Here is a 115343-nt window from a genome sequence, read left to right on the forward strand (position 1 = left end):
ATGAAGAATTTGCTCCAGCAGTTCACTCACTCCTGGCAAGAGGATACGAACAAAAAGAATGAGCAAACAAAGAGGTAATATAACAAGAGAAAACAGCGGTACAAAAACCATATTTAATGGCAAACTGAGGAGAGATACTCCATAAAAATAGTACAACAATAAAGGAAGTGAACTGATTTGTGCAATCGCTGAAACAACCATGAACTGGCTGAAAGAAGAATGAAAACGAGGTAAAATCGTCTGACTCGATAAAATCAATGCAAAACTAACGGCAAAAGAAAGCTGAAATCCTACGTCAAATAAATAGTACGGCTTAAAAAGCAGCATGGCCATAAAAGCAAGGCTGATGCTATCAACCAAAAGAATTTTTCTTTGTATTTTTATCGATATAAGCATCAGCATACTCATAAAAACAGCTCGGACAACTGAAGCGCTGCCACCGGCCAAAACCATGTATACAGGAAGAAGCAAAAGTAAAAGCGTAATGGCTCGCTCGCGCGTTATTCCAATCCGAATGAGCAAATAAAAACACATCGCTGTCAGCAGTCCAACATGAAGACCTGATATGGCAAGCAAGTGGATTAAACCAAATTGCTGATAGCGCTTGATACTCTCTTCTTCGATGCCAGTGCGCTCGCCATAAATTAGTGCCTGCATAAACCCAGCGCCTGGATCCGACATATTTTGTTGAATATAATTAATTCCTTTTTGACGAATAAAGGTAAGGTACGTAAGTGGAGTTAAAGTGGGGAGCTGACATTTTACCAAATCAAGTCCCTTGACGTTAAGCTGCCAATGAATAGACTGATGGTACAAATATTGCTGATAATCAAATGCATGAAGGTTGCGAGCAGGTGAAGGAGAAGTTAATTGCCCCCCTAGTTGACAAACTTGATGAATCGTTAGCTTTTCGAGCTGCTGTTTCTCTTCCAACGTTTTTAGTTTATAAAAAGCCATGACCTCTTCATTTTGAACCGTAAACTTAAAAGTAAGCTTGTCGCCGTTACTATGCGGAACAGAGGAAATTTCGCCTGTAAAAGAAGAAGATTCAGCTAAAAGAACCGTTTTGTTATGCTTATTTGTCTCAGCTAATAGGTAGACGCACAAAACACTCAACAGTGCAGAAGCAATAACCACTTTCCTCGGACATTGTAGCCATTGAAAAATGAAAAGCACGATTAGCAAAAACAGGCTTACAGCGGAATGATTATCATATACATATAAAGCTATCATCATGCTAAAAGCACAGTAAATATAATATCCTTTCACCTTTAGCTCCTTTCTTCTTAAAAGAAAGAGGCTCCTTACTGTTACCAAGTAAAAAACCTCTTTTACCTTTAATTTGCCGTAAACAAAGCGAGAGCTTCACGCTGTAAATTCATCACTTCTGCTTCGTCCGCTCCGCTTTTTTCTAAACGAGCGAGAACATCCGTCACAAATTGAAGCTTCTCTTTACTTTTTAAGTCAATGATTGCTTCATCAAGTTCAACTTTTGCTGTTTTCACTCCCGCCTGTTGAAATAACTCAACAGCATACGGATGATTTTTGTAATCATTAGCGTAATATACTGTTTTAATTCCCGCTTGAATAAGGGCTTTACAGCAGTTTAAACAAGGAAAATGCGTGACGTATACTTCCGCATCTTCTGTTTTTACACCAAACTTAGCACACTGCAAGAGTGCATTCACTTCTGCATGGACAGTTCTTACACAGTGTCCATCAATCACATAACAGCCTTCGTCAGCACAATGCACACCTCCGCTGATCGAGCCGTTGTATCCTCCAGCTATAATACGTTTATCACGCACCACTGTAGCCCCAACAGCCAGACGTTCACAAGTGCTTCTTAAAGCTAGCAAATGGCTTTGTGCCATAAAATATTGATCCCATGAAATCCGGTTCATCTCATTCCCTACCTTTTTATTTAAAACTGAATAATTATAATTATACTTGTCTCTTTCATAGTGTAGCGTTTCTTTTCCTTTTTCGTCAATAAGTCTCTACTGTACCGTAATTTGAGCTTTGATTTTTTCTAGCGACTTCTCGCCAATACCTGATACTTGCCCCAAATCCTCTACTGTTTGAAACAAGCCATTTTCCTCTCGATATGAAACGATGGCACTCGCTTTTGAAGGTCCAATACCATTTAGCGTTTGTAGTTCATCAGTGTTCGCTGTATTGATATTAACAAGGGGCTGATCATTTGAAGTTCCTGAGGAAGAGATTGAAGAAACTGGAGATGAAGGCGGGATTTCTTCTCCAGCAGCTGGGATGTAAACAGCCATTTCATCTTGTAGCTTGCTAGCTAAATTGAGCTGTCTTAAGTCCGCTTCTTTCGTAGCGCCTCCGGCTTGTGCTAGAGCATCTTTTACCCTTGCATCTTTCGGAAGCTGGTATACACCAGGCTTCTGAACAGCTCCTTTAATATCCACCATAACAAACGGGGAATCTTGGCTCGAAATTACTTGATCAGACGACTCTCCTTCTTTTTTTGCAGCAGAAGATTCTGCCTTTATCATATCTGAGGTTTGAAGAGAACTTTCCGGTTTCTCTCCGCCTGTGCGATAGATATAAAAAGCCAAGCTAACTGCTAAGCAAATACACCCAATTAGCCATTGTTTTTTTGAAAAAGTCAAATTGTACACTCCTTTGAATTTTGAAGTAACGTCATAAATTCCATTACGTCTTCATAGTGTTTAGAAGAAAAGGCTTTTGAAGGAGGGAATGAATCAGTGAACATAGGGTTTATCGGAACAGGAAACATGGGGAAAATATTAATTGATGCGTTTATTGAATCAAAAGCCGTACGTCCTTCTAAAATTACTATTATGAATCGCACAAAAAAAAGAGCCAAAGAGATTCAACAGCAGCATAAAAAAATTCATGTTGCTGATACAGCTGAAGAAGTTGTTCACGCATCCAAAGTCATTTTTATTTGTGTTAAGCCATTGGATATTCACCCCCTTTTAATAAAATTAGAACCACTGCTGACGAAAGATCACTGCATTGTATCCATTACCAGTCCAATTAGCGTAGAACAAATCGAACGCCTCGTTCCGAGTCAAGCAGCTAGAATTATCCCTAGCATTACGAATCGGGCATTAGCAGGTGTTTCTCTTTTCACGTTTGGAGAAAGATGTACGCCTTTTTACCAAAATTATTTACATGAATTATTTTCATCTATGTCAAAGCCTATGGCTATTGATCAAACGATTACGCGCGTATCATCCGATATCGTAAGCTGCGGTCCTGCATTCTTCAGCTTTTTGCTTCAGCGCTTTATTGATGCAGCAGTTCAAGAAACAAATATTTCTGAAGAAGAAGCTACCGTCATGGCCAGTGATATGATTATTGGAATGGGAAAACTGTTGGAAAAAGAAATATTTACGCTTCCTACCTTGCAGGATAAAGTATGCGTAAAAGGCGGTGTAACCGGAGAAGGTATTAAAGTTTTAGAAGCTGAACTCGGAGAGATGTTTGTGCACGTATTTCAAAAAACACATGAAAAATTTGACGAAGACATTGAGCTTGTTCACAATCAGTTTGATAGTCTTATTCCATAATTTCTGTAGAAATCCTGCTTTGAAACAAAAAAAGAAGCCTCTACTCGGCTTCTTTTTTTTGCGCAGAGAAAAAGATGCGCTCACTGTTTGAAGTAGGCTCACTCATTTTGAAATCTGCACTTACTTCTATATTTATAAAACCAGCTTCGCTCAGCCATGATTGATAATGGTCAATCGACCAAGTGCGCTGAGCATGCACCTCATCAAAGCGATGATATGCATCCATTTCTTCATCATAAGCAAAAAACGTAATATCATGCTCTACGCGCATGTCTGTATCGTCATAGGTGCAGTTCCAAATATATGACACGTCTTCATCTACGTAAGAAAAAGATTGATTTCCAAATACGTCCTTCATCTTGTGCACTGAATGAACATCAAATATAAAGAGCCCACCTGGTTTTAAGTGCTTATATACACGTTGAATGGTTTCTTGAACTTCTTTATCACTTTGCAAATAGTTCAAAGAATCACAAAAGATTACTACACAATCGAACTCTTTCAATAACTCAAGTTCCGCCATGTTTTGCTGAAAAAGAGATAGCGTTACCCCTGCTTCTGTCGCCTTTTCCTGGGCTACCATAAGCATATCATCAGACAAATCAACGCCTACTACGGAGAAACCTTCTTGTGCAAATCGAACGGAGAGTTCTCCCGTGCCGCAGGCAAGGTCTAATATACTGTCAGGCTTTGTTTTCGCTTTTGCCACCTGCTGATTAAAAAATTCAGCCCAATCGTCATACGGAACGTCTGCCATTAGCTGATCATATACGTAGGCAAATTCTCCGTACCTGCTCATAACTGTAGCTCTTCTGAACTTACAAATGGTGCATCTCCCCATAAGCGTTCTAAGTTATAATATCCGCGCTCATCTTTATGGAAAATGTGAACCACAACATCTCCAAGATCAACAAGAACCCACTTAGCCTGCTCAAATCCTTCTAAACGCTTCACAGAAATGCCTTGTTCGTGTGCTTTTTCTTTAATTTCACGAGCAATTGCCTGCACTTGTTTATCTGAGTTACCGTGACAAATAACAAAATAATCTGCCACAAGTGAGATTCCTTCCATATTTAACGCTACGATATCGATTGCTTTTTTATCGTCTGCTGCTTCTACAACAAGAGATAGCAATTCACGTTCAGTCATGTGTTTGACCTCCTAAGATTAAATCATTATATGTCATCATCGTATCGGGATAAACGGCCTGATGTTTAGTCATTAAAAAAGAAATGGTGTTTTTCAGTGATTGAATAAGTGCTGCATTTAAGTCGATTTTAGCTAACTCCCGCACTTCATCAACACCTGGAAATCTCCTTCCGGGTTCAATGTAATCAGCAACGTACACAATTTTTTCAAGTAACGTCATGCCAGGTCTTCCGGATGTATGGTAAGCAATCGCATCCAATACTTCCTTATCCGTAATCCCTACTTCATTTCTCACTAAAAACGCGCCTACTGGAGCATGCCATAATTCGGTATTGTATTCCAATAAAGAAGGGTTCATGTTTTGATCAATAATAATTTGCTTCATCTCTTCCTTTGGACGAAACTTGGCATAGTCATGAAAAATAGCAGCCAGTTCTGCTTTTTTTTCGTCTGCTTCAAAACGCTTAGCTAATTCAATTGCTGTTTCCATTACCCCCACAGTATGAATATAACGACGTTCTGTTAACTGTTTCTTTACGATTTCTAATGCCTCAGTTCGATTCATATAATTGATTCTCCTCGATATATTGTTTAACACCAGCAGGTATAAAATAACGAATGGTTTCTTTCTTTACTACTCGTTCGCGAATAAAGGAAGAGGAGACATCAAACTGCGGAACTTCTACTTCTTTTATCGGGTAAGGGGACGTAATGGTATACCCCGGGCGTTTTACACCTACAAATGTAACCAAATTGACTAATTCATCAATTTCATACCACTTCGGCAAATATTCTACCATATCAGCACCAACGATGAAATGAAACTGATACGTTGGATACTTCTCCGTTAGTATTCTCATCGTATCATATGTATATGAAGGCTCTTTGCGCTCAAATTCAATCGGCTGCAGGGTAAATTGATCATGTTCTTCAATAGCTAGCTTTAGCATTTGTAAACGATGATATGGCTCAATAGGCTCTTTGATTGTTTTATGAGGTGGAATATACGACGGCATGAACCATATCTCATCTAATTTCAAGGCATGCAAAACCTCATTTGCCATCATTAAATGCCCCAAATGAGGCGGATTGAATGTTCCACCTAAAATTCCAATACTCTTCAACAATCCCCGACTCCTTTAATTTACTTCATTTTTAAATAGAGCGGGTTTCCCCGCTCTATTTCATTTCACTTTTGGAAGCATTAACTGCTTATTTTCGCGTGATTCTTTATATAATACAATTGTATTTCCAATCACTTGTACAAGCTCTGCTTTTGTTCCTTTTGTTAATCGAGCAGCAACCGTGTCACGATCTTCGTCACAGTTTTGCAGAATGCTTACTTTTAATAATTCTCTTGCTTCTAATGCATCAGCAATTTGACCAATCATATTTTCGTTGACTCCACCTTTTCCTACTTGGAAAATTGGATTTAAATGATGTGCTTTTGAACGTAAAAAACGTTTTTGTTTACCTGTTAACATAAAAACCTCCGTTGTATCTTATCTCTTAGTTAGTGTTGAAAGAACAATATGTTCCATTGCCTCTTCGTCAGGACGGACGTTCGTCCACTTTTCAAATGCAAGTGCACCTTGCAGTACAAACATACCGACACCGTTATGAGTGCCTGCCCCTTTTGCTTCAGCCTCTTTTAAAAGCTTTGTTTTTAAAGGGTTGTAAATAATATCGCTGACTACGGCTTCTTTTTGCAATAAAGTAAGTGCTAATGGCAGCTCATCAACGTTAGGATACATTCCCACTGAAGTGGTATTAATAATAATATCGAATGTATCTAATTGTTTTTCCGCATCAGAAATAGACATCGCCGCCGTTTTCGTCGAAAAAGGCAGCTCGTTAGCTAATACAGCTGCTTTTTCGACGGTACGATTGCATATCGCAATTACCTCGGGAGCATGCTGAGCGGCAATTGTATAAAAAATAGCTTTTGCAGCTCCTCCAGCTCCAATAATTAAAATTCTTTTTTGGGATAAGCTGCCTTCTACTGCTTTGAGTAAAGACGTCACATACCCCTCTCCGTCGGTATTGTATCCAATATAACGGCCATCTTGATTAACAACTGTATTTACAGCGCCAATTGCCTTTGCTAATGGATCGACTTCATCCAAATGCTTCATAATATCAACTTTATAAGGAATCGTGACATTAAATCCTTGAATGTTTTTATCTTTTAGCTCTCCAATGGCTGACTCAAAATGAACAGGTTCAATTGGAAAAGCTTCATAATGAGCATCCATATTCAGACGTTTAAAGGCGTCATTTTGCATCAATGGCGATAGTGAATGCCCAAGCGGATAACCAACTAGCCCATATAATGTACTCAAGATTTTTTCCCCTTTTTGTTTAAATTAAAGAATCGCGCACAAATACGCCGACTCCTTTTGGTGCATGCGCCACAACTTTTGAACCTGACTCATTAACCGTCACCCAGCCAAGCCCTGAAAAAACAATATCCGTTTTTTCATTTTTTATTGTAAATTCATGTGCAACCAGTTCAGGAAACTCATCCATTTGCTCTGGGCGCGGCGGCTGAAGCAGTTCACCTGCTTGCTTTTCATACAGCTCATCTGCTTTTTCAAGCTTCGTACGATGGATATGCAAATCGTTCGATACATAACATGTTAATGACTTGCGGCCTCCCTGTACATAATCTAAGCGCGCCAGTCCTCCAAAGTATAACGTTTGCCCTTCATTTAGCTGATAAACCTTCGGCTTTATTTCTTTTTTAGGAGAAATTAGCTTTAAGTCTCGTTTATCTACATAGTGAGCCATTTGATGGTGATTAATAATACCAGGCGTATCATATAAAGACGCGCCGTTATCAAGCGGGATATCAATCATATCCAGCGTTGTGCCCGGATATTGAGATGTGGTAATAATATCTTTTTCTCCCGTTACTTCTTTAATAATGGCATTAATAAATGTTGATTTACCAACGTTTGTACATCCCACAACATATACATCTTTACCTTCGCGATAATGTTCAATGGCTTCGGCAATTTCTCGAATTCCTTGTCCTTTTTGCGCGCTCATGAGAAACACATCCACTGATTTTAGCCCAAGCTCTTTCGCTTCTCGCTTCATCCAATGAATTAGTTTATTTTTCTTTATAGACTTTGGCAGTAAATCTGCTTTATTTCCCACTAAAAGAACCTTGTTATTTCCAACAAATCGATGCAAACCAGGTAACCAGCTGCCGTTAAAGTCAAAGATATCTACAACTTTTACAACTAAACCGTCCGTTTGACCAATTCCATTTAAGATTTTTAAAAAATCATCGTCTGTTAAGGAAACATCTTGTACTTCATTATAATGCTTCAAGCGAAAGCATCGCTGGCAAATAATAGCTTCTTTTTCTAGTGCTGATTTTGGAGCATAGCCAAGTTCATCCGGTCGTTCTGTTTGAATCTCCACTCCGCATCCTACGCACTGTAATTTTTCTTCACTCACGTTTTAATCCTCCCAGTTAATCATACCTTTTCGTTTCATCCAACCTAGAATTCTTCGTTCCATTTTACGGTTAAATTTCGTTACAAATCCATCTGTTTGCGCAACTGGTACAACCAAAACCGTATATACGCCGAGACGATTTCCTCCTAATACATCCGTTAAAAGCTGGTCACCAATAACTACAACCTCATCTTTTTGCAGCTCCATATCACGAAGAGCTCTTCTAAATGCTTTACGCATCGGTTTGCGTGCTTTATATACAAATGGAAGTCCAACTGGATCTGAAAACAGCTTGACTCGTTTCTCCACATTATTCGATACAATCGTAATTTTAATTCCACTATCTTTCATTAACTGAAACCACTCAATTAATTCCGGAGTGGCATCAGGGCGATCCCATTCCACCAACGTGTTATCTAAGTCGGTAATAATTCCTTTTATTCCGCGCTCTTTCAAATCGTCTGGCTTAATTTGAAACACGTTTTTCACATGTTCATTTGGTAAAAAAAGTTTCAACACGTATCATGCACCTCGAATATATAGTTACATACTAAAATTAACGCCGTCTATCATTATAACGACTTCTTGTTATTTTCCAACCTAAAATTTTATTCTCTTCAAAAACAGGTCTTTTCTTAGTATAAAGGATATGCCTTGTGAATGCTTTAACTTTATACAGAAAGTTATTGACAAAAGGTAGTAAAACTCCATTTGTTCGTGAGCTTACGATATATTCACCCACTGCAAACTTAAAATAAAAAATAGTGCAGAAAACGTTTATTACTTATCAAATAGGGTAAGTGGTAAACAAATTCCGTTAAAAGTTTTCGACAAAAATTGATAAGCCCAATTATGTGGATAAGGTTATACACATTATCCTCTGTTATAGTTCAGCAATTAATGGTAATTATAAACAACATACCCACATTTTATCCACCGAAAGCTGTGGATAACAGAACGATTGTTCCTTTATTTGATTCATGTTAGATTATAAATAAGGAATTTATTAGCATTTAAATATAACTTTTTAGGATATTTATTTTAGTAGGAGGTGGCGGCAATCTTATGAGAAAATTATCAGATGAGCTGCTTATTGAATCATACAGCAAAGCAACTGAACTGCAATTAAGCCCTGATTTTATAAAATTAATTGAAGAGGAAATTGAAAGAAGATCATTAAAGATTAGCATACAAATTCCTTCTTAACGAATAAAAGAGCCTTCTTAATAAAAGAAAGCTGCATCTTCATTTATCTATCTACTCTTTTATTATATAGGCTCTATTTTTTCAAATGAGCAATTGGTTCTCCACATTTTACGTAAGAACCTGAGTAAACATTAGAAGCAAAAGTGATTGAGTTCTTCTCAAATAATAAAATGACAGTCGAGCCAAACGTGAAGTAAGCCATTTCTTCCCCTTTTTCGACTACTTCTTTTTTAGAAACCGCTTCAATACTGTTGATAAACATGGCTCCTACTTTTACCATCAGCATGTGACCATTTTCAAATGTTAACTCCGTAAGCTTCCGGAAATTTTTCACAAGCGGTTCTTTCCCGTATTTGATTCCTAATGAATTTACTGGATAAGACTTTTGTCCAACGGTCCACGTATCCCCCACATGGGCTTTAAGAGGGCTGTGAATGCGATGATAGTCTTTCGGACTAAGGTAGAGGATAATAAACTGTCCCTCTATATATTTTTCAAGAACAAGATCATTTGAAACCATTTCCTGTATAGAATAAGGTTTGTTTTTTACAATCATTTCTTTTTGAGGCGTAATGACTCCATATGCTTCTATCTTTGCATCTACAGGACTGACAACGCTGTCTTTCTGCTGATCGACCGGACGGGCAGAAGGTTTCAAACGGCGAATAAATAGCTCATGTAAGTTTGGATAGTGATGCAGAGGCTTGTCCATTTCTTCTTTATTTACTTTAAAAACTTTTGTATAGGAGGGTATAACAAACCGACTCCATTTAGAGAAAGTGAATTTTCGAATGAGCTTCGATGATCCTTGGTGATTCGTAAGCTCAATAAACGTTCGATACAGGTGCTGCAACAATAATTTTACCTCCACATACTGAATAGTTCTTTACTAGAATAAGGTTTGCGTCTACAATGAAATTACCATTATTTTTACCTTTAGTTCATTCCATCCTTTAAAGGAGTGAGGAAATTGTTTTTATTAGACTATCTAGATCATACAATTAAAAAGCTGAGATCCCAAGCGGCAAACTCCTTAACGATTGTTAATTTAAGTTTAGGAAGCTTTGCTATTTTATTTGTCATGAAAAATGAATTGAACTTAAGTTTATTACTAATTTTTTTAGCAGCGTTAGCAGACCGATTCGACGGCATGGTAGCCAGAAAGCTGCAAATTGAATCTGAACTTGGAAAACAACTGGACTCCATGTGCGATATTATATCATTTGGCATCGCTCCAGCTCTACTACTTTATCAAAGTATTTTATCTCACTTTGGTGCTGCAGGTTCAATTGTTACCATCTGTTACATTGCTTGCGGAGCACTTCGTCTTGCCCGCTTTAACATCACAGAAAATACTGGGTATTTTACAGGGCTCCCTATTACCGCAGCAGGTTGTTTATTAACTCTTAGCTACTTAGGCGTCCCTTATTTGCCTTCACACTTTTATATGTTTTTAATTATCGTACTCGCTTGCTTGATGATTAGTACTTTCAAGCTAAAAAAAGTATAGAGCTCTATTTACTTTTATAGAGGAATATTATCGTCTTGCTTCTTTTCTTAATTATAGAATAAATCATCTTCTTTAAGAAACAAAGCGAAAATTCCTTAAGAATTCTTAAAAATGAATGGTTCTATTCGGTAGGATATGTCATCTAAAAAAACTCATGCGCATGCATGAGTTTTTTTTAATACCAGCAGCTAAACCAATAGAAGCTTCCGAAAATTAATAACAGGACAAACAGAACAATCAACAATCCAAGTCCCCAGCCGAAGCCTCCTCCACATGGGTAAGCTGGATAATTAGGATAACAGCAGCCTCCGTAACCGTACATACTCTCCCTCCTTACACTATGAACTACTACTAGCGTATGTACATACTTTCCCCCTGTATAGGCTGGTAACTATCTCTAAAGAAAAATCTGTGGACTTTTTCAAACTCTCTTGTCCCCGGGGGAATTTTAAACGTACAGGCAAAGACATCCTTCTTTTTACATATAGTGTAATGTTAGTCTCTCACAGGTTGATATCCCCTTATGGAGGTGAAGAGATGTCTGCATTATTTACCGCACTAGGCTATTTCTTTAAAGAATTGGTTTTCCTTGTTTCCTACGTAAAAAACAATGCGTTTCCTCAACCCTTATCTGCTGCTGAAGAAAAGAGATATTTATCTTTAATGGAACAAGGAGATCAAGAAGCGCGAAACCTTCTTATTGAACACAATCTCCGGCTCGTTGCGCATATTGTTAAAAAGTTTGAAAACACGGGAGAGGATGCGGAAGATTTAATTTCAATTGGGACAATCGGTTTAATTAAAGCAATCGAAAGTTATTCGCAAGGAAAAGGAACAAAATTAGCTACTTATGCCGCACGATGTATTGAAAATGAAATATTGATGCACTTGCGAGCGCTCAAAAAAACAAAAAAAGATGTGTCGCTCCATGATCCAATTGGCCAGGATAAAGAAGGAAATGAAATCAGTTTGATTGATGTATTAAAATCAGAATCAGACGATGTAATTGATATGATTCAACTAAATATGGAATTAGAAAAAATAAAAGAATACATCGATATTCTCGATGATCGAGAAAAGGAAGTAATTGTTGGCCGCTTCGGTTTGGATCTGCAGGATGAAAAAACCCAGCGAGAAATTGCAAAAGAATTAAATATTTCAAGAAGTTATGTTTCGCGAATTGAAAAGCGAGCGCTGATGAAAATGTTTCACGAATTTTACAGAGCCGAAAAAGAGAAAAAAAAGAGCGGAAAGAAGGAGAATTAATCCTTCTTTCCGCTCTTTTTTTAAAATAATTTCCAAATAATAATCCGTAGCAAACACATCATTACTCCCCCTACTAATCATTTAGGTGGAATCTTTCTCCACAAGCAGCCATACAACGATATATCCTTTTTGATTAATCATCATTCATCCACTCCTTTCCACTGTTCAAATTAGAAATGACGATAAAACTCATACTTGCGGTCTTTTATTTCTTCTTCTAATTGTCTTACATACTGTTCATGCTTAATTTCTGCCTCTGAGTATTGACGGGACTTTATGGTAATAGTTAAAAAGAAAATGTTCAGTGTCATTACAATCACCTCCTTATACACAAAAAAGCCACAGTAATGCATAAGCATCCTGTGGCTGAAAAATAATAAAAACCACAGGGCTACTATTCGCACCTGTGGTGAATTAACGTGTTTTAATGATCAAAGTAAGAAAGTTACTTGATACAGGAACACGGCCGAATAGTATACGTATATAGACGATTTTTGAACATAGTTGAAACTGGATGACCCATAACTGATAAACGTCTTAACATATGACTCGACCTCCTTTTAATAAAGTATTTTCCTTACAATGGTAATTATATCCACGGACTCATAAAAAGTAAACTGTTTTTTTGAAAAATAGGGAATTTTTTTATTTTTTCAACCCTCATAAAAAAAAGACGATGTATAATCGCCTTTTTACATCTATTATTCTTTTTCTTTCATTAGTTCTTTTTTCAGTTTTTTAGTTTGATAACTAAAATAAAAGGCAAGGGCGGCAAAAAGAATAACGATCGCTTCCATTATTCCAAGCTGCATATCACTTTTTTCACCTTGGCCAATCATAACACCAATGTACAAGAATGTACTTACGGCTAGAAGGACGTAAATAAAGCGGCTGTAATCTTCAATTTTTGCTTTGATGTGTTGAGCTTTCATACAATCACCTTCTCAGTAGAATGTTATAACTCTACTCTATCATAGATCTATAGGTCTATGAAAATCCTATTTTTACCACAATCATTTCAATGCCTCTTCTAAGTCTTCAATTAAATCTTCTACATCTTCAAGGCCTACAGAAATACGAATTAATCCATCTGTAATTCCTAGCTCTTTACGTCGGTCGCTCGGTATAGAAGCATGAGTCATTTTAGAAGGAATGGAAATAAGGCTTTCAATGGCTCCTAAACTTTCTGCTAATGTAAAATATTTCACTTTGCTCAGTACTTGTTCCGCTTTCTCTTCGCTTCCCACATCAAAAGAAACCATTCCCCCAAAACCTCTTGCTTGCTTTTTAGCAATAAGGTGGTTTGGGTGGGTTTTTAATCCTGGATAATATACTTTTGTAACAGCAGGATGAGCAAGTAAAAATTCTACTATTTTCCCAGTGTTGAATTCATGTTCTTCCATTCGTATTCCTAATGTTTTAATCCCCCTCATCAAAAGCCAAGAATCTTGGGGTCCTAAAATGCCTCCAGTCGCATTTTGAATAAAATGAAGGTCTTCTGCCAATTTAGGCGAATTCACAACAGCTAGCCCTGCTACAACGTCACTGTGGCCGCCTAGATACTTAGTTGCACTGTGCAGAACGATATCCGCACCTTTTTCGATAGGGTTTTGCCAATACGGGGTACTGAATGTGTTATCAACGATGGTAAGTAAATGATGCTGTTTAGCTACTGAAGAAGCCTGCTGCAAGTCAGTAATTTTTAGGAGAGGATTCGTGGGAGTCTCGATATAAATAGCTTTTGTGTTGGGGCGAATTTCTTTCTTAATATTTTCGATGTCGCTTGTATCAATAAAAGTAGCTTCAATGCCAATACGGCTCAGCACTTTTGTAATCACTCGGTACGTTCCTCCGTATACGTCATCTGTAATTAGCACATGATCTCCGCTGTTAAACAGCATGAATACAGCAGTAGTAGCTGCCATACCAGATCCAAACGCAAACCCCGCATATCCTCCTTCAATTTCTTTGATAAGTTCTTCTAAGGCGTGTCGTGTAGGGTTACCGGTTCTCGAATATTCGTATCCCGTATGTTTTCCAGCTCCCTCTTGTTTATAAGTGCTCACTTGATAAATAGGAACAGAGACAGCACCCGTCTGTTCATCGCCAACAATTCCACCATGAATTAATTGTGTTTTACGTTTCATCTTATCTTCCTCCACTGTAAATATTTTTACTTAAGTACCGTTCGCTGCTATCGGGAAAAATGGTGACGATATGAGCGCCTTTTTCTGCATTTTTTGCTTCGAGCAGGGCTGCTTCGAAGGCTGCTCCTGAAGAGCTCCCTACTAGTAACCCTTCTTTTAAAGCCAGCTCTTTCACTCTTTGAAAAGCATAAACATCTTCAACAGTATGAATAGCATTAAAATAAGACCGCTCCATATAATCAGGGATGAACTCCATTCCAATTCCTTCAGTTAAGTGAGGGCCGGATTTCCCTCCGTTTAAAATCGAACCTTCTGGCTCCACAATGACTGTTTTTAGAGAAGGATTTTTTTCTTTCAAAAATTTTGCTGTACCCATAAATGTTCCACCTGTACCTGCTCCAGCTACAAACACGTCGATTTTTCCATCAAGCTGTTCATATATTTCTGGCCCTAAGGTTTTGTAATAAGTCATAGGATTGGCCGGATTAGCAAACTGCTGAGGACAATAAGAACCAGGTATTTCACGCAGCAGCTCTTGAGCCTTGTTTATAGCACCTTTCATACCAGCTTCAGTAGGTGTTTGAACCACAGTTGCCCCCAAAGCCTTCATAAGCTGCTGTTTTTCAATACTGAATTTTTCTGGAACACATAGTATGACGTTTATTTCGTGCTGAAGAGCAGCTAAAGCCAGCCCAATCCCCGTATTTCCAGCAGTAGGCTCAACCACCGTTCCGCCTCGCTTCAGTCTTCCAGAGCTAAGAGCTTCTTGCATCAGTTCTTTTCCTAAACGATCTTTTACACTTCCTCCTGGATTAACATATTCCAGTTTAGCAAATATCCTGATTTCTCTAGGTAAATCAAATTGTGTAATCTCAATCATAGGTGTGTTTCCAATCAATTCATGAATGTTTTTGGCTACCTTCATAATCTTGAACACCTCGCTATCAAATAATATAACTTAACCTATAAATAAAGTCGGAATTAAGGTAAAAATATAGTCTACACCCCATGTTATGATAAACGATGCAGAGTGTAGACGAAAACAAACTCTATATTTTACGAACAGCTTATTTTAATTTTGTAATAAAATTCAATACTAATTTCGTTGAATTAACAGCTGCTTTTTCTAAAAATTGCTCAAAAGAAACATTTGATTCTTTGCCGGCGATGTCAGAAAGAGCACGAAGAATAACAAACGGTACGCCAAATTGATAGCATACTTGAGCAACAGCCGCCGCTTCCATTTCAGCTGCATACAGGTCTGGAAACTTAGAGCGAACAAACTCTACGCGCACAGGATCGTTCATGAACGAATCTCCTGTAGCAATTAGTCCTTTTACAATTTTCATATCCGTTACTTCAAGAGCACTTTCTTCAGCAAGACGAACTAGTTTGTCATCTGCTTTAAAAGCTGCAGGCAAGTTTGGCACTTGACCGTATTCATAGTTGAATACCGTTACATCTACATCATGATGACGAACTTCTGTTGAAATAACCGCATCCCCTACGTTTAACTCTGGATGGAAGCCGCCTGCTGATCCTGTGTTAATAACGTAATCAGGTTTGAACTTCTCTAGTAAGATGGCTGTAGATAACGCAGCATTTACTTTTCCAATACCTGATTTTAATAATACAACCTCCACACCGCTAATTGTTCCTGTTGAGTATTCACATCCTGCGATTACTGTTTCTTGACGATTTTCAATTTTATCGCGTAAAATCGTCACTTCTTCTTCCATTGCTCCAATGATTGCTACTTTCATTTTAAAACCTCTTTCTACTATTGTTTCGTTGCCTCCAATACCCACACAAAGTGATTAAATTGTGTAAAGGTTATGTGAAAACCATTGCTTTCAAAGATTTGCTTTAAGACGGGAATCGTTGTATAGTATTCCCTCTCTAGATCTTCTGCTAGTTGCGTATATCCTTTTTGTTTTGCCTGAACAATGGTATCAGCAAATGAATCCGCTGTTTCAAACATTGTATCAGCAAACACTATTTTACCACCGGTTTGAAGTAACTTTCCATAGTTTATCACAGCTTCTTCTTTTTCTTTATCTGTTAAATGATGAAAAGCATACGTACTAACTAAGCTCTCTGCTGGAAACAATGATGTATCAAATTGTAAAAAGTCTCCTGGTGTGACTAAAACATCTGCCCCTAATTTCTGGTGTGCCAATTGTCTCATTGGTACTGAAGGTTCAATTCCTACTACAGTCAGTTCTTTTTCTAACAGTTTTTTTGTTAAGTTTCCAGTCCCTGTTCCAAATTCTATCACATGCCCTATTGAACGGTCTGCTACATATTCTAAGATTTCATTATAATTGCGAAACACTTCTCTATACTGTTCATCTTTCCCGCTTACCGATGCATCATACTCATTCGCCCACTTTTCAAAGATATCTAAAAACTCTAGACCCATAAAAAACGCCTCCTCATAACTAATAATTCTTATGGATATAGTATGTTTTTAGCTATCGTTTGTTCTTCATTTACAAATTATTTTAAGCTTTTAACTTTCTATTTGCTATACTATAGTAATGAAGTAAGGAGGTCGTAAGATGAACTTTGAATTTGAAATGATTGAAGATAAAATAGAATTTTTTGAAGCGCCTGATGTTAAAATACTTGAGAAACAAATTGCTGAAAAAATTGATCAAAATAAAGCGATTTTGCTTGAGGTGCACAGCGTATCTCATCAAATGTCTGTGGACTATGAACAAGGTAAAAAACTGTACTCTGCAGTTGTTCATTTCAAATTAAAAAAGCAGCGCTAGCGCGCTGCTTTTCTTATTGAAGCTTGTCTACCACTGCGGGCTTCCAGCCTTCTCCATCTACCCATTCAATTTGAACGCGGTATTTTGTTGAGGAGTTGCCTTTAGGACTAACCGTAGCTACCGCTTTACCTACGCCACCGTTATTCCCTAAACGCCATACGGTCATGTTGCTTGGGCTAATGCCTGACCCTTCGCCTACAGCTTTTAGCATTTCGTTCCAATCCGTTGATCCTTTTTTATATGTTGCTGCAGGTGCATCTTGTGACGTACCTACTGAATCCCATGAAGGATCTACCTTGCGTTCTGCCACGCCAGGCTCTGGATTTTTCTCTACTTCAGCCTGTGAATCTGAGTCGTTTGATTCTTCATCTGTTGCTTGATCATCTTCAGAGCTTTGGTCATCTTCAGAACTTTGATCGTCCGTTGCTTGATCATCTGTTGCTTGATCATCTTTCGAAGAATCATCGTCTTTTTTAGCCGTCTTGTCCGTTTTTTGGTCATTTGTTTGCGGATTGTTTTGAGTTGTTTCCGCTTGGTTATCCGATTTATCCTTGTTTCCAAGAATCATCGTACCACCGACAAATACAATTAAAACTGCTACGACAGCAATTAACAGATTATATAATCGGTTTACTTTTTTTTCTTTGTTTTCGTGTCTTGAAGAACGATTGTTATTCATTGCTACAATTTCCTCCAACTTTTATAATGCTTTATTCTAACATGTGTTTTCTTATACATGAAGCATCAAAATTTATTTGAAGTATATTTGTAATATTTTTTACAAATTCTTCTTGTTTTAACGTGTATTTAAGTCATACATCCCTTTAACAATATCATAAAATACGCTGTTTGTGGGAGATATCGCACTTTTTGTATTTAAATCCACTACTACCATTGCATATTTTGGATCATCTGCAGGAAAGTAACCGGCAAACCATTTATTGACGATATCGTCTTTCACACTGATTTCAGCAGTTCCTGACTTTCCTGCCACTTCATAAGGAAGCGTTTGAAATCTTCTTCCTGTTCCTTTTTCGCTCTGTACGACACCTTTTAAAAGCTGCTGCATAGAAGCAGCTGTGGCTTTATTAATGGTATCTCCTTTTAGCTCATGCTCTTTAAACGTATACAATGACGTGTTGTTTTTATACTCTAGCGCATCTACAGCTTTTACCTGTTTCTTTTCTCCTCCACGTGCAATTGTCGCCATCATATTTGCTACTGCAAGCGGAGTCACTTTTACATCAAGCTGTCCAATTGCCGTTTGCGCTACAGCATTTGGTACTTTTTTTTCTCTTGTATTTGTCCAAACTCTTCCCGATTTTTCTCCTAAAAACTGCTTAAAATGTTCAAAGTGGAACACATCACCTGTCCATCCTACAGGCTGAATAAGCCCTAACTTATCAGCATATTGTTCAAGGATATTCGGATTAGATATTATCATTTCTTTTGCTAGCTGGGCAAACGTTGCATTACAACTTTGCGCGAAGCTTTCTTCAAACGTCAGCTGCCCTTTTTGATGATCTTCTTCTACATTATTGCCATAAATACTTTTATCGCAGTTATAGGTCAAAGAAGGCTGAATTTTATTTTGTTCAAGCGCTGCAGCAGCTGTTACGGTTTTAAATATAGATCCAGGAGTTTGTGGCGTCAGCAAACGATTTTCTACGCTGTCTGAACCATTTTGCTTTTTAAATGGATCTTTCTTATTAATCGAAGGCCTGCTGGCCATCGCAATTACTTTATTATTTTTTATATCAATTAAGACAGCTCCTCCGTCTTTTAACTTATAATGATTTAATGTATTCTCCACCAGCTCCTGAGCAGACAAATCAAGCGTCGTACGCACACTGACTGGATAATAAGGGTTAGCTGTACCCGTGTATTTTACATCGATGCCAAACATAGGCCCACCTAGGCGATCAACATGATAAAGGAGCTTAGACTCCTGTTCAGGCAGCAAAAACTCGTCAAAAGCCCTCTGCATCCCTGAGATACCTACAGGCGTAGTTGATTTAATTGCTCCATTTTTCAATTTGTCACTATACTTCTCTTCAATTATTTGTTTGCTTTGTGCCTCTAGTCCGATTAAATGTTCAGCAAGAGGAACTGGACGCTCATCTTTTAGAGGAATTCCAAATACGCCAGGTACCTTTAATGCATTTATTTTTTCGACTTGTGCATGGGATAATTCTTTTGTAATAACAACCGGTGTTTTAGCATTCGCTAGTCTGTTCGTTAGTTCCTTTGGTTGCATTCCCACGATTTCACTTACTTGCTGAACAGGCCACTTCATTTTTTCTAAAAATGGAAACAGGACTAAGCGATTATGCGTGATAGATGTTAAAGACTGTCCATTTTTATCTTCAAATTTCCCTCGCCCGTCATCTACCACCATTTCCTGCGTACGCTGTTTTACGCTTCCTTCAATTAAGTTAATCTTTTTGTCAGTAAAAGATTCTGTGCTGACAAGCTGGAGTTGAACAAGCCGTGCTCCCAGTCCACTAATTAATAATAAAATAAAAATAAGAGTAATATAAATTCGCTTGTGAATTATTTTCATGACTACACCTCACTCTTTACAAGTGTCGACGTTGCCATTACTTTTAAAACCATTATCTTAAGAAATATTCATTCTTTTTTTCATTTCACAAAAAAACTTGCTGATTCAGCAAGTTTTTATTATTAATTTTCTGTTAAAAATTGTTGAGTTGTTCTTAGCTTTCCTATTTTCGGAAAGATGTAAGAAAGAGTTGCTTCATGCTCTTCTTTTGTAAATGTCGCCATGGCATCCGTGATAAAAATTTGGTTATACCCATACTGAAATGCTTCACGAGCTGTGCTTTCCACACCAATATTTGTTGCAATTCCGCAAAGGACAATTGTATCAATTCCTCTTCGGCGAAGCTGAAGGTCTAAATCTGTCCCAAAAAAGGCTCCCCACTGACGTTTTGTCACAATGTAATCATTCTCTTGAACATTAAGTCTTGGATCGAATTCCGCCCAGTCTGCAGGTCTTTCTTGAGGAGCAGATGGCTTTTGATCCGTTTCTGGCGTCAACGCATCTTTTCCATCTTGAAAATCTACTCGTACAAAGCTAATAAATCCATTTTGTTCGCGGAAACGATTCACAAGCTGAACAGATTTCTCCACAATTTCGTCTCCTCCAATTGGAACAATCCCTTTTTGTAAATCAATTAAAACAAGCGCTGTTTTAGTAAAATCGATATCTTTCATTTTCATCTTTCCTTTCTTACATATCTTTTCTATTCTCTCCGCTTTTTAAAATCATATAAAAAAAGCTGACGCGTGTCAGCTTTTTTAATTACGAGCATTCAGTAGAACGCTTCCAACCATATGTTTTACTTAACAGATACAATTTTCACTGACATATCTCCACCAGGAGTTTGAACAGTTACTTGATCTCCAATTTGTTTGCCCATTAGACTTTTAGCAATTGGCGAATCATTTGAAATTTTCCCTTCAAACGGATCTGCTTCTGCACTACCTACAATTGTATACGTTTCTTCGTCACCATCTGGCAACTCTACAAATGTTACAGATTTACCTAATGATACAATAGAAGAGTTTTCTACATCTTCTTCAATAATTTTCGCATTGCGAATCATATTTTCAAGCGTTGTAATACGGCCTTCTACGAAAGCCTGCTCGTCTTTTGCAGAATCGTACTCAGAGTTCTCCGATAAATCTCCAAAACTGCGGGCGATTTTGATACGCTCTACAACTTCTTTACGTTTTACTGTTTTTAAATATTCTAGCTCTTGCTCTAGCTTTAGCTTTCCTTCTTCTGTCATTGGAAATACTTTTTCTTGTGCCATAATCCCTTCACTCCTTCTTGAACTCAAAATCTCTAGTGTATACAGTCCATTTCTGTATGTACAAAAAATTTTCCACTCTGTGGAAAAATCAGTTAATAGAGAAATGACAGCTTCAAAATAGAAGCTGCTCGTTTCTCTATTCTTTATAATGTTTGTGTTTAGTTAGCAGAATATGTCTGCATTGTCTTCAAAAAAATTCCTGCATCTATGCTATGTTATTATAAAATGGCATTTTGTTCAAGAATTGTTTGAATTTTAGTGACCATCAAGTCAATCGCTACGTGGTTTTGACCGCCTTCAGGAATGATAATATCTGCATAACGTTTTGTTGGTTCAACAAACTGATTATGCATCGGGCGAACGACAGATACGTATTGATCAACAACTGACTCAAGCGTACGCTCTCGTTCTTTAATATCACGAAGCATACGACGAATGATACGAAGATCCGCATCTGTATCTACGTATAGCTTGATATCCATTAAATTACGCAAGCGCTGATCTTCTAGTACAAGAATACCTTCTAAAATAATAACATCTTTTGGTTCTTCTCTAATTACCTTTTCAGAGCGCGTATGAATTGCGTAATCATATACCGGTTTGTCAATGCTCTCATAATTTAATAAGTTTTGCAAGTGTTCAATCAGCAAATCATTATCAAATGCTAAAGGATGATCGTAGTTTGTTTGCAAACGCTGTTCAAACGGTACATCGCTTTGATCTTTATAATAATAGTCTTGCTCAAGAAGCATAATAGAATGCCCTTTAAAATACTCATAAATAGCTTTGGTTACAGTTGTTTTACCAGAACCGGATCCACCAGCGATACCGATTACAACGGGCTTTTTCCCCATTTTATATTTAAATCCCCTTTCGCATCATGTTATATGAAAATAGAGGTTGGTCCACTTTAAATTTCACAATTTGCAGCGGATGACGCGCAGCATCTAGTTCATTGCCATCTTCGTCCCAAATTTTATCTATTTTTTGCGTAAAGTTTTTAATTTCCGGACCGAAAAATTCCACTTCTTCTCCCGGTTTAAAATAGTTACGCTGTTGCAATGTCACGATGCTTGTTTCTTCATCATAATTCAATACTAAACCAGCAAAATCAAATTTTGTTTTCTTGCCGTGTACGCCAAACATTTGCTCATCTACTCCAGGAACCCCTTCAAAAAAGGCAGGAGCCGTATCGCGGTTTGCACATTTGTCTAGCTCATCAAGCCATTCTTTTTGAATCACAAAATTCTCAGGATCTGCACAGTATGCGTCAATCACCTTGCGATACACGCTCACCACTGTTGCGATATAGTGAATCGACTTCATACGTCCTTCAATTTTTAAGCTATCAATACCCAGCTCAATCATTTGAGGGATAGATTGAATTAAATTTAAGTCTTTTGGACTCATTGCAAACGGATCGTCTTGCTCATCAAATAAAGCTGTTTCCGTTTTACCGTCTTCTACTTTAAATAAATCATAGTCCCAACGGCATGATTGACAGCAGCCTCCGCGGTTTGAATCACGCGCTGTCATATGGTTACTTAGCACGCAGCGGCCTGAATAAGCAATACACATCGCTCCGTGAATAAAAGCTTCAATTTCAATATCCACTTTTTCTTTCATTTCGCGCATTTCTTCAGCACCCGTTTCACGAGCAAGTACAACACGTTCTAATCCTTCTTCTTTCCAGAACTGAACGGCTTTCCAGTTTGAAAGTGATTGCTGCGTACTTAAATGTACTTCAAGCTTAGGTGCAACGCGTCGACAGGTTTCGATAATTAACGGATCAGCTACGATGATTCCAGAAACACCAGCGCGCTCTAATCCCATTAAATAATCTTCAAGTCCGTCCATATTTTCATTGTGAGCAAAAATGTTTGTTGTAACATAAATACGTGCGCCGTATTTGTTTGCAAACTGAACACCTTCTGCCATTTCTTCAAATGTAAAGTTATCTGCATTTGAACGAAGGCCAAACTCTTTTCCTCCGATAAATACAGCATCTGCTCCATAGTGTACGGCAACTTTTAATTTTTCAAGGTTACCGGCTGGAGCTAACAACTCAGGCTTCTTAGTAATAACTCGTTTACCTTCTACTACAGTATCGATTTGAACAGCCATCGTTTGTACCTCCTTTGTTTATCTTTCTTTGCATGCTTTTTAATATACCGTTTCTTTAAAGAAAAACCCTGTGTCTAACGGGCGGTTAATTGGCTGCAAGCTTTCAATTTCTTCTAACAAATCGTCTTTAACGTTTTCGTACTCTTCACGGTCATCTACACATAAATCAATCGCTTGACGATATTTTTTTGTTACTTCTAAAATATATTGCGGTGACTTTAATACGCCGTCAATTTTGAATACATCTACTTCAGCATCAATCATTTCGGAAAGCTCATCGATAATGCACATATCATTTGGACTCATAATGTGCGTTCCATTTTCATCTTCGAAAATTGGATACTTATTGTTTCGCTCATTATCAAGTAAAAACATATCTTTTTCTACTTTACGATTTTCAATTTCCATGACTTTTCCTTGATACTCAAAGTAGTTGCCAAGAAGTGAACGTTTTGATTGGAACATACACGTCATGCCATGCACCTGAACTTCAATTTCTACTTCGGCTTTTTCTTTGATATCAATGATGCTATCCATGCTTAGCTCACGAGCAAGAACTGCGCGCTTAGCTCCTTTACGCCCCCAGTAGTTACATGAATACCAGTTTGTGCCCGTTGTTTCAGTACTCCAGTGCATCTTCATTTCTGGAGCTGTTTCACGCACTGCCATCAATACAGCAGGATCTCCAAATACAATCGCATCCACGCTTGCTTCTTTTAAGAATAAAATATATTCATTTAGTTCGGCGATTTTATCATTGTGAAATAATCCGTTCATCGCTACGTAGACTTTTGCATTATGCTGATGAGCAATATTTACAGCTTCTACGATATCTTCACGTTTGAATTCACCTGCTAAACGCAAACCGTAGCGCTGTTCACCAACCATAACAGCTGTTGCTCCAGCTTGTAGTAATGATTCGATTTCCGAAACTGCAGTTGGTGTCACTAATAGTTCTGGTTTTTTCATTCTTGGTCACCTCTTTTAATACTAATCGCGATTCCGTCTCCAATAGGGAGAATAGTTGTATAATAATTGGGATGATTCATCAGCCACGTATTGTATGCCTGAATTTTTTTAATTAAGCTACGGCGTCGACGTGTTTCTACTTCGGCCAAATCAGTCGCTACGTGACCTTTAAATAGTACGTTATCCGAAATAATCATTCCTTTAGAAGATAGCATCGGCTCATAATGTTCAAAAAAACGCTGATACTGACCTTTAGCTGCATCAATAAAAACTGCATCATAGGGACCATGACGTTCAATTTCATCTCTAAGCTCTAGTGCATCCCCAAACAACGACACAATTTTATCTTGTTTTCCCGCCCGTTCAATAAATTCTTGCGCTTTTTGGTAACGCTCTTCATTTCGTTCTACCGTAACCACTCGTGCCTCTGGAAGCGCATGGGTCATTCGAATAGACGAATATGCAATCGCTGTTCCAATTTCTAATATATGTTTTGGCTGATGAAGACGAAGAATTTGCAATAGCGTTTCAACACCAATCAATTCCATAATCGGAACGTGATGTTCTTTTGCATAAGCTTCCATTTCTTCAATAAGCTCCTGGCGCTTAGGAATAAGCTTTTCCACATACTGCTCTACGTTTTGTAAAAGCAAAACACTTCCTCCGTTCTCAGAAGTACATTTTACATTATGTTTTCATAACGTTTCATTACTGCAAAATAGTAAGACAACTAGTCTATTATAAGTTTTTTTCGTTTTTACGTAAACCCGATATATTTTAACATAAAAGATGGGGAATGCGAAGTATCGCGATTCCCCAATTTTAAATTTCCACTTATTTTTCGGTATTTTGCTTTTCTTTACCTGTAATATGCTTGGCTTTTTCTTTGTTATGTTCTTCTAACGTTTTGGTAAAAATAACTTTTCCTTCAGGTGTGGCCAAGAAGTATAAATAATCTGTATTGGCTGGATGTAACGCAGCTTTGATTGACATTAAACCAGAGCTGGCAATTGGTCCTGGAGGCAACCCTTTTACTTTATACGTATTGTAAGGAGAGTCCACTTCTAAATGCTTATAGAACACGCGGTCTTTATGCTCTCCTAAGGCATATAAGACGGTTGGATCCGTTTGAAGAGGCATGTTTTTTTCAAGGCGATTATAAAAGACGCTGGCAATTTTTTCTCGGTCGACTTTCGCAGTCGCTTCCTCTTCAATGAGAGAAGACATGGTTAACAATTTATGTGCACTGAATTTTTTCTTCTTCATTTGCCCACTGTACTGACCTAATACATTATTTGTTTTCCCTACCATTTTATCCAATATTTCATCTAACGACACATTTTTATCATAAAAATCATACGTAACGGGATATAAATAACCTTCTAGCGGATGTTTAATATCTTTTTGCATCACTTCATCCGTTACTACATCTGGATATTTTTCTTTCATTTTATTGACGAATGCCTTATCGTCTAGCTTTTTCATGACTTCGTCTTTTGTAAACTTTGTATTTTTAGCAATGATATCAGCAATTTCGACAAGCTGGCGTCCTTCTGGAATGGTGACACGAATATCAGGTTGTTTTGAAACCTCGCCTTTTTCCATTTTTTCAACCATTTCCCCTAGACTCATGGAAGGAGAAAATAAATACGTTCCAGCTTGAAATCCAGACACATGGGTTAATTTTACGTAATAGCGAAATGCACTTTTACTTTTAATTAAATCTTCTTTTTTCAATACCGTACCAATCGATTGGACGGAAGAACCTTGTGGAATGGTCACATTTACTTTTTTATTGCTGTTTCGATCCACGGGCGTTAAGCGGGATTGAGCATAGAAAAATGCACCGCCAACTAGTAAAAGAAGTACGATAATTGTAATAAAAATAACTCGTTTTTTTCTTGAACGATTAGGTGGTAAAAATGTTTGTTGCGACAAGCAGCTTCCTGGTTAAATCTACTTCTGTAAAAGAAGATACAACCAGTTTCACCTCTTTTCTTCTTGATTTTTTATAAGTATGAACAGAGAGGAGACATGAGATTGCGATTCATTCGTATCGCCTATAGGTGTGAGATGGTATCGCTTCCTTAAACTCTCGCCTCTTCTAAAATTTTTCCATGATTTATGTTATTGTCTGCCCAAAGTCTAGTTTCATCCGTTCAAACAATGAATTCTTTTATTAAAATGCACTCTCACACGCAGGAATTATTATACTACAATTTATCTTATTTTTCGTCATTATCATACAATCTGCCCTAAGAATGCAAGGAAAAACCTTTTTATATCTAAAAAGAACAGCCGCTATGTAAAAAAAAGCTGATAACGATTGTCATCAGCTTTTTCACTATAATTATTCGCCTTCTTCGTCAAGGAATGTATTAACCATTTCCTCAACCATGTCCCACTCTTCTTCTGTTTCAATCGGTTGAAGCTCACCGTCTTGACCATCTTCACTTGGTGTGAAAGCAGATGCATGAATTTCAATTTCCTCTTCATCATCTTGGTCTGCTCCGATTGGATAGTAAATTACATATGATTTGTTATATTGATCAGAATCAAATGTGAATAAAATTTCGCATAGCTGCTCATTTCCATTCTCATCGACGATTGTAATTTTATTTTCTTCTACGCTCATGTTTGCACCTCATTTTATATTGTAAGCTCTTAGCTTAACTTTTTCTTCAGCGAAAAGCAAGCCGTTCAGTTATTTCACTTCCCTTTTACGTACAAAAGAATATGCAAAAGGGAAATTCATAACTTTTCAGCTGAGGCAAAGCCTGCTGCTTTTCTTACTGCTTGCTGTTTAAGTATCCTTGAAGAATCATAACAGCTGCCATTTTATCGATTACTTTTTTGCGTTTCTTGCGGCTTACATCGGCAGACAGCAGTACTCGCTCTGCTGCCATCGTCGACAAGCGCTCGTCCCACATCATCGTTTCAATGTTAAGTTTTTCTTTGACGTTGTCAGCAAACTCAATGCACGCTTCGCCTCGAGGGCCAATCGTACCATTCATATTTTTAGGAAGACCCACTACGATTTTCTCTACGGAATATTCGTCAATTAGCTGCTGTAAACGAGGATATGATTGCTCCATCTGCTCATCTGCAATTTTAATTGTTTCAATTCCTTGCGCTGTCCATCCCATTTCATCACTAACTGCCACACCAATTGTTTTGGTTCCTACATCTAATCCTAATACGCGCATTTATGAATCCTTTCGATGCTGTTGTAAATAAGATTTAACAAGTTCTTCAATGAGCTCGTCTCGCTCTAACTGGCGAATTGTGTTTCTCGCATCGTTATGACGAGGAATGTAAGCAGGGTCTCCTGATAACAAATACCCAACGATTTGGTTGATCGGGTTGTAGCCTTTTTCTTGCAGTGCGTCATAAACCGTAAACAATACTTCATGTACGTTTGTTTCAGCTGGCTCATCTTGAAAATTAAATTGCATGGTTTTATCAAATGAACTCACGGTCCCACCTCACTCTCTTAATTTGTGAACACATTGTGCACTATGCTAAGTCTTATTTATATTGTACACCAAGAAAGAGGAGAATTAAACGGATTTAACCCATTCTTCTACAGTGCCAAGTGCTTTTTCAATTTGGCTAGCGTCTTTTCCTCCAGCTTGCGCCATGTCAGGGCGTCCGCCTCCGCCTCCGCCGCAAATCGTCGCTACTTCTTTAACAAGTTTGCCAGCATGATGGCCTTTAGCAATTAAATCTTTTGTTACACCTGCAATAATATTTACCTTTTCACCTTGTGGAGAAGCTAATACGATCACAGCGGATTCTAATTTTTGTTTTAAATCGTCAACCATTGCGCGAAGGTTATTCATATCCGTTGCATTCACTTTCGCTGCTAGTACATTCACACCATTAATGTTTTGCACTCGGTCAACGAGATTGCCAGCCTCAATATTGCCAAGCTTTGTAGATAGTGAATCATTTTCACGCTGAAGATTACGAATTTCTTCTAGTAATCCTTCAACGCGCCCTACTAAATCACGCGGGTTGGATTTTACTTTTGCCGCAGCTTCTTTTAGTAAGCCTACTTGATCGTTCATTAACTGATAGGCAGCTTTTCCAGTTACAGCTTCAATGCGTCGAGTACCTGCACCGATTCCCGATTCTGATACAATTTTAAATAAACCAATAACAGACGTATTTGGCACGTGACATCCACCACATAATTCTAAGCTGTAGTCGCCTACTTGTACTACGCGCACGATATCTCCGTATTTCTCACCAAATAGCGCCATTGCACCCATCGCTTTTGCTTCGTCAATTGCTTTGTTTTCAATTTGTACAGAGATGCTGTCCCAAATCTTTTCATTAACGATTTGTTCAATTTTCTCAAGCTCTTCTTGTGTCACTTGACCAAAGTGAGAGAAGTCAAAGCGCAAGCGATCCGCTGTTACTAAAGAACCCGCTTGATTAACATGCGTTCCTAACGTATCTTTTAATGCTTGATGCAATAAATGCGTTGCCGTATGATTTTTCACAATCGCACTGCGGTTTTCTTCATCAAGCGTCGCCGTGTATATTTCACCTTTTACAAGCTCACCGTTTGTTACAGCTACCGTTTGGACATTTTGGCCGTTTGGCGCTTTTTGAACGTCTTTTACTTCCGCTGTTCCTGCAGCACTTTGAATCGTACCTTGGTCCGCAATTTGACCGCCGCTTTCTGCATAGAATGGCGTGTGGCTTAAGATGACTTGCGCTTCTGTTCCAGCTTCAGCGCGGTCAACAAGCTCACCGTCTACAATAATTGCTTCAACAACTGTTTCTACTTCATTTTTATCATAGCCAACAAACTCACTTGCAACCGTTACTTCACCAAGTACGCCGCCTTGAACTTGCATAGAACTAGAATCTTGACGAGCAGCACGCGCACGCTCACGCTGTGCTTCCATTTCACGTTCAAAACCTGCATGATCAATTTTCATGTTCTCATCTTCTGCATATTCTTCCGTTAATTCAACAGGGAATCCATACGTGTCATATAAACGGAAAACATCTTCGCCTTGTACCGTATCACTGTTTTGCGCTTTTTCTTTTTTAATAACGGTTGCCAAAATAGCTAGTCCGTCATTTAACGTTTCGTGAAAACGCTCTTCTTCATTTTTTACTACGCGCTGGATAAAATCCGTTTTTTCCTTTACTTCCGGATAGAAATCAACCATGATTTCCCCTACTACCGGCACTAGCTCGTACATGAACGGACGATTAATGTTTAACTTTTTAGCATAGCGAACTGCTCGGCGTAACAAACGGCGCAGCACATACCCACGGCCTTCATTTGAAGGAAGCGCACCATCACCTACAGCAAATGTTACCGTACGAATATGGTCAGCAATGACTTTAAATGCCGTATCTTGCTCATCATTTGTACGATATTTAGCGCCTGAAATGTTTTCTGTTGCTTCAATAATTGGCATAAACAAATCTGTATCAAAGTTTGTTTGCACGTCTTGAATAACAGAAACCATACGCTCTAAGCCCATTCCCGTATCGATGTTTTTCTTTGGAAGCGGCGTGTACGTGCCATCAGGATTGTGATTAAATTGAGAAAATACAAGGTTCCAAATTTCTAAATAACGCTCATTTTCCCCACCTGGATATAATTCCGGATCATTTAGGTCATTTCCATATGCTTCTCCGCGATCATAAAAGATCTCTGTATTTGGACCACTCGGACCTTCTCCTATATCCCAGAAATTACCTTCTAAACGAATGATGCGCTCTTTAGGCACGCCCATTTTTTCATTCCAAATCTTAAATGCTTCTTCATCTTCAGGGTGAACTGTTACAGATAGCTTATCTGCGTCGAATCCAATCCATTTATCGCTCGTTAAGAATTCCCATGCCCATTGGATGGCTTCTTCTTTGAAATAATCACCGATAGAGAAATTACCAAGCATTTCAAAAAACGTATGATGGCGAGCCGTTTTACCTACGTTCTCGATATCGTTTGTACGAATGGATTTTTGTGCGTTACAAATACGCGGATTTTGAGGAATAACACGACCATCAAAATATTTTTTTAATGTAGCTACTCCACTGTTAATCCATAATAAAGATGGATCTTCATGCGGAACTAAAGATGCGCTTGGTTCTACATCATGGCCTTTTTCTTTAAAGAAATCTAAATACATTTGACGAACTTGTGCTGACGTCAGTTTTTTCATGATTGGTCCTCCTTTAATACTCTTCTTATTTATAGACAAAAAAATGATGACATAAAAGCATCTATTTTCTCTGTGTACAAAAGCAATTGCTAGTTATTTGCACACAAAAAAACTCTCATCCCTGTAGCAGGGACGAGAGTTGAACTCGCGGTACCACCCTGATTATAAATGCCAAAAGCATTTATCACCTTCATAGCGTTAACGTTGCTGACACGGCAGGTTTTAGCCTGCACTCTGGACTAGCGTTCAGCTGCTCTTTGTTTAGCGCTTCTTTCAGCCAAGGAAGCCCTTCTCTAAAAACCAGTGTGCAACGTACTCGATCCATCATTGTGTTTAAAATATGTAGCGTTTTCTTATGGCGATATTATGACAAATTAACCGCTCTTTGTCAATGTTTGAGCGTATAAGAGCGGATATGCAAAATAGATATTTTAATGACTGCTAAAATTGGCACAGCCAAAATGAGACCCAATACTCCTCCAAATTCTCCTCCTAAAAGGAGCGCAAGCATGATAAACAAAGGATGAATATGAAGACTCTTTCCTACGATAAGCGGAGACAGCACATTTCCCTCTAGAAACTGCAGCACAAAGATTATAATGACAATGGTAATAACCAACTTTATCGAGATTGTGGCTGCAATAATAGCCGCTGGAACCGCACCAATAATCGGGCCAAAATAAGGAATGATATTCGTTACGCCAATAATGAAGCCTAAAAGAAGTGCATAAGGTACATGAAAGAACCACAGTGCTGCTGTGGCAATCACACCAATAATGAGACAAACAAAAAATTGCCCTCTAATGTAATTGCCGAGCGATTCATTCACATCCGATAAAAAACGTTCGCCTGGTTTGTGCCACTTTTTAGGTGTGACATAAGCTGTTGCTTTCTTAATAGAGGAAAAATCCTTCAGCATATAAAAAACAATAAATGGAATAATGATTAAAATCAAAAAAGAGGTAATCAATGACTTTAATCCTTCCGCCACTTTTGTAAGCCACACGTTGAGCGTAGCCTCTACATCATCAATGCTGCCTTCAATTTTCTCATGTACACCGTTTGGAAGTGAAGTTGTACGATCATGAATCGATTCTACCCAATGTCTATATGTATTCGTAAAATGCGGCAGCTGTTCGTTTAAATCTTTTACTTGTTCCACAAAAATAGGGTACGACTTATAGGCTCCAAACCCAATTCCTCCAAAAAAGATGATGTAGATCAGTAAAATAGCTAGAGGACGAGGCACGCCTTTATCATGCGTTTTTTCAATAAGCGGATGAAGTAAATATGTAATGAATGCTGCAATAAAAAAAGGCAGCAGTGCTTTTAAAAACATGTAAATAACAGGAAGCCATAAAAACTGGACTTTAAAAAAGACTAATATGCACAGCAGCGCTAATAACAGCAGTCCGAATCTATAGAACCATTTGAATGAACTATCTTTCAACGTAAACTCCTCCTCTCTTCTATTTTTTGATAAAGAAAGGAGTTTATACATGCAGTTGTCTCTTCTGCCTGCAAAAAAGCACTATTGCAGCTAAGTGCAATAGTGCTTTTTTTATTAGTGAATAGCTTTCATCATACGTTTACGCATTTTTTTCATATTTCTTTTTGTAAACATCTCTCGATCATCTGCCATTTTAAATGCATAAGCTCCAAGACCGAAAGCGACTACTGACGGAATGATTCTGCCCATTGCTCTTCCTCCCGGTAAAAAAGAATTAGAAATTGATTGTGCGCTCGTCGTCTGAGAACAAATCATCAAGCGAGCTCAATGTTCCATCTTCTTCTACTTGGTGAGTATTAATTTGTCCTTTTGAAATAGTCATTTCAATAAAACAATTCCAGCAGTAATACTGATTTACACCAATTTTGCCAACGTCAATACTTTTACAGTTTGGACATTTAAACAAAGTCGACACCTCTTTATACGTTCTACTTATATAAACGCATTATGTCCACTTCTTTCCATGTCCATACTTTATTTTCTGACAATTAGCAAAGAAGGATGGCAACAAAGGAGTTTATTTAACTCTTTGTTAGCATGCGAAAGGTTACATGAAATCATACGGCGTAACGTTTTCCATCCCAATATTTGCATCTTTCATAAATGGAATTTCGGGATCTTCTATGTCGTTATCCAAGCTTTCTCGAAGCAAGGGCTGTAAATTCGTTTGTCGGACGCTGTCTTCATTTCGGCTGACTCCAAGCTGAAACGCTTCGTCTTCGCCGCATAAAATTAAAAACTGTTTGCTTCGCGTAACGGCGGTATAAAGTAAATTGCGTCGCAGCATCCGGTAATAGCTTTTAACAATTGGAAGCACAACAATGGGAAATTCACTTCCCTGTGATTTATGAATGGAACAGCAGTATGCATGAGTTATTTGATTAAAGTCTTGCTTTGTGTAAGTTACTTCATTTCCTTCATATGAAATAACCAGCATATCCTGTTTTTCCGTATTTTCTTTGGCAAAAAAAACCGAGACGATTTCTCCCATATCTCCGTTAAATACGTTGCTATCCGGCTGATTTACAAGCTGCAGCACTTTATCTCCGACTCGGTACGTAATATCTCCGTGCTTAAGCTCTCTTCTTTGCTCAGAAGCCGGGTTGAATAATTCCTGAAGAACTTCATTCAGCTTATCAATACCTGCAGGACCTTTATACATAGGAGCTAGAACTTGAATATCTTTAGCCGTATAGCCTTTTTTTAACGCATTCCCGCAAACTTGTTGCACGACGTTCGTGATGTGCTGTCCTTGACAACGAATAAAGGAACGATCTCCTTGCTGCCTGGATAAGTCTTCCGGAAGCTTTCCTTTTTTTATTTCATGAGCCAAATCAATAATTGAAGATCCTTCCGCTTGCCGGTATACATCTGTCAGACGGACGGTAGGAACTACTTCTGAACTCAGTAAATCTTTTAACACCTGTCCCGGACCTACTGAAGGAAGCTGGTCTTCGTCTCCAACTAAAATAACCTGTAAATTAGCAGGAAGAGATTTAAACAGCTGATGAGCAAGCCACAAATCTACCATTGATACTTCATCCACAATCAGTAATTTTCCGTCAATTGGATTCTCCTCATTATGATCAAATCCTTCTTGTCCGTTCCATTTTAATAATCTGTGAATTGTAACTGCCGGAAGTCCCGTCGCTTCGCTCATTCGTTTAGCAGCGCGTCCAGTAGGTGCCACAAGTAAAACAGGAAAAGCTTCATCTTTTTTATAATCCCCTGGATTTAACGAACATCCGTGAAGTTCTGCATAGAGTTCGACTATTCCTTTAATAACCGTTGTTTTCCCTGTACCTGGTCCACCTGTTAAGAGAAGCATCGGAGACATTAAAGCGGTTTGTATGCCCTTGCGCTGAGAAGGTGCATATTGCACGTCTAATCGCTCTTCTAGTTCACCCAGTGCCAATAAGAATTCTGATTCTGGAAACTGCTCTTCGTACTGCGTTTGAGCCATAATTTTTTGAATAGCTTTAACCAGCCCTTTTTCAGCATAGAAAAGGGGAGGAAAATAAATTTTTTCGTCTTGAATGATAAGCTTTTTGTCTGCTTTTAATGCGTCCACTTCTCTTGTAAGATCCATTTCAGACAGATTCTCATGCCTGCTTTTTCGAAGAAGCTCTGCTGTTTTTCCATACAGCTGATCTGCCGTGACGTATACATGTCCCATTTGATTGCATTCTTGCTCAATGACATATAAAATACCTGCACGCAAACGATCAGGATGATTGGTTGCCATACCAAGCCTCTTTCCAAGTTCATCGGCTCTGCTAAAGCCAATACCTTGAATATCTTCTACGAGCTGATAAGGATTATTTTGAACAATTTCAAGCGCTTCTTGTTTGTACGCTTGGAAAATCTTCATCGAAAGCTGCGGTCCAAACCCGAGGTCTGTCAGCTTTACCATTACTTCTTCTAACCCTTGATGTTCACGAAGCTGCGTGACTAAAGCTTCTGCCTTGTCGGCTGAAAGCCTCGGAACCTCTTTTAGCACAGACTCATTTTGCAAAATACGAAAAATAGCGCGTTCTCCTAGGGCGTCCACAATGTTTTCAGCGGTTTTTTTACCGATTCCGTGAAATAAATCGCTAGACAGGTACTGAACAACCCCTTGCCTTGATTGCGGAAGTTCTTTTTTAAACTGTTCAACATGAAACTGCAGACCAAACTTTGGATGCTCTTTGAAGTCTCCGTAAAACGTGTATACTTCATCTTCATTCAGCTTAGGAAAATAGCCTGTAACGACCGTTTCTTTATCTTCAATCTCTAAATTTGTTTTTTTGATCCGTATCCGCGTAACGTTATATAAGTTTTCTTCGTTATGAAAGACCGTTACAATCGACGTGCCGCTTATATAACGACGTTCTGGCTGTGAAGGGTTCACTTGTTCTTCGTTCATGTTATCCTTCCTTTACCCGCTTTCTTAATGTTCTAATGTAGACAGAACTTGTTTGGCATTTACTGCCATTACGTGATCTGGCTGCACGTTTAAAGCTTCATCTAACATCTCAATCGCCTTATCTTTGTCATCTTTCATGGCATACGCTACGCCTAAATTATAAAAAGCATCGGCGTGTTCTGGCTCTTGATTGACTACCTTAAGAAATTCAGCAATCGCTTCATCTACCATTTCGAGCTGTGCTAAACAAAGACCGTACTGAAATTTTGCTTCTACATCATGTTCGTTTAGTTCTACCGCTCGCTGAAGATAAGGCATCGCAAAACGAATTTCTTCCATATGAAACAGCGTTAAACCAAGCATAAAGTACGCATCGGATGAATCTAAGCCTTTTTTGATTGCTAAATCAAAGTAGTGCTTTGCCTGCTCAAGCTGCTCTGCATTAAAATAAATATTTCCTGCTCCGTAATACGCTGTTGCCGTTTCTTCATCTAATTCAATCGCACGTTCATAAAATTTCAAAGCACGATCCATCTCACTAACAGCCGCTAACAAATTGCCAAAATTCACATACACAATTGGATCTTTTGGATTATCTTCAATTGCTTCTGAAAATGTTTTAGCAGCCTCTTCAAATTTCCCTTCCTGCATATACTGAATTCCTAGCTGGTTTTTATCTGTCATTTTTTCGTTCACTCCACTGTTTTAGTTATGATTTAAGAGATTTTCACATCATGAAAATCTAGAATATGTAAGTTATTAGTTTACCCAATAAGTAAAGTATATCATAGAAAAACCTCAGCTATATACGGCCGAGGTTTTTCGTTCTTGCTTATATGAATTATACGTACCAGATTTGCTCTTCTTCTTGAAATACTTTGTCAATTGTTGCTCCGCCAAGACATTCATCATCTTTGTAAAACACAACTGCTTGACCTGGCGTAATTGCGCGAACAGGTTCAGCAAAAATAACCTTAATTGTATCATCATCGACTTTTTCAACGGTTACTGCTGAATCAGTTTGACGATAGCGGAATTTTGCTGTGCACGTCATTGGTGACGACCAGTCACGTTCGCTTACCCAGCTGACATTGGTTGCTGTAAGAGATGTAGAATAGAGCAACTCATTGTGAAAGCCTTGATCGACGTACAAAACATTTTTTTCTAAATCTTTTCCGACTACAAACCAAGGTTCACCGCTGCCTCCAATACCTAAACCATGGCGTTGGCCAATTGTATAGTACATGAGACCGTCATGCTTGCCTTTCACTTCGCCGTCAAGCGTTTGCATTACACCTGGCTGAGCAGGAAGATACTGACTTAAAAATTCTTTGAAGTTGCGTTCACCAATAAAGCAAATACCTGTGCTGTCTTTTTTCGTTGCTGTAGCAAGGCCTGCTTCTTTCGCAATTTCACGCACTTTTGATTTCTCAATTTCACCAATTGGGAACATTACTTTGGAAAGCTGATCTTGTCCTAATTGATTTAAGAAATACGTTTGATCTTTATTTCCATCTACGCCTCGAAGCATTTTATACTCCCCGTCACGGTACGCAACGCGTGCATAATGTCCTGTCGCTAGATAATCTGCTCCTAGCGTCATTGCATGCTCTAAAAAGGCTTTGAATTTAATTTCCTTATTACACATTACATCAGGATTCGGTGTACGACCTGCTTTATATTCATCTAAAAAGTAGGTAAATACTTTATCCCAATATTGTTTTTCAAAGTTGACTGCATAGTAGGGAATACCAATTTGATTACATACGCGAATAACATCGTTATAATCTTCAGTCGCAGTACAAACGCCGTTTTCATCCGTATCGTCCCAGTTTTTCATAAAGATTCCGATCACATCGTATCCTTGTTGTTTTAATAAAAGAGCTGCTACAGATGAATCAACGCCTCCGCTCATTCCGACTACTACACGTGTATCTTTAGGTGATTTTGTCAACTTCGCCACCTCCGTTTTCTTCATTTTAATTAAATTGTTCGCTAAAAAGCGAAAGAAACGACACAAACCATCAGTGAGGGATGAAGACCCTACTGATGGCTGCTATTTACATCGTTAGTCGCTTAACGATGTTTGCTGTTTGACGTGCGGTTTTTTCAATTTGCTCAGCTGAGTTTCCTAAGCCAAAGCTAAATCGAATAGAAGTTGTTAAACGTTCAGACCCTTTTCCAAACATAGCTACAAGCACATGAGAAGGATCGATTGCTCCCGCTGTGCAAGCTGAACCGCTCGATGCCGCAATTCCTGCTAAGTCTAAATTTACGAGCATCGATTCAACATTTGTTTTTGGAAATGATAAATTTAACACATGTGGCAGAGAATTTTCAAGATGTCCGTTAATTTCAAATGAAATACCTTCTTCTTTCAACACAGCTACCATTATTTCTTTGTATCTTCTATATTCATCTGCACGTGTTTGCAGCGTTTGTTGCGAAATTTTCACAGCTTCTTCAAACCCGACAATACTTGTCATGTTCTCAGTTCCAGCTCGTCGTTTGCGCTCTTGTTCTCCTCCAAATAGCAAAGGAGACAGTGAAACGTGAGCAGCTGCATATAAAAAGCCCATCCCTTTTGGTCCGTTAATTTTATGAGCAGAAACGGATAAAAGATCGACACCTAATTGTTGCACATTTAACGGAATTAATCCATAAGCTTGCACTGCATCCGTGTGGAAATATGCTCCATGCTCTTTTAATAGAACTCCAATTTCTCCAATTGGCTGAATAGCACCTACTTCATTATTTCCAAACATCACCGACACAAGAATTGTTTCATCAGTTAGGGCTGATTTTATTTCATCCACAGATACTTGTCCGTACTCGTTAACTGGTAAGTAAGTCACTTCAAAGCCCTGTGTTTCTAAATATTCACACGTATGAAGCACAGCGTGGTGTTCAATTTGCGTGGTAATAATATGATTTCCTTTATGGCGGTTTGCAAGAGCTACTCCGATCAGTGCCATATTATCTGCTTCTGTCCCACCACTTGTAAAAATCAGTTCATTTTCGTGTGCTCCAATACTTGCTGCAATCGTTTGGCGAGCTTCGTCTAAATAGCGTCGACTTTCCCGCCCGTAGTGATGAATACTAGATGGATTTCCAAAGTACTCATGCATAAAAGTCGTCATTTTCTCAACGACTGCCGGATGTATTGGAGACGTTGCTGCATGATCAACATAAATACGTTCCAAAATAAGCGCCTCCTAGCTCATTATTAAATATAAAACATATAAGACGCTTGATCATCATCAGAATGATTTGCTAAATCTTCAAGCGTTGTACTATCTAGCACTTCTTTAACTGCATCTCGAATACGAATCCACAGCTCGCGTTTTGCAGGCTCTTCATCTTCAATTCCTTCTACAGGACTAATAGGACCTTCTAAAACAGAAATAATATCGCCAGAAGTAATGTTAGCAGGTTCATGTGCTAAGATGTAACCTCCATAAGCTCCGCGCACGCTTTTTACAAGCCCAGCGTTACGCAGCGGTGAAATAAGCTGCTCTAAATAATGTTCAGATAAGTCATGCGTTTGAGCAATAGTTTTAAGCGAGATAGGACCTTCGCCAAAGCGCTTCGCAAGCTCAATCATAATCGTTAAACCGTAGCGTCCTTTTGTTGAAATTTTCATACGATACACTCCTTCAATACACTTTTTTTATTTATGAAAAAAATAAGACCCTCACGTTGTCACTGAATGCTGTGATGAGTCGTTTTTTACTAAGCTATATGAACTTCTCTATATGCATTTCTTGCAAATGTAACTGTTGATATTATAACATACTATGCCTATAAGATAAATTTCCACCACCTATTCACCTCTTGTGATACAGTGAAAGAAAAGAAAGGAGAAAAACATGGCTACAAAACCTCTCGCATTTCGAATGCGTCCGACTCATTTAGATGACGTTATCGGACAGCAGCATTTAGTTGGCAAAGATAAAATGATTTATCGAATGGTAAAAGCAAATCACTTAAGCTCGATGATTTTATATGGACCTCCAGGCGTTGGAAAAACAACAATTGCCACAGCTATTGCAAAAACAACCAACACGGCGTTTCGTCAGTTGAATGCCGTTGTAAACAATAAAAAAGATATGGAAATTGTCGCCGAAGAAGCCAAAATGTCAGGCAAAGTAATTCTGCTGTTAGATGAAGTTCATCGCCTTGACAAAGCCAAGCAAGACTTTTTGCTTCCTTATTTAGAAAATGGCATGATCATTCTAATCGGAGCGACAACAAGCAATCCTTATCACGCGATTAATCCTGCTATTCGAAGCAGATGTCAAATCTTCGAATTAAAATCTCTTACGCCAGATGATATCAAAATGGCGCTAACAAGAGCACTCAACGACTCATCCAACGGATTTGGGGATAGAAAAATTATCGTAGAAGATGACGCCATGAACCACTTTGCCAACAGCTGTAACGGCGACGTGCGCTCGGCTTTGAATGCTCTGGAACTGGCTGTTTTATCAACAGGTGAAAGCGATGGTAAAATCGTTATTACCTTACAAACGGCAGAAGAATGTCTGCAGCAAAAATATTTTTCACATGATAAAAATGGTGACGCTCACTATGATGTATTATCGGCTTTTCAAAAATCGATTCGCGGCAGCGACGTAAATGCCGCTCTTCATTATTTGGGACGGCTAATTGAAGCAGGAGACTTGATCAGCATCAATCGTCGCCTTTTAGTCATTGCCTATGAAGACATTGGACTAGCTGATCCGGATGCCGGCATGAGAACTCTCGCAGCTATTCAAGCAACTGAGCGATTAGGACTTCCAGAAGCACGTATCCCGCTTGCAAACGCCGTTATTGAGCTTTGCCTATCACCGAAGTCCAACGCTGCTTACAAAGCATTAGATGAAGCGATAAGTGATATTAAAAAAGGGCTGTCCGGCGACGTTCCCCCTCATTTGAAGGATGCTCATTACAAAGGAGCAGAGAACCTTGGCCGAGGCGTTGAATATCGATACCCGCATGATTTTGATAACGGATGGGTCCTTCAACAGTATTTACCGGATCGCATCAAAAACAAACAATATTTTCATCCTAAACAAAATGGACAAGAAAAATACTTTTCAAAAGTTTTCAATCGTTTAGAGACACTAAAAAAAGAAAATGGCTGAAACTGTTGCTCAGTTTCAAAGCCATTTTCTTTTTTGTCTTTATCTATTAAGCTGCACTTTTAACGTCTTTTCGTTTTTTCATTTTTGTTGAACCTTTAAAGTAGCTGTCTAAAAGTTTAGCGACTAAACGAGCGACTATGTTAAACAACAGAACCATAATGATTAGAATAGCAGCTGACTTTGTTGCAATCAATCTTGCATCAGGTACAATTCCTTCAGAGTTTAATTTCCAAATGTGGACGGCAAGCGTCTCTGCTGGTCGAAAAATATTAAACGGGTTTACAGGACTCGTTAAGTCAGCATTTGAATTTAACATCGGCGTCGTTAAGCCAGCCGTATAAATCAGCGCAGCTGCCTCTCCAAAGATTCGTCCCGCTGTTAAAATAACACCTGTGATAATTTGTTGAATCGCTGATGGAATGACGACTTTGACAATTGTTTGCCATTTAGTCGCACCCAACCCTAAACTTGCTTCTTTTACACTCGCAGGAACAGATGCAATCGCACTTTCACATACGCGCGTTAAACCCGGTAAATTTAAAATTGTAATCACAAGTGCTCCACCGATAAGCGTATAGCCCCAGCCGGAAAATGTGACAAAAATTAATAATCCAAATAAACCAACTACAATGGACGGTAATGACGCCATTGTTTCAATACATAAGCGGACGAAATTTAAGAAACGGCCTTGCTTCGCGTACTCCGCTAAGTAAATTCCGGCTCCTAAACCAAGAGGAATAGAAATGATCAGCGTTAAAACAAGCATGTAGAACGAGTTAAACAGCTGGGGTCCGATACCGCCTCCTGCCATCGTATTGCTTGGCTTTCCAAATAAAAAGTTCGGATCCCAAAATCCCCAGCCTTTAGCGATAATTTCAACAACTAAATACACTAATAGCGCCACAACTAGAGCGGCAATGGCATAAAAGATACCTGTCCATATATTATTTACTGTGCGTGCATTTTTGTTTCTCATTGATGAGCACCTCGTTTCCCAATTGCTCGGATAATTAAAATGAACACGAAAGAAATAAGCAGTAAAATCATGGCTAACGTCCACAATGCGTTATTCCATGCCGTTCCGTTTAACGTATTAGACATATCCATTGTTAAAATACCTGTTAATGTTGCCGTTGGACTATATAAGCTTTCAGGAAGCTTAACCGTGTTTCCGATAACCATTTGAACAGCTAGCGCTTCTCCGAATGCGCGGGCAAGCCCTAACACGATACCTGTTAAAATACCTGTTTTAGCAGATGGAATAATGACTCGGCTAATTGCCTGCCATCTTGTTGAACCTAGTCCATAAGAAGCTTCTAAATATTCAGGTGCTACGCTTCGAATTGCATCGTCAGCAATACTTGCAATTGTCGGAAGAATCATGACGCTTAAGACAATAATTCCGGCAATCAAACTAAAGCCCACTCCGCCGAAGTTATCGCGAAGAAGCGGCACTAAAATTGTAACCCCTAAAAGACCGTATACCACTGAAGGAACTCCGACTAAAAGTTCTAAAACCGGTCGTAAAACCGTTGAACCAAATTTAGGCGAAATATAGTTGTTAAAAATGGCGATAGCAATTCCAATTGGAGCACTTATAATAACGGCTCCGATTGATACAAGCATGGAACCCAGAATAAACACAAGTGCCCCGTATTCTTTATTGTTTGGGCTCCATTTTGTTGAAGTCAACATTTCACCGATTGATATATTACTTTGTAAAAATGACTGTATGCCTTTTTCACAAATAAATACGATAATAGCTAACGTAACAAGTACAATTAAAATACCGCAAAATGTAGAAAGCGTACGGCCAATGTATTCGCTTTTTACATAATTAATGGATTTTTTCCCCTTCATCGCTCTGTCTCCTTACATATTCAGTATATATTCGCTTTTCTTTTTATTCGCTATATACTTTATTAACATTCAAATAGAATAAGACTGACTGTGTTAGTCAGCCCTATTCTTTTTAAAAACACTCTTATTTTTTGAACTCAGTCATTGGGATATATCCCATATCTTCTACTTGCTTAGCAAAGTCTTTACCAGCTACGTAGTCAATATACTCTTTTGCACCATCTTTTGGCTCACCGTTTGTAATCATGTACTCATAAGACCAAAACGGATATTTTTTAGAAACAATGTTTTCTGTTGTTGGCTCTACACCATCAATATTAAGCATTTTTAAACTTTCTTTTTTATCGCCGATTAAATACGACATAGCAAGGTAACTTACTGCTCCTGGCGTTGAGTTTACTGATTGCTCAACCGCTCCGTTTGAATCTTGAGCTGTACCAACGCTGTCATTTACTTTTGCGTCACCCATTAATGTTTTCTCGAATGTAGCACGTGTGCCAGATGATGCTGGACGGTTGATTACGTTAATTTTTTCGTCGTTTCCGCCAACTTCTTTCCAGTTTTTAATTTCACCAGAGAAAATCTTTTGAATTTGCTCTTTTGTTAACGATTCTACTTTTACATCTTTATTTACAACAAGTGCGAACCCGATGCCCGCTACTTTCGTATCTACAAGTTTATCTGCTTTTGATTTATCTTCAATTTTATCGGCTGCTGGAACGTCAGAGTTTCCAATGTCAACTGCTCCTGATGCTACTTGGTTAACACCAGTTCCACTACCTCCACCTTGTACCGTTACTGAAAGGTTTGGATATTTTTCAGTAATTCCATTCGCTGCTTCTTCTGCAAGTGGTTGTAAAGCTGTAGATCCCGCCGCTGTTAACGTACCTGACACTTCTTCTTTGCTGCCCGAACCACTGTCGTTGCTTGCTCCGTCTTTACCACATGCTGCTAGTGCTCCTACCATTAAAAAAGCTGCTAATGTTACTTTAAAACCCTTTGTTTTCATTACATTACCCTCCAATAAATATATGTGTAATTAGTACTAGTCCTTTGTACTCGAACAACAGGTACAAGACACATTATACGAGTAGATTGTTGTCTTTATATGAAGTGAATTTTAAGTTACTGTAAACTTACTTATTTGGGGTTTATTTTTTCTTATTTCTATCAAAACCCTTGATATATAAGACTTTCTGAATATTGCTGTAGAAGAAACAAAAGAAAGAAAGCGAAAACGTAAATTTTATGTAAATAAAGCGTTAAATAAATTTACATAAATCTCTTTTTTTAATACAGTGTAAATTCACCATCAAGCCATATTTTTCAATTTATTAGTACTTTTTATACATATCAAACAGAAGATTCCATTCAAAGCATAAATAGAACAGATATTTCCATAATAAAAAGAAGGCTGCGATAGCCTTCTTTTTATTCATCACCTACGCGGCGAATCTTAATATCACTTAATAATTCATTGATAACATGACCGCCCATAATTAATCCTGCTACAGATGGAACAAAAGCATTAGAAGATGGAGGCATTTTCGCTTTGCGAATTTGCGCTTGATCGTTTCCTACTTCTTTACGAACTTCTTCGCGAATAACGATTGGACGTTCATCAGAAAAAACGACGTTAATTCCTTTGCGAATTCCTTCTTTACGCAGACGAGTACGAACTACTTTTGCAATTGGATCTGTATGTGTCTTTGAAATGTCTGCAATTTTAAAACGTGTTGGATCCATTTTATTCGCAGCACCCATACTTGAAATAATTGGAATATCACGTTTTAAACATTCTTTCATTAAATGAATTTTATACGAAATCGTATCGGATGCATCCACTACGAAGTCCGGTTTGTAACTAAAGAACTCTTCATATGTTTCTTCCGTATAAAACATTTGAAGAGAAACGACGTCACAGTCTGGGTTAATATCTAAAATACGCTTTTTCATTAATTCTGTCTTGGGCTGACCTACCGTAGAAAGCAGCGCGTGAATTTGACGATTTACATTGGTAATATCAACATCGTCTTTATCTACAAGAATTAAACGCCCTACTCCTGACCTAGCCAAAGCCTCAGCAGAAAATGACCCTACTCCCCCTATCCCTAAAATAGCAACTGTGCTGCCTTTTAAAGTAGCTAGCCCTTCTTTTCCTATCGCCAGCTCATTACGCGAAAACTGATGCAACATGTTAAAACACTCCTCTATTAAATACACCAACGTGTATGATTAATTCAAATAAACAACGAAATTGACTATACCATATTTTTAGCAAAACGAACATGAGCATTCGTTATTTATCCATAAAAAAACTCTATGCAAATAATTACATAGAGGATTTCTTATATGTATGCTAGTCCCGATCGTGCCGTCTCGAGTGCCTTCGTTTTGAACCCGCTCTCGGCAGGTGGGTGCTCTGCTTTAACCATTGTAAGTCCTCGAGATGAGGCATGTACGCTCGTTAAAAACTCCGAGCTCCCAAGCAAAAAATTGTTCGGTCAAAACTGGATTAAGGACGAACACATCAGGACTATTTAGTTCTTGAAAGTATCTTATCACAGAAAAAATCACTTTGCAATTAATAAGTAAAACAAAAAAATCGAGCCTGTCACGTTCCAGTGACAGGCTCGATTTAACGGACGGTTCAATCGATTACGCTTCTGTTTTTTGCTTTTTTACCTGCAAATGCAGCTCGTCTAATTGCGCTTCACTTACTTCACCAGGTGCGTTTGTTAATAGACAGCTTGCACTTGCTGTTTTAGGGAAGGCAATTGTATCACGCAAGTTTGTGCGTCCTGCTAGAAGCATAACCAAACGGTCAAGACCTAACGCAATTCCGCCGTGAGGAGGAGTACCGTATTCAAATGCTTCAAGTAAGAAACCGAACTGCTCATATGCTTCTTCTAATGTAAATCCAAGCGTTTTAAACATTTTTTCTTGAATATCACGCTCGTAAATACGTAAAGATCCTCCGCCAAGTTCGTAACCATTCAATACTAAGTCATATGCTTGTGCACGGACTTGTCCAGGATCGCTTTCTAACATTGGTAAATCTTCACGAACTGGCATTGTGAATGGATGATGAGCCGCGTAGTAACGGTTGTCTTCTTCGTCATGCTCAAGAAGAGGCCAATCTGTTACCCATAGGAAGTTAAATTTCGTTTCATCAATAATTCCTTGTTCTTTTGCAAGCTTTAGACGAAGAGCGCCAAGTGCATCTGCTACAACTGACTTTTTATCAGCTACAAATAAAAGTAAATCTCCTTCTTCCGTTTGAAGAGCTTCAGCAAATTGCTTTTGCTCATCTTCATTGAAGAATTTTGCAATCGGTCCTTTTAAGCCGTCAGCTTCAACTTTCAGCCATGCTAACCCTTTAGCACCGTAAATTTTCACGAACTCTGTTAGAGCATCGATATCTTTACGTGAATAGCTAGAAGCGGCACCTTTTACGTTAATTGCTTTTACTTCTCCGCCGTTTTCAACTGCTGCGCTAAATACTTTGAACCCGCAGTCTTTCACAAGCTCTGATAAGTTGACTAGCTCCATTTCAAAACGTGTATCCGGCTTATCTGAACCGTAGCGACTCATCGCTTCATCATATGACATGCGCGGGAAAGGCGTCGTTACATCTAAATCTTTTACACGCTTCATTACTTTAGACATCATTTCTTCCGTCATTGTCATGATGTCCTCTTGAGATAAAAATGATGTCTCAATATCGATTTGAGTAAATTCAGGCTGACGATCTGCACGCAAGTCTTCATCGCGGAAGCAGCGAGCAATTTGATAATAACGCTCAACTCCGCTTACCATTAGCAGCTGCTTAAAGATTTGCGGCGATTGAGGAAGAGCATAAAACTCCCCTTCGTGCACGCGGCTTGGCACAAGATAATCACGCGCGCCTTCTGGCGTACTTTTCGTTAGAATAGGTGTTTCAACATCTAAAAAGTCATTTTGATCTAAGAAGTCACGAATTGTTTTTGTAATGTCATTGCGCATTTTAAGCGTGTTAAACATCTCAGAACGTCGAAGGTCTAAATAACGATATTTTAATCGAACATCTTCTGATACTTCCGTTTGATCCGCAATAGCAAAAGGAGGTGTTTTGGCTTTGTTTAATACCGTAATCTGCTCAGCGTGAACTTCAATTTTACCTGTTTTTAAGTTCGGGTTAACGGTTCCCTCTTCACGAGCCACAACAGTTCCTTGCACTTCCAGTACGAATTCATTACGTACATCTTCAGCAATTTTTAGCGCTTCAGCAGATTTTTCAGGGTTAAATACAACCTGTACAACTCCGCCGCGGTCGCGTAAATCAATAAAGATTAATCCCCCTAAATCACGGCGTTTTTGAACCCATCCTTTTAATAGAACTGTTTCGCCAGTTGCTTGTTCTGTTACATCTCCACAGTAGTATGAACGTTTTGTCATCATGGTTCCCCCTTATACTTGTTGTTGCAAATAGCTGACCAATTGATCAATTGATACTTCTTGCTGTTCGCCAGATTCCATATTCTTTACGTTTACAACTTGTTTTGCTAGCTCATCGTCACCTAGAACAACAACAAATTTTGCTTGTACACGATCAGCTGCTTTGAACTGAGCTTTCATTTTTTTATCTTGATAATCTTTATCGGCTACAAAGCCTGCGCGTCGAAGCGTATTTACAATTGAAACGGATTTTTCTTTTGCTTCATCGCCCATGGTTACTACATAGCAATCTACGCCTGTTTCTACCGGAAGCTCAATTCCTTCTGCTTCCAATGCAGATAATAAGCGTTCGATACTTAAAGCGAATCCGATACCCGGTGTTTCAGGTCCGCCGATTTCTTGAATCAGCCCATTATAACGGCCTCCGCCACAAAGAGTTGTAATGGCGCCAAATCCTTCTGCTTCACTCATTAGTTCAAATGCTGTGTGATTATAATAATCTAACCCGCGTACTAGCGTCGGATCTACAACATAGTCAATGTCTAAATCGGTTAAGTACTGCTGTACTTTTTCAAAATATTCTTTTGAATAGTCGTTTAAATAATCAAGAATAGACGGCGCTGTAGCCATCAGCTCATGGTCACGATCTTTTTTACAGTCTAAAATACGAAGAGGATTTTTCTCCAATCTGCTTTGGCAGTCGCTGCAAAACTCTCCAATGCGAGGTGCAAAGTGGTCAATAAGCGCTTGACGGTGAGCTTGACGACTTTCTGTATCTCCTAAACTGTTAACAACCAACTTTAATTTTTTCAATCCAAGCGATTGGTAAAAGCTCATTAACAGGGCAAGAACTTCAGCATCAATAGCTGGATCATTTACCCCTAATGCTTCTACGCCAAACTGAACGAATTGACGGAAACGTCCCGCTTGAGGTCGTTCATAGCGAAACATAGGACCAATATAAAACAGCTTTGTTGGCTGCGTTGGATTTCCAAACATCTTATTTGAAACAAATGATCGTCCAACTGCAGCTGTTCCTTCTGGACGAAGCGTTAAGCTGCGGTCACCTCGATCTTTAAATGTGTACATTTCTTTTTGCACAATATCTGTTGTTTCTCCCACTCCGCGCAAAAATAATTCAGTGTGTTCAAACATTGGTGTACGAATTTCTTGGTAGTTGAACGCACGGCAGATTTCTCTTGCTCGCTGTTCAACAAACTGCCAATATTCTACTTTGCCCGGTAAAATATCTTGTGTGCCTCTAGGTATTTGAACTGACATAACGTGATATGCCTCCTATTTTTAAAATTTACAATACAAAAAAACTCTCGCCTCTACTATTTTTCCATAGTAGGGACGAGAGTTAATCTCACGTGGTACCACCCTAATTGAAACATATGACATGTTTCCACTCATTTCGTTAACGCACGAACACGTTCATCTCCTACTAAGTTTCCCTTTTCAGAGTGAAGCCTCCTGAGTGTTCTTTCATAAAGTCATCATGTAGAAATGCTTTCAGCCTAAGACATTTCCTCTCTAGCCATGTGTCATCTTTACTACTTTTCTCGATCTTTGGCTTATCAATATAAAAATGTTATACATTCATTTTAATTTAGCAATTGCTTTCTATATTACGAATGAAATGAGCAGTTGTCAAGCACCTTTCATGTTAAGAGCGGTCTAATTGTTTTCTTAGTTTCTGAATATCTCGAAGCGTTAAACCAAATTCAGAAGCCAATTCAAGGGATGAAGCTTCACTTTCTCTGTCAATAAAATCATGAAAATGAATGCCAAATACCGGATTTACCTGCTGAAATGATTGTTCACCTTTTTCACTAAACTTCATCGTTTCTTCCTCCCTGCCTACACTTACTTATCCTTTTATTAGCATTGCCCAAAAAAGATGTTTTTACATAAGAGAAAGGATTTTTTTTATTTTCATCGAATACTCTATTTTGTTATAAAAAGGAGGTCTATCTATTCGCCATCTAAACATGAAGTCTGTATCTGTTTTGGCTGCAAGTATCCTTTTATTACTGTGCTCTTCCTCATTTGAGCGCCCAAATGTACCGGTCCATCAACCCATTATTGTAACAGCTGACTCTCTTCATGTACGGAGCGGTCCAGGACGTTCATTTTCAATTACAAATAAATTGACGAAGAATACAAGACTATCCGTTTCAGACCGTCAAGGAGATTGGTATTATGTAGAAAGCTCGGATATTCAAGGATGGGTGTTTAAAAAATTCACGAAAACCGTAGCGCTTCGCAGCGTTCAGCCTAGCATGCAGGTAGCGCAGCGTGAGCCTGTTTATACGCTGAGTAAAAGCTTGCGGCACCTAAAGGGCAAAACAATTATTATTGATGCAGGCCATGGAGGAAAAGACAAAGGAGCCATCGGCACACAGGGCACATATGAAAAAGACCTCACTCTCCGAACAGCACTTATTTTACAAAACAAACTTCAAAAAGAAGGCGCACACGTCATTTTAACCCGCACCCATGATGAGTACCTTCTACTTTCACAGCGCACGCTGCAATCGACTAAAGCAGATGCTTTTATAAGCATTCACTACAACAGTACGAACAGCTCACAGCTAACTGGCCTTATGACGTATTATTACCATCAGCATCAGGACAGTCCACTCACACATTCTATTCATCAGTCCCTTATTAATCATGCAAAATTGAAAGACAAAGGAGAACGTTTTGGAAACTATTATGTTCTTCGCGAAAATACACGTCCGAGTACATTAATTGAACTGGGCTTTTTAAGCAACGAACGGGAAGAAACGTATATTAATTCCATCAGTTATCAGCAAATGATTACGTCCGCTATCGCTGAAGGATTAAATCACTACTTTCAAAGCAAAGAAAAAACGCAGACTCATCTGTGAGCCTGCGTTTTTTCTTTGCTTTCTACAATAAGCGTGACCGGTCCGTCATTTGTAAATGATACGTCCATCATTTCACCAAATGCGCCGGTTTCTACTCGAACATTTTTTTCTGATAATACTTTATTAAAATAGTTGTAAAGCGTTACAGCATGATCTGGCCTAGCAGCTCCCATAAAGTTTGGTCTTCTGCCTTTTCGGCAATCTCCGTACAGCGTAAATTGAGATACCGATAAAATTTCTCCTTCTACATCTAGAAGCGACAAATTCATTTTGCCAGACTCATCATCAAACACTCGCAAATTCACAATTTTATCCGCTACATACTCTGCATCAGCTTCAGTATCGTCATGGGTAATGCCCACTAAAAGCATATATCCGTGCTTAATCTCACCGACCGTCTCACCTGCAACAGTTACTTTTGCATTCTTTGCTCTTTGTACCACTACTCTCATTTATAACGACCTTTCTTAATGCATAATTCGGCGAACTGAATAAATGTCTCGAAGCTGCTTAATGCGCTCAACCACTTTATGAAGGTGACTGATGTTATGAATAGAAATTGACATATGAATCGTAGCCATTTTGTTTCGGTCCGATTTTCCTGAAACGGCTGAAATATTCGTTTTAGTCTCGTTTACAACCTGCAGAACTTCATTTAGTAAGCCTCTGCGGTCGTATCCGGAAATTTCAATTTCCACGTTAAACTCTTTGCCTTCTTTAATATGTGTTTCCCACTCTACAGGAATAAGGCGGCTTTCAGCATCATCTGTGTGAACGTTTAAACAATCTGCTCTATGAACAGATACTCCTCGCCCCTTTGTAATAAAACCAACAATCTCATCTCCAGGAACTGGATTACAGCATTTAGACAAGCGAATCAGCATGTTCTCTACACCCGGTACGATAACCCCGGAATCTTTTCGTTTATGCTGGCGAACACGCTTAGCCGCAGTATCGCGTGCAATATCATCAATTTGGATCTCTTGTTCTTGATCGCGCTGCTTTCTCCACTTCTCGGTTAAACGATTAGCTACTTGAGCCGCAGTTAATCCGTTATACCCAATAGCTGCATACATATCATCTTCGTTTGAGAAATTAAACTTCTCCGCTACTCGTTTGATATTATCAGCTGTTAATACTTCTTTTAAGTCAAACTCCATTTGACGAATTTCTTTTTCAACCAGCTCTTTGCCTTTTTCAATATTTTCATCGCGGCTTTGCTTTTTAAAGAATTGGCGAATTTTATTTTTGGCTTGAGACGTTTGAGCAAGCTTTAACCAGTCCTTGCTTGGACCATACGAATGCTTAGACGTCAAAATTTCGATAATGTCCCCCGTTTTCAAACGGTAATCAAGCGTAACCATCTTGCCGTTGACTTTTGCTCCAATGGTTTTATTTCCGATTTCAGAATGAATACGATAGGAAAAATCAATTGGAACAGAACCCGAAGGAAGCTCAATGACGTCGCCTTTTGGCGTAAAAATGTAAACCATGTCAGAAAACAAATCAACTTTTAGAGATTCCATAAACTCTTCTGCATCGTTTGCGTCATTTTGAAATTCTAAAATTTCTCTAAACCACGTCAACTTTTCTTCAAATGAAGCATGCTCAGCTGTTTTTCCCTCTTTGTAAGCCCAGTGAGCAGCAATTCCATACTCAGCAATTTGGTGCATGTCAAACGTTCGAATTTGAACTTCTAACGGATCACCTTTTGGTCCGATAACCGTCGTATGAAGAGACTGGTACATATTTTGTTTTGGCATTGCAATATAATCTTTGAAACGTCCTGGCATTGGCTTCCAGCACGTGTGAATAATTCCTAACACCGCATAGCAGTCTTTAATGCTATTTACAATAATGCGCACAGCTAGTAAATCGTAAATTTCATTAAACTGCTTGTTTTGCAGTGCCATTTTACGATAGATGGAATAAATATGTTTTGGACGTCCTGAAATTTCAACTTTAATCGACACTTCATCTACTTGCTCTCGAACTTCATCAATAACTTCAGCCAAATACTGCTCGCGTTCCGCACGCTTTTTCTTCATCAAATTTACAATGCGATAATATTGCTGAGGATTTAAGTAACGTAAAGCTGTATCTTCAAGCTCCCACTTAATTTTTGAAATACCAAGACGATGAGCAAGAGGAGCAAAAATTTCAAGCGTTTCATTTGAAATGCGTCGCTGTTTTTCCTGCGGTAAATGCTTTAGCGTACGCATATTATGAAGACGATCCGCAAGTTTGATCAGTATGACTCGAATATCTTGAGCCATTGCTACAAACATCTTGCGGTGATTTTCAGCCTGCTGCTCTTCTTTAGACTTATATTTAATTTTTCCCAGTTTCGTTACGCCGTCTACTAACATTGCTACTTCTTCATTAAAAGCTTTTTCTAAATCTTTTAGTGTTATCTCTGTATCTTCAACCACATCATGTAGAAATCCAGCTGCAATTGTTGCTGGATCCATATCTAGATCAACTAAAATTCCTGCGACTTGAATCGGGTGGATAATATATGGTTCACCCGACTTGCGATATTGTTCTTTGTGAGCTTCTTTTGCAAAATCATATGCTTTTTGTACAAAAGCCACGTCTTCTTCATTTAAATATCGCTTCGTATTGTCAATGACCTGTTCCGCTGTTAGGACTTGCTCATTTGCCATGAAATCACCTTTTATCAACTAGCATTTTTAATTCATATTGTAACTATTATCTTGAAAAAATCCAAGGATGTAAAGCCTTTGCGTTTAATTTATCAAATTTACATCATTTCCATTTTACGTATTAACGTTTTTTAACGAAAAAAGAGCACCTGTATCAGGTACTCTTTTTTATGTGATCGTTCTTCTTAATACGTCATTAATGTGAATACATCGTAACCGTCTAGTTTGTCACGGCCGTCAAGGTAAGAAAGTTCAATTAAGAACGCAGCTCCAACAACAATTCCACCTAATTCTTCGACAAGCTTAATTGTCGCTTCAATTGTACCGCCTGTTGCTAATAAATCATCTGTAATCAACACGCGCTGACCTGGCTTAATTGCATCTTTGTGAATCGTTAATACGTCTTTACCGTATTCTAAACCGTAATCTACTTTGATTACTTCACGCGGTAATTTTCCTTCTTTACGAACAGGTGCAAAACCGATACCTAACGCATATGCTACTGGACAACCAACAATAAATCCGCGAGCTTCTGGCCCTACAATAATATCAACTTGTTTATCATTCGCATATTTTACAATCTCATCCGTTGCGGCACGGTATGCATCACCATTGTCCATTAATGTTGAGATATCTTTAAATGTAATACCTGGTTTTGGCCAGTCAGGTACAATTGTAATATAATCTTTAAAATTCATTCTAATGTTGCCTCCTCATTCAATCGAACGCTTAAAAATATCTTGAAATTGATTTTTAAGCTGTACATATGACGTATAAATAAAGTTTTTTTCTATTTCAATCTGCTGCTGCTTTTGGCGATAAGTCGCAGATTCTATTAAATCACGTTTCGCAGAATTTTTCACTAACGAAATTAAGCCATTGTTTATTGTAACAAATTCTAACTCAAAAAACACCTTTGCCATAAAATCAATCGTTTCTTTTGACCAGCCCTTATGAATCGCTAAATCTTCTTTGTAGCGTTTTAAATCAAATGGACCCTTTTTCGCTAAAAAGCCGTAAAACCATTTAAAATGATCGCGAGTTGGGATTGTATCAAAATAATGGTCTTCTTCCGTTAAGAAAATAGCGTATATTCTAGAAGGGATACCTTGGACAAACAAACATTCAAGCCATTTCCGTGAAGGAGGCAAATCTAATAAAACGATCTGTTCCCCTGCAAACATACATGCTTTTGCCTGTTCTTCATCTTGAATAAGAACAACATGCTCCATCGGCAGCAGCGACTTGTATTTATCAATTGTTGAAGCGTGAAAAGCAACAACTTTCATTTGATCCGTAAATACCTGCTGAAAGAAACGTTTGACATCAACTGCACTGCGATAATCAAATATCTGCCATTCATCTACAGAAATATCTTCCACCATCAGCTGCGGCTTGCGCATATTATTCCACTCATTAATAGATAGTTCACCTACTAATGATACTTTAGCTATAGGAGATACTTCATCTAATATATAGCCTAACCCAAATCCTACTGCATCAACCGATACACCGCTGTCTTCAAATACGAGTTTTAAATGATTTTTATTAGCACCAATTTTCCGCATAGATGTTGTATGAACATCTTTAATGAGAACTTTTGGCTTCGGGTTATGCATACCAAATGGAGCAAGCGCACTCATTTGTTCAATGTTTTCCAGCGTAATTTCCTCTGTTGTGCATACTGTATCAACTGATGTAATTGGAATAAAATCCTGTTCGGTTAACACGTTGCTTGCTTGTTCATTAAGACGTCTGCGCAGCTCTTCTACATCATCGCTGTTTAATGTCATGCCGGCTGCCATTGGATGCCCTCCAAAATGCGGCAAAATGTCACGGCACTTAGATAAGTTCGCGAATAAGTCAAAACCTTCGATACTTCTTGCTGAACCTTTGGCAATACGGTTTTCAGAGTCAATACTTAGTACAATTGTTGGTCTATAGAATTTTTCTACGAGCCTAGAAGCGACAATTCCAACAACGCCTGCATTCCATCCTTCTCCCTCTACAATAAGAACGCTGTTTTCATCCGGAGGATACATACTCTCAACAAATTCAACGGCTTCCTCTGTAATATCGTTTACGATTTGCTGCCTTTCCTTGTTTAACGCATCAATTTCTTTAGCTAAGCCTTTTGCCTCTTCAGCATTTGTCGTCATAAGCAAATGAACAGCTGGATCGGCATCTTGAAGACGTCCTACTGCATTAATGCGAGGAGCCATCGCAAATCCAATTGTATCCTCATTAATTTCTTCACGTTTTACTCCACATACGCTCAGCAGCGCTTCAATTCCGGTGCGCTTAGTGAGCTTGAGATAGTCAAGACCTTTGCGAGCAATTAAGCGGTTTTCTTCGACTAAAGGAACTAAGTCAGCAATCGTCCCAATTACTGCTAGTTCTAACAAATGTTCCGGAAGCTCCCCTAACAGCGCATGAGCGAGTTTAAAAGCGACTCCTACACCTGCCAGTTCTTTAAATGGATATGTACTTCCCGGCAGCTTTGGATGAATAATTGCATAAGCATCCGGTAAAACCGGCCCCGGCTCGTGGTGATCAGTAATAATTAAATCAAAGTTTAATTCACGTGCATACGCAGTTTCTTCGACTGCCGAAATACCTGTGTCTACCGTAATCACCAGCTGATAGCCGCCTGCGCTTATTTTATCAAATGCCGCCTTATTCGGCCCATAACCTTCTGTAAAGCGATTAGGAATATAAAAATCAACATCAGCGCCAAGCTGCTGTAAAGCAGATAACATAACAGAAGTGCTGCTGACGCCGTCAGCATCGTAATCTCCATAAATCATAATTTTTTCATTATGATCAATTGCTTGCTGAATACGAGCCACTGCTTTGTCCATATCATGCAATAAAAACGGATCGTGGAACGTTTGTGCATCAACGTGTAAAAACTCACGTGCCGCTTCTACTGTTGTCATGCCTCTATTAAGTAATAACGAAGCTACTAGAGGTGTAATATTGAGGTTTTCTACAAATTCATTAACAAGTTGTTCATCACATTCTTGAACATTCCAACGTTTTTTTGACTGTAACATGTCTCTTCACCCCTTAACCCACATTATTATACTAGAGTGGATGAAATGGAGCAACGAAAGAAAATAAGCACATTTTTCTGACAGTACGGCTTGAATTTTCACGTACAAAAAAACGTGCGAACACTTCGCACGTTTTTGAATTACTTGCTTTCTACTTCTTTTTGTTCCTCACGCTTCAACTGTTTTCCTTTCCACACAAGCCATAGCTGAGCAGCAATAAACACAGATGAATATGCACCAAGGATTAAGCCTACTAACAGGGCAATTGAGAAGTTTTGAATCGATTCACTTCCGAATAGAAGAAGTGCTACAACTGCAATTACAACTGTTAACACGGTGTTCATTGAACGAGTAAACGTTTCACGCAAACTTAGATTTACGATAAACGCCAAATCGTCAAACGATTTGGATTTAAATTTCTGCATATTTTCACGAATGCGGTCAAACGTAACGATCGTATCGTTAATTGAGTAACCAACAATCGTCAAGACAGCAGCAATAAACGTTAAATCAACCTCTAACTTCGTTAAACTAAAGACCGTAACGATAAAGAACGCATCATGCAACAGGGCAAGCACGGCTGCAAGCGCCATGTAAAATTCAAATCGAATCGTTACATAAATGATAATTCCGATTGAAGCAATTACAATCGCCATCATTGCATTTTTCGCCAGTTCTTTTCCTACTGTCGGTGAAACGGTGCTTACATTTGGTTCAGAACCGTATTTATCTTTAAAGTGATCTTTTAAATTGGCAATTTCTTTTTTATTCAAGACCCCAACTACACGTACGACACCCGTATCATTACTTTTCCCTGTAATAACTACGTCATCCGTTTTGATATCGAGAGACTTCATTTCGCGCTGTATCTCAGCCTGCGTAACGGTATGATTTGCCGGAATCTCTATGCGAGTTCCGCTCGTAAAGTCAATACCGAGGTTCAGCCTGAACACAGCAACCGAGATAATACCGATAATCACAAGCACGCTTGAAAACGTGAAAAATGCTTTACGGTATTTAACAAAGTCAATTTTATCCCACGCTGTAGGTAAAACGGTTGTGCCGTCATCTTTGCTTAAATCGTGAATTTGCTCTTTCTTCACGCCAAAGTAGCCTGGTTTTTTATCAAACCAGCGGCTGTTTACTAAAAGACTCATTAGTAAACGAGTACCATAAACAGCAGTTACAAAGCTTAGCACAATCCCGATCATTAACGTTGTGGCAAATCCTTTTACTGAACTTTGACCATAAAAGAATAATACAAGAGCCGCTAACATCGTTGTAATATTGGCATCAAAAATGGTCGCAAGTGAACGACGATTCCCTGCCCGGTAAGCCGATATAACAGACCTTCCTGTTTTCAGTTCATCTTTAATCCGCTCGTAGGTAATGATATTCGCATCTACTGCCATACCTACACCGAGAATAAGAGCCGCAATACCTGGAAGCGTCATAACCACGTGCATCCAGTCAAATACCACTAAGTTTAAGTAGATATAAAAACTGAGTGTAATAACGGCAATAAGCCCCGGTAAACGATAGAAAAACAGCATGTAAAGGAAGATAATTCCGATGCCGATAATACCCGCTAATATAGTCGTATGAAGAGCTTCTTCTCCAAACTGTGCTCCAACGGATGTAGAGTATAATTCATCTAATTTAACCGGCAGCGACCCGGCATTTAGCAATTCCGCCAGCTGCGTTGCACTTTTCACTGTGAAGTTGCCACCTGAAATCTCAACATCTGGCTGTGTTAACACGCTGCTAACAGAGGCTGCAGATAGATACTTCGGATTTTGTTTTGTCGCTTCTTTTTGGTACGAGTCTTTTCCTTCTTCATAATCCAGCCAAATGACAATTAAATTGTTAGGTGCTGGTTTTTGAGAAAGCTCTCGCGTGATCTTTTCAAATTTTTTCGCATTTTTTAACTTTAGTGAGACGCTAGGCTGATTGCTTTGGTCAAACGATTGCTTTGCTCCGCCTTGCGCTAAGTCTGTACCATCCATCAGCACCTTATCGTTCACGTCACGGAACGTTAAGTTTGCTTGAGTTGATAACAGATCCCTGGCTTGCTTTTGATTCGTGACACCAGCTAGCTGAACGCGGATGCGGTCGTTTCCTTCAATTTGAATGCTGGGCTCACTAACTCCCAGTACATCGACACGTTGACGGAGCGCTTCAACCGTGCTGTTAAGTGCCTTTTTGTCAATGACATCGCCTTTTTTAGCTGGACTGACTTTATATAAAATTTCAAATCCACCTTGAAGGTCGAGGCCAAGTTTAATATCTTTTGTAATTCCAGTCATCGTTGTTCCGATTGTACTAAACACAAGCAGTACTAAGAGGAAAAAGGCAACGATACGTCCTCTTTTAACCATCGACAGAAAATCCTCCTTCTTATGTAAAAAACATGAAATGATAACAATAGATAAATGACCAATCTAATTATCATTCATAACCTAATGTCTGTCAAATAAAGACCTTATCAAATTTTAATACATGTATTTTACAAGCTTTACTTTAATAATTCTTTCCAGTCTTCTCCATTATTAACACTTGAGAACATATCAGATTTATAAGATTCAATTGTTACATAACTCATCACCTGCGTGATCTTAACAGATAAAATATCATTTACAACTTGATGGAGAGATAGCTCCCTTTCTTTTTTCCATTTTTTCATTTCTAAATAACTCAATAAATCGTTCTCCGTTACTTCTTCATATCCAAGCATATGAAATTCTTCCATTTTGCTGGATAAGACAGGCTGTATAAGTTCTTTCGAAGCTGAAATAAATGGATGTGTCATATCGATCCTCCTTTCCGTTTGACATTTTGCGTAAAATTTCTTTCTCGTATGAGGAATACTTGTCATGCTTGGACACCGGGGGCGCATATATTCACTGTATAAACCTCAAGAAAGAGTGAGTATATGTCTAAATTTTTACAGGGAACTATTATTTTAATAATTGCTGGCTTAATTACACGTGTACTCGGGTTTGTCAATCGAATTGTGGTGGCTCGAATGATTGGAGACGAAGGTGTGGGACTTTATATGATGGCGGTCCCCACGCTGGTATTAGTAATCACCTTAACACAGCTTGGGCTACCGGTTGCCATATCCAAGTTAGTGGCAGAAGCAGAAGCTTTAGGTGACAGGCATAAAATAAAAAAAATACTTGTCGTCTCTTTAAGTATTACGTGTACGCTGAGCATTTTATTTACGCTCGGACTAATATTATTCGCTCCCGTTGTAGCAAAAACCTTCTTTACAGATTCACGTACGATCTATCCGCTGCTTGCGATTATTCCAGTTATTCCAATCATCGCCGTCTCGTCTGTCATCCGCGGATATTTTCAAGGAAAGCAGCAAATGAAGCCTGCCGCTTATTCTCAAATTATCGAACAAGTGGTGCGCATTACGTTAATTGCCGTATGTACAAAAGCATTTTTGCCTTATGGAATTGAGTACGCTGCGGCTGGCGCTATGCTATCTTCTGTATTTGGAGAACTAGCTTCACTGTTTTATATGGTGTTTATGTTCAAGCGAAAGAAGAAAATAACGGTAAGACGAAAATTTTTTGCTTCTTTACATGCAGGCAAAGATACGTTCTTTGACTTAATGCGAATCGCTCTTCCCACGACAGGAAGCCGCATGATTGGGTCAATTTCTTGGTTTTTAGAACCGATTGTAGTAGCTCAAAGTTTAGCAATTGCAGGAGTAGCGACAGCTGTAGCAACGAAGCAGTACGGGGAATTAACAGGCTTTGCACTCCCTCTCCTGATGTTGCCTTCTTTTGTAACGGTGTCTCTATCCACTTCTTTGGTTCCCGCAATCAGTGAATCTCTTGCACAGAATCAAATGAAACAAATCGAATATCGGCTTCATCAAGCTCTCCGCTTGTCGTTTGTAACAGGCGGTCTGGCCGTTGTTGTTCTTTATGTATTTGCTAATCCGGTAATGGAATTGATGTATGGTTCTGACAAAGCTGCTATTTTTGTCAAAGTAATGGCGCCTTTTTTTATCTTTTATTACTTTCAAGGGCCGCTTCAAGCTGTTCTGCAAGCGCTAGACCTTGCAAAAGCCGCCATGATTAACAGTTTTATAGGAGCAGCGGTCAAAACATCTCTTATCTTCTTACTCGCAACTCAGCCCAATCTAGGCATTATGGGAGCTGGTCTTGCAATTGTTGTTGGAATGATGCTTGTCACTCTTTTACATCTGTCTACGGTTATGAAAAAAATTACGTATAAGCTTCATGTGTTTGAGTACCTTCGCAGCTTTGCTGTAATGGGCATATCAGGTTTTACCGGACACTTCGCTTATATGAATCTTTTCACTTCCATCCCTTTGAGCTTACGAACCGTTTTATCAATTGCACTTACAAGCGTTGTATACGTACTGTTTTTGCTGCTTTTTAGACTGATAACAAAAGAAGAATTAAACCGTTTTTCTGTTTTACGCTATTTTAAACGAAAATAAAACGCGGAGCAATCCGCGTTTTATTGTTTCACATCTACCAAATCTATAAAAAATTTTCCGTTGTCGTAGCTGCAATATGAAATCTTATCTAAGTTTGAATACCCTAGCTTTGCCAGCTCTGTCTTTAACCATTCCGTCGTTTGATGTTCATGCAGCAGATGCTCTTCTTGAATAATGCCGTCAATGATAAAAGGCAAATTCAAATTGCCTTTTTCACGTGATTGCTGATCTTTTTCAAACACGGATAGCCTTCCTGAAGATTCTAAAATAGCAAATTCAACATCAGCTACATTTTTTATATTTTTATCTCGCAGCTGCACGAGCAAGTCATTGAAGTTATATCGCTGCCTTTTCATTTCATGTTCGTTTATTTTTCCATTTTCAATGATAATACTAGGTTTGCCATCAATAAAATTTCGCATTCGATTGCTTTTAAGAGACCATATAGCTAAGCCGATTTGAATAATAAGAAGCGTTAACATCGGAAGAATTGAATACAGCAAAGGATCTTTCGGGTTTTCAATAGCCATTACTGCCATTTCAGCAATCATAATAAAGACAACTAAATCCAAAATGCTCAGCTCTCCTATTTCCCTTTTACCCATGACGCGAAAAATAATTAAAACTACTACGTATAAAAGCACGGTTCGCGCAACCATGATCAATAGTTCCACTGCAAAGACCTCCTTTATGTATTCCCTTGTAGTTTGTACCATTTATTTTAAAATAGCCTTACTTTTATGCGTCTATTTTGAAGTCATCCCGAATATGCTCGTACTAAGGGTTCACCTATCTTTTTATTTCATGAGGGGGAAACAAGTTGGGTGCAAAACGAATGAGTAACGCTGTATTTGCGGGAGTAGCAACAATCTTAGTGATGGCTTTAGCGATTAGCATTATCTTTTCGCTTATTTTAAAATTCACATCGGTTGAAGAACAGTCGGTCCGTTTATTTTTACTTATTCTCTCATTTATTACACTGTTTATCGGAGGATTTATTGCGGGAGGACGAAACGGTTCAAAGGGACTTCTTGTTGGAGGAGCCACTGGTGTTTCTTATTCTTTTTTAATGTTTTTACTACAATTCCTCGGCTATAGTCACCTGTTTTCTGCACAGCAGCTGTTATTTCACGCTGGATTTATTGGAGTCGCTATTCTCGGGGGAATTGTTGGCGTAAACATTGCCGGTTCACGAGAAGCATAAAAAAACGTCACGTACATGTACGTGACGTTTTTTTATTAATCTACGCTTCTTACTTCACGAATAGCATTGCGATCAAACGTTAATTTTGAACCGTCAGTGCTGCGAACCACAACTTGTGACTCATCAATTGCGTCTACCAAACCGTGCATACCGCCAATTGTAACAACCTTATCACCTTTTTTAAGTGCTGATTGCATTTGCTGTACGTTTTTTTGACGTTTTTGCTGTGGACGGATTAACAAGAAATAGAAAATGACAAACATTAAAAGTAATGGCCAAATATTTTGTAAAACACCCATGAAAACTCCTCCTTTTATTTATATTATCAACAGGTACTCATTCATAAATTTGATGAAAATTCCTGTAGTGACCTAGAAATTCTTTGCGTCCGGGCCGTTAAACCCATATTTTTCAAAGAACTCATCGCGGAAATCGCCAAGTCGGTCTTCGCGAATGGCTTCACGGACTTGCTCCATTAAGTTTAGCAGAAAATATAAGTTATGGTAAGATGTTAAACGAATTCCAAACGTTTCATTACAACGAATTAAGTGGCGAATATACGCTCTTGAATAATTTTGACATGTATAGCAGTCACAATTTGGATCAATCGGACCGAAGTCTTCTGCATATTTTGCATTTTTAACAACAAGACGACCTTCGCTTGTCATAAGCGTTCCGTTACGTGCAATACGCGTTGGTAATACGCAATCAAACATATCGATCCCGCGAATCGCTCCATCAATTAACGAGTCAGGTGATCCTACTCCCATTAAATAACGTGGTTTGTCGGTTGGTAAGTATGGCGTCGTAAACTCAAGCACACGATTCATTACATCTTTTGGTTCTCCAACTGACAGGCCTCCCACAGCATAACCTGGGAAGTCCATTGAAACTAAATCAGCTGCACTTTGACGGCGTAAATCTTCAAACTCTCCGCCTTGAACAATCCCAAAAAGACCTTGGTCTTGAGGGCGGCTGTGAGCCTCAAGGCATCGCTCTGCCCAGCGGCTTGTGCGTTCAACTGAACGTTTTAAGTAGTCATATTCTGCTGGATAAGGTGGACATTCATCAAATGCCATCATAATATCAGACCCAAGCGCATTTTGAATGTCCATCGCTTTTTCTGGAGATAAGAAAAGCTTGTCTCCATTCAAATGGTTGCGGAAATGAACTCCTTCTTCTTCAATACGGCGCAAATCACTTAAGCTAAAAACTTGGAAGCCGCCTGAATCCGTTAAGATGGGACGATCCCAGTTCATAAATTTATGAAGGCCTCCCGCTTTTTTAACAATTTCATGACCCGGACGAAGCCATAAATGATACGTATTACTTAAAATAATGCCTGCTCCCATTGCTTTTAAATCTTCCGGAGACATTGTTTTTACTGTAGCTAATGTGCCTACTGGCATAAAAATAGGCGTTTCAAATGAGCCGTGAGGCGTATGGACAATCCCTAAACGCGCTCCTGTTTGTTTACAAGTTTTTATATGTTCGTAACGAATTGCTGTCATTGATGTATTCCTTTCATGTTAAATTACAAAATTAGCATCGCGTCGCCGAAGCTGAAAAAGCGATACTTCTCTGCTACAGCTTGTTCATAGGCAGAAATGACGTTTTCCCTTCCTGCTAAGGCACTTACAAGCATAATGAGCGTAGATTTTGGAAGGTGGAAATTTGTAATCATTCCATCAATTGCTTTAAATTCATACCCTGGGAAGATAAAAATATTGGTCCAGCCTGAAGAAGCAACAAATTTGCCGTTATGCTCAGTTGCAATCGTTTCAAGGGTACGGGTAGAAGTTGTGCCTACTGAAATAATGCGACCGCCTTTTTCGCGTACGCTGTTTAGTAAAGCAGCGGTTCCTTCACTCACTTGATAAAACTCTGAGTGCATATCGTGCTCTTCTAAGTCGTCAACGCTGACTGGACGGAATGTACCCAATCCGACATGAAGCGTTAAAAATGCAATATGCACACCTTTTTCTTTTAACTGTTCAAGCATCTCTTCTGTAAAGTGAAGACCTGCTGTTGGCGCTGCTGCAGAACCTTGTTCGCGAGCAAAAACCGTTTGGTAGCGCTCTTGATCATCCAAGCGTTCTTTAATATAAGGCGGCAGCGGCATTTCTCCCAGTTGTTCCAACACCTCATAAAAGATGCCTTCATAGTTAAATTCTAACAAACGTCCGCCTTGGTCGCTCGTTTCTTTACATACAGCTGTCAGACGTCCGTCACCAAACGAAATAACCGTGCCTTCTTTTACTCGCTTAGCCGGTTTTACAAGCGTCTCCCACGTATCGCCTTGTGTTTGTTTTAAAAGCAATACTTCAATATTAGCACCTGTATCTTCTTTTGTCCCAAATAATCGTGCAGGAAGAACACGCGTGTCGTTTAACACTAAACAATCTCCTTCTTGCACATAATCAAGAAGGTCATGAAACATATGATGCTTCACACTTCCTGTTTCCTTGTTTAATACCATGAGTCTTGACGCATCTCGCTGCTCAAGCGGCGTTTGGGCAATCAATTCTTCTGGTAAATGAAAATCAAATAAATCTACTTTCAAAATGTTCACCTGTTTCTACTTAATTATTTAAATTTGCCAATTACATAAAAAATAAGTGATAACACAACGCTTACTAGAATACATGTCACAATCGGGAAATAAAAGGTTGTATTTCCTTTTTTGATAAAAATATCGCCAGGAAGCTTGCCAACAAACTGCCATAATAGCCCAATGACGACTAAAATGCCCCCTAATGTGATAAGCATCTTAGGCATATCATTCACTGATCAGGCACCTCCAGCTGAAAATGATCATAAACCAAAGGCGTCACAATTCGTCCTCGCGGCGTTCGCTGCAAAAAGCCGATTTGCAATAGATACGGCTCGTATACGTCTTCAATTGTGTGAGACTCTTCACCAATAGTAGCCGATATGGTGTCTAACCCTACAGGTCCGCCCCTAAATTTTTCGATAATCCCTCTTAATAATTTATGGTCAATATGATCAAGACCTAAACGGTCCACCTGCAACATTTCTAATGCTTCGTTGGCAAGCCTTTCGGTTATGGCTCCGTCTCCTTTGACCTGAGCAAAATCTCTGACTCTTCGAAGCAAGCGATTCGCAATACGCGGGGTTCCCCTAGCACGCCTAGCCATCTCAAACGTAGCTTTCTCATCAATCTCTACATCTAAAATAGCGGCTGTCCTTTCTACTATCGAAGCAAGATCTTCTTCTTGGTAATATTCTAAACGGCTTAAAACGCCGAAGCGATCACGCAAAGGAGAAGATAAAAGCCCTGCTCTTGTCGTTGCACCTACTAGCGTAAACGGAGGCAAATCCAGACGGACGGAACGTGCACTCGGTCCTTTTCCAATAACAATATCTAAACAGAAATCTTCCATTGCTGGGTATAGTACTTCTTCAACCGAACGATTTAATCGATGAATTTCATCAATAAAAAGCACATCTCCAGGCTCTAAGCTAGTTAAAACTGCGGCTAAGTCTCCTGGACGCTCAATAGCTGGTCCTGAGGTCGTTCGGATTTGCACGCCCATTTCATTAGCGATAATAGTAGCAAGAGTTGTTTTCCCCAATCCTGGAGGACCATATAAAAGCACGTGATCTAACGTTTCGCTTCGCATTTTGGCAGCTTTAATAAAAATGTCAAGATGGGATTTTACTTTATGCTGACCAATGTACTGCTGTAAGGTTTGCGGCCGCAAACTTTGCTCGATGATTTCTTCTTCACCAAGAACATCTCCCGTTACAATACGATCGTCCATTTTACTCCTCCCTTACTTATTGTTTCAATAATCGTTTTAACGCTTCTTTAATATACTGATCCGTTGTCATCGTTTCCTTCATTAAAGCCGGAACAATTTTTTTGATTTCTCTTTCTGCATAACCTAATACTTTCAGTGCTTCAATCGCTTCATCGAGTGCTTCTGAACTTTGAGATTTGACTTCTTGTGCGTCCAAATCTGCAAATAAAGAAGGAACGGCATCTGGTACAATATCATGCAGTTTTCCTTTTAAATCTAGAATCATCTGTCGAGCTGTTTTTTTACCTACTCCTGGAAACTTAACTAAAAACTTCTCGTCTTCCTCTTCCACAGCTTGGACAACCTGCGCTGGATTACCTGACGCTAAAATAGCTAAACCGCCTTTTGGGCCGATTCCTGACACGCTAATTAACTTCATAAATAAATCCTTTTGTTCTCGGGAAGCAAACCCGTAAAGTGCAATTACGTCTTCTCTTACATATTGATAGGTGTAAACCGTCTTGGGTTGTTCATCAATTGAAAATACATATGGATTCGGCGTAAAGACTTGATAGCCTATCCCGTTGTTTTCGATTACTACATACTCAGGATTTATATATGTAACGGTGCCTTTGATATAATCAAACAATAAGCTCTCTCCTTAATCACGTACGCGCGGGCAGTGATCTTCAACTTTGCCTACGAAGAATCCTGCCCGCATCGTTCTCTATTTTCCTTTAAAGCTGCTTTTTAAAAAGACGTTCAAGAGAACGTTTGCCTCTTTTCATCTTTGTCAACCTATTTTTACAATAGCTGTAAAAAATAGAACCGCCCACTTCTATTGATGAATGACCTTTTAAAATATATACAATACTAGACTGCTGAATACCATTTTAACATATCGCCAAAAGCAAATAGAAGCAATTTAGAATGTTGAATTCAATAATTATTTTACCATACTAAAAAACGGCTACTTGATTGAAAGCGGCCGCTGCTGGAGCTGATAGATTTTATAGAAATTAATGAGAGAAAGATATTCATCTTTTGATTGAACGCGAATACCTTTCTTTAATTGTTCATGCTGATAACTCTCAAGCCTTTTGATGTCAATTTGAAAAAACGACTGTATAATGTGCTGCGACGAAGCTGGTTTGCCTTCAAATGCTGAGAGAATACCGTTAACAGAAAGCCCTACATAACCGTTTTCTTTTAAAATAGGTGAAATATCGTCTATGCTTGTTCTAAAAACTAGCTCTTGATCCGTTTCTTTAAGCAGTCGCCAATTTTTATATTTTTTCATTAATTGTTTTTTCGTCATAGAAGGGCTTTTGATCATCTCTTGACTTACGACTCCATCCACATACACGCGCTCAAGAAATAATGTCATCGGCTCCTTTTCATTCGCATCTGCACGGTATGGCATTATACAAAGCACAATACTTACTAGCATTAAAAAAGCTGCTTGATGAATGACTTTCTTCACTCACCTTCACCTCACACGTTAATCATACTCTTTTTAGTATTATCTAAAAAGGTTTTGTGAAAATCTACACTAATAGTTTGACCTACTTATTTTCTTTTATCCTCTTATTTTATGAAGCAAATCCCTTTTACGATATTATGTTAAGAAAACATGGAGTATTTGTTACATTTGCACACTATTTGTAAAATTTTCTCTTGAACGTTTTAATTAAATTTTCGAAGGGTATGTACATAGTGGAAGTAATTGTAAGGACTTCTATTATCTATTTTCATAAAAAGGGAGCTGAAGTAATGAGAATGAATAAACGTGTAGTCGGAACTTTTTTTTCAGAGAAAGAAGCTTTAGATGTTATCCATAATTTAAAGCGTCAAGGTTATCGAGAAACAGACATTATGGTCATTTCTAACAGTAAAAGCAATACATTTCAAATAGGTCACGATACAAATGTAATTATTGAAGCTGGTTCACCTGCCGTAAGTTCATTAGCTGGCGTCATGATGGATAACTTTTTTACCATGATGACAGGCGGCATGGGGCTCAAACAAGGAAACGGCTTGAAATCAAAATTAATCCGCATGGGCATACCAGACTTCTCAGCCGTGCAGTGCGAGACAGATGTAGCTGCTGGTAAAATTCTAATCTTGATAGATGCCGTAAGCTCTGAACAAACTCCAGCGTACGGAACCTATACGGAACACAACGAGCATAGAGCCGTCCAACTACGTGAAGAAAAATTAGATGTCTTAAAAGAACGCGTCCAAGTCGGTGAAGTAAAACTCCACAAAAAAGTAATAGAGGAAGAAAGAACTGTACACGTTCCTGTTACGAGAGAAGAGTTTTATATTGAACGTCGCCCTGTAGTTGACGGAGACTATAACGCTGGGCCACTTACAGAAGATGAAATTATTCGTGTTCCAATCATGGAAGAACGAGTAGAAATAACCAAAAGACCAGTTATTGTTGAAGAAGTAATTATAGGAAAAAAACTTATTCAAGAAACAAAAGAATGGACTGAAACGATTAAGAAAGAAGAAGCAAGCGTAGAACCTGATGGACTCGCGAGCCCTGAAGTATACGAAAATATGATGAACTATACAGACAATACTTACGCTCAAGTTTCTGCAGCTCTAGCAAGCGACGTGGAAGCTGAATACGAAAATAGTCAGACAACTAACAACGAGAAGCCAAACACACAAGCTAATGAGACAAGCTCTTCTGCAAAAAATGTAAAAAATACAAAGAGTGTCGCTACGGCACCAGCAGATACGAAAAAAAGAGAAGGTCGCCTCAAACAAAATGAAACTAACGCTCAAAAGGAAGAAGCGGAATCCAAAACAACAAACAAATCTGCTTCTAACAAGAAAAATTAATAGTTACATGTTCGAGGAATAGCTGCCTGGCTTCAATGGCAGCTTTTTTATATGTCTTCTCATCAAAAAAACAGCCGTCCTTCACAGACAGCTGCTTCTTCATTTAACGATGTTTATGATTGACATTCTCATCGACTGATTCAAATAGACCATTGAAATTAGTTTGAATCGTATTTCGGTCTTTTCCATTTCGAATATCGTCATCAAGAGAGCGAGCGTTCATAAATACATCATGATCTACTTTTACTTGAACATTGTAGTCCTTTGCAATAGGCTTTACTTTATCGAGCACGTTTTGTTTTAAACGGCCGTTATTTATGTCTTTGGCCGGATCCACAGCAACTAATAGCTGATCTCCACGGACAACGGCGCGACTATTTTCTACACCTTTAACGCTTGCAGCCCGATCAGCCACTTTTTCTGTAAAGTCTCTTGGATAATCTTCACCATAATACATATTAGCAACACCATTTGTACGATCATTTGTATTATTGATGTTTCCATAAGGGTTTGTCGGATTGTCAAAACGTCCATCACTTACGTTTAACGGATAATTAGGTGTTCCATTCCCATCTAAAACTTCAGTCATTGGACCTTTCGGATTATCTACGCGATGTTCATTCGCTTTTTCATTTGTATGATACCCAACAGGCTGTGTCGTATCTGTATAGCGCTGTTCCATACCTTGGTCTTTGTTATTGCAAGCGCCAAGTCCCATCATACATGCAAAAGCTAAAGAAGTTGCTACATACCTATTCAACATAATCGCCCCCTAATTTAAGCTCTATTTACTCTGAGCTTACTATTAGGATTAAAAGACGAGCCGTTTCTTATTCGATGAAGTGTTTATAAACTCTTTACATGTCATGTAGGTTTTGTAAGTGCTGGTAAATCACTCGATAAAAATGTGTACGCTGTGACCATTCTTCGACTGATTGCTGCATTAACCTTTGGCGATTTGCCCATGATAAAGCAGAGACATTTACATTCCAGTTTCTCATCAGCATCGATGGAAATAGTAAAGAAGCAAGAAAAAAACGCTGCTTGCTTAATTCTTTTATTTTCGAGTGTTGAAGTAGTTCTTTCATCGACCACTGGACGTAAGGCAAAAAGCGCTGGACAAGCTGAACATAGTCATAAAGAGCAGGAGCTTTAGCCGATAAGTCAAAATCAATCATAACAATACCCAAGTGGTTTGTTTTCAAGAAATTATGTGAAGCAACGTCACCGTGAATAATGGAACAGTTCAACCCACTATCTTTGAAACGTTCCATTAAGACTAAAGCTTTTTCTCCCCAAGTCACAATGTCTTTATATACATGAAATTGATTAAATTCCCTAAATATATGTGAGGTTTCTCGAAAAGAGGAAAGCCGCTTTTTCCATTTTAAAATAAGATCATACTCAGAAAGCTTTGTATACGCGGCTATTTTCTTTTTATGAACTTCTCCATGATAGCGGATCAATGCTTGTAATACTTCTTCGCGATCCTGAAAACTTTCATACGTTACCTCTTTTACTTGCTTAACAAAAGGCATCATCGCCCAATACAAATGACGGTCCTTTATATAAAGTTCCCCTTCTGGGTAAGCTTCGAAATTAACAGCGTACCCTTGTTGAATCTGAGATAAAAAATGATAAACATGTTCAATTTTACCTTTGTCTCTGTATGCTTTTATTACTTTTTTTCCTTTATTCGTATCCGCTATGATGACATGAGGCTTTTTCATACGGTAGGTCTCAACGTGAATATCTCTTTTTTTCAAATAGAGAAAGAGACGATTTAAATTAAAATCGTCTCGTCTATAATAATCAATCTTCATCTTCGTCGTACTCATCATATTCTGGAATACTAAATGCATTTGGGTCAAACGCAGGATACGAAGGTACACCAATCATGCCATATGGGGCTAGATAGGGTGCCCTTGGGTCCTGAAAGCCATAAGGTACCTGCTGTTGGTACTGTGGATAAGGCTGCTGTGGTGCATAGTCGTCAGGTCTTGGTTCACCGCATCCGCAGTCTCCTTGCTGCTGTGGCGCATATTGCTGCCCATAATGGTAAGGTGCGTTTCCAAAACCATCGGAAGAACTTTCATAATGGCCACCTGTCATAGCTCCTTGTACTTGTGGATACATCGGTGCTTGATGATAGGCCGGATAAACGGGCTGCTGATATCCCCATGGAGGCGGACAAGGAGAACATTGTACCGGTCCATAGCAGCTGTGTGGCATCATTGGATACATTGGCATCGGTGCCATGTGAGCGCCCATTGCATGTTCTTCAAACGATTCGTTTTCATAACCGTGATGATACATTGGAGCCTGTTGATACATTGGCATTGGATATGGCTGCGGTGCATACATTGGCGGATGACACGGCATATAATTAAATCCGTAGCCTGGCATCACAGGCGATATCGGCATGATTGGGTAACATGGCATTTGAGGAGGCATTTCTATACTCTCCATCTCAGGACTTTCTGGCGATTCATGCTTGGGTAGTTCTTTTGGTGCTTCTTTTTTTGGAGCCTGCATCGCCATATTAACGGTGTAATAATTGTTAATATCAATCTCAGGTGCAATTGGCTTTAATTTAGGAAGCTTTGGCGCAACTGGCATTTCTTTTTTAGGCTGCGCAATTGGTGCTTCTTTTTTAGGCTGTGCGACCGGTGCTTCTTTTTTTGGCTGCGCAATCGGCGCTTCCTTTTTCGGTTGAGCAATCGGTGCTTCTTTCTTTGGCTGCGCAATTGGTGCTTCTTTTATCGGTTGCATAAACGGTGTTTGAGCAGGCTGATTAGCTGACTTTTTCTCATCTGGACTTTCATCAATTTCCGTTACTGGATAAGCTTTTGTGGATTGGTCACTATAAGGATGTTGAACTTTAGGCATTTCTTTTATACCAGGTGAAGGAGCTCCTTCTTTTTGAACAGGCACTCCGCTTGTCGGAACTTTAATTTTCATTCCAGGCATGATCATGTCTGGATTGCTTAATTGAGAATTCGCTTTTTTTAACTCTTCAAAATTAACCCCATACTTTTCAGCGATTTTCCAAAGGGTATCCCCTTTTTGAACGATATGGATTTTCAACGTCATTCCCCTCCCGAGTAGAGTCTCTGCCATCTATATGTGCAAAATCAAAGTAAGTTCTGTTTGTTCATCACAAGATATGCCTTGAACCATTTTTTTATTCATTTCGCCCACAGTTTGGTTCAAGTTTTTATGATAAAGAAAAAAAGACTTATCAACACAAACAATATGTCAATAAGTCTTCTTTTAGACCTTCTCTTTTTAATTGTCTTAAAAATCTTTATGCTCGTTCTAACATATTCGTTAGCGCTTTGATCGCCCCTTGTGCTGTATGTTTATCCACCTTGATTTGATTCACTTCTGTTCCTTCTTCGATGCTTTCTAAAGCCCACAGCAAGTGAGGCAAATCAATTCGGTTCATCGTCAAACAAGGACACATATAAGGATTAAGCGAAACAATTTCTTTATCCGGATGACTGTTGATAATCCGTTTCACTAAGTTCATTTCCGTGCCAATGGCCCATTTAGAGCCTGAAGGAGCTTTTTCAATTGTATCAATAATATATTTTGTAGAACCTGCATAATCTGATTTTTGCACCACTTCATAAGAACACTCCGGATGAACAATAATATTCATATCAGGCTGCTTCTCGCGTAAATAATCAATATTTTTAACCGTGAAATTTTCGTGCACAGAACAGTGACCTTTCCACAGAATCACCTTGATGTTGTTTATATCCCCTTCATATTCAAGCATTTCATCAATAGGATTCCAAATGGCCATTTCATCTAGTCCAACACCTAAATCATAAGCAGTGTTTCTGCCTAAATGCTGATCTGGCAAAAAGAGAATGCGCTCTTTTTTAGAAAATGCCCACTCCACCATATTTTTTGCATTTGACGATGTTACTGTTGCACCATCATGTTCGCCTACAAAAGATTTAATTGCAGCTGTAGAGTTCACATACGTAAGCGGAATAATCGTATCTCCGAAAAGATCCTGTAAGACAGGCCATGCCTTTTCTGTTTGCTGAATAGTAGCCATATCAGCCATTGAACAGCCAGCGCGCATATCGGGTAAAATGACTTTTTGATTTTCAGCTGTTAAAATATCAGCTGTTTCTGCCATGAAGTGAACGCCGCAAAACACAATATGCTCAGCTTCTCTATTTTCAGCTGCTATTTGAGCCAGCTGTAAGGAGTCTCCTACCGCATCTGCAAATTCGTACACTTCGTCTTTTTGATAATGATGGCCGAGCAGAAACAATTTGCTTCCGAGCTTTTTCTTGATTTCTAGTACTCTTCTTTTCATTTCATTTTCTGTGAGCTGCGTATATTTAGCGGGCAGCGTTTGCTGCTGAAGCGTTTGTAATAAACTCATGATTTCCTGTTCCCCTTTCTGTTAATAAGTCCAAGCTGATATCGATAGACCCTGCTGAATGCGTTAAAGCTCCAAGTGAAATATAGTCCACTCCGCTGTCTCTAAAAGAATGGAGCGTGCCAAGCGTAATTCCACCGGATGCTTCTGTGACAATATGAGCGGGAACCAGTGGTATCCAATCTTTAATGACTTCTGGAGAACAGTTATCGAACATAATGACATCTGCTCCTGCCTCTATTGCTTCTAGCAATTGACTTTTGTTTTCAATTTCTACTTCCACCTTAACCATATGTCCAACCTGCTCTCTTACTTTCACAACAGCGTCTAGAATAGATCCTGCATGTGCAATATGGTTATCTTTTAACATGACGCCATCGTACAATCCAAAACGATGATTATAACCTCCTCCAGCACGAACAGCATACTTTTCTAACATTCGCATACCAGGCGTTGTTTTTCGCGTGTCACATATGCGCGTATGTGAGCTGCCAAGCAGCGCTACGGCTTTGTGCGTCATCGTGGCAATGCCACTCATTCTTTGAAGTAAGTTTAAGATTACCCGTTCACCGGTCAAAATAGATCGCACGGGTCCTGAAACGGTAGCTATTTTATCGCCAGGCTTAAGAACATCTCCATCTTTTTTCTCGAAATTCACTTTCACGTCAGGGTCTATTAAATGAAATCCTTCTTTAATCAATTCCACTCCTGCGATAATACCTGATTGCTTTGCCGTGAACACAGCTTTCCCTTGGTCAGACGGAGAAAAAATAGCTTCACAGGTTATATCTCCATCTCCAATGTCTTCTATAAAAAAAGACTGCAATAGTTTTTGTAATTTCAACGTGTTCATTGTGCTACCTTCACCTTTCTTTTTAAATTTCCTTGCTTATAAAATCAATGACTGTTTTGTTGAAGCAGTAGACTGCTTAATAATTCGCTTATGCTCCCATTCTTGGTTTTCATGCGGAAAGTCACTTCGGTAATGTCCTCCTCTACTTTCTTTTCTTGCAAGAGAGGACTCTGCAATAAGCAGACCTGCAGTTAGCATATTGCAGATGGTCGCAGCTTCCCTCGAATATATAACTTCTTGATCAAGAGGTATTCCATCCAGATAATTTGTGAATTCATGCACAATAGTAGCCAATTCGTTTTCATGACGAATGATTCCTACACAATCCATCATTTTATGCTGAATTTGTCTTGTGGCAGGCAGTATTTTAGGCATGCCTTTATAGACGTAATGGACGGGGACATAACGAGATACCGTTCTCGCTTTATGTAAAATATGACGCCCTGTCCGTTTTCCAAATACAAGACACTCTAACAATGAATTGCTTGCTAGACGATTTGCTCCATGAACGCCTGTAGAAGAAACTTCCCCCACAGCATACAATCCTTCAACACTTGTTTGTCCGTAACCATCTACTTCAATTCCACCCATTAAAAAATGTGCGCCGGGAGTAACAGGTATTCGTTTTTTGTCCAGTTGAATTTTATACTTTCGACACAGTGCCGTAATCGTAGGAAATTTTCGTTGGAAATGAGCCACTTTTTCAATGTCTAAAAATATGGATCTTCCTTTTTTCATTTCATTAAAAATTGTCCTTGCTACAACATCTCGCGGTGCTAAATCCTTAAAGGGATGAACGCCTTCCATTATGCGTTCATTCCATTCATTTACCAGCACGCCACCTTCCCCTCGAACCGCTTCGGATACTAGACCTTTCGCTTCCTTTTGATACAAAAGCGTCGGATGAAACTGAACAAATTCTAAGTCCGCTAATTTTGCTCCAGCCCTGTACGCAAGCGCTAGCCCATCTCCTGTCGCAAGCGGCTGGTTAGATGTATGCTTGTACAAAGCGCCGATTCCTCCGGTAGCAATAACCGTTTGGCGAGCATGATATATAGTAATTTTGTTGTTTTCACCTTGTCCGATAGCACCTCTGCACGTTCCATCTACAGTTACTAAATGCTGAATCATTTCGTTTTCAATCACTGTAATATATGGCAGTACTTCTTTTTTCAAAAAAGCGAACAGGGCTTGTCCTGTTGCATCGCCACCTGCATGCAGAATACGATTCATACGATGGGCTCCTTCTTTTCCAAAATGCAGCGTACCATCTGGATTTTTATCAAACTTCATTCCTTTATGAATCAATTCATTTACTACAGCCGCACCTTCTTCCACTAAAGTGCGTACCGCTTGTTCATTGCAATGCTTATTGCCCGCAACCAACGTATCATAGAGATGTTCACTCCAGTGATCGCTGCTTCCAATAGCAGCTGCTACTCCGCCTTGAGCAAGAACTGAGTTATTGCGGTCAATTTTCCCTTTCGTTACCATTACAACTCTGTTATGACGACACAGTTCATAAGCTGCAGAAAACGCTGCTAATCCGCTTCCAATAATTAAAACATCCGTCTCTAACATTTTACACCTCTTTATTTACATGTGTCTTGACACCTATATTTACATATTATTAAATGAAAGACAAGAAGTTTTTTTATCGGAGGGAGAAAATGATTTATCTGGACTATGCAGCAACAACGCCAATGAGACAAGAAGCAATTGAAGTATATACTGAAGCGGCAACAAGCTATTATGGAAACTCCAGCAGCCTTCACACACTTGGAACACAAGCAGAGAATTTACTTACGCTATGCAGAAAAAAATTAAGCCTGTTAGTAAATTGTCGAGAGGATGATCTTTTTTTTACAAGCGGGGGAACAGAAGCTAATTACTTAGCTATTCATTCTCTTTTAAAAGGAAAAAATGACGAAAGAAAACATATAGTGACAACGAAGCTTGAACATTCTTCGGTTCTTCATACGTTGCAGCAGCTTGAAAAAGAAGGATTTTCCCTATCTTACGTACCTGTAGATCAAAACGGAGTTGTGTCTGTAGACGACTTAAAGAAAGCTATTCGACCTGACACTGTGCTAGTAGCCATTCAGCATATCAATCATGAGCTCGGTACAATTCAGCCAGTTGAGGATATTGGCCATTTTTTATCTAAAAAAGAAATTCTCTTTCACTGTGATTGTGTTCAATCTTTCGGTAAGCTTCCTATTGATGTTAAAAAGCTGAAAGCTGATAGCATCTCAGTCTCTAGTCATAAAATTTACGGACCAAAAGGTGTAGGAATGGTATACATGAATTCAAGTTCTTCTTGGAAGCCTATTTACCATAAAGCCACTCATGAAAAAGGCTTTCGCCCTGGGACTGTAAATACAGCGGGCATTGCTGCCTTTACTGCAGCAGCTGAATGCGCATATGCAGAAATGAAGACCGCCCGAAGCCATTATGAGCGCTTAAAATCGTACTTACTGGAAAACCTAGAACCTCTTGCTCCTTTTATAGAAGTAGAAGGTCTTGGGAACTCTCATTTTCCTGGAATTATTGGACTGACGTTTTCAAACATACAGGGTCAATATGTTATGTTACAATGTAATCGTCACGGAATTGCTATATCTACGGGAAGTGCCTGTCATGTAAATCAGCAGGAACCATTAGCTTCTCTACTTGCGATTGGGAAATCGACTGCGAATGCTAAGAACTTTGTACGTATTTCATTCAGTCAACATTCAACGTTTAAGCATATTGATCGACTCATATCCGTTTTTCATTTATTACAGCAAGAATTTATGACAGTGTAAAAGGAGGGATTAAAGGTGCCAGGAACTCAAAAGAAAATTCTTGGAGAAGAAAGAAGAGAACTTATTCTACAATGGTTACAAACAGAGAATAAACCAATGACAGGCAGTGAGCTTTCGAAACGAACAAACGTTAGCCGCCAAGTCATTGTACAAGATATTTCACTGCTTAAAGCTAAAAATGAGCCCATTATCGCAACAAGCCAAGGATATATTTATATTCAAAATCCATCTCAAACTACCATGCATCAGCGAATTATTGCCTGTCAGCATACGCCAGAAGATGCTGAAAAGGAGCTTCTCCTGCTTGTTGACCACGGCGTTCTCGTAAAAGATGTAACCGTTGAACACCCTGTGTATGGTGAATTAACGGCTTCCGTTATGATTCAAACCCGAAAAGAAGTAGAAACGTTCATAGAAAAAATTCAAGAAACAAACGCAACTTATTTATCTCAGCTAACAGATGGGATTCACCTTCATACCATTGAAGCAGATACAATTGAAAAACTGAATGCTGCCTGCTTAGCTCTTGAAGAGGAAGGCTATTTAGTTTCGAATGAATAAAAAGGTGTTATAACAAAAAAAATCCCGCTTTAAAGCGGGATTTCTGTTTCAAGTAGTGTATGGGGATAGCTTCCTAAAAGCTCTACGCTACAGCCTAGTGCCTCAAGTTCAGCCATAGCCCCAGGGATTAATACTTCATCCATTTTTTGTTCAATATCAACGATAAAGAAATAGTTTCCAAGCCCTGTTTTCATAGGACGGGATTCAATTTTAGACAGATTTAGCTTACGCCAGGAGAAGGCTGAAAGCACTTGATGAAGCGCTCCTGCCTGATCAGATGGAAGTGTAATCATTAACGTTGTCTTGCACCCGTTTCCAGCTAAAAATGGCACCTCTTGCCCTCCATCTTTATGCAAAATAACAAATCTTGTTGTATTATGATCATAATCATGAATGTTCGGGCAGGCAATATGTAATCCATATTCATGGGCTGCTAACCCATTCGCAATAGCTCCAATATTAAGCTCAGGGTGTTCGCTTACATACTTCGCAGCAAACGCCGTTGATGTCATCTCTTCTACTGCAGTTGACGTACATTCTCCGTGTAAAAATTTATGACACTGCGCAATTGCATGAGGATGAGAATAAATCGTTTCAATGTTTTTCCACTGTTTTGCACGAGATGGATGAACCATTAAATGCTGACGAATTGGAAGCACAATTTCCCCAACAATCGGCAGACGACGTTCATGAATAAGATAATCAAGTGTTAAATTTACAGATCCTTCAAGTGCATTTTCTAACGGTACAATTCCATACTCAATTTCTCCGTTATCCACTGCATCAATGCATGCTGGAATTGTTTTGTATGGAATATGGTCGTGCTGTTTAAATACGCCTTGGACGGCTACATGTGTAAATGTTGCCTTTGGTCCTAAATATCCTACTTTCCCCACAATCATGCCTCTCCTTATCTATATCTGTTTGCCATTATGCCCCTGAACCAAGCACGTCCACTTTATCTACAAACTCTAAGCTTTTCAGTCTTCGCAGCATTTCATTTAATTCAACATTCATGCTTGCTGTATCTAATGAAAGAGTTACGTTGGCACGCCCTTGTAAAGGGATGGTTTGGTGAATCGTTAACACATTGCATCCCGATGATGCAACGGTGCTCAATAAATGTGATAAAGTTCCTGATCGATCTTCAATATGAAAAAATAGTGAAATAATTCGCTGTTTGACAACCGTCTGAAACGGAAAGACCGTGTCGCGGTACTTATAAAAAGCACTGCGACTCAAGTCTACGGCTTGTACGGCATCTGCTACCGATTCAGCTTTTCCCCGTTCAATTAACAGCTTCGCATCCAATGTTTTTTTCATCGCTTCTGGTAATACATCTTCGCGAACTAAATAAAACTGCTTATCGCTCTTATGCAAGTAAAGCCCCTCCCCTTATCCTATGAACAACAATTAGTCAATAAATTCAAATTCATATTCAAACAGCTTTACAATATCGCCATCTTTTGCTCCTCGTTCACGAAGGGCTTCATCGACGCCCATGCCTCGAAGCTGACGCGCAAATCGACGAACTGATTCTTCACGTGAGAAGTCAGTCATCTTGAATAATTTTTCGATTTTTTCACCGCTTAATACGTATGAGCCATCACTATCACGCGTAATAACAAATTCCACTTCTTTCTTTTCATGCTTGTACAGTACGCGGTGCATAGATAGATCTTCCTCTTCTTGCATTGGGAATTCCGGCGTAGTTTCTACAAGATCAGCTACTGTAAATAACAGTTCGCGGATTCCATCACGTGTTGCTGCAGAAATTGGAAAGACTTTCACTTCGTCTCCTACTTTTTCTTTGAATGCAGCTAGATTCTCTTCAGCTTGCGGGATATCCATTTTATTTGCTACCACTACTTGCGGACGTTCTGTTAAACGCATATTATATTGACGCAGCTCTTCATTAATGGTTAAGTAATCTTCATATGGATCACGGCCTTCTAAACCTGACATATCGATTACATGGACAATAACGCGGGTACGTTCAATGTGACGTAAAAACTGATGACCTAATCCTACCCCTTCATGTGCACCTTCGATTAGCCCTGGTAAATCCGCCATCACAAAACTGCGATTATCTTCTGTTTCAACTACTCCTAAATTCGGATTAATTGTTGTAAAATGATATTCAGCAATTTTTGGCTTTGCAGCAGACGTTACGGATAATAACGTTGACTTTCCAACACTTGGGAAACCAACTAATCCTACATCCGCTAATACTTTTAATTCAAGAATTACATTTCTCTCTTTACCTGGCTCTCCATTTTCTGAAAGCTCCGGTGCTGGATTTGCAGGTGTAGCAAAACGCGTATTCCCACGCCCTCCGCGTCCACCTTTAGCAATCACTGCGCGCTGGCCGTGCTCAACTAAATCAGCAATCGTTTCGTTCGTATCTTCATCTAACACAACCGTACCTGGTGGAACTTTTACAACCATCGGCTCAGCGTTACGTCCGTGCTGTCCTTTTGACATTCCATGTTCACCGCGGCTTGCTTTAAAGTGACGCTTATAGCGGAAATCCATCAGCGTACGTAATCCTTCTTCTACTTCAAAGATGACATCTGCACCGTGACCACCGTCACCACCTGCAGGACCTCCTTTTGGTACGTACTTTTCGCGACGAAAGGCAACCATTCCATTTCCTCCGTCGCCACCTTTTACATATACCTTGACCTGATCTACAAACATTTCTTTTTCACTCCGTTCTATATCTTAGCTCCTGCAATAGCAAAAGCGCTGTTAACTTATTGTGAGCATAAGGCTAAATTCATCTTCAGACATATGCTGTTCAACCAATGCAACTCCTTGAGCGCACTCATAACATTGTAGCTTGTTTTGTAGCTTCTGTATATCTGTTAGTATTCCACTAAAGTCAAAAAAGAAACGAATTCCCCGTTCTTCAATGCATACTGAAATACTCAAATAGTTTTCTGCATGATAATCAACATATTTTTCGAGTGCTTCTGTCAAATAGCAACACCAGTTGTATACGAACTCATCGTATTGTGATAAATCCTTCAATTCTCCGAGCACTTCCACATCTAAGCGAACAGCATGGTTATTCCAATGATAGGTCATAACAAAGCCCGCAAACAGTCGCATATTGATGTTTGTTAACTTGGATTCATGTTTGGATTCATTTACAATTTCTTCAATGATTTCATTCGCTCGATCAAGCCGATTCAACGCTAGATTGCCTTTGATTAATTGCAGCTTATTTAACCAATCATGCCGCGCGTATCTTAATACCTCTACGACATCCCATTCTTTTTCCATCTTAGCACTCCTAACTTTGACTCGAGCATAAGTATTTCACAACGCTGACAAACATCTCGTATCAATCTTCTTAGATATGTTCGATTATAACAAATTCCAATGGGTAATAGGTGAAATATTCTACAAAAAGAAAACTCTAACCTACTTGGGTTAGAGTTTTCTTTTTGTATCTTATGCTTCTTGAGCAACAGGGTATACAGATACTTTTTTACGGTCACGACCGAAACGTTCAAATTTAACGATACCGTCGATTTGAGCGAATAAAGTATCATCTCCACCACGACCTACGTTTGCACCTGGGTAAATTTTAGTACCGCGTTGACGGTATAAAATTGAACCACCAGATACGAATTGGCCATCAGCACGTTTAGCACCAAGACGTTTCGAGATTGAATCACGACCGTTTTTAGTACTACCTACTCCTTTTTTAGAAGCGAAGAATTGAAGGTCTAATCTTACTAACATGACATCCACCTCCTGTTTAGTTGTCGTTAATTTTTATATAATTACTGTAATCTAATTCGATCGTTTTCAGTGAAACAACCATACCTTCTAATAGCAATTGAATCTGTTCCAATGTGAACGAATCCACATCTTTTGGAATCTCACAACGGAGATACCCACCATCTCCACCTTGCTCTAAGTGCGGTTCAACCCCACTTATTGAAAAGATAGCATTAATTGTCCCAAATGAAACTGCAGATGCTCCCGCACAAACAAGATCTTTTCCGTGTTCGGAAAAGTCAGCATGTCCACTCATCGTGAACCCGTCAACTTTCTTATTTGCATCACGAGAAATCGTCACCTTAATCATTTGTTATAATTACGCGTTGATAGCGTCGATTACAACTTTTGTGTAAGGTTGACGGTGACCTTGCTTACGACGATAGTTTTTCTTTGCTTTGTATTTAAATACAGTGATCTTTTTAGCGCGACCTTGTTTTTCAACTTTAGCCGTAACTGTTGCACCTTCTACGAAAGGAACACCAACTTTCACGCTGTCGCCACCTACAAATAATACTTTGTCAAAAGTAACTGTTTCGCCTTGTTCACCAGCAAGTTTTTCAACGTAGATTGCTTGACCAGCCTCTACTTTAATTTGCTTACCACCAGTTTCAATAATTGCGTACATTCTCTGCACCTCCTCTAAAAACTAAGACTCGCCATCACAGGTGTTCAAGTGAACTTAAAACCTGTTCTGAGCGGTTGTAGCACGGGTGCTACAAACCAACATATTAAATCTTACTACAAATCAAAGGTTAGTGTCAATTGGAATTCATGTTTTCTTCTAAAATTTTATATAGAAGCAGAGACCCTTTTTTGGATCTGCTCATTCGACCCCAATTGACGCAAAACAAATGCGTTTGTATAATCATCGCTTGGTGTAAGGTATATGGTTTTTTTTACCATTTTCTCTAAAGCGTTGAGAAATCCTTGAGCCTTCATTTCATTTATAACATCACTTCGCGTCTCAATCCAAATAGCCTCTTCTTCCGCGCCGCGATTTTCCCAAATTACACGTTCAATTTGAAAAGCAGCCGTTTTGGAATCAATCATTTTACCGGTTCCTTCACATACTTCACAAGGCATAGTTAATGTTGATCCAATACTATTGCGCACTTTCTTCCGCGTTAATTGCAATATGCCAAGCTCTGTAAAGCCAACTATATTCGTCCGCACTTCATCTTGTTCACATAGCTTTTTCATGTATCTTTCTACTTCTGTCCGATCTTCTTTATGAGGCATATTTATAAAATCAATTAAGATCATGCCGCCTAAGTGACGTAATTGCATCTGTTTGGACAGTTCATACGCAGCTTCCATATTTGTTTGAAGCATTGTCTTTCGAATATTATCTTTTCCTGAAAACTTCCCCGTGTTCACGTCCACGACCGTCATCGCTTCCGTTTCGTCAATAACGATATAGCCTCCGCTTTTGAGCCACACGATTCGCTTTAAAAGCTTCTCTATTTGCCGTTCCAGATCGTAAAAAGAGAAAATATTTTCATTTCCTTTATAGTACTCTATTGACAAGTTAGAGTAGGTAGTTTGAAGATGCTGATATAGGTCGAAGTCATCTACTACTATCCCATCAATTCCTTGTTGAAGTGCAGCTTGCACTCTTGTTTCGAGAAAATCTTGTCCTTTGCTGACTAGGGCAGGAGCTTTCATTCCCTGTGTCTGTCGTTCAAGGCGCTCATATTTTTTCTGTAGCTCTTTTATTTTATGTTGGACCGCGGCTTCTGATTTTTCTGCAATCGCTGTTCGAAATAAAAAGCCTTCCATCCCCTGTTTTAACCGCTCACCAAGCTGTTTCCACTGTTGTCGTTTTGGCTCAGCTATTTTTTTGGATACAGCGACATAGTTTCCGTGCGGTAAATATACAAGCTCATCAGAAGAAAATTCAATGATACCCGTCAGCTTGGGCCCTTTTGTCCCAATGCCTTCTTTTACAACTTGAACCAATACTTTTTCTCCTTCACGAATAAAAGCAGACATCGGCTGCTGATCTTTGTGAGGATTCTCTGACTGCTGATAGGATACAAGTTCATTTCGATGAATAAACCCGTTCATTGATAAACCGATATCGATAAAGGCTGCTTGCATATGCGGCAGTACTTTTACTACTTTACCCCAATATATATCACCAATAATTTGATTCTCGCTTTGTTCTTCTAAATAGATTTTTTCTAGTGCTTTATCGTTTATCACGGCTATACGTTTTGAAGAAGTAGCCGCGTTAATAATACATGCCTTCACATACATTGCCTCACTTTAATCTAAATTCACAGGAAAAAGTTCGGTCAGTGCAACCGAACTTTTTTCATTCTATTCTATGTTACTAGAAATCAGTAAACTGTTACAAGTTCGTCTAGTTGGCTATTTGTTCTTTTTTCTACAAAGTAAGCGTGTAAAAGTTCATTTTCATCAATCTGTACATGCTCGCCTGTTTGAGATGTAGCAATAATCATATGCTTACAACCTCTTTGGAATTTTTGCAGAACTTGATGGAGCGTCTCACTGGTTGATACACTTAACGTTTTTAAAGCTCCAATTGGATGCTCTTTGCCATGATATCTCTCCAACAAAAAGCGCATGTAGACAAATTGCCTGCTCTTCCATTCCAAATATCCGGATATAATTAAAAATGAAATAACAATCCATAAGTGCAGCTGAAAAGGATACATAATGACGGCGTAAATAATACCGACAGCTAAAAAAAACGTTGATAACCGGAGCGCGAGCTTATGCGCTTCTAAAAATGGTAAAGACCGACTGCAAATTAAAAAAAGCAGCTTCCCTCCGTCCAATGGCCAAATGGGCAAAAGATTAAACAGTAAAATCACCGTGCATTGAAACATAAATTGCTCATACGTTTCCAAAGACAACACATTTATTTTCATTAATAAGAAAGCAGCTCCAAACATCCAGAGATGCTGAAGAGGTCCACTTATTGTCACAATAAACTCTTCTCGAAATGGACGATTCCCATGTTCATCTACTTCTGCTACTCCCCCAAAAGGTAAGAGCATAATTCTGCGAATCCGCCAAGAAAAACACTGAGCCGCTACGGCGTGGCCCAGTTCATGAATAATTACAATAATAAATAACAAAAAAAGCTGCTTTACCGTAGCCGTTAAGATACCAATTACGAAAACCCCCCAAAACAATGGATGAATGTGAATTTTCATCAATAACGAAAAAGCACTATTCAAATTGAATCACCTGACTAGGATCCACAAACTTATCGCCTTTTTTAATAGCAAAATAGAATGTTCCAGCATCGCCTTTTTTACTGTTTTCCACAATTCCTACTTCTTTGCCTTTATTTACAAAATCATACATACTAACATTGATTTTTTTGAGCTGTCCATACCAAGTTTCGGTTCCATCGGCATGTTGAATAATAACGGTATTCCCAGTATCATCACGTTTTCCTACATACCTTACGATACCTTCACTCATTGCTTCTACAACCGAATCCAATCCTGTTTGAACCGTCACGCCTTGCTTACTTTGAGCAAATGTTTCCGTTACTTTCCCTGAAGCTGGAGTAGCATATTCTCCGCTTACACTTTGCTCCGTTTTGCTAGACTCTTTATTCGGCAATAGCGTTAACGGCTTCCCAAACTTATCTTCGTACCAGGAGGAAACAGCTGCAAACTGAAATTCTTTATCCATTGTTTGTTGAACCACCACTCTGGCCTGTTCAAAAGTAGGAGAAGCGTTCTTGAACATAATCCCTACAATTAACACTAAGCAGGCTGAAGCTAAGATTTTAAATAAAAAGCGGTCTTTTCGAAATAACGGGTGATATTCCTTTGCTGATGGTGTGTATTCAACCGCAGAATAATCCATCGATCCATATTTTTCTTCTTCGCTCATTAAGGACGTATGAAGAGGTTCTTGAGGAAGACGCTTCGTTGTATTTAATTGTTTTCGCTTACGCTCAGCAATTCGTTTACGGATTTCATCAGCACGTCGATTCATGATTCATCATTCTCCTTGTTCTTATCGTATAATCAACTATATGACTTGTCCGTGGAGCTTATGACAGCTTGACTCTACAAAATCACACAAATAAAAAAAGCTTCCTCTATCGGAAGCTTTTTAAGAACGAACACCAAAGAATCGTTTAATACGTGCAAACATTCCCTTATCTTCTTCATCTAACGATTGAAGAGGAACCGTTTCACCTAGAATACGTCTTGCAATATTACGATATGCAATTGATGCTTTGCTTGATGGGTCCATGACAATTGGTTCACCGTTGTTAGAAGCACGAATAACATTTTCATCGTCAGCAACGATTCCAATTAAATCAACAGCCAGAAGCTGAGAAATTTCTTCCACGTCCAGCATGTCTCCATTTTTCATCATATGACTACGGATTCGGTTAATAACCAGTTTTGGAGACTCGATATCCTCTTGCTCCAATAATCCAATAATACGGTCAGCATCACGAACAGCTGAAACTTCCGGTGTTGTCACAACGAGTGCCTTATCAGCGCCAGCTACGGCATTCTTATAGCCTTGTTCAATACCAGCTGGGCAATCAATAACCACATAGTCATAGTCTTGCTTTAACTGAAGAACTAACTCTCTCATTTGTTCTGGTTGAACAGCTGTTTTGTCACTCGTTTGAGCAGCAGGAAGTAAGTACAAACATTCAAAACGCTTGTCCTTAATCAAGGCTTTTTGCGGTTGGCATCGACCTTCTACCACGTCTACAAGATCATAAATAATACGATTTTCAAGCCCCATTACAACATCCAAGTTGCGTAAGCCGATATCAGTGTCTACTAGACACACGCGCTTTCCAGCTAATGCTAGAGCAGTACCTAAATTGGCTGATGTCGTTGTTTTTCCAACTCCACCTTTACCAGACGTAACAACAATAGCCTCTCCCACTGTCAAATTCTCCTTTCTACCCTGGTCAAATTCGGTCTTAGATGCGGTAAAGTTTGCACGCGATCTATCACCATTTGATCATTATCATCTAAGTATGCACATTCCATTATATTCTCTTCCTTCTCACTGCGCTCTTCTTCTGATCGGGTAATGATATCAGCAATGCGCAGCTGTGAAGGTTTCATTAACGATGCAGCAATAACGGCGTTTTTATTGCCTCGATATCCTGCATGAGCAATTCCTTTTAAAGCACCTAATACAAATAAATTTCCTCCAGCTACAACGGTTCCTCCGGGATTTACGTCTCCGACTAGAAGCAAATCGCCTTCTACATGGAGAACCTGTCCTGAACGAACTACCTTTGTAACAGATACTAATTCACTTTCTTCTCTTACTCGGACTGCATCTTGCTTTAAAATAACGTTACTATCAATTTGTTTAACTACTAAATACTGATTTTCTTCTATGAGCGCCTTCAATTCGGTTTCCTGCTCTGTAGTTAAATAACGATTTCCGATTTTGACATACACTGTGACGATCTGATCGGCATCGCCATGCTTATTTGTCAAAAGCTTCGTCTTAAGTTCCGTCAAAAGCTCTGCAAATGAACATGTATCATTGAGATGCAACGTTAATCCATCTTTTGTTCCTTTAATTGTCACATTTTGTTGCTTTTGTTTATTCAAGACGCTCACCTCAACGAATATATAATTTCGACAGAGACTTACTCAATTCCTTTTTTTCGTTTCTTCAATCAGCATTTTTATCCTATCATGAACGAGAAGCGTAATATATGTTCCGATCAGCGTTCATCGATAAATTTAGCGAAATATTGAAAACATCTTTGAAGCGGAAATGCAAAAATGAGTGCAAATATGGCATTTAAAATGATGGTTGCGTAAAATCGCTCTTGCAAGAAGCGACCAATGGTCATATCAGATATATTAATAATGCTATTAATTCCATATACATAAAACTCAATAATGGCTACAGCTAATAGCGACATGCAGATTACGATAAGCGTATTTTGCTGAAAAATCTTCATTAGTTTTGATACGATATAGCATACGGCCGGCAATCCAAGCGCGTATACTCCTAAGACATCCGTAAAGGCAATATCGTACATGAATCCAAGGATTACCCCATATAGCATCGCTTGCTTTGGGTGATAATACACTGACATAAAAGCCAGTACCACTACAACAAAATGAGGCGATAGAATCCAGTCTCGCCATGGTGATGCCATGGCGACAAAATTAACAAAGATACTTTCAAACATAAAAACGACAAGCACGAGAATAGGAAGGACAAACCGCCTCATCAGTTAGCCTCCTCCGCCCCTAAATCGTCTTCAGCAGCGGGCGCACTTCTTTTAGCTACAACTACGTTATCTAAGTCATACAAGTCAGCAGCAGGTTTGATATAAGCTTTTTTCGTTAATCCATATTCATCAGGCTCAATTTTTGTGATAACGCCAATTGGAAGATTGCTAGGGAAAATACCGTCTTCTTGTCCTAGACCAGACGTTACTACTTTTTGCTTTTCTTTAATATCAGCATCAAATGGAATACGACGCATAACAAGCGCCTGTTCTTTATCATCATAGCCTTCAATTAAACCAAACACTTCTTTTTTAGCCTGAATTTTAGCAGATACACGGTTTGTACGATCTGATGAACTAATTAACTGCACAGTAGATGTGAACTTAGATGCATGCTTCACTTTACCAATCAGCCCTTCAGGAGTCATAACAGCCATATTTTCCTGCACATTATGAACCGTCCCTTTATCAATGGCAATTACCTCATGCCAACGGTCTGGATTACGAGCAATAACTGTTGCTTCGATTGGGTTGTATTGACTTAAATCCGTTTTTTTGTCGAGCTGTGCTCTTAATTTTTTATTTTCTTGCTGCAAAGCGTTGGCTTTCGTTTCTAATTGCATGCGTTCGTCTAAACGGGCTTTTAATACCTCGTTTTCTTCGTATGTACGCTTTAAGTCACCTACATTCTGAAAGAAACCCGCTACAAATTGTGCGGGTTCATTAAAGGTAGCCTGAACAAGACCAACCGTATCTTTGACAAACTGTTCAGGCCACGTTACATTTTTACGACCATTTAACGAAAAACCAATCAATGCCACTAATACAATAATACTGACTAATAAAATAACTAAACGTTTATTTAAGAAAAATTGTGGCACGATCTACACCTCTTAATATTTAGCGATATGAATCGCTTGTACGATTTTTAAATAAATCAATGTGTTCTAACGCTTTACCAGTTCCAATTGCAACACAGTCAAGCGGATCTTCTGCGATGACAACCGGCATATTTGTTTCCTCACTAATAACTTTATCTAAATTACGTAGCAATGCGCCACCGCCTGTTAATACAATACCGCGATCCATAATATCCGCCGCAAGTTCAGGTGGTGTTTTTTCTAATGTACTTTTTACTGAATCTACAATAGAAGCCACTGTATCTTTTAGCGCTTCTGCAATTTCTTCTGCTGAAATTTCGATTGTTTTCGGTAGACCTGTTAGTAAGTCACGTCCGCGAATTTCCATGTTTTCAATACCTTCTGGAATTCCGGCAGAACCGACTTCTACTTTTAATGCTTCTGACGTACGCTCACCGATCATTAAATTGTAATTCTTGCGAATATATTGAATAATCGCTTCATCCATCTCGTCCCCAGCGATACGGATTGACTGACATGTTACGATTCCTCCTAAAGAAATAATCGCAACTTCTGTTGTTCCTCCGCCAATATCTACTACCATACTTCCCGTTGGCTCCCAAACCGGTAGATTGGCGCCGATTGCTGCAGCAAACGGTTCTTCAATTGTATACGCATCACGCGCGCCAGCCTGACGAGTCGCATCAATAACGGCACGTTTCTCAACAGCTGTAATGCCAGAAGGTACACAAACCATTACATACGGCTTACCCGCAAACAAACTTTTTGTTTTTTGAGCTTGATTGATGTAATATTTCATCATCGTCGCAGTTGTTTCGTAATCTGCAATAACTCCATCTTTCATTGGACGAAGGGCTACTACGTTCCCAGGTGTACGACCAATCATATTTTTTGCATCGTTACCTACCGCAACGATTTGTTTTGTATCAGTTTGCAAAGCCACAACAGACGGCTCACGCACAACAATTCCTTTTCCTTTTACATAAACGAGCGTATTTGCAGTACCCAAATCTATTCCAAGGTCTCTAGTACCGATTCCAAACATGTGTCTCTTCCTTTCTCTTACCAAAATGCAAAGGTAAAAATTCCATAATTCAATTTCTTCATTTCATAAGTAACATTTTTTATTTTCTATACTTTTTTCATAGATGTCAACGCCAAATATTGTATGATAAAAAGTCATACTTTGTCTATTAATAACGAATGATTGTAAAGAACTTGTCATTTAAAATCATGACTACTATTATAACCCAAGGATTTTAAAAAGCATAGCCTTACATGTATCCTTTTTCTTTTAAACTAATATATTTTCGATCTCCGATAATTAAATGATCTAACAATTCAATTCCTATGATAAATCCGCACTCTTTTAAGCGCTTCGTTACCTCTATATCTTCTCTGCTGGGAGTAGGGTCGCCGGAGGGATGATTATGAATACAAATAAGGGATGCAGCTGAACGACGAAAGGCTTCTTTAAATACTTCTCTTGGATGGACAATAGATGAATTGAGGCTTCCGATAAAAATGGTTTGCTTGTGGAGAACTTGATTTTTCGTGTTGAGGTATAAACAGACGAAATGCTCTTGAGACAGCACGCGCATTTCTTCCATCACATAATTAGCTCCGTCTTCAGGGCCATGAATGGTATATCGCTGACTAGATTTCCGCTGTACAATCCTCTTACCTATTTCAATAGCCGCTATAATTTGAATTGCTTTTGCAGGTCCGATACCTTTAATATTCATCATTTCATCAAGCGATGCATGCTGCAAAAGTTGAAGACCTTCAAAATGCGTTAATATGCGATTGGACAGCTGAAGAACAGATTCATCTTTAGTTCCAGTGCGCAGCAAAATAGCAATAAGCTCGTGGTTAGAAAGACTAGAAGCACCCATTGACACAAGGCGCTCTCGAGGTCTTTCATCTTGAGGGAAATCTTTAATTAACAATGATTGATCCAATTTCGCCACTCCTTTTTAGTAAACGAAACCGTATTGTTTTAGCTCACGTATTGTTCGGGAGAGCGGCAAGCCCACCACGGAGAAATAGTCTCCTTCAATTTTTTTAACTAGCGCAGCACCGAGACCTTGAATTCCATAAGAACCAGCCTTATCCATAGGCTCTCCTGACTCTACGTACTGTACGATTTCATCTTGTTCAATCGGCCAAAACTCTACATCTGTTTGTTCATAAAACGTATGAACTTTTGCATTTGATACGAACGCTACTCCAGTTAATACCTGATGTTTTTGACCTGACAGCATCGTAAGTGTTTCAATCGCTTCTTGTTTCGTTTTTGGCTTTCCTAAAATACGATTGCCATATACGACAACTGTATCGGCACCTAGGACAATATCCTCTTTATGATGCGAAGCAACGTCCACTGCTTTTTGCCTAGCTAAATCCATTACTACCTCGGACGGAGTGTATGATGGATTGACGATTTCTTCAATTGTACTAACGTGAACGGTAAAGGGAATGTGAAGCTGCTGAAGTAATTCTTTTCGACGAGGAGAGCCTGAGGCTAAAATTAATGTTTGTTTCATACATCTCACCTTTGCATTTTGATTTAAAAAAGAAGGACACACCGTTATTTTAGCAATTTCATCTCCAAATGACAATAAACAAGTGAGGCAGCATTACACTACCTCACTTGTTAAGACGTTACAAGGCTTTCATACTGCTGAAGAGCTTTTAACACGTATCGCTGAGCAAGCCAAGCATCTTTACTGCTTTTATTGTCTTCATATGAAGAAAGAGAAGCAGCAGCTTTTTGAAGGGTGCTCACCATGGTTTTAATGTCTTCATTTGACGCTTCTTTCTGAACTTTTGTCAGCTCTTTTTTCAGAGATTTGATATCGGCTACCCGCTGTCCTTCAATCGCTTTAGCAGATTGATCTAAGAGATTAGCCATAAACGGCTGCGCTGTTGTTATAACCGTTTGATCTTTTTTCCCTAATTCGCTAGTGGGCTTAATTTCATAAGACTTTACATATACATCTTTACCTTGTTGTTTATACGTTTTACTAAGTGCGTTCGCTTTTTCTTCTCCAGTGGCAGCACCAACGACAAGAGAATAGGTTTTAGGTGAAAAGATCTCGCCTGCTTCGTTCTCTTCTTTCCATTTATCCATTGCTTTATTAGCAGCAGTTTTTGATGAAAAAGCACCTGCTTGAACAATGTAAAAGGAAAAAGGTTCTAAAGTAGAAGCAGCAGCTGATGTCCCCTTCGATTCCTGTTCGCTTTTCTTTTCAGCTTTACCAACACTTTCAGTGGTAGACGCTGTTTGAGAAGCTTTTTCTTCTTTCGTTTGCTCACTTGTTTGTGCTTTGCTTACAGGCTGTTCGCTTCCTGTCATCATTTTCACACCAACCATACCGATGCCGCTGCCTATTCCGACTGCTAGCAGTACAATCACAGCTGTTCGTTTGATCACACCGCCGTTTACCGTTTTAATCGAAACATTTTTAGGATGTAATCGCGGCTTTTTCTTTTTTTCATTTCTTACATCTTCAATAAACACCACTTTATTTTCTTCCACATGAGAATCTGTGGATCCCGGTTCCGGAAGAACCCACGTAAACTCGTCTTTTTCTGGCGCTTGTTCTTCCTTGGATTGACCGTTGATTTTAATTGAAATTTTTCGTTCCTGCTTGTCCACTGCCCCACCGCCTTTAGTTAACGTAGTCTTAGTACCGGTTGCAAGCTGAGGTAAACCGACATAAAACATACACTTTTTTCCATGCTATCATAGAAGAAAAAAAAAATAACAAGACATTTGTCGTCTTGTTACAAAAGGTTTTCGCTATTTAGTTACAGAAATTTTAAATTTGTCGAAGACTTGAAGCTCAATAAAAAATAGTTGCTAACATACCAATCTATCAATTCGTTTCCATGAAAATAAGCAGCGATTGTGCCTATAAAAATAAATGGAACGAAAGGAATTGGTACACCTACCTTTGCCTTTTTCATTAATAACGCTCCTATACTAACGGTTCCGCCTATTAATATAGCTAAAAAAAGCGATAGCAAAACAAGCTTTACTCCAAGCACAATACCAATCAAAGCATACAATTTAATATCTCCTTCTCCAAGCCCTCCTCTGCTGAGAAATGCGATTAGAAAGAGGAGAAAAAATGCGATTCCTCCTCCCATTAAGGAATCACTCCACGAATTTAATGGAATGAAAAGACGCTCAAGTAGAAAGATAGGCAAAAAGAAAAGCAGTACCTTATTTGGGACAATCATATAGGCTATGTCTGAGACAACTATAATTGTTAAAAAAGAAACAAAGGTTAATATGACAATCAGTTCTAACGTCATATTCAATCTAAAAAAAGCATATACAAATAAACTTCCTGTCGAAAATTCTATGAATGGGTAGATGAAGGAGATTTTTTTGTGACACATACTACATTTTCCTGCATTTTTAATGTAGGAGACTATGGGAATTAATTGTTGTGGAGAAAGAACGTATAAACAGTGTGGACAATGAGATCTTGGAGATAAAATAGATTTTTTCTGAGGTATTCTAAGTCCTGCTACGTTATAAAATGAACCTAACGTGATACCTGAAACAAATGCATAGAGGTAAATTAAACTCATACTATTTCTTCCATCTCAGGCCTGCTGCTTACCAATTGTAGGTTTTCTTTTGAGTGAAGGAATGTACCTCGTTCCCTTAAATAGCTGCCAATAAACGGAATGAGAAAAGCTGCTAGAAGACCTATTACGATAACCAGTATGATCACTTTCATTAGAGAAATTCCTTTATTCCTCGTTGACAGTTTATCCATTTCAATATCTCTCCTTTATTGATTAGTATCAAACAGCTCCTTCGTTAATAAACTGAATCATAATACCCATAAAAGTCATATTCTGTATGCCTCCTTCCTTAAAACACACTTTTTATAGGTAATAAGGATTATACCACTAAAAAACAAAAACAGCATAAAAAAACGTCTGCAAAAGCAGACGTCTTTTAATAGTAAGGAGCCATAAATAAGTAGACAATTACACCTGTAAGACTTACATAAAGCCAGATTGGCATTGTCCATCGCACAATTTTTTTGTGTTTTTCAACTTGCATTGTCCAGCCCCACACAAGTGCAAACAGTGCCAGCGGAACAATAATCGCTGCTAGGAAACTGTGTGTGATCAAAATAAAGAAGTAAATGGGACGAACGATTCCTTCTCCACCAAACGTAGCTGTTTCTGTGGAAATGTAATGGAACGTTAAATATGAAACTAAAAAGAGCAGTGTGGAAGTGAATGCTGCTAAAATAAAACCTTTATGAGCATTAATATTTTTCCTGAAAATTGAAATCAACGCCGCAACTAAAAAAATAAACGTAAAACTATTCAAAATAGCATTTAACCGTGGAAAGATAGTCAAATCAAAACTTACTTTTCCTTGATAGCCAATATTCGAAAAGAATAGCAGTAAAATAATAACATTCGCTATCACTGAAAAGGTAAGAATAATACCAGTAAAGTTTTTATTACTTTTCGGTACAATTTTTTCATTATTCTTACTCATGTTAACAATCTCCTTATTTAGTGATGTACATGTTTATTATATATCACTTACCTAAGGGGTGAAAGTGACAATACTTTGAACTTAGTGCTTCCTTATTATCCGTATCCCTTCCTCACATTATGTTAAAAGCAGCAAGATTTCACTTGCTGCTTTTGCTCATTTTAGAAGAAAAGCCCGCACTTCTGATATAAAATACAGAGACCCTGTAATCACGACCATGTCTTGTTCACCTGTCGCCTTTTCCTTTACGTAAGCAATTGCTTTTTTCCACTCCTCATCCATATGCTTATTATGATGAGTACTCATCTCATAAAGCTCTTGAGCTGCGCGAGCACGAGGAAAGTCAAACGACGTAAATGTAATACTTGCAGCGATTGTTTCAAGTTCTTGAACCATTCGATCAGCACTTTTATCATTTAAACAGCTGAAAACTAAATGAATGTTTCGATCTTCATAATGAAGGCGTAAAGTAGATAACAAGCTATCAATGCCTTCTGCATTATGAGCCCCATCAATAATCGTTAAAGGATGCTCATTTACTATCTCAAAGCGGCCGTTCCACTTTGTATGCTGAATCCCTTTTATCATTTGCTCATTGGAGATAGAAAGCTTTTTCTTTTCTTTTAAATAACAAACGGCCATGACAGCCAAAGCTGCATTTGTTACTTGATGATAGCCAAGCATATTTAATTCTAAATGTTCAAATGTGCCATACGGCGTTTTTAAAGCAAAGCCTTCCCCATTTGCTAAGGGCTCATAGTTTTTAATGTCAAAATCTTTTCCTAACACAAATATCGAAGCCTGCTTTGACTTTGCTTCTTCAGTAATGACATCAAGCGCCTTTACTTGCTCTGCACCGGTAATAATAGGGACTTCTTTTTTAATAATCCCCGCTTTTTCTGCTGCAATTTCTTCTACCGTATCTCCTAGTATTGCCATGTGATCAAATCCAATGTTTGTAATAATACTCACCATAGGATTCACAACGTTTGTTGAGTCATATCGTCCTCCAAGACCTGTTTCAAACACAGCATAGTCAACTGACTCATGATAGCCGAAATAAAGAAAAGCCATGACTGTAATCACTTCAAATTCCGTTGCTGATCCTAAGTTTGTATGTTCTAGTCGCTCCACAACAGGCTTTATTTCCTGAACAAGAGCGGTCATTGCTTCATTTGAAATAGGCTTTCCATTCACGCTGATCCGTTCATTAAATGTTTCGATATAAGGAGAAGTAAAGGTTCCAACTTTATACCCTGCTTCTTCTAACATGTTTCGCAAATAAGAAACGGTAGAACCTTTACCATTCGTACCAGCAACATGAATAGCATTTAGATTTTGCTGCGGAAAATCAAGCTGCTCTAGCATCCATTCCATTCGTTCTAACCCCGGCTTGATTCCAAAGCGAAGTCTGTTATGAATCCAATCAAGCGCTTCTTCATATGTCGTTATCATCTTTTATTCACCTTTCTTTTCCATCGCTATTATTATGTAAAGAAAAAGCGTCGCTATACAAGCCACGCTTTTTCTGTTGGTTCATTAACCCATTGATTATCCGCGTAATTCAGCAATACGAGACTGAACAGCTTCGCGTTTTTCAACATAATCCTGCTCTTTTGCACGCTCTTCTTCTACTACTTTAGCAGGCGCTTTTGCAATAAAGCCTTGGTTGTTTAATTTCTTTTGTACACGTTCTACTTCTTTGTTTAACTTGTCGTATTCTTTTTCTAAACGCGCGATTTCTTCTTCGATATTAATTAAACCTTCAAGAGGTAAAATTAATTCTGCGCCTGTTACAACAGCAGTCATCGCTTTTTCATCTAATGAAACATCTGTTGAGATCACAAGCTCACTTGGATTACAGAAACGTTCTACATACGCACGGTTCTTTTCGAGCTGGCTTTGAATATTTTCATCTTTAGCTTTGATAAATAATTTTACTTGTTTGCTCATCGGCGTGTTCACTTCAGCACGAATGTTACGAACAGCGCGGATAATATCTACAAGTAAACGCATATCGTTAGCAGCTTCTTTATCAGAAAGCTCAGGGCGTACTTCCGGCCATTTAGCTACTGTAATTGATTCGCCTTCATGCGGCAAGCTTTGCCAAATTTCTTCGGTAATAAACGGCATGAATGGATGTAAAAGTCGCATTGTATTATCAAGTACATAAGCTAAAATTGAGCGAGTTGTCTTTTTAGCTGCTTCATCTTCTCCGTAAAGAGGAAGTTTAGCCATTTCAATGTACCAATCGCAGAAATCATCCCAAATAAAGTTATAGAGAATACGTCCAACTTCACCGAATTCATATTTGTCAGCTAATTTTGTTACGTGCTCAATCGTTTCATTTAAGCGCGTTAAAATCCATTTATCAGCAACAGACTTTTCGCCTGATAAATCAAGCTCTTCAAATGTGATGCCGTCCATGTTCATTAATGCAAAACGAGAAGCATTCCAAATTTTATTTGCAAAGTTCCATGTCGCTTCGACTTTTTCAAAGCTGAAGCGTAAATCTTGTCCTGGTGAGCTTCCTGTAGATAAGAAGTAGCGAAGAGAATCTGCACCGTATTTCTCGATTACTTCCATTGGATCTACACCGTTACCAAGTGATTTACTCATTTTACGACCTTCAGCATCTCGTACAAGACCGTGAATGAGTACATCGTCAAACGGACGTTTACCCGTAAATTCAAGACCTTGGAAAATCATACGAGATACCCAGAAGAAAATAATATCGTAGCCTGTTACAAGCACATTTGTTGGGTAGTAGCGTTTGAAATCAGCTGCATCCACATCGGGCCAGCCCATTGTTGAGAATGGCCATAGCGCTGAACTGAACCATGTGTCTAATACATCTGAATCTTGTTCCCAGTTTTCGATATCTGCTGGAGCCTCATGATCTACGTATACTTCTCCAGTTTCTTTATGATACCAAGCTGGAATGCGATGTCCCCACCAAAGCTGACGCGAAATACACCAGTCGCGAATATTTTCCATCCAGTGTAAGTATGTCTTTTCAAAACGATCAGGCACAAAGTTTACTTTTTCTTCTTGTTTTTGAAGATCTACTGCTTTATCTGCTAACGGCTGCATTTTTACAAACCACTGAGTTGATAAATAAGGTTCAACAACGGCACCGCTTCGTTCACTGTGACCTACTGAATGCATGTGGTCTTCAATGTTGAACAATACACCGTCTTCTTGAAGGTCTTTAACAATTTGCTTACGGCAAGCAAAACGATCCATTCCTTCATATTTACCTGCTTTGTCGTTCATCGTACCGTCTTGATTCATCACTAAAATACGCTCTAAATTATGACGGTTTCCAATTTCAAAATCGTTCGGGTCATGAGCAGGCGTGATTTTCACCGCACCAGAACCGAATTCCATATCTACATAATCATCGCCTACGATTGGAATTTCACGCCCTACAATCGGAAGGACAACCTTTTTGCCGATTAAGTGCTTATAGCGATCATCTTCAGGGTGAACAGCTACAGCCGTATCTCCTAGCATTGTTTCAGGACGAGTTGTTGCGATTTCAATATGTCCAGAACCATCTGCCAACGGATAGCGCATATGATAAAACGCACCTTGTACATCTTTGTAAATAACCTCGATGTCTGAAAGAGCTGTTTTTGTAGCTGGATCCCAGTTAATAATATATTCTCCGCGGTAGATTAACCCTTTTTTGTAAAGCGTTACGAATACTTCGCGCACTGCTTTAGAAAGGCCTTCATCAAGCGTGAAGCGCTCGCGTGAATAGTCTAAGCCAAGTCCTAGCTTCGACCACTGCTGGCGAATAAAGCTTGCATATTCTTCTTTCCATTTCCACGTTTCGGCTACAAAATTTTCGCGGCCTAGATCGTAGCGGCTTTTCCCTTCGCTGCGAAGCTTTTCTTCTACTTTTGCCTGCGTTGCAATCCCCGCATGGTCCATGCCAGGAAGCCATAAAACGTCATAGCCTTGCATGCGCTTCATACGCGTTAAGATGTCTTGTAACGTTGTATCCCAAGCGTGGCCTAAATGCAGCTTGCCCGTTACGTTTGGGGGTGGAATTACAATTGTATATGGCTCTTTTTCAGGGTCATTTGTTGCTTCAAAAAACTTCCCGTCTAACCAATACTGATAACGATTTTCTTCAACGGCTTTTGGATCATACTTCGTTGGAAGACTCACTTCTTTTTCAGACATAATGTATACCTCCATAATATAAAGTTTCAGTCTTTAGAAACTGTGTAAAGCTTTTATAAACATAAAAAAACTCCTTTCCTAATAAAAGGACGAAAGGAGTTGATTTCGCGGTACCACCTTTTTTTATAGACGTATCCCGTTTGATAAGCCTATACACTTCATTTCATAACGGTTGATTAACCGGCTTTTTCTACTGAGCTATGCAGCTGTTCAAAAAAGCTACTCATAGGCGACATTCCGAGTGCACATTCTTAAGAAATCTCACAGCAACTGATTTCTCTCTCTGAAAGACGAACATCCCGTACTCTTCCTATTCACTGTATTTATGTATGAATTTCTCTTAATTATACTATATGAAAAAATGTTGAATCGTCAATAATCTTCTCCATTTTTTTATGATTATATTCATAATTTTTTTGTTCTGCTCTTTATTTTTTCATTCGCTCGCTAATTTTGGAAATAAAATGAAGAGCCCACTCAAAAAAATGTCACCATTTCTTTCTTTTTTCATATACTTACTTTAACCTGGGCACGTGGATTGAAAGGGGCATGTACAAATGAAGAAACGAATAAATGTAAATTCGTATCAGCTGCAGCGGTGGCTCAAAACAGCAGGAGCGGCTTGTGGACAGTTTATTGTTCCTTTAACAATTTTTCAAGGTATACGTACACTATTTTTCCCTACAACCTTTGATGTACTGTTGTTGGCATTGCTTGCCATACTAGCGGTTGCTTTATATTCCGACTGGATTTAAAAACCCAAGCGCTATTCGTTCGCTTGGGCTTGTGCAGCTGCTTCCGCTGCCATTTTTTTTTGCTGATCTACTTCAAATATTTTAATATTGAGCTGTTCAATGTTTTTCGTCAGCCAGTATGCTCGAATAAATGACTGCATATGTTCAAGCTCTGTTTTACTTTCTTTATGCTGCCTATATTGAACGATACACTGATACAAGGGTTCTGGAAACGCCAAATAACTGTGCAAAAGCAGCCGTTCCTCTTCTCTGAGAGCAAAATGTTTTTCATACGTACTAAACCACTCATAGCTGTCATAGGTAGTTACTGGGTATGTGCGAAGAGTACGGAAATAAAATGAGACCAAATCATAAATCGGTGAAGCATCTTTTGCATGTTCAAAATTAATAAAAAAACCATTTCCCCGCTCGTCATAGATAAAGTGTTTAGCCGATAGCTTTCCATGAGAAGTAACCAGCCGGATCTTTTCCTTTTCTTCCATTTCATCGTTCCACTGATCGAGCTTTCCAAAACCAAATTCAAGCGCTCTTGTCATTTCATAATAAAATGTACAGTAATGCAATTCAAACGGAGACATATAGACTTTCTTCTCGCATTCTACTACGTACTGCTTCAGCTCTTCCTGACGTTTTTCCCACGTTTCTTTCATCGATGTATAATGATTTTCTATATCTTCTTTTTTCACTTCTACTTCCTGCGCCGAAGCGCCGTGAAGCTTAGCAAGCTCTTGAAATAATTTATGATATCGAATATCACGCTCTTCGGTCGGATTATTTGGGAGCCACGGCATTAAGTAATACGAGCCGCTTTCATCTGAAACAATGGGCTGAGAACGCTTCGTTTGATAAATAGGGACAAATCCCATCCATCCTTTTTGATACACGTTCTGCAGCTTTTGAATGAAGTTTTGATTTCGTTCTTGATGATTCGCCATTTCTTTAAGCGCAAACACGCCGGTTTTCGTATAGACTTTTTTTACTTTTCCGTAGTCTTCGATAAAGTCAACATCTAAGTCATATTCTTTTAACAATACTTTGTAGTCTGCTACTGTCCGCTGCATCTATATTCTCCTTCCTCGTAAAAAATAAAGAAAACAGTTAAGACATTATATGCGTCAAAACTGTTTTCTTTCCGACTTTAACGAACGGGAATATTTAAGATGCTTCCTTCTTCCAGCTCATATTCATCTTCTAAATTATTCACTCGTAAAATGTTTTGTACATTCGTATTATAGCGGTTTGCTATCGTATCAAGCGAATCTCCGTCTTGAACAATACAAAGCTTCCACGTTGAAAAAGCTTCTTCTTCCCGCGAAAAGAGCTTTGTTAAATAAAGGGCGTTTTCATTTCGGCCGCTTTCATTTTCTTCTTTCCGAAATTCAACAATAATCTTTTCCTCTTCTTGTTCAGCTTCTTCTTGCTCAGTCTCTTGTTGAACGTCAGCATACGTATTCAATTCACTAGCTTGCGATTCTTCGAAGCTTTCTTGCTCTTGACGAAGCTGAAAGAGCTCAATCACGTTGTCTTCTCTTTCTTCCTCGATTTGCGCCTCTTTTTTCACTTCGACTTCAAATGGTTCATATGCTTCCTCTTCATATTCCACGACCGGCTCAGCACGAGATTCTTTTTTAAATACAGATGAAAAATAACTAGGGGGCTCTTCTGAATGCTCTTCTTCAATAGCCTCTGCTTCTAAAAGTGCGGGAGCTTCACGATAGCTTACGTCAAACTCTTGTTCTTCTTGTTCCTCTTCTTCTTGAGCAACGTTTTCAGTATATACTTCTTCAGCATCGTCCACTTCTTCATAGGAGACGATGTGCTGTTCCTCCGAAAACTCTTCCTCTTCTTCTCGTTCTTCATGCTGTTCTCCGTACAACCCTGTGATGGACAAGTCAGCCATTAGCTGCAGCTGATTTGTGCCCGGCAATTCATAATCAAATAAATCAATAGATACATATACGTCTTCAATACTTTGAATACGATTTTTAGGAATGGTAATATCAACAGGAAATTGATGTGATAATTCAGCCGTTCCGTCTTCACGGACAGAGATAGATTGCACTTGATTCTCATTTGTATATTCGCGTAACGAGTGCTCTCCCTCGTACGTTTCGTATTCACCTGTTAATTGTAATGCTCCTCGAATAGACACGTATTGGTCATATTCTTGAATAGATACTTGAGGCTCTAAGGAGATAGACAAAAGTTGTGAGACTTCCTGTCCTTTTTGAAACCATACTGATTCTTCTACGGAAAAACGCAGACATGATAAATTATCCTGCGACAAATTGTTCTCCCCCTTCCAACACCCGCCAGGTAATAGCGCGGTCATTAAAGATGTATGAACAAATAAATTAAAATATGTCTTTAAAACTAAAAAAGCTTACGGAATACTCCGTAAGCTTTGATATAAAAGTCAATCTTATTTATCTGTTTATCCACGTAACTTCGAAAAAGCTTTTTCAGCTGCTGCAATTGTATGTTCAATGTCTGCATCTGTATGAGAAGTTGATAAAAACATTCCTTCGAATTGAGAAGGAGGTAAAAACACGCCTTCATTAGCCATTTCACGATAGTAAGCTGCAAAATAATCTAAATTCGATGTTTTCGCTGTTTCGTAATTTATTACCTGTTCATTTGTAAAGAAGAAACCGATCATTGAACCAGCTCGGTTCACCGTAAACGGCACATCATATTTTTCAGCTGCTGCCATCAATCCTTCTTCTAAGCGATCTGCTTTACGAATGAACTCATCGTAGGATTGAGGTGTTAGCTGCGTTAACGTCTCGTATCCAGCTGTCATCGCAAGCGGATTACCTGATAATGTACCTGCTTGATAAATCGGGCCGCTTGGTGCAACTCGCTCCATAATTTCTGCTTTACCACCGTAAGCACCTACTGGTAAACCACCACCGATTACTTTTCCTAAGCAAGTTAAGTCAGGCGTAATGTTATAGTAGCCCTGTGCACAGTTGTACGCTACGCGGAACCCTGTCATTACTTCATCAAAAATGAGCAGTGAGCCATATTCTGATGTGATATCACGAAGCCCTTGTAAGAAACCTGGCTGAGGCGGTACCACACCCATATTTCCTGCTACCGGTTCAACGATTACTCCGGCAATGTCATCTCCGAATTCTTTAAAAGCATATTGTACGCTTTCTAAATCATTGTACGGCACTGTAATCGTGTTTTTAGCGATTCCTTCAGGCACTCCCGGGCTATCTGGTAGGCCTAACGTTGCAACGCCTGAGCCAGCTTTAATTAGAAGAGAGTCACCGTGTCCATGGTAACAGCCTTCAAATTTTAAAATTTTGTTGCGGCCCGTATAGCCACGTGCTAAACGCAGTGCGCTCATCGTTGCTTCCGTACCTGAACTCACCATACGGACGATTTCGATTGAAGGAACGCGCTCAATAACAACCTTAGCAAGCTCATTTTCAATTAATGTTGGTGCACCAAAGCTTGTACCAGATTCCGTTACTTTTTTTACTGCTTCAACTACTTGATCGTTGGAATGTCCGTGAATTAAAGGTCCCCATGATAAGACGTAGTCAATATATTTGTTGCCGTCAATATCGTAAATCGTAGCGCCTTTTCCTCGTTCCATAAAAATAGGATCCATATCTACTGATTTAAATGCACGAACAGGACTGTTTACTCCACCCGGCATTAATTGCTGCGCTTCTAAAAAAGCTGCTTTTGACTTTTCATAACTTCTCATGTGTAAGCCTCCTTAATTACTTGTCAGATAACCAGCGTGCTGCGTCTTTAGCATGATACGTTACAATTAAATCCGCTCCTGCACGCTTCATGCTAATTAATTTTTCAAGAACAATCTCTTTTTCATTTACCCAGCCGTTTTGAGCTGCCGCTTTAATCATTGAATATTCACCGCTCACATTATAAGCCACTACCGGTAAATTAAACGTATTTTTCACATCGCGCATAATATCTAAATATGATAGAGCTGGTTTTACAATTAAGAAATCTGCTCCTTCTTCGACATCAGATTCTGCTTCTCGAAGTGCTTCTAAGCGATTGGCTGGGTCCATTTGATATGTTTTACGGTCTCCAAATTGAGGAGAAGAATGCGCTGCATCGCGGAATGGTCCGTAAAAAGCAGATGCATATTTAACAGCATAAGACATCACGGGCACATCTTCAAATCCACCTTCGTCTAGACCGTGGCGAATAGCTGCCACGAAACCGTCCATCATGTTTGAAGGCGCAATAATATCCGCTCCTGCTTTAGCTTGACTAACCGCTGTACGCGCTAATAAGTCAAGGCTAGGATCGTTTAAGATTTTTCCGTCTTCAATTACACCACAGTGGCCATGATCTGTGTATTGACATAAGCATGTATCTGCGATAACAACAAAGTCTGGAAAATTTTCTTTAATTTGACGAATACCTTTTTGGACAATTCCGTGGTCATGGTATGCCTGTGAGCCCACCGCATCTTTTTCAGCGGGAACACCAAATACCATAGCTGACTTGATTCCTAAATCGACTAACTCTTGGATTTCATCATTCAAGTAGTCTAAAGAAATTTGATCCACACCTGGCATTGATTTTACAGCATTTCTTTTTTGTTCACCTTCTACAATAAAAATAGGATATATAAAGTCTTCAGGATGTAAATGTGTTTCGCGTACAAGCGCACGCATATTTACAGAATTACGAAGACGACGATGACGTGTAAATTGTAAGTCTTTCATGTTAAAATCCTCCTTTATTATTCAAAACAACTAACCAACATATCTATCATACCATTTATTGTGTATGTGTTAGGAACAAGATGCTTAATTCCATACTCGCTCGCTGTTTGACTCGTAATAGGACCGATGCAAACAACTTTGGTTCTATTTATAAGCTCAAGCCAATTCGGAATATCTTTAACTGACTCGACAAAAAATCTCACTGTAGAAGAACTTGTAAAAGTAATGGCATCAATTCCTGTTTCTAAATGTTGCTTAACCAAGCGTTCAGAGTCTTGATTTTGAATGGTATGATATACAACTAGATCCGTTACCTCACACTCTTTTAACCCATCTTTTAAAACAGAGCGGGCTAATTGTCCTCGTACAAGGAGAACTCGCTCGTGATGTGACACATTTGCTTTTAACGACTCAAGAAGTGATTCCGCAACGTATTCTTTTGGAACAAGTTGCACATTAACATCGTGTTTTTCTAGCAATTTTGCGGTTTTTTCTCCAACCGCAGCCACTTTTAATCTTTTTAAAACACTCCAACTGATATTTAACTCTTTTAGCCATTCAAAGAAAAAAGAAATGCCGTTTTGACTTGTAAAAACAATCCAATCAAAACAGTCAATCGACAGCAGGACATCTTCCACTTCTTTTTCATTGTTAGAACGTACGAACGTGAGGACTGGTAAGCTTAAAGGTATGCCTCCAAGCTTTTTAACCTGCGCTGCAAATGAATGAGCCTGCTTCGCTTCTCTTGTAATCAAAACTTTTTTCAAAAAAAGAGGAGCCTCATGACTCATTATTTGTCCAGCTCCTCTTTTACACGGTCAATTAAAAGCTTAGCTCCTTGAGATGTTAAGCGCTCAGCAGCTTCTGAACCGATAGCAACGGGGTCTTTTCCCGTAATGTGCTCTTTGTAAATTGTTTTGCCATCAGGAGACGCAACTAGCGACGTTAGCTCAATGTTTCCGCCGTCCAATATACGCCCATAACCCGCAATCGGCACTTGGCATCCGCCTTCCATCTCTTTTAAAAATACGCGTTCAGCTCTAACAGCACGAGCGGTTTCATCATGATTTAGAGCTTGAAGAAGCGATAATAATTCATGGTCATTTTCTCGGCATTCGATAGCTAAAGCTCCTTGTCCCACAGCGGGAACGCTTATTTCCGGCTCTAGGTACTGAGTGACCGTATCTTTCGACCAGCCCATACGAGATAACCCTGCAGCTGCCAAGATAATCGCATCGTAATCTTCATTTTTTAATTTCTCTAGGCGTGTGTCGATATTTCCTCGAATCCATTTAATTTCGATATCTGAACGCATAGATAGAAGCTGTGCCCCTCGACGCAAGCTGCTTGTCCCAATCACAGCACCGCTTGGTAGCTCCTCAAATCGCTCACCATTTTTTGAAATAAGCGCATCACGATGATCTTCTCGTAAAGGAATACATCCAATCGTTAATCCTTCTGGCAAAACAGCCGGCATATCTTTCATACTATGAACGGCCATATCAATTTCTTTATCTAACATGGCTTGTTCAATTTCTTTTACAAAAAGACCTTTACCGCCTACTTTGGACAGCGTTACATTTAAAATTTGGTCCCCTTTTGTAACCATTTCTTTAATTTCAAACTCAAAAGGAAGACCTTGTTTTTTTAACTGTTCAATGACCCACTTGGTCTGTGTTAACGCAAGTTTGCTTCGACGAGAGCCGACAATAATTTTTCGCATGTTGTCCTCCTAATTACGAACCCCAAAAGTGAAAATTCGATAAACTGCCAAATAAAAAGAAATTAATAAGTAAGACTAAGAACAATCCAATATTCCACATTGCGATTGCCTTTCCTTGAATACCTCTACGCAGTCTAGCATACAAGTAAGCGCTGTATGCAACAAACATTAAAAATGAACCTAACACTTTTGTATCGTACCAATGAAAATCTACGTATTTAATATAAGCCCATATGATTCCTAAGATTAACGAAAGCAATAACAGCGGTACACCAATTAAAATTAATACATAGGACATGTAATCTAGCTTTGTTAAATCTTCAATTCTTAGCAAGCGCTTGCCCCACTTCTTCTTTTTCAATAAATTATACTGAACAAGATACAGGGCGGAAAAAACAAAAGAGACTGAAAAAGCGCCGTAAGATAAAATAGCCATAGTAATATGAATGATTAATAATTCTGACACAAGGCGCTCCGACTGGACAGCAGTGTATGTTTCAAGTGGAGCAAACGTATGAATAGCCATAATTAAGAAACCAATCACATTTGTAAAAAACACCATAAAATCAACGCGGAACAGGCGATTAATCACAAGTGAAAGAGTAATTAAGACCCACGCGTAAAAATAAAGCCCTTCAGAAACGGTCAAAATAGGAAACCTTCCCGTCTCAAACATTCGTAAAATTAAAAAGGCTGTTTGCAAAACCCACACAATAGAAAGTAACCAGAAGGCTATCGAGTTTGCCTTCCGGTTATTTTGTACAAAATCAATAAAATATAATAAAACGCTCACCGCGTATAAAATCACAATCAATTCATAGATTCTGGTTAATTCCATATCAACCATTATTCAATCCTCACTTAAGACTGATAAGCTACTGAATGAGACGTAATCGATGTATGAAGCTGCTCTTCTTTTTCTTTTTGCAAAGCAACTTCCTGTTCAATATTAAAAATCTTCATGAACAGCTCTAAAGACTCTTCAGCATGTTTCTCTCCAGCCAATTCTTTCGCGTGTAAAATTGGATCGCGAAGAAGTTGATTAATTATACTTTTTGTATGTTTATTTAAAACTTTACGCTCACGCTCAGATAAATCTGGAAGCTTACGATCAATGCTTTTCATCGTTTCAGCTTGAATGGTAAGTGCTTTTTGACGAAGTGCAGAAATAACAGGCACAACGCCTAATGTACCAAGCCAAGACTTGAAAGCAACAATTTCAGCTTCAAGCATAATTTCAATTTCATCCGCAGCTTTTTGACGCTCTTGCAAATTGGATTCTACAATCCCGTTTAAATCGTCGATATCATATAAAAAGACCGTCTCTAGCTCATCTAGTTCTGGATCTAAGTCACGCGGAACGGCGATGTCTACCATAAACAATGGACGACCTTTACGCGTACGCTCGGCTTCACTCATCATTTGTTTCGTTACTACATAGTCATTAGCCCCTGTTGAACTAATTAAGATATCTGCTTCGCTTAAAGCATGTTGAAGATCAGCAAATGGTTTGGCTTCTCCAGAAAAACGGTTTGCTAGCTCTTGTGCCTTTTCAAATGTTCGATTCACTACCGTTACTTTTTTAGCTCCGCTGCCATATAAATTCTGTACGGCAAGCTGACCCATTTTTCCCGCACCAAGAATCAACACATGTTTGGATGATAAGTCTCCAAAAATCTTTTTAGCAAGCTCTACGGCTGCATAGCTGACAGAAACTGCATTCGCACCAATTTCTGTTTCATGATGAGCTTTTTTGGCTAATGTCACAGCTTGTTTAAACAGCTGATTAAAAACCGTTCCAATTGTTTCTTCTTCTTGAGCAAGCAAAAAGCTTGAACGCACTTGTCCAAGAATTTGTGTTTCACCAATCACCATTGAATCTAATCCACATGCTACTCGGTATAAATGTTCGATGGCTCCATCATTTTCATAGATGGTTAAATAAGGCGAAAACTCTTCTTTATCTATTCCGAACCATTCAGCTAAAAATGCTTTTACATAATAACGGCCCGTGTGTAATTGATCAACAACAGCATAAATTTCCGTACGATTGCATGTTGAAACAATGATGTTTTCCAAAATACTTTTTTGGCCGCTTAACGTTTTCATGGCAGATGCTAGTTCTTGCTCATTAAAACTAAGCTTTTCTCTTATTTCAACAGGGGCTGTTCGAAAGTTTAAGCCGACTGCTATAATATGCATTTGTACATACCCCCTATAATTGAAATGTGCTTATTTATCCGAATTTGACGGGCAGTAACCCCTAAATTTCCAAAGAGCTACAGTGAGATAACTGCCCGTAAAATCCGGCGTTCTTCATTCTACTATTCGTAAAAAGCGGCGGACATTACACAGGTGTAAGCTTCGCCTTATCTCTAACTATTATAACATGTTCTATAAGTCATTCGAAAAAAAAATGTGAACAGTCTTTGAAAACATGTGTTAAGATATTAACTGTTATTCCGTAATAAATTGTATCAAAAAAGCAGCGTTTTATCACGTTTTCTGTTTTGAAACACCTGGAGGTTACTATGAAAAAGCAATCAATGTTTTTTGGTGTCTTACTAGTTGGATTTGGAATCTTTTTCTTACTGAATGAACTACATATGAGCATTGCAGCAAAGGTATACACGTGGCCTGTACTGTTAATTTTAATAGGAGCAGCCCTGTTAACTGAGTCTGCTTTATCTCAAGATCATTCAAACTTGCTTGCAAGCTACATATTAATCACTTTAGGTATTCATTTCTATGTAAGTGAACAAATTCCCTTTTGGCCTACGAATATTAGCATGGTCGTTTTTATGGTGGCCATTAGCTTTTTACTCAGTGCTAGAAAAGCCAAATCAGGCTTTTTCCAAGGCGGCACCCTTTTAATTATTGCCATTTTAATGATGTTTTCAGACCGTCTTAAACTATTTTTGCCAAAAGTTGAAGACGGCGTAAATTATTTAACAACCTTCTGGCCTATTTTATTGTTACTAGTTGGGCTATATTTATTATTTTTCAAACGAAAGTAATCTATGTAAACAAGTTAAAAAAATGGAACGTTTGACTCACTTCCTGTTAGAGTGATGATAAACGTTCCATTTTTTTAGATTCTATTCCTTTGTTTAGTGAGTCATGCGATACTGCAAAGATTTCCACGCTTTATCTTTTCCTTCACCTGTTTCAGATGAGAAATGAATTAATTCATCATTTGGATCTAAGTCCAGCGTTTCTCTCACTACTTTTAAGTGCTTTTGCCATTTTCCTTTAGGGATTTTATCAGCTTTCGTCGCAATAACCATAACGGGAAGGTCATGGTGCTTCAAAAACTCATACATCATAACGTCATCCTTTGAAGGGGCATGGCGTAGATCAACAATCATTAACACAGCTTTAAGCTGCTCACGATTTGTTAAATACGTTTCAATCATTTTCCCCCATGCTTCACGCTCTTTTTTAGACACTTTTGCAAATCCGTAGCCAGGTACGTCTACAAAGTGAAGGATTTCATTAATTAAAAAGAAGTTAAGCGTTTGAGTTTTTCCGGGCTTAGACGACGTACGCGCTAAGCTTTTGCGATTGAGCATCTTGTTAATAAAAGATGATTTTCCTACATTTGAACGGCCTGCTAACGCAAACTCTGGCAGGTTTTCTTTAGGATATTGTTCAGGGCGTACGGCACTGATGACAATATCGGCTTGAGTTACTTTCATTTTACCTCTCCTACTAGCGCATGTTCCAATACTTGGTCCACATGTGACACAAGAACGATGTCTAATTCCTCTTGTACACTGTCAGGGATATCTTCAATATCACGTTCATTATCATGAGGGATTAATATTTTAGTTAATCCGGCACGATGTGCACTAAGTGACTTTTCTTTTAAACCGCCGATTGGTAATACGCGACCTCTTAGTGTAATTTCTCCTGTCATTCCTACTTCTCTGCGCACTGGTTTACCCGTTAGTGCTGATACTAGAGCAGTGGCAATGGTAATTCCTGCAGAAGGTCCATCCTTTGGTACAGCTCCTTCTGGAACATGGATATGAATATCATGTTTTTCATAAAACTTTTCATCAATCCCTAGTTTCTCTGCATTTGAACGCACGTAGCTAAATGCTGCCTGAGCTGATTCTTTCATTACGTCTCCAAGCTTTCCGGTTAGCACTAGTCTTCCTTTACCAGGGGACAAGCTTACTTCAATGGCTAGCGTGTCTCCTCCTACAGTTGTGTAAGCAAGACCTGTAGCAACGCCGACTTGATCTTCCGTCTCAGCCTGTCCGTAACGGAACCTAGGCTTACCAAGGAATTCTTCAAGCGTTTTGGCCGTCACCACCACGCGCTTTTTCTCGCCTGAGACTACGATACGAGCTGCTTTTCGGCAAATGGAAGCAATTTCGCGTTCAAGGTTACGAACACCAGCTTCTCTCGTATATAAACGGATGATTGCTGTTAACGCGTCATCGCGAATCTGCAAATTGCCCTTTTGCAATCCGTGATTTTCTAGCTGGCGCAGCAATAGGTGACGCTTCGCGATTTCAAGCTTTTCCAGCTCCGTGTAACCAGCAATTTGAATAATTTCCATTCGATCGCGCAGCGGTCCCGGAATCGTAGCTAAGTTATTAGCTGTAGCCACGAACATCACTTTTGATAAATCATACGTTTCTTCTATATAGTGATCGCTGAAATTATGGTTTTGTTCAGGATCCAATACTTCTAACAAAGCAGAAGATGGGTCTCCACGGAAATCATTTGACATTTTATCGATTTCATCAAGCAGAAATACCGGATTAATCGTTCCTGCTTTTTTCATTCCTTGAATAATGCGTCCAGGCATAGCCCCCACGTACGTGCGACGATGACCGCGGATTTCTGACTCATCTCTCACACCGCCTAGAGACACTCGTACAAAATGACGATCTAGAGACGTAGCAATTGAACGGGCTAGGGATGTTTTCCCTACGCCAGGAGGTCCTGCTAAACATAAAATAGGGCCTTTAAGAGATTTTGTCAACTGCTGCACAGCTAGATATTCTAATACGCGTTCCTTCACTTTTTCAAGGCCATAGTGCTCATCGTTCAGCACTTGTTCAGCATTATGAATATTGAGCGTATCTTCCGTTTCATTTGTCCAAGGTAGCGCAATCAACCACTCGATATAATTTCGAATGACTGAGCTTTCAGCGGAGGTAGCAGGAATTTTTTCATAGCGATCCAATTCTTTAAACGCCACTTGTTTGACATGGTCCGTCATCCCACTTGCTTCAATTTTTTCGCGAAGTGTTGCTACTTCTCCCGTCTTTCCTTCTTTGTCTCCAAGCTCTTTTTGAATCGCCTTCATTTGCTCACGAAGATAATATTCTTTCTGAGTGCGTTCCATTGATTTCTTTACACGCTGTCCAATTTTTTTCTCCAGCTGCAAAACTTCTTGCTCGTCTTGAATATGAGAAATGATCGTATTTAATCTTTCTTTCACATCAGTTATTTCTAAAATTTCTTGTTTAAGCTGAATTTTTATTGGTAAATGAGAGGCTACAATATCCGCTAATCTTCCTGGTTCTTCAATGTCGCTTACGGTTGAAAGAGTTTCAACGGACACCTTTTTGGAAAGTTTTATGTATTGTTCGAAATAGTCTAAAAGCGTGCGCATCAGCGCTTTATCTTCTACATCAACCTGATGTTCTTCGTTTTGCTTTTCCACGTGCACAACAAAATATTCTTCGCTGTCTTCAAATTCTGTAACGGTTACGCGATTTAGTCCTTCTACTAAGACGCGCATCGTTCCATTCGGCAGCTTTAGCATTTGTTTAATTTTTGCTAACGTACCGGTTCTATATAAATCCTCTTTTGTTGGTTCATCGATACCCATATCTTTTTGTGATACTAAACAAACTAAGTGATCATCCATCATTGCTTTTTCTAATGCTTGTACAGATTTATCTCGCCCAACATCTAAATGAAGCACCATTGTCGGATAGACGATCAAACCTCGTAAAGGCAATAGCGGCATTGTCAATTTTTCTTTTTCTGCCATGCAATGAACACCTCCAATGCTCGTCAATTAAAGTATGTAAAGTGTGAATTCTTTTAACAATTTTATCTCATTTGTATACACATGTCTAACAATAGTAATTACTAATTGTACCATGAGAAAGAATTAAAAGGCAAAATATATCTTTTTAAGCTCTTTTCATAAAAAAACGCCTTTTTCGTTGGCTGTGTATAAAGGTTTTATACGCGAAAAAGGCGATGAATATTCATCTGACCATTAATTTTTAATTATCATGATAGAATTAGCTAGATTCTCTATTTGAAATAGCTGGATCTACCGACAAATGTGCAACATGCTCATGTACAGACAATAGTGCTTGTTCGAACACCTCTGTTAAATGATGGACAGGAATAATATCGATACCTTTTACCTTTTCTACCATTGCATTCATATTTTCCTTTGGCACAATCACGGTCTGAACGCCCGCTTGTTTTGCTGCCTTGATTTTTGGAATCACACCGCCAATTGGCTTTACGTTGCCGTGCAGACCAATTTCTCCTGTCATTGCTACCGTATGTTTAATTGGCACTTCATAAATCGCTGAGTAGATCCCTGTTGCCATCGCAATACCAGCAGAAGGTCCATCAATTGGCACGCCTCCTGGAAAGTTTACATGAATATCATACTCATCGGCTGGAACATCCATTGAACGAAGAACCGTTATGACATTTTCAATTGAGCTTTTAGCCATACTTTTACGGCGGATGGACTTCCCTTGAGTCCCTATACTTTCCTCTTCAACGATACCTGTAATAATAATGTTCCCTTTCTCTTTTGCAGGAATCGCTTTGACTTCAATTTCTAAAAGTGCTCCAGAGTTGGGCCCGTACACCGCTAATCCATTAATAAGTCCCACTTTTTCCTCATCTGCAATTTTCGGATCGTGTCTTGGAGATAGTTGACTAGAATGAACAATCCATTCAATATCTTCATTTTTAATGTCCGTTCGTTCCTCTGATATCGCTAATCCAGCCGCAATTTGCATCATATTAACCGTTTCACGTCCATTGCGTGCATATGTAGAAAAAAGAGATAAACCTTCTTCTGATATATCCATTCTTACTTTATTTGCTGCTTTTTTTGCAACTGTAATAATTTCGTCACGATCAAGCTCACGGAAAAATACCTCTACGCATCTGGAACGAATGGCAGGCGGAATTTCATTAGGCGTTCTAGTCGTCGCACCAATCAAGCGAAAGTCTGCTGGCAACCCATTTTGAAAAATATCGTGAATATGTGTCGGGATTTGTGTGTTTTCTTCGCTGTAATAGGCGCTTTCCATAAACACTTTTCGATCTTCTAGAACCTTTAACAGCTTATTCATCTGAATAGGATGGAGCTCTCCAATTTCATCAATAAATAAAATTCCCCCGTGTGCATCTGTAACCGCTCCTTGTTTTGGCTGCGGAATTCCAGCTTGGCCCATGGCACCTGCTCCTTGGTAAATAGGATCATGAACAGACCCAATCAAAGGATCAGCAATGCCCCGCTCATCAAAACGCGCCGTAGTTGCATCTAACTCTACAAATACAGCCGATTGTTTGAAAGGTGATTTTTTATTTTTTTTTGCTTCTTCTAACACTAAACGTGCTGCTGCGGTTTTTCCTACTCCAGGCGGCCCGTATACAATCACGTGCTGTGGATTAGGGCCGCAAAGGGCCGCCTTTAGTGACCGAATTCCATCCTCTTGTCCGACAATATCGGAGAAGCTAGACGGCCTTACACGTTCGGCAAGCGGCTCAGTTAAAGAGATGGCTCTCATTTTCTGCAATTGCTCCATTTCTTTCTTTGAATCCCGGTCAATTGAGACTTTTTGCGTACGCTGATTGCGTAATAAATTCCAAAAATATAAGCCAATGATGATACCAAAAAAGAGTTGGACCATTAAGGCAATATTCGTCCAGTTCATAGATAAACCTCCTGCGCAGTTTAGTAAGATAATTATCAGTTATTATCTCCCTGCAGCAGTAGGAATAAACAAGATTCTAGTAAAAAGTAAAATTTAGTTGTGCTTCATCAACAGAAAAAAGCCGGATACTCAATTTGAGTACCCGGCTTTTTTTATGCTGATGTTTTGCTGCCTTCTTGAATAGTAGATCCGTCTTCTAATACGAACTTAGGAGCCGCTTGATCACGAACAGTTTCACCTGTGATAATACATTTTGTAATATCATCACGTGAAGGAAGATCAAACATTACATCTAACATAATACCTTCAATGATTGAACGTAGACCACGAGCACCTGTTTTACGCTCGATTGCTTTTTTAGAAATTTCTACTAAAGCCTCGTCTTCGAACTCAAGTTCAACGTCATCAAGTTCAAGCATTTTTTGATATTGTTTCACTAGTGCATTTTTCGGTTTTGTTAAAATCTCAACTAGCGCTTCTTCATCAAGAGGCACTAAGCTAGCAGTAACCGGTAAACGACCAATAAACTCTGGAATTAAACCAAATTTTAATAAATCTTCCGGTAATACTTTTGCTAGTAACTCTTTTTCTGTAAAGTCTTGTTGTTTTGTTTCTGAACCGAAACCAATTACTTTTTTACCTAGACGACGCTTAATAATAGGTTCGATTCCGTCAAATGCACCACCGCAAATAAATAAAATATTTGTTGTATCAATTTGAATAAATTCTTGATGAGGGTGTTTACGTCCACCTTGAGGAGGAACACTTGCTACAGTACCTTCTAAGATTTTAAGAAGAGCCTGCTGCACACCTTCACCTGATACATCACGTGTAATAGATGGGTTTTCAGACTTACGCGCTACTTTATCAATTTCATCGATGTAGATGATACCTTTTTCAGCTTTCTCCACATCGTAATCAGCTGATTGAATTAATTTTAATAAGATGTTTTCAACATCTTCTCCTACATAACCCGCTTCTGTTAGAGATGTTGCATCTGCAATCGCAAACGGTACGTTTAAAATACGAGCCAATGTTTGAGCTAGTAAAGTTTTACCGCTTCCTGTAGGTCCAATTAATGCAATATTACTTTTTGATAACTCAACGTCATCAATTTTACTGTTTGAATTGATTCGTTTGTAATGGTTGTATACCGCAACGGATAACGATTTTTTCGCATCCTCTTGACCAATTACATACTCATCTAAAATGTCACGAATTTCTTTTGGTTTTGGTACATCTTTAAATTCTACTTCTTCTTCTGTACCTAACTCTTCTTCTACGATTTCCGTGCAAAGTTCAATACATTCATCGCATATGTAAACACCTGGACCCGCAACTAACTTGCGTACTTGTTCTTGTGTTTTACCACAAAATGAGCATTTTAACTGCCCTTTTTCATCGTTAAATTTAAACATAATTTTCACCCCTTGTAGTATTTACTAAAGTGCTCGAAGCTGATTTCTATCCGCGCTATAGCCCAACAACATGAACAACTCATCTATTTGTAGGTAAATGCCCCTCTTTATCACATAGTAAAAGCGCTATGAAAAGATTTGTATTGCATTTTACCATACATTTTCTTGAATAGATACTAAAACGTTTTATGTATATGTTGTTGATGAGCATAACAGAATGGAGATCTGCTATTATATAGTGTCCTCTTATTGGGCCTATTTCATAACCACGGATTTCAAACAATGGGTTAAAGCTGCTTCTACGGTGTTGGTTATGATATAAAAAAACTATTGAAGTTTATAAAACAAGGCACGATCAAGTCGCGCCTTGTTTCTTACTTACTATTATGCAACAGCTTTGCTGTTTTCTACAAGAAATTCAACTGCTTTACGTACTTTCATGTCTTCTTTAATGCTATCAAGACTGCCAAGCACTTTCTTAATTTCTTCGACAGGCATGTTGTACATTCCTGCCATGTTTTCTAATTCTTTTTCTACTTCTTCTTCGCTTACTTCAAGATTTTCAGCTTTTGAAATAGCTTCTAGCGTTAAGTTGATTTTCACACGCTTTTCAGCATCCGGACGCATTTGGTCGCGAAGAGCTTTTTCATCTTGACCTGAGAATTGGAAGTAAAGTTCAAGGTTAAGACCTTGCATTTGTAAACGTTGTTCAAACTCTTGCATCATACGATCCATTTCAGTATTGAACATTGCTTCTGGAATTTCTACTTCAGCGTTTTCAGCAGCTTTTTCTACTAAAGTGTCGCGAAGAGCTGATTCCGCTTGATTCTCTTTATCGCTTTGTAATTTTTCTTTTGTTTTTGCTTTTAACGCTTCTAAAGTTTCTACTTCTTCATCTACGTCTTTTGCAAACTCATCGTCTAAAGCTGGAAGCTCTTTAGATTTGATTTCGTGTAATTTCACTTTGAATTTAGCAGCTTTACCAGCTAGCTCTTCAGCGTGATACTCTTCAGGGAATGTTACTTCCACTTCTTTTTCAGCGCCTACTTCAAGACCAACTAGTTGCTCTTCAAAGCCAGGGATGAATGTGTTAGAACCGATTTCTAAAGAATAGTTTTCGCCTTTTCCGCCTTCGAATGCTTCGCCATCAACGAAACCTTCAAAGTCGATTACAGCTGTATCACCTTCAGCTACAGTTCCTTCTTCTTTAACAACTAGTTCAGCGTGACGCTCTTGAAGTGTTTTTAATTCTGCTTCAACGTCTTCGTCTGTTACAGTTGTATCTACTTTTTCTACTTCTAAGTTTTTGTATTCGCCTAATTTAACTTCAGGCTTAACAGTTACTTTAGCAGTGAAAACTAGAGGTTGTCCTTTTTCGATTGTTTCAACATCGATTTCTGGACGATCAACCGGCTCGATACCAGCTTCAACAATTGCATTGCTGTAAGCCTCAGGTAATAAGATGTCTAGTGCATCTTGGTATAAAGATTCTACGCCAAAACGTTTTTCGAAAAGTGGACGAGGCATTTTACCTTTACGGAACCCTGGTACGTTTACTTGTTTTACAACTTTTGTGAATGCTTTATCTAAGGCTTTATCAAACTCAGCAGCTTCAACTTCTACTGTTAAAACGCCTTGATTTCCTTCTTGTTTTTCCCATTTTGCAGACATGAATGTTTCCCTCCAAAATCATTTTAAGTAGTGATTTCTAAATTAGATAATGCAGATAGCCTATCAGTTCAACCCTCAATCATTATCTATTTAACTCCCTATTACTTTAAAGTAAGTAGGAATGTAATGTAAAGATGAAATTCTACTATACGTATTTAAGTGCATTTTACAACCATTATATTATAACATACAACAATGACGTTTCAACTAAACACCACATTTTATATAAAAGAAATTTCTTCAATTTCTTTTAGCTCTTTAATTGCCTTTCTTAATTCAGCTGCGGAGAAACTTCCGTCTTCCTCTGCTACAGCTGCATCTGACTCTTCTCCTTGCATCAACAGACTAATAGCATACACCGCTTCTGTCCAAAGTTTTACATTATCACCCGGTAAAAACGGAAATGTAATAAATAAATGACGCTGCCATATCTCAACGGCAACCTGCAGCAATGTAGGATTTTCATGTTCCAGCTTTTCCGTCAGCTGCGCTTCTACTTGCTCGGCAAAAAAATACGGTGTTGTTCGTTGAAGCTGAAGCGCATTTACTTTTTTCGTCTCTCCAAACTTAGTAATCATAAAATCAATGTCTACTTCTTCTTCCATGACTGTTTTTAAAGCGACTGTTTTTACGATAGGGTGAACAGCTTCGGATGAAAATAGCTGTTCCAGAAAGAAGCGCTGCTTTTCAATTCTCTTTGTTTTTAATGAATGAATCCATTCAAGCTGATCTTGAATATTGTCTAGAGCTGTGAATGATTTAAACTGCTCTAGCTGTTCTTCTTCTGTTTGTTCTTCTATGACTTGTTCTTGATTCATTCTATTCTTACAGAACTCCAATAGCTGATAAAGCTG

The 115343-nt window shown here is 38.9% G+C and carries 118 protein-coding genes, 1 other RNA gene and 3 other annotated features (2 of these 122 cut by a window edge); of the genes, 14 read left to right on the forward strand and 105 right to left on the reverse strand.

Annotated elements, in window-relative coordinates; all coding sequences use genetic code 11:
* From MKY06_RS23315 to MKY06_RS23325, 3 genes are all read right to left on the reverse strand, one after another.
* On the reverse strand, window positions 1-1269 hold the 5' portion of the coding sequence (locus MKY06_RS23315; protein WP_098476289.1) for a DNA internalization-related competence protein ComEC/Rec2. It extends 1023 nt beyond the left edge of the window; 1269 of the gene's 2292 nt are visible here — the first part of the coding sequence; its start codon is at window positions 1267-1269; the stop codon falls past the left edge of the window.
* 68 nt (window positions 1270-1337) lie between these two features.
* Window positions 1338-1904: a ComE operon protein 2 gene (locus MKY06_RS23320; protein ID WP_025750557.1), complete on the reverse strand. Its 567-nt coding sequence runs from the start codon at window positions 1902-1904 to the stop codon at window positions 1338-1340.
* Window positions 1905-2000: 96 nt separating this feature from the next.
* Window positions 2001-2636 carry a helix-hairpin-helix domain-containing protein gene (locus MKY06_RS23325; protein WP_013059254.1) on the reverse strand — a complete coding sequence of 212 codons (636 nt, stop codon included), beginning with the start codon at window positions 2634-2636 and terminating at the stop codon, window positions 2001-2003.
* A gap of 96 nt (window positions 2637-2732) precedes the next feature.
* Between MKY06_RS23325 and comER the strand changes: the two genes are divergently transcribed.
* Entirely contained in the window at window positions 2733-3563 is an 831-nt protein-coding gene (gene comER / locus MKY06_RS23330) for a late competence protein ComER (protein ID WP_098476290.1), read from the forward strand.
* Window positions 3564-3603: 40 nt separating this feature from the next.
* Here comER and MKY06_RS23335 read toward each other — a convergent pair whose 3' ends face one another.
* Genes MKY06_RS23335 through MKY06_RS23370 form a run of 8 tightly spaced genes read right to left on the reverse strand, consistent with a single transcriptional unit; the run spans window position 3604 to window position 8696 of the window.
* Window positions 3604-4362, reverse strand: a complete 759-nt coding sequence (locus MKY06_RS23335) for a class I SAM-dependent DNA methyltransferase (protein WP_013059256.1) — start codon at window positions 4360-4362, stop codon at window positions 3604-3606.
* Window positions 4359-4712: a ribosome silencing factor gene (rsfS, locus tag MKY06_RS23340; protein WP_013085071.1), complete on the reverse strand. Its 354-nt coding sequence runs from the start codon at window positions 4710-4712 to the stop codon at window positions 4359-4361. Before rsfS ends, MKY06_RS23335 begins: the two co-directional genes overlap by 4 nt.
* Window positions 4705-5277, reverse strand: a complete 573-nt coding sequence (gene yqeK / locus MKY06_RS23345; RefSeq protein WP_013059258.1) for a bis(5'-nucleosyl)-tetraphosphatase (symmetrical) YqeK — start codon at window positions 5275-5277, stop codon at window positions 4705-4707. The genes rsfS and yqeK overlap by 8 nt, the downstream gene beginning before the upstream one ends.
* Window positions 5264-5836 (reverse strand): nicotinate-nucleotide adenylyltransferase, encoded by a 573-nt coding sequence (locus MKY06_RS23350; protein WP_013059259.1) that lies wholly within the window; start codon window positions 5834-5836, stop codon window positions 5264-5266. Before MKY06_RS23350 ends, yqeK begins: the two co-directional genes overlap by 14 nt.
* A 60-nt stretch (window positions 5837-5896) precedes the next feature.
* Window positions 5897-6196, reverse strand: a complete 300-nt coding sequence (gene yhbY / locus MKY06_RS23355) for a ribosome assembly RNA-binding protein YhbY (RefSeq protein WP_013059260.1) — start codon at window positions 6194-6196, stop codon at window positions 5897-5899.
* Between the two features lie 18 nt (window positions 6197-6214).
* Window positions 6215-7054 carry a shikimate dehydrogenase gene (gene aroE, locus MKY06_RS23360; protein ID WP_016765605.1) on the reverse strand — a complete coding sequence of 280 codons (840 nt, stop codon included), beginning with the start codon at window positions 7052-7054 and terminating at the stop codon, window positions 6215-6217.
* Between the two features lie 19 nt (window positions 7055-7073).
* Complete coding sequence (yqeH, locus tag MKY06_RS23365; RefSeq protein WP_013059262.1) at window positions 7074-8180, reverse strand: ribosome biogenesis GTPase YqeH; 1107 nt, start codon at window positions 8178-8180, stop codon at window positions 7074-7076.
* Between the two features lie 3 nt (window positions 8181-8183).
* Entirely contained in the window at window positions 8184-8696 is a 513-nt protein-coding gene (locus MKY06_RS23370; protein ID WP_013059263.1) for a YqeG family HAD IIIA-type phosphatase, read from the reverse strand.
* Between the two features lie 549 nt (window positions 8697-9245).
* On the opposite strand from MKY06_RS23370, the gene MKY06_RS23375 reads away from it, so the two are divergent.
* Window positions 9246-9386: a sporulation histidine kinase inhibitor Sda gene (locus tag MKY06_RS23375; RefSeq protein WP_013059264.1), complete on the forward strand. Its 141-nt coding sequence runs from the start codon at window positions 9246-9248 to the stop codon at window positions 9384-9386.
* Between the two features lie 73 nt (window positions 9387-9459).
* On the opposite strand, the gene MKY06_RS23380 is transcribed toward MKY06_RS23375, so the two are convergent.
* Window positions 9460-10242 carry a phosphatidylserine decarboxylase gene (locus tag MKY06_RS23380; RefSeq protein ID WP_098476291.1) on the reverse strand — a complete coding sequence of 261 codons (783 nt, stop codon included), beginning with the start codon at window positions 10240-10242 and terminating at the stop codon, window positions 9460-9462.
* 114 nt (window positions 10243-10356) lie between these two features.
* On the opposite strand from MKY06_RS23380, the gene pssA reads away from it, so the two are divergent.
* Window positions 10357-10896 (forward strand): CDP-diacylglycerol--serine O-phosphatidyltransferase, encoded by a 540-nt coding sequence (gene pssA / locus MKY06_RS23385; RefSeq protein WP_013059266.1) that lies wholly within the window; start codon window positions 10357-10359, stop codon window positions 10894-10896.
* A 175-nt stretch (window positions 10897-11071) separates the two neighbouring features.
* On the opposite strand, the gene MKY06_RS23390 is transcribed toward pssA, so the two are convergent.
* Window positions 11072-11218 (reverse strand): hypothetical protein, encoded by a 147-nt coding sequence (locus tag MKY06_RS23390; protein ID WP_013059267.1) that lies wholly within the window; start codon window positions 11216-11218, stop codon window positions 11072-11074.
* A 215-nt stretch (window positions 11219-11433) separates the two neighbouring features.
* Here MKY06_RS23390 and sigK point away from each other — a divergent pair, with 215 nt between their 5' ends.
* The gene (sigK, locus tag MKY06_RS23395; protein WP_013059268.1) at window positions 11434-12162 is read left to right on the forward strand and encodes an RNA polymerase sporulation sigma factor SigK; all 729 of its coding nucleotides are present in this window, start codon (window positions 11434-11436) and stop codon (window positions 12160-12162) included.
* A 170-nt stretch (window positions 12163-12332) separates the two neighbouring features.
* Here the strand turns inward: sigK and MKY06_RS23400 are convergent, their stop codons facing one another.
* The 6 genes from MKY06_RS23400 to MKY06_RS23425 form a co-directional block, all read right to left on the reverse strand.
* On the reverse strand, window positions 12333-12473 hold the full coding sequence (locus MKY06_RS23400) for a YrzI family small protein (protein ID WP_013059269.1): 141 nt from the start codon (window positions 12471-12473) through the stop codon (window positions 12333-12335).
* A gap of 390 nt (window positions 12474-12863) precedes the next feature.
* Window positions 12864-13094, reverse strand: coding sequence for a YrhC family protein (locus tag MKY06_RS23405; protein ID WP_013059270.1), 231 nt, complete (start codon window positions 13092-13094; stop codon window positions 12864-12866).
* A gap of 81 nt (window positions 13095-13175) precedes the next feature.
* Window positions 13176-14309: a bifunctional cystathionine gamma-lyase/homocysteine desulfhydrase gene (locus MKY06_RS23410; protein ID WP_013059271.1), complete on the reverse strand. Its 1134-nt coding sequence runs from the start codon at window positions 14307-14309 to the stop codon at window positions 13176-13178.
* A gap of 1 nt (window position 14310) precedes the next feature.
* Complete coding sequence (locus MKY06_RS23415; protein ID WP_029320142.1) at window positions 14311-15234, reverse strand: PLP-dependent cysteine synthase family protein; 924 nt, start codon at window positions 15232-15234, stop codon at window positions 14311-14313.
* Between the two features lie 142 nt (window positions 15235-15376).
* Window positions 15377-16072 carry a 5'-methylthioadenosine/S-adenosylhomocysteine nucleosidase gene (gene mtnN / locus MKY06_RS23420; protein WP_013059273.1) on the reverse strand — a complete coding sequence of 232 codons (696 nt, stop codon included), beginning with the start codon at window positions 16070-16072 and terminating at the stop codon, window positions 15377-15379.
* 17 nt (window positions 16073-16089) lie between these two features.
* Window positions 16090-16731: a class I SAM-dependent methyltransferase gene (locus MKY06_RS23425; RefSeq protein WP_013059274.1), complete on the reverse strand. Its 642-nt coding sequence runs from the start codon at window positions 16729-16731 to the stop codon at window positions 16090-16092.
* Between the two features lie 139 nt (window positions 16732-16870).
* Between MKY06_RS23425 and MKY06_RS23430 the strand changes: the two genes are divergently transcribed.
* Window positions 16871-17086: a DUF2536 family protein gene (locus MKY06_RS23430; RefSeq protein WP_013059275.1), complete on the forward strand. Its 216-nt coding sequence runs from the start codon at window positions 16871-16873 to the stop codon at window positions 17084-17086.
* Between the two features lie 13 nt (window positions 17087-17099).
* On the opposite strand, the gene MKY06_RS23435 is transcribed toward MKY06_RS23430, so the two are convergent.
* From MKY06_RS23435 to cymR, 21 genes are all read right to left on the reverse strand, one after another.
* On the reverse strand, window positions 17100-17765 hold the full coding sequence (locus MKY06_RS23435) for a YrrS family protein (protein ID WP_013059276.1): 666 nt from the start codon (window positions 17763-17765) through the stop codon (window positions 17100-17102).
* A gap of 117 nt (window positions 17766-17882) precedes the next feature.
* Window positions 17883-19649, reverse strand: a complete 1767-nt coding sequence (locus MKY06_RS23440; RefSeq protein ID WP_053487743.1) for a peptidoglycan D,D-transpeptidase FtsI family protein — start codon at window positions 19647-19649, stop codon at window positions 17883-17885.
* 122 nt (window positions 19650-19771) lie between these two features.
* Window positions 19772-20329, reverse strand: a complete 558-nt coding sequence (locus MKY06_RS23445) for an isochorismatase family protein (RefSeq protein WP_028410598.1) — start codon at window positions 20327-20329, stop codon at window positions 19772-19774.
* Between the two features lie 119 nt (window positions 20330-20448).
* Entirely contained in the window at window positions 20449-20925 is a 477-nt protein-coding gene (gene greA, locus MKY06_RS23450; RefSeq protein WP_013059279.1) for a transcription elongation factor GreA, read from the reverse strand.
* Between the two features lie 218 nt (window positions 20926-21143).
* Window positions 21144-21779: a uridine kinase gene (gene udk / locus MKY06_RS23455; RefSeq protein ID WP_013059280.1), complete on the reverse strand. Its 636-nt coding sequence runs from the start codon at window positions 21777-21779 to the stop codon at window positions 21144-21146.
* A 7-nt stretch (window positions 21780-21786) separates the two neighbouring features.
* Window positions 21787-23049 carry a peptidase U32 family protein gene (locus MKY06_RS23460; protein WP_013059281.1) on the reverse strand — a complete coding sequence of 421 codons (1263 nt, stop codon included), beginning with the start codon at window positions 23047-23049 and terminating at the stop codon, window positions 21787-21789.
* A 39-nt stretch (window positions 23050-23088) separates the two neighbouring features.
* A complete protein-coding gene (locus tag MKY06_RS23465) occupies window positions 23089-24018 on the reverse strand; it encodes a peptidase U32 family protein (protein WP_013059282.1) in 930 nt (309 codons plus the stop codon).
* On the reverse strand, window positions 24015-24671 hold the full coding sequence (locus tag MKY06_RS23470; RefSeq protein WP_098476292.1) for an O-methyltransferase: 657 nt from the start codon (window positions 24669-24671) through the stop codon (window positions 24015-24017). Before MKY06_RS23470 ends, MKY06_RS23465 begins: the two co-directional genes overlap by 4 nt.
* Window positions 24672-24852: 181 nt before the next feature.
* A complete protein-coding gene (gene mltG, locus MKY06_RS23475; protein ID WP_055992485.1) occupies window positions 24853-25956 on the reverse strand; it encodes an endolytic transglycosylase MltG in 1104 nt (367 codons plus the stop codon).
* 412 nt (window positions 25957-26368) lie between these two features.
* Complete coding sequence (locus MKY06_RS23480) at window positions 26369-26653, reverse strand: DUF1292 domain-containing protein (protein WP_013059285.1); 285 nt, start codon at window positions 26651-26653, stop codon at window positions 26369-26371.
* 154 nt (window positions 26654-26807) lie between these two features.
* Entirely contained in the window at window positions 26808-27224 is a 417-nt protein-coding gene (ruvX, locus tag MKY06_RS23485; RefSeq protein ID WP_098476293.1) for a Holliday junction resolvase RuvX, read from the reverse strand.
* Complete coding sequence (locus MKY06_RS23490; RefSeq protein WP_013059287.1) at window positions 27225-27494, reverse strand: IreB family regulatory phosphoprotein; 270 nt, start codon at window positions 27492-27494, stop codon at window positions 27225-27227.
* Window positions 27495-27578: 84 nt separating this feature from the next.
* The gene (gene alaS / locus MKY06_RS23495; protein WP_055992482.1) at window positions 27579-30212 is read right to left on the reverse strand and encodes an alanine--tRNA ligase; all 2634 of its coding nucleotides are present in this window, start codon (window positions 30210-30212) and stop codon (window positions 27579-27581) included.
* 388 nt (window positions 30213-30600) lie between these two features.
* Entirely contained in the window at window positions 30601-31662 is a 1062-nt protein-coding gene (locus MKY06_RS23500; protein ID WP_013059290.1) for an AI-2E family transporter, read from the reverse strand.
* A 114-nt stretch (window positions 31663-31776) separates the two neighbouring features.
* Window positions 31777-31911, reverse strand: a complete 135-nt coding sequence (locus MKY06_RS23505) for a YrzQ family protein (protein ID WP_013059291.1) — start codon at window positions 31909-31911, stop codon at window positions 31777-31779.
* A gap of 25 nt (window positions 31912-31936) precedes the next feature.
* Window positions 31937-32128: a hypothetical protein gene (locus tag MKY06_RS23510; RefSeq protein WP_013059292.1), complete on the reverse strand. Its 192-nt coding sequence runs from the start codon at window positions 32126-32128 to the stop codon at window positions 31937-31939.
* Between the two features lie 141 nt (window positions 32129-32269).
* On the reverse strand, window positions 32270-34627 hold the full coding sequence (recD2, locus tag MKY06_RS23515) for an SF1B family DNA helicase RecD2 (protein WP_098476294.1): 2358 nt from the start codon (window positions 34625-34627) through the stop codon (window positions 32270-32272).
* Window positions 34628-34651: 24 nt separating this feature from the next.
* Window positions 34652-35311, reverse strand: coding sequence for a tetratricopeptide repeat protein (locus MKY06_RS23520; RefSeq protein WP_013059294.1), 660 nt, complete (start codon window positions 35309-35311; stop codon window positions 34652-34654).
* A gap of 157 nt (window positions 35312-35468) precedes the next feature.
* Window positions 35469-36581 (reverse strand): tRNA 2-thiouridine(34) synthase MnmA, encoded by a 1113-nt coding sequence (mnmA, locus tag MKY06_RS23525; RefSeq protein WP_013059295.1) that lies wholly within the window; start codon window positions 36579-36581, stop codon window positions 35469-35471.
* A gap of 106 nt (window positions 36582-36687) precedes the next feature.
* Complete coding sequence (locus tag MKY06_RS23530) at window positions 36688-37830, reverse strand: cysteine desulfurase family protein (protein WP_098476295.1); 1143 nt, start codon at window positions 37828-37830, stop codon at window positions 36688-36690.
* Window positions 37831-37853: 23 nt separating this feature from the next.
* Window positions 37854-38270 (reverse strand): cysteine metabolism transcriptional regulator CymR, encoded by a 417-nt coding sequence (gene cymR / locus MKY06_RS23535; RefSeq protein WP_013059297.1) that lies wholly within the window; start codon window positions 38268-38270, stop codon window positions 37854-37856.
* A gap of 226 nt (window positions 38271-38496) precedes the next feature.
* Between cymR and MKY06_RS23540 the strand changes: the two genes are divergently transcribed.
* Entirely contained in the window at window positions 38497-39774 is a 1278-nt protein-coding gene (locus MKY06_RS23540) for a replication-associated recombination protein A (RefSeq protein ID WP_064472148.1), read from the forward strand.
* Between the two features lie 46 nt (window positions 39775-39820).
* Here the strand turns inward: MKY06_RS23540 and pstA are convergent, their stop codons facing one another.
* The 8 genes from pstA to MKY06_RS23580 all read right to left on the reverse strand — a co-directional run bounded on the left by pstA (window position 39821) and on the right by MKY06_RS23580 (window position 47917).
* Window positions 39821-40750, reverse strand: a complete 930-nt coding sequence (gene pstA / locus MKY06_RS23545; RefSeq protein ID WP_064472149.1) for a phosphate ABC transporter permease PstA — start codon at window positions 40748-40750, stop codon at window positions 39821-39823.
* Window positions 40747-41634 carry a phosphate ABC transporter permease subunit PstC gene (gene pstC / locus MKY06_RS23550; protein WP_013059300.1) on the reverse strand — a complete coding sequence of 296 codons (888 nt, stop codon included), beginning with the start codon at window positions 41632-41634 and terminating at the stop codon, window positions 40747-40749. Before pstC ends, pstA begins: the two co-directional genes overlap by 4 nt.
* A gap of 124 nt (window positions 41635-41758) precedes the next feature.
* The gene (locus MKY06_RS23555; RefSeq protein ID WP_013059301.1) at window positions 41759-42643 is read right to left on the reverse strand and encodes a phosphate ABC transporter substrate-binding protein PstS family protein; all 885 of its coding nucleotides are present in this window, start codon (window positions 42641-42643) and stop codon (window positions 41759-41761) included.
* A gap of 422 nt (window positions 42644-43065) precedes the next feature.
* Complete coding sequence (locus MKY06_RS23560; RefSeq protein WP_013059302.1) at window positions 43066-43830, reverse strand: tRNA threonylcarbamoyladenosine dehydratase; 765 nt, start codon at window positions 43828-43830, stop codon at window positions 43066-43068.
* Between the two features lie 162 nt (window positions 43831-43992).
* A non-coding RNA gene (gene ssrS, locus MKY06_RS23565) (6S RNA) lies at window positions 43993-44174 on the reverse strand.
* Between the two features lie 118 nt (window positions 44175-44292).
* Entirely contained in the window at window positions 44293-46071 is a 1779-nt protein-coding gene (gene aspS, locus MKY06_RS23570) for an aspartate--tRNA ligase (protein WP_013059303.1), read from the reverse strand.
* A gap of 12 nt (window positions 46072-46083) precedes the next feature.
* Window positions 46084-47352: a histidine--tRNA ligase gene (hisS, locus tag MKY06_RS23575; protein ID WP_013059304.1), complete on the reverse strand. Its 1269-nt coding sequence runs from the start codon at window positions 47350-47352 to the stop codon at window positions 46084-46086.
* Between the two features lie 68 nt (window positions 47353-47420).
* Window positions 47421-47653, reverse strand: a binding site (T-box leader).
* Between the two features lie 87 nt (window positions 47654-47740).
* A complete protein-coding gene (locus MKY06_RS23580) occupies window positions 47741-47917 on the reverse strand; it encodes a hypothetical protein (RefSeq protein ID WP_013059305.1) in 177 nt (58 codons plus the stop codon).
* A gap of 166 nt (window positions 47918-48083) precedes the next feature.
* On the opposite strand from MKY06_RS23580, the gene MKY06_RS23585 reads away from it, so the two are divergent.
* Entirely contained in the window at window positions 48084-48968 is an 885-nt protein-coding gene (locus MKY06_RS23585; protein WP_223268964.1) for an N-acetylmuramoyl-L-alanine amidase, read from the forward strand.
* Here the strand turns inward: MKY06_RS23585 and dtd are convergent.
* The 6 genes from dtd to MKY06_RS23615 all read right to left on the reverse strand — a co-directional run bounded on the left by dtd (window position 48959) and on the right by MKY06_RS23615 (window position 57499).
* A complete protein-coding gene (gene dtd / locus MKY06_RS23590) occupies window positions 48959-49420 on the reverse strand; it encodes a D-aminoacyl-tRNA deacylase (RefSeq protein ID WP_013059307.1) in 462 nt (153 codons plus the stop codon). The genes MKY06_RS23585 and dtd overlap by 10 nt on opposite strands.
* 15 nt (window positions 49421-49435) lie before the next feature.
* Window positions 49436-51634, reverse strand: coding sequence for a RelA/SpoT family protein (locus MKY06_RS23595; protein ID WP_013059308.1), 2199 nt, complete (start codon window positions 51632-51634; stop codon window positions 49436-49438).
* 185 nt (window positions 51635-51819) lie between these two features.
* Window positions 51820-52332 carry an adenine phosphoribosyltransferase gene (locus MKY06_RS23600; protein WP_013059309.1) on the reverse strand — a complete coding sequence of 171 codons (513 nt, stop codon included), beginning with the start codon at window positions 52330-52332 and terminating at the stop codon, window positions 51820-51822.
* A 15-nt stretch (window positions 52333-52347) separates the two neighbouring features.
* Complete coding sequence (recJ, locus tag MKY06_RS23605; RefSeq protein WP_025601344.1) at window positions 52348-54690, reverse strand: single-stranded-DNA-specific exonuclease RecJ; 2343 nt, start codon at window positions 54688-54690, stop codon at window positions 52348-52350.
* Between the two features lie 140 nt (window positions 54691-54830).
* Window positions 54831-57068 carry a protein translocase subunit SecDF gene (gene secDF, locus MKY06_RS23610; protein WP_013059311.1) on the reverse strand — a complete coding sequence of 746 codons (2238 nt, stop codon included), beginning with the start codon at window positions 57066-57068 and terminating at the stop codon, window positions 54831-54833.
* A 137-nt stretch (window positions 57069-57205) separates the two neighbouring features.
* On the reverse strand, window positions 57206-57499 hold the full coding sequence (locus MKY06_RS23615; protein ID WP_013059312.1) for a post-transcriptional regulator: 294 nt from the start codon (window positions 57497-57499) through the stop codon (window positions 57206-57208).
* A gap of 123 nt (window positions 57500-57622) precedes the next feature.
* On the opposite strand from MKY06_RS23615, the gene spoVB reads away from it, so the two are divergent.
* Window positions 57623-59173 carry a stage V sporulation protein B gene (gene spoVB, locus MKY06_RS23620; RefSeq protein ID WP_025601348.1) on the forward strand — a complete coding sequence of 517 codons (1551 nt, stop codon included), beginning with the start codon at window positions 57623-57625 and terminating at the stop codon, window positions 59171-59173.
* A 20-nt stretch (window positions 59174-59193) separates the two neighbouring features.
* Here the strand turns inward: spoVB and MKY06_RS23625 are convergent, their stop codons facing one another.
* Window positions 59194-59847: a DUF421 domain-containing protein gene (locus tag MKY06_RS23625; protein ID WP_025601350.1), complete on the reverse strand. Its 654-nt coding sequence runs from the start codon at window positions 59845-59847 to the stop codon at window positions 59194-59196.
* Between the two features lie 146 nt (window positions 59848-59993).
* Here MKY06_RS23625 and MKY06_RS23630 point away from each other — a divergent pair, with 146 nt between their 5' ends.
* Window positions 59994-60377 carry a TIGR04086 family membrane protein gene (locus tag MKY06_RS23630; protein WP_025601352.1) on the forward strand — a complete coding sequence of 128 codons (384 nt, stop codon included), beginning with the start codon at window positions 59994-59996 and terminating at the stop codon, window positions 60375-60377.
* 35 nt (window positions 60378-60412) lie between these two features.
* On the opposite strand, the gene yajC is transcribed toward MKY06_RS23630, so the two are convergent.
* From yajC to MKY06_RS23665, 7 genes are all read right to left on the reverse strand, one after another.
* Entirely contained in the window at window positions 60413-60676 is a 264-nt protein-coding gene (gene yajC / locus MKY06_RS23635) for a preprotein translocase subunit YajC (RefSeq protein WP_013059316.1), read from the reverse strand.
* A gap of 72 nt (window positions 60677-60748) precedes the next feature.
* Window positions 60749-61888: a tRNA guanosine(34) transglycosylase Tgt gene (gene tgt, locus MKY06_RS23640; RefSeq protein WP_013059317.1), complete on the reverse strand. Its 1140-nt coding sequence runs from the start codon at window positions 61886-61888 to the stop codon at window positions 60749-60751.
* Between the two features lie 23 nt (window positions 61889-61911).
* Entirely contained in the window at window positions 61912-62940 is a 1029-nt protein-coding gene (gene queA / locus MKY06_RS23645; protein WP_013059318.1) for a tRNA preQ1(34) S-adenosylmethionine ribosyltransferase-isomerase QueA, read from the reverse strand.
* 23 nt (window positions 62941-62963) lie between these two features.
* Window positions 62964-63164: a DUF2905 domain-containing protein gene (locus MKY06_RS23650; protein ID WP_013059319.1), complete on the reverse strand. Its 201-nt coding sequence runs from the start codon at window positions 63162-63164 to the stop codon at window positions 62964-62966.
* A complete protein-coding gene (gene ruvB / locus MKY06_RS23655; protein ID WP_013059320.1) occupies window positions 63161-64162 on the reverse strand; it encodes a Holliday junction branch migration DNA helicase RuvB in 1002 nt (333 codons plus the stop codon). Before ruvB ends, MKY06_RS23650 begins: the two co-directional genes overlap by 4 nt.
* 16 nt (window positions 64163-64178) lie before the next feature.
* Entirely contained in the window at window positions 64179-64790 is a 612-nt protein-coding gene (gene ruvA / locus MKY06_RS23660; RefSeq protein WP_013059321.1) for a Holliday junction branch migration protein RuvA, read from the reverse strand.
* A 321-nt stretch (window positions 64791-65111) separates the two neighbouring features.
* Window positions 65112-65624, reverse strand: coding sequence for a BofC C-terminal domain-containing protein (locus MKY06_RS23665; RefSeq protein WP_051390548.1), 513 nt, complete (start codon window positions 65622-65624; stop codon window positions 65112-65114).
* 290 nt (window positions 65625-65914) lie between these two features.
* On the opposite strand from MKY06_RS23665, the gene MKY06_RS23670 reads away from it, so the two are divergent.
* On the forward strand, window positions 65915-66994 hold the full coding sequence (locus tag MKY06_RS23670; protein ID WP_025601770.1) for a YsnF/AvaK domain-containing protein: 1080 nt from the start codon (window positions 65915-65917) through the stop codon (window positions 66992-66994).
* Between the two features lie 103 nt (window positions 66995-67097).
* On the opposite strand, the gene MKY06_RS23675 is transcribed toward MKY06_RS23670, so the two are convergent.
* The 6 genes from MKY06_RS23675 to nadB form a co-directional block, all read right to left on the reverse strand.
* Entirely contained in the window at window positions 67098-67757 is a 660-nt protein-coding gene (locus MKY06_RS23675) for a YhcN/YlaJ family sporulation lipoprotein (RefSeq protein ID WP_013059324.1), read from the reverse strand.
* 94 nt (window positions 67758-67851) lie between these two features.
* Window positions 67852-68817: a phosphotransferase gene (locus MKY06_RS23680; RefSeq protein WP_228541022.1), complete on the reverse strand. Its 966-nt coding sequence runs from the start codon at window positions 68815-68817 to the stop codon at window positions 67852-67854.
* Window positions 68807-70087 carry a SafA/ExsA family spore coat assembly protein gene (safA, locus tag MKY06_RS23685; protein ID WP_098314697.1) on the reverse strand — a complete coding sequence of 427 codons (1281 nt, stop codon included), beginning with the start codon at window positions 70085-70087 and terminating at the stop codon, window positions 68807-68809. The genes MKY06_RS23680 and safA overlap by 11 nt, the downstream gene beginning before the upstream one ends.
* Window positions 70088-70301: 214 nt before the next feature.
* Window positions 70302-71402 (reverse strand): quinolinate synthase NadA, encoded by a 1101-nt coding sequence (nadA, locus tag MKY06_RS23690; protein WP_098476296.1) that lies wholly within the window; start codon window positions 71400-71402, stop codon window positions 70302-70304.
* Complete coding sequence (gene nadC / locus MKY06_RS23695) at window positions 71359-72252, reverse strand: carboxylating nicotinate-nucleotide diphosphorylase (RefSeq protein WP_013059328.1); 894 nt, start codon at window positions 72250-72252, stop codon at window positions 71359-71361. Before nadC ends, nadA begins: the two co-directional genes overlap by 44 nt.
* Before the next feature lie 36 nt (window positions 72253-72288).
* The gene (nadB, locus tag MKY06_RS23700) at window positions 72289-73833 is read right to left on the reverse strand and encodes an L-aspartate oxidase (protein WP_013059329.1); all 1545 of its coding nucleotides are present in this window, start codon (window positions 73831-73833) and stop codon (window positions 72289-72291) included.
* An 89-nt stretch (window positions 73834-73922) separates the two neighbouring features.
* Here nadB and MKY06_RS23705 point away from each other — a divergent pair, with 89 nt between their 5' ends.
* Together MKY06_RS23705 and MKY06_RS23710 are read left to right on the forward strand one after the other, a co-directional pair.
* The gene (locus MKY06_RS23705) at window positions 73923-75059 is read left to right on the forward strand and encodes an IscS subfamily cysteine desulfurase (protein ID WP_098476297.1); all 1137 of its coding nucleotides are present in this window, start codon (window positions 73923-73925) and stop codon (window positions 75057-75059) included.
* Between the two features lie 15 nt (window positions 75060-75074).
* Window positions 75075-75620 carry a transcription repressor NadR gene (locus MKY06_RS23710; protein ID WP_098476298.1) on the forward strand — a complete coding sequence of 182 codons (546 nt, stop codon included), beginning with the start codon at window positions 75075-75077 and terminating at the stop codon, window positions 75618-75620.
* A gap of 29 nt (window positions 75621-75649) precedes the next feature.
* Here the strand turns inward: MKY06_RS23710 and pheA are convergent, their stop codons facing one another.
* The 23 genes from pheA to MKY06_RS23825 form a co-directional block, all read right to left on the reverse strand.
* Entirely contained in the window at window positions 75650-76522 is an 873-nt protein-coding gene (pheA, locus tag MKY06_RS23715; protein ID WP_013059331.1) for a prephenate dehydratase, read from the reverse strand.
* Window positions 76523-76550: 28 nt separating this feature from the next.
* Window positions 76551-77000: an ACT domain-containing protein gene (locus MKY06_RS23720; RefSeq protein ID WP_013059332.1), complete on the reverse strand. Its 450-nt coding sequence runs from the start codon at window positions 76998-77000 to the stop codon at window positions 76551-76553.
* A 33-nt stretch (window positions 77001-77033) separates the two neighbouring features.
* Complete coding sequence (gene obgE, locus MKY06_RS23725; protein ID WP_013059333.1) at window positions 77034-78320, reverse strand: GTPase ObgE; 1287 nt, start codon at window positions 78318-78320, stop codon at window positions 77034-77036.
* 51 nt (window positions 78321-78371) lie between these two features.
* Window positions 78372-78908, reverse strand: coding sequence for a Spo0B C-terminal domain-containing protein (locus MKY06_RS23730; RefSeq protein ID WP_029320103.1), 537 nt, complete (start codon window positions 78906-78908; stop codon window positions 78372-78374).
* Window positions 78909-79079: 171 nt separating this feature from the next.
* A complete protein-coding gene (gene rpmA, locus MKY06_RS23735; RefSeq protein WP_013059335.1) occupies window positions 79080-79373 on the reverse strand; it encodes a 50S ribosomal protein L27 in 294 nt (97 codons plus the stop codon).
* A 16-nt stretch (window positions 79374-79389) separates the two neighbouring features.
* Window positions 79390-79722 carry a ribosomal-processing cysteine protease Prp gene (locus tag MKY06_RS23740; protein ID WP_013059336.1) on the reverse strand — a complete coding sequence of 111 codons (333 nt, stop codon included), beginning with the start codon at window positions 79720-79722 and terminating at the stop codon, window positions 79390-79392.
* A 9-nt stretch (window positions 79723-79731) separates the two neighbouring features.
* Window positions 79732-80040: a 50S ribosomal protein L21 gene (gene rplU, locus MKY06_RS23745; protein WP_013059337.1), complete on the reverse strand. Its 309-nt coding sequence runs from the start codon at window positions 80038-80040 to the stop codon at window positions 79732-79734.
* Window positions 80041-80054: 14 nt separating this feature from the next.
* Window positions 80055-80126, reverse strand: a sequence feature (ribosomal protein L21 leader region).
* A 78-nt stretch (window positions 80127-80204) separates the two neighbouring features.
* The gene (locus MKY06_RS23750) at window positions 80205-81674 is read right to left on the reverse strand and encodes an Rne/Rng family ribonuclease (RefSeq protein WP_098476299.1); all 1470 of its coding nucleotides are present in this window, start codon (window positions 81672-81674) and stop codon (window positions 80205-80207) included.
* 83 nt (window positions 81675-81757) lie between these two features.
* Entirely contained in the window at window positions 81758-82624 is an 867-nt protein-coding gene (locus MKY06_RS23755) for a M50 family metallopeptidase (RefSeq protein WP_053487751.1), read from the reverse strand.
* Window positions 82617-83399: a M23 family metallopeptidase gene (locus MKY06_RS23760; protein WP_013059340.1), complete on the reverse strand. Its 783-nt coding sequence runs from the start codon at window positions 83397-83399 to the stop codon at window positions 82617-82619. The genes MKY06_RS23755 and MKY06_RS23760 overlap by 8 nt, the downstream gene beginning before the upstream one ends.
* 120 nt (window positions 83400-83519) lie before the next feature.
* Complete coding sequence (minD, locus tag MKY06_RS23765) at window positions 83520-84320, reverse strand: septum site-determining protein MinD (protein WP_013059341.1); 801 nt, start codon at window positions 84318-84320, stop codon at window positions 83520-83522.
* A 2-nt stretch (window positions 84321-84322) separates the two neighbouring features.
* Window positions 84323-85006: a septum site-determining protein MinC gene (gene minC / locus MKY06_RS23770; RefSeq protein ID WP_013059342.1), complete on the reverse strand. Its 684-nt coding sequence runs from the start codon at window positions 85004-85006 to the stop codon at window positions 84323-84325.
* 116 nt (window positions 85007-85122) lie between these two features.
* A complete protein-coding gene (mreD, locus tag MKY06_RS23775; protein ID WP_289919656.1) occupies window positions 85123-85641 on the reverse strand; it encodes a rod shape-determining protein MreD in 519 nt (172 codons plus the stop codon).
* Entirely contained in the window at window positions 85641-86522 is an 882-nt protein-coding gene (gene mreC, locus MKY06_RS23780; RefSeq protein WP_013059344.1) for a rod shape-determining protein MreC, read from the reverse strand. Before mreC ends, mreD begins: the two co-directional genes overlap by 1 nt.
* Window positions 86523-86541: 19 nt before the next feature.
* Window positions 86542-87567 carry a rod shape-determining protein gene (locus MKY06_RS23785; RefSeq protein ID WP_013059345.1) on the reverse strand — a complete coding sequence of 342 codons (1026 nt, stop codon included), beginning with the start codon at window positions 87565-87567 and terminating at the stop codon, window positions 86542-86544.
* Window positions 87568-87796: 229 nt separating this feature from the next.
* Window positions 87797-88483: a RadC family protein gene (gene radC / locus MKY06_RS23790; protein WP_013059346.1), complete on the reverse strand. Its 687-nt coding sequence runs from the start codon at window positions 88481-88483 to the stop codon at window positions 87797-87799.
* 15 nt (window positions 88484-88498) lie between these two features.
* The gene (locus MKY06_RS23795; RefSeq protein WP_013059347.1) at window positions 88499-89068 is read right to left on the reverse strand and encodes a Maf family protein; all 570 of its coding nucleotides are present in this window, start codon (window positions 89066-89068) and stop codon (window positions 88499-88501) included.
* Between the two features lie 110 nt (window positions 89069-89178).
* Window positions 89179-90252 carry an SPOR domain-containing protein gene (locus MKY06_RS23800; RefSeq protein WP_053487753.1) on the reverse strand — a complete coding sequence of 358 codons (1074 nt, stop codon included), beginning with the start codon at window positions 90250-90252 and terminating at the stop codon, window positions 89179-89181.
* Window positions 90253-90335: 83 nt separating this feature from the next.
* The gene (locus tag MKY06_RS23805; protein WP_013059349.1) at window positions 90336-91127 is read right to left on the reverse strand and encodes a prepilin peptidase; all 792 of its coding nucleotides are present in this window, start codon (window positions 91125-91127) and stop codon (window positions 90336-90338) included.
* A complete protein-coding gene (locus MKY06_RS23810) occupies window positions 91124-91318 on the reverse strand; it encodes a hypothetical protein (protein ID WP_098399857.1) in 195 nt (64 codons plus the stop codon). The genes MKY06_RS23805 and MKY06_RS23810 overlap by 4 nt, the downstream gene beginning before the upstream one ends.
* 185 nt (window positions 91319-91503) lie before the next feature.
* Window positions 91504-92061, reverse strand: a complete 558-nt coding sequence (locus tag MKY06_RS23815) for a DUF420 domain-containing protein (protein ID WP_013059351.1) — start codon at window positions 92059-92061, stop codon at window positions 91504-91506.
* Between the two features lie 156 nt (window positions 92062-92217).
* On the reverse strand, window positions 92218-93516 hold the full coding sequence (locus MKY06_RS23820) for a bifunctional folylpolyglutamate synthase/dihydrofolate synthase (protein ID WP_289919689.1): 1299 nt from the start codon (window positions 93514-93516) through the stop codon (window positions 92218-92220).
* A 96-nt stretch (window positions 93517-93612) separates the two neighbouring features.
* Window positions 93613-96255: a valine--tRNA ligase gene (locus MKY06_RS23825; RefSeq protein WP_098279044.1), complete on the reverse strand. Its 2643-nt coding sequence runs from the start codon at window positions 96253-96255 to the stop codon at window positions 93613-93615.
* 82 nt (window positions 96256-96337) lie between these two features.
* Window positions 96338-96582, reverse strand: a binding site (T-box leader).
* 230 nt (window positions 96583-96812) lie between these two features.
* Between MKY06_RS23825 and MKY06_RS23830 the strand changes: the two genes are divergently transcribed.
* Entirely contained in the window at window positions 96813-97010 is a 198-nt protein-coding gene (locus MKY06_RS23830) for a hypothetical protein (protein ID WP_013059354.1), read from the forward strand.
* Between the two features lie 11 nt (window positions 97011-97021).
* Here MKY06_RS23830 and ysxE read toward each other — a convergent pair whose 3' ends face one another.
* From ysxE to hemA, 8 genes are all read right to left on the reverse strand, one after another.
* Window positions 97022-98071 (reverse strand): spore coat protein YsxE, encoded by a 1050-nt coding sequence (gene ysxE, locus MKY06_RS23835; protein ID WP_013085128.1) that lies wholly within the window; start codon window positions 98069-98071, stop codon window positions 97022-97024.
* Window positions 98072-98148: 77 nt separating this feature from the next.
* Window positions 98149-99297 carry a stage VI sporulation protein D gene (gene spoVID / locus MKY06_RS23840; protein ID WP_057274063.1) on the reverse strand — a complete coding sequence of 383 codons (1149 nt, stop codon included), beginning with the start codon at window positions 99295-99297 and terminating at the stop codon, window positions 98149-98151.
* Window positions 99298-99444: 147 nt separating this feature from the next.
* Window positions 99445-100734, reverse strand: coding sequence for a glutamate-1-semialdehyde 2,1-aminomutase (hemL, locus tag MKY06_RS23845; protein WP_013059357.1), 1290 nt, complete (start codon window positions 100732-100734; stop codon window positions 99445-99447).
* 16 nt (window positions 100735-100750) lie between these two features.
* On the reverse strand, window positions 100751-101731 hold the full coding sequence (gene hemB, locus MKY06_RS23850; RefSeq protein ID WP_013059358.1) for a porphobilinogen synthase: 981 nt from the start codon (window positions 101729-101731) through the stop codon (window positions 100751-100753).
* Between the two features lie 17 nt (window positions 101732-101748).
* Entirely contained in the window at window positions 101749-102522 is a 774-nt protein-coding gene (locus MKY06_RS23855) for a uroporphyrinogen-III synthase (protein WP_098399855.1), read from the reverse strand.
* Window positions 102522-103454: a hydroxymethylbilane synthase gene (gene hemC / locus MKY06_RS23860; protein ID WP_053487758.1), complete on the reverse strand. Its 933-nt coding sequence runs from the start codon at window positions 103452-103454 to the stop codon at window positions 102522-102524. The genes MKY06_RS23855 and hemC overlap by 1 nt, the downstream gene beginning before the upstream one ends.
* 13 nt (window positions 103455-103467) lie before the next feature.
* Window positions 103468-104301 (reverse strand): cytochrome C assembly family protein, encoded by an 834-nt coding sequence (locus MKY06_RS23865; protein ID WP_013059361.1) that lies wholly within the window; start codon window positions 104299-104301, stop codon window positions 103468-103470.
* A gap of 14 nt (window positions 104302-104315) precedes the next feature.
* Window positions 104316-105656, reverse strand: coding sequence for a glutamyl-tRNA reductase (gene hemA / locus MKY06_RS23870; protein ID WP_013085134.1), 1341 nt, complete (start codon window positions 105654-105656; stop codon window positions 104316-104318).
* Window positions 105657-105985: 329 nt separating this feature from the next.
* Here hemA and MKY06_RS23875 point away from each other — a divergent pair, with 329 nt between their 5' ends.
* A complete protein-coding gene (locus MKY06_RS23875; RefSeq protein ID WP_013059363.1) occupies window positions 105986-106471 on the forward strand; it encodes a LiaF transmembrane domain-containing protein in 486 nt (161 codons plus the stop codon).
* A gap of 93 nt (window positions 106472-106564) precedes the next feature.
* Here the strand turns inward: MKY06_RS23875 and yihA are convergent, their stop codons facing one another.
* The 6 genes from yihA to MKY06_RS23905 form a co-directional block, all read right to left on the reverse strand.
* On the reverse strand, window positions 106565-107152 hold the full coding sequence (yihA, locus tag MKY06_RS23880; protein ID WP_013059364.1) for a ribosome biogenesis GTP-binding protein YihA/YsxC: 588 nt from the start codon (window positions 107150-107152) through the stop codon (window positions 106565-106567).
* Window positions 107149-109473: an endopeptidase La gene (gene lon / locus MKY06_RS23885; RefSeq protein ID WP_016765665.1), complete on the reverse strand. Its 2325-nt coding sequence runs from the start codon at window positions 109471-109473 to the stop codon at window positions 107149-107151. Before lon ends, yihA begins: the two co-directional genes overlap by 4 nt.
* A gap of 259 nt (window positions 109474-109732) precedes the next feature.
* Window positions 109733-111400 (reverse strand): ATP-dependent protease LonB, encoded by a 1668-nt coding sequence (gene lonB / locus MKY06_RS23890; RefSeq protein ID WP_029320070.1) that lies wholly within the window; start codon window positions 111398-111400, stop codon window positions 109733-109735.
* Window positions 111401-111552: 152 nt separating this feature from the next.
* Window positions 111553-112818: an ATP-dependent protease ATP-binding subunit ClpX gene (gene clpX, locus MKY06_RS23895; protein ID WP_013059367.1), complete on the reverse strand. Its 1266-nt coding sequence runs from the start codon at window positions 112816-112818 to the stop codon at window positions 111553-111555.
* Between the two features lie 384 nt (window positions 112819-113202).
* Window positions 113203-114489: a trigger factor gene (tig, locus tag MKY06_RS23900; protein WP_016765666.1), complete on the reverse strand. Its 1287-nt coding sequence runs from the start codon at window positions 114487-114489 to the stop codon at window positions 113203-113205.
* 221 nt (window positions 114490-114710) lie between these two features.
* Window positions 114711-115343, reverse strand: the 3' portion of a protein-coding gene (locus MKY06_RS23905; protein WP_098279043.1) for a tetratricopeptide repeat protein. 369 nt of this gene lie beyond the right edge of the window; 633 of the gene's 1002 nt are visible here — the last part of the coding sequence; its start codon lies beyond the right edge, outside the window; the stop codon is at window positions 114711-114713.

The sequence above is a fragment of the Priestia sp. FSL P4-0332 genome, from assembly GCF_038005845.1.
In the GTDB taxonomy this organism is placed as follows: domain Bacteria; phylum Bacillota; class Bacilli; order Bacillales; family Bacillaceae_H; genus Priestia.

Coding starts and splice junctions, on each gene's coding strand:
- MKY06_RS23505 (WP_013059291.1), bottom strand. CDS start 31,911: ATGGGCAGAATCATTCCGTCAGTAGTCGCTTTCGGTCTTGGAGCTTAT.
- MKY06_RS23750 (WP_098476299.1), bottom strand. CDS start 81,674: ATGTATGTGAAGGCATGTATTATTAACGCGGCTACTTCTTCAAAACGT.
- hemB (WP_013059358.1), bottom strand. CDS start 101,731: ATGAAAGACTTACAATTTACACGTCATCGTCGTCTTCGTAATTCTGTA.
- MKY06_RS23805 (WP_013059349.1), bottom strand. CDS start 91,127: ATGAGTTTAATTTACCTCTATGCATTTGTTTCAGGTATCACGTTAGGT.
- yihA (WP_013059364.1), bottom strand. CDS start 107,152: ATGAAAGTAACTCAAGCCGATATTGTCATCAGTGCCGTACGCCCTGAA.
- rpmA (WP_013059335.1), bottom strand. CDS start 79,373: ATGTTAGTAAGATTAGACCTTCAATTCTTCGCTTCTAAAAAAGGAGTA.
- yhbY (WP_013059260.1), bottom strand. CDS start 6,196: ATGTTAACAGGTAAACAAAAACGTTTTTTACGTTCAAAAGCACATCAT.
- clpX (WP_013059367.1), bottom strand. CDS start 112,818: ATGTTTAAATTTAACGATGAAAAAGGGCAGTTAAAATGCTCATTTTGT.
- cymR (WP_013059297.1), bottom strand. CDS start 38,270: ATGAAAATTTCAACAAAAGGACGCTACGGTTTAACGATTATGATTGAG.
- secDF (WP_013059311.1), bottom strand. CDS start 57,068: ATGGTTAAAAGAGGACGTATCGTTGCCTTTTTCCTCTTAGTACTGCTT.
- aspS (WP_013059303.1), bottom strand. CDS start 46,071: ATGACAAAACGTTCATACTACTGTGGAGATGTAACAGAACAAGCAACT.
- MKY06_RS23390 (WP_013059267.1), bottom strand. CDS start 11,218: ATGTACGGTTACGGAGGCTGCTGTTATCCTAATTATCCAGCTTACCCA.
- MKY06_RS23400 (WP_013059269.1), bottom strand. CDS start 12,473: ATGACACTGAACATTTTCTTTTTAACTATTACCATAAAGTCCCGTCAA.
- MKY06_RS23680 (WP_228541022.1), bottom strand. CDS start 68,817: ATGAAGATTGATTATTATAGACGAGACGATTTTAATTTAAATCGTCTC.
- MKY06_RS23785 (WP_013059345.1), bottom strand. CDS start 87,567: ATGTTTGGAATCGGTACTAGAGACCTTGGAATAGATTTGGGTACTGCA.
- MKY06_RS23415 (WP_029320142.1), bottom strand. CDS start 15,234: ATGAAGGTAGCCAAAAACATTCATGAATTGATTGGAAACACACCTATG.
- MKY06_RS23555 (WP_013059301.1), bottom strand. CDS start 42,643: ATGAAAACAAAGGGTTTTAAAGTAACATTAGCAGCTTTTTTAATGGTA.
- yqeK (WP_013059258.1), bottom strand. CDS start 5,277: ATGAATCGAACTGAGGCATTAGAAATCGTAAAGAAACAGTTAACAGAA.
- MKY06_RS23615 (WP_013059312.1), bottom strand. CDS start 57,499: ATGACACATCCATTTATTTCAGCTTCGAAAGAACTTATACAGCCTGTC.
- MKY06_RS23855 (WP_098399855.1), bottom strand. CDS start 102,522: ATGAGTCATGAGGCTCCTCTTTTTTTGAAAAAAGTTTTGATTACAAGA.
- MKY06_RS23435 (WP_013059276.1), bottom strand. CDS start 17,765: ATGAATAACAATCGTTCTTCAAGACACGAAAACAAAGAAAAAAAAGTA.
- MKY06_RS23705 (WP_098476297.1), top strand. CDS start 73,923: ATGATTTATCTGGACTATGCAGCAACAACGCCAATGAGACAAGAAGCA.
- safA (WP_098314697.1), bottom strand. CDS start 70,087: ATGACGTTGAAAATCCATATCGTTCAAAAAGGGGATACCCTTTGGAAA.
- hemL (WP_013059357.1), bottom strand. CDS start 100,734: ATGAGAAGTTATGAAAAGTCAAAAGCAGCTTTTTTAGAAGCGCAGCAA.
- yajC (WP_013059316.1), bottom strand. CDS start 60,676: ATGGGTGTTTTACAAAATATTTGGCCATTACTTTTAATGTTTGTCATT.
- sigK (WP_013059268.1), top strand. CDS start 11,434: ATGTCTGCATTATTTACCGCACTAGGCTATTTCTTTAAAGAATTGGTT.
- pstA (WP_064472149.1), bottom strand. CDS start 40,750: ATGAGAAACAAAAATGCACGCACAGTAAATAATATATGGACAGGTATC.
- hisS (WP_013059304.1), bottom strand. CDS start 47,352: ATGTCAGTTCAAATACCTAGAGGCACACAAGATATTTTACCGGGCAAA.
- MKY06_RS23825 (WP_098279044.1), bottom strand. CDS start 96,255: ATGTCTGAAAAAGAAGTGAGTCTTCCAACGAAGTATGATCCAAAAGCC.
- recD2 (WP_098476294.1), bottom strand. CDS start 34,627: ATGAACGAAGAACAAGTGAACCCTTCACAGCCAGAACGTCGTTATATA.
- tgt (WP_013059317.1), bottom strand. CDS start 61,888: ATGACAGCAATTCGTTACGAACATATAAAAACTTGTAAACAAACAGGA.
- dtd (WP_013059307.1), bottom strand. CDS start 49,420: ATGAGAGTAGTGGTACAAAGAGCAAAGAATGCAAAAGTAACTGTTGCA.
- MKY06_RS23670 (WP_025601770.1), top strand. CDS start 65,915: ATGAGAATGAATAAACGTGTAGTCGGAACTTTTTTTTCAGAGAAAGAA.
- hemC (WP_053487758.1), bottom strand. CDS start 103,454: ATGCGAAAAATTATTGTCGGCTCTCGTCGAAGCAAACTTGCGTTAACA.
- MKY06_RS23375 (WP_013059264.1), top strand. CDS start 9,246: ATGAGAAAATTATCAGATGAGCTGCTTATTGAATCATACAGCAAAGCA.
- mtnN (WP_013059273.1), bottom strand. CDS start 16,072: ATGAAAGTAGCAATCATTGGAGCAATGGAAGAAGAAGTGACGATTTTA.
- MKY06_RS23335 (WP_013059256.1), bottom strand. CDS start 4,362: ATGAGCAGGTACGGAGAATTTGCCTACGTATATGATCAGCTAATGGCA.
- MKY06_RS23520 (WP_013059294.1), bottom strand. CDS start 35,311: ATGACAGATAAAAACCAGCTAGGAATTCAGTATATGCAGGAAGGGAAA.
- MKY06_RS23815 (WP_013059351.1), bottom strand. CDS start 92,061: ATGAGTAAGAATAATGAAAAAATTGTACCGAAAAGTAATAAAAACTTT.
- udk (WP_013059280.1), bottom strand. CDS start 21,779: ATGGGGAAAAAGCCCGTTGTAATCGGTATCGCTGGTGGATCCGGTTCT.
- spoVB (WP_025601348.1), top strand. CDS start 57,623: ATGTCTAAATTTTTACAGGGAACTATTATTTTAATAATTGCTGGCTTA.
- pstC (WP_013059300.1), bottom strand. CDS start 41,634: ATGAAGGGGAAAAAATCCATTAATTATGTAAAAAGCGAATACATTGGC.
- pheA (WP_013059331.1), bottom strand. CDS start 76,522: ATGATTGTGGGGAAAGTAGGATATTTAGGACCAAAGGCAACATTTACA.
- MKY06_RS23800 (WP_053487753.1), bottom strand. CDS start 90,252: ATGTTTTATGTCGGTTTACCTCAGCTTGCAACCGGTACTAAGACTACG.
- MKY06_RS23480 (WP_013059285.1), bottom strand. CDS start 26,653: ATGAGCGTAGAAGAAAATAAAATTACAATCGTCGATGAGAATGGAAAT.
- greA (WP_013059279.1), bottom strand. CDS start 20,925: ATGGCACAAGAAAAAGTATTTCCAATGACAGAAGAAGGAAAGCTAAAG.
- MKY06_RS23440 (WP_053487743.1), bottom strand. CDS start 19,649: ATGAAAATAATTCACAAGCGAATTTATATTACTCTTATTTTTATTTTA.
- MKY06_RS23580 (WP_013059305.1), bottom strand. CDS start 47,917: ATGAAGTTTAGTGAAAAAGGTGAACAATCATTTCAGCAGGTAAATCCG.
- MKY06_RS23865 (WP_013059361.1), bottom strand. CDS start 104,301: ATGGTTGATATGGAATTAACCAGAATCTATGAATTGATTGTGATTTTA.
- recJ (WP_025601344.1), bottom strand. CDS start 54,690: ATGTTACAGTCAAAAAAACGTTGGAATGTTCAAGAATGTGATGAACAA.
- MKY06_RS23410 (WP_013059271.1), bottom strand. CDS start 14,309: ATGAAACGTAAAACACAATTAATTCATGGTGGAATTGTTGGCGATGAA.
- MKY06_RS23405 (WP_013059270.1), bottom strand. CDS start 13,094: ATGAAAGCTCAACACATCAAAGCAAAAATTGAAGATTACAGCCGCTTT.
- lonB (WP_029320070.1), bottom strand. CDS start 111,400: ATGAACTGGACGAATATTGCCTTAATGGTCCAACTCTTTTTTGGTATC.
- MKY06_RS23810 (WP_098399857.1), bottom strand. CDS start 91,318: ATGGATAAACTGTCAACGAGGAATAAAGGAATTTCTCTAATGAAAGTG.
- tig (WP_016765666.1), bottom strand. CDS start 114,489: ATGTCTGCAAAATGGGAAAAACAAGAAGGAAATCAAGGCGTTTTAACA.
- ysxE (WP_013085128.1), bottom strand. CDS start 98,071: ATGCAGCGGACAGTAGCAGACTACAAAGTATTGTTAAAAGAATATGAC.
- MKY06_RS23445 (WP_028410598.1), bottom strand. CDS start 20,329: ATGAAAATGAAAGATATCGATTTTACTAAAACAGCGCTTGTTTTAATT.
- MKY06_RS23460 (WP_013059281.1), bottom strand. CDS start 23,049: ATGGCTGTTCAAATCGATACTGTAGTAGAAGGTAAACGAGTTATTACT.
- MKY06_RS23560 (WP_013059302.1), bottom strand. CDS start 43,830: ATGTTGCATCAGTTTTCGCGTAATGAGCTGGCGATAGGAAAAGAAGGG.
- nadB (WP_013059329.1), bottom strand. CDS start 73,833: ATGTTAGAGACGGATGTTTTAATTATTGGAAGCGGATTAGCAGCGTTT.
- MKY06_RS23430 (WP_013059275.1), top strand. CDS start 16,871: ATGAACTTTGAATTTGAAATGATTGAAGATAAAATAGAATTTTTTGAA.
- MKY06_RS23830 (WP_013059354.1), top strand. CDS start 96,813: ATGAAGAAACGAATAAATGTAAATTCGTATCAGCTGCAGCGGTGGCTC.
- obgE (WP_013059333.1), bottom strand. CDS start 78,320: ATGTTTGTAGATCAGGTCAAGGTATATGTAAAAGGTGGCGACGGAGGA.
- lon (WP_016765665.1), bottom strand. CDS start 109,473: ATGGCAGAAAAAGAAAAATTGACAATGCCGCTATTGCCTTTACGAGGT.
- MKY06_RS23795 (WP_013059347.1), bottom strand. CDS start 89,068: ATGAAACAAACATTAATTTTAGCCTCAGGCTCTCCTCGTCGAAAAGAA.
- mreD (WP_289919656.1), bottom strand. CDS start 85,641: ATGAGGCGGTTTGTCCTTCCTATTCTCGTGCTTGTCGTTTTTATGTTT.
- rplU (WP_013059337.1), bottom strand. CDS start 80,040: ATGTACGCAATTATTGAAACTGGTGGTAAGCAAATTAAAGTAGAGGCT.
- nadC (WP_013059328.1), bottom strand. CDS start 72,252: ATGAACACGTTGAAATTACAAAAACTATTGCAGTCTTTTTTTATAGAA.
- ruvB (WP_013059320.1), bottom strand. CDS start 64,162: ATGGACGATCGTATTGTAACGGGAGATGTTCTTGGTGAAGAAGAAATC.
- alaS (WP_055992482.1), bottom strand. CDS start 30,212: ATGAAAAAACTGACGTCAGCACAAGTTCGTCAAATGTATTTAGATTTC.
- MKY06_RS23600 (WP_013059309.1), bottom strand. CDS start 52,332: ATGAATTTTAAAGATTATATTACAATTGTACCTGACTGGCCAAAACCA.
- MKY06_RS23875 (WP_013059363.1), top strand. CDS start 105,986: ATGAAAAAGCAATCAATGTTTTTTGGTGTCTTACTAGTTGGATTTGGA.
- MKY06_RS23730 (WP_029320103.1), bottom strand. CDS start 78,908: ATGGAAAAAGAATGGGATGTCGTAGAGGTATTAAGATACGCGCGGCAT.
- MKY06_RS23740 (WP_013059336.1), bottom strand. CDS start 79,722: ATGATTAAGGTGACGATTTCTCGTGATGCAAATAAGAAAGTTGACGGG.
- MKY06_RS23760 (WP_013059340.1), bottom strand. CDS start 83,399: ATGAATCGACGTGCTGATGAAATCCGTAAACGAATTGCTGAGCGTAAG.
- MKY06_RS23320 (WP_025750557.1), bottom strand. CDS start 1,904: ATGAACCGGATTTCATGGGATCAATATTTTATGGCACAAAGCCATTTG.
- ruvX (WP_098476293.1), bottom strand. CDS start 27,224: ATGCGCGTATTAGGATTAGATGTAGGAACCAAAACAATTGGTGTGGCA.
- MKY06_RS23465 (WP_013059282.1), bottom strand. CDS start 24,018: ATGAAAAAACCAGAACTATTAGTGACACCAACTGCAGTTTCGGAAATC.
- nadA (WP_098476296.1), bottom strand. CDS start 71,402: ATGAGTTTATTACAAACGCTTCAGCAGCAAACGCTGCCCGCTAAATAT.
- rsfS (WP_013085071.1), bottom strand. CDS start 4,712: ATGACTGAACGTGAATTGCTATCTCTTGTTGTAGAAGCAGCAGACGAT.
- MKY06_RS23595 (WP_013059308.1), bottom strand. CDS start 51,634: ATGGCAAATGAGCAAGTCCTAACAGCGGAACAGGTCATTGACAATACG.
- MKY06_RS23425 (WP_013059274.1), bottom strand. CDS start 16,731: ATGGGTCTAGAGTTTTTAGATATCTTTGAAAAGTGGGCGAATGAGTAT.
- MKY06_RS23675 (WP_013059324.1), bottom strand. CDS start 67,757: ATGTTGAATAGGTATGTAGCAACTTCTTTAGCTTTTGCATGTATGATG.
- MKY06_RS23540 (WP_064472148.1), top strand. CDS start 38,497: ATGGCTACAAAACCTCTCGCATTTCGAATGCGTCCGACTCATTTAGAT.
- MKY06_RS23820 (WP_289919689.1), bottom strand. CDS start 93,516: ATGATAACGACATATGAAGAAGCGCTTGATTGGATTCATAACAGACTT.
- hemA (WP_013085134.1), bottom strand. CDS start 105,656: ATGCATATTATAGCAGTCGGCTTAAACTTTCGAACAGCCCCTGTTGAA.